The sequence below is a fragment of the Phyllobacterium sophorae genome (genome assembly GCF_003010965.1).
Taxonomy (GTDB): Bacteria; Pseudomonadota; Alphaproteobacteria; order Rhizobiales; family Rhizobiaceae; genus Phyllobacterium; species Phyllobacterium sophorae.
Genome location: NZ_PGGM01000008.1, coordinates 112,655 through 227,997, shown reverse-complemented (window position 1 = coordinate 227,997; position 115,343 = coordinate 112,655). Strand labels below are relative to the sequence as shown.

Below are 115,343 nucleotides of genomic sequence, written 5' to 3'. Positions count from 1 at the left end.
GAGGAAGACGAAGGGCAGCGAATAGAGGATTTCGACGAGGCGCATCATGACATTGTCGATGCGACCGCCAATATAGCCGGAGATCGCACCATAGGTCACGCCGACCGCCAACGAAACGAGACTGGCGAGAAAGCCGACGGCGAGCGAAATCTGCCCGCCCAGCATGATGCGGGCGAGCATATCACGGCCGTTGGCATCGGTGCCGAAGGGGAAATATTCGCGGTGAACTTCACCGGTGAGTTTCAGCGTCCTGCCATCCTCTTCAGTGGCGGTAACCTGTGTGTTATCAAACTCGTTGGCGCGGTCGAAATAACGGGTCGAGCGCGGGTCGATTGGCTGGTCCGAGTGGATGGTTGCGGTGAAGCTGTCGTCCTCAACCGCAAAGTCACGCAGCTCGACGCGGGCGCGATCTGCAACTCCCTTCATCACGTCACCCAAGGTTTCCGCCTTGGGAAGCGGTTCGAGGCTTGGCGGGACTGTCACATAGGATGGGAACACCTGATCATAGCTATGACTGATGACGTACGGACCGAAGAACGAAAAAATAGTGATGAGCGTGAGCATCACGATGCCGCTCATCGCGGCACGATTGCGGCGGAAGCGGATCACGGCGAGCTGGAACAGGCTGCGCCCTTTGGATTCTTCCGGTGGAATGAGGGTCGTGGGGATATCGGTCAGGTCAGTCATGACGAACCCTCGGATCAAGAAGGCCGTAGAGAATATCGACCACAAGATTGAAAACGATGACGAAGATCGCCACGAGAACCACCGTTCCCATGACGAGCGTATAGTCACGGTTGATTGCGCCGAGCACGAAATATCTGCCGACGCCGGGGATGGTGAAGATGGATTCGACCACGGCCGAACCGGTCAGCAGGGCCGCAGCGCAAGGTGCAAGATAGGATACAACCGGCAGCAGCGCCCCGCGCATGGCGTGGGTAATGACCACGGCGCGTTGTGGCAGGCCATAGGCTTTCGCGGTTCGGATATGGTCGGCATGCAGGGCTTCGATCATCGAACCGCGCGTCAGGCGGGCGAACACCGCCAGCTGCGGCAGTGCCAGCGTGATGACCGGCAGGATCAGGAATTTCAACGATCCGTCGCCCCACCCGCCCGCGGGTACCCACGACAGCAACAGGGCGAAGATCAACGTCAAAATCGGCCCGACCACGAAATTCGGCACGGTCACGCCGGTCGTGGCCACGGACATGACAAGAAAATCGAGAAAGGAGTTTTGCCGCAGGGCCGCGAGTGTGCCGACAAGGACGCCGCCAATCAGAGCGAGCAGTAACGCATAGGTGCCGAGCTGGACCGAGTAGGGCAGACCCTTGCCGATCAGCTCAGCAATCGTGTTGTCCTTGTAAATATAGCTTGGACCGAAATCGCCGGTCACGGCATTCTTCAGGTACTGGATGTACTGGTTCCACAGGGGCTGATCGAGATGGTAGGCCTTCATCAGGTTTTCCATCGTCGCCGGGGGCAGCGGTCTTTCCAGATTGAAGGGCCCGCCCGGTGCAAACCGCATCAGGAAGAAGGAGATGGTGACGACGATAAACAAGGTCGGCACTGCACTCGCCAGTCTGCGAAGAACAAATTGAAACATGGCATCACTCTCTCAAATCTAGCGCGCAACCGGCAATCGGCTTGCGCGCTGCGTACTTATTCGGCCACGCTCAGATACTTGCTGAGATGGTCGTTGGATCCATTGTCCTGCCAGCCCTTGACCTTGCTCGACACAAGCCAGAGCTGCCCGAAGTTCATCATGGGCGCGATCGGCTGGTCGCGCAGAACGATGGCTTCTGCTTCGTGCATGATCTTCGCGCGGGCGGCCGGATCCTTCTCGTTGTAGGATTTCTCCACAAGCGCGTCGTATTCCGGATTGTCATAGCGGCCGTAGTTGAAGACAGGGTTCTTCTTCAGATTGATGGCGAGGAAATTTTCCGCATCGGCGTAGTCGGCCGTCCAGCCGGCACGGGCAGCATTGAATTTGCCGCCCTCCTTCAGGTAGGCGTAGTGAGCGCTGATATCGTTCTGCAGCAGCGTGACATTGGCGCCGAATGTCTTCTTCCACATGTCCGCGACGGCGATGGCGACGCGCTCATGATTGGGATTGGTGTTATAGCGGATTTCAATGTTCAGCGGTTTGCCACCTTCGCCGTAGCCCGCTTCCTTCATGAGCTCGATGGCCTTGTCCTCGCGGTCGAGCTGGGACCAGTCGGCGAAATCGGGCTTGGCAGGTTCGCCATAGGTGGCGATACCAAGCGGTATCAGCGAATAGGCGGGCAACTGCGCGCCGCTATAGATTTCCTTCGACAGGAAATCACGGTCGATAGCCATGGAAAGCGCCCGCCGCACGCGGACGTCGCTGAATGGCTCAACGCGCGTATCGAACGAATAGAAGTAGGTGGAAAGCGCTGCATTCACACGAACTTCATCGCCATGCGACGCGCGCAGCCGCTCGATCTGATCGGCGGAGAAATTATAGACAAGTTGCAGTTCGCCCGCCTCGAAGCGCCGCACGGCCGCGGCCTGGTCTTCGGACGGGTAGAAAATCACCTTGTCGAGCTTGACGTTGGCGGCGTCCCAGTAGTCAGGATTCTTGACCGCAGTCAGGTGATCGTTCTGGACATGCTCGGAAAGTTCGAACGCCCCGTTGGAGACGAGTTTGCCGGGCTTGATAAAGTCCGCACCGTTTTTTTCAAAGCTGGCCTCGTTGACCGGGAGAGCCGTCTGGTGGGCCAACAATTCGACAAAGAAAGGGGTCGGGCGTTCAAGCGCAATTTCGAGGGTCTTGGCATCGATTGCCTTGACCGCGAGCTGATCGACTGGCAGTTCGCCCTTGTTGACCTTCTCCGCATTCTTGATCGGGTAGAGAATATTGGCGTAGCCGGCCGCTGTCTTCGGATCTTCGACGCGCCGCATCGAAAATACAAAATCTTCGGCCGTTACCGGTGATCCGTCCGACCAGTTTGCCTTGTCGTGAAGCTTGAATGTGTAGACCGTGCCGTCGTCCGACACTGTCCAGCTCTCAGCCGCACCTGGCACGATCTTGCCGGCGGCGTCATAGGCAGTGAGACCCTCGTACAGATCCTTCAGGATGAACGCTTCGATTTCGAGCGATGTCTGGGATGGATCGAGGGTCTGTGGTTCGCCGCTATTGCCACGATGCAAGACAGCTTCCGCAAGTGCGGGACACGCACCGATGAGCAGTGATCCCAATAGAATTGCGGCGCTCAAATTATGCTGCATGAAGGTCATTCCCTTCAATCCTCTCATCCGTATGAACCATCCGGCATAACCCGGATTATCGCTTAATTACATCGGCAGGCTGCACGGCATCTTACACCAGTTAACGACGTGCAGCTGATTGAAACTGCTAACGGCAAAGCATTGCGCTGCCCTCTTGAAGCAGGGCGGCGGGCTAGCCGTTGCAAATTGTGCTGTCGGGAAAGTGTCGCATTGCGAGCCGGGCAACAAGGCGCGCAACCCGTCATCACGGGTTGCGCGCTTAAGCGTTATTCGACGCTCAGGTACTTGCTCAGATGCTCGTTGTTGGCGTTGTCGCCCCAACCCTTGACCTTATCGTTCACGAGCCAGAGATTGGCGTCGTTCATCAAGGGAGCGATCGGCTGATCACGCATGATCAAGGCTTCCGCCTCATGCAGGATCTTGGAGCGGGCTGCCGGATCGCGCTCCTCATAGGACTTCTTCATCAGCGCGTCGAATTCCGGGTTTTCATAGTGCCCGTAATTGAACGTCTTGTTGCTGCTGACGCTGAGGTTGAGGAAGTTTTCCGCATCGGCATAGTCGGCAGTCCAGCCGGCGCGGGCGACGTTGAACTTGCCGCCTTCCTGCAGATAGGCATAGTGCGACGAGATATCGAGATTCATCAGCGTCACATTGGCGCCGAAGGTCTTCTTCCACATGTCGGCGACGGCTGTGGCGACGCGTTCGTGGTTCGGGTTGGTGTTGTAGCGGATTTCGATGTTCAGCGGCTTGCCGCCTTCACCGTAACCAGCCTCTTTCATGAGTTCCACGGCCTTGTCTTCGCGATCGAGCTGCGACATGCCGGCAAAGTCAGGCTTGGCTGGCTCGCCATAGGTTTCAAGCCCTGGGGGCACCATGGAATAGACCGGCAGTTTCGTCCCGTTGTAGATATCCTTGGCAAGGAAGTCACGATCGACGGCCATCGAAAGCGCCCGGCGCACGCGAACGTCGTTGAATGGTTCCGTGCGCGTATCGAACGGGTAGTAATAGGTTGCCGCTGCGGGTGTGACGTGCACCTGTTTGGGATTGGCGGCGCGCAGGCGGTCGATCTGGTCGGACGAGAAGTTGTAGACGAGGTCGAGTTCACCAGCCTCGTAGCGGCGAACATTCGCAGCCTGGTCATCGATCGGATAGAAGATCACCTTATCCAACTTGACGTTGGCAGCGTCCCAGTAATTTTCGTTCTTGACGACGGTCAGATGGTCGTTCGGCACGTGCTCGGCGAGCTTGAACGCGCCATTGCCGACCAGCTTGCCGGGCTTGACGAATTCAGCGCCATTCTTCTCGAAGCTTGCCTTGTTGATCGGCAGTGCGGTCTGGTGCGACAGCAGTTCGATGAAGAAGGGGGTCGGCCGTTCCAGCGTAATCTCAAGCGTCTTGTCGTCGATGGCCTTCATGCCAAGCTGATCGACAGCCATTCCGCCCTTGTTGATCTTTTCGGCGTTCTTGATCGGATAGAGAATGTTGGCATATCCAGCCGCGGTCTTCGGATCTTCGACCCGGCGCATGGAGAAGATGAAGTCTTCAGCGGTTACTGGCGAGCCGTCGGACCATTTCGCGTCAGCCCGGATCTTGAAGGTATAGACTGTGCCATCATCCGACACGGTCCAGCTTTCGGCGGCGCCTGGCACGATCTTGCCGTTGGCGTCATAGATGGTCAGGCCCTCATAAAGGTCCTTGACGATGAAGGCTTCGATGTCGATCGAGGTCTGCGACTGATCGAGGGTTTGCGGTTCGCCGCTGTTGCCGCGATGAAGTACCATCTCAGCCAGTGCCGGGCTTGCGCCGAGCATGAGTGATCCAAGCAGCAGGGCCGCGCGGATGTTGAGTTTCATAAGGGTCATTTTCTTATCCTTCCCCTCCAAGAGAATTGCGAAGGCATGAACAAATGCCAAAATTTTCCCAAAGGCAAGGAGGGTGTAATGCTTTCGTTGTAATATTTTTTGAACACGGGGCTTACGAGCACGTCAAAAAAATGTTGCACCATATGGACCAAAGCGCCATTTGACGGCACTTTTCGATGGAAATGCGGCAACTTGCGACAGAGGACAAATTTTGTCGGATTGTGTGGAAAACCGCGGTTATCGGGTTTTGTTAAAGGCTTCCAGCGCCCTTTCACGGGCACATTGAAGGTCGACAATGGGCAAAGGATAGGTCTTGCCGAGATCAATCTGCGCCATTTTTAGGGTGACGTGGGGCGCAGACCATGGCCGGTGCAGATATTTGTCGGGCAGCGCCGCCAGCTCGGGCAGGAATTTGCGCACGTAGTCTCCCTTCGGATCGTGTTTTTCGCCCTGCAGGACAGGATTGAAGATGCGGAAATAGGGTGCCGAATCCGCGCCTGAGCCAGCCACCCACTGCCAGCTCGCGGCGTTGTTTGCCGGGTCCGCATCGACCAGCGTCTCCCAGAACCATCCCTCGCCGATGCGCCAATCGACAAGCAGATGCTTGATCAGGAAAGAAGCAACGATCATGCGCACGCGGTTATGCATCCAGCCGGTCCGCCATAGCTGGCGCATACCGGCATCGACGATTGGATAGCCGGTTCGGCCATGCTTCCAGGCACTGAGAAGGTCGGGTCGATTTTCCCATGGGAAAGCATCAAAAGCAGTGTCGTAATTTTCCGAGGGCAACTTCGGATTGTTGTACAGCAGATGGTAGGAAAACTCGCGCCAGCCAAGTTCCTGACGGAATTTCTCCGCTCCTGCCCGCTGTCCATCGAGCATCGGATTCCTCGTGGCGTGCCAGATCTGAAAGGGCGTGATTTCGCCATGGGCAAGGTGCGGCGACAGGCGCGATGTCGCCTCAATATCCGGCCGGTCGCGATATTCGGCGTAACTGCCGATCCTATCGTGGAGGAAAACCTGGAGTCGATCGCGAGCGCCCTTCTCGCCCGGGCTCCACGCTTCGGAAAATCCCTTGGCCCAGTTCGCCTGGTGCGGCAGCAGTCCCCAATCATCAAGTGTGTCCGAAGCAAGTTCATGTTGCCAGCCCTTCAGTTCAAGCGGTGCCGGCAACGGATCGCGAAGCCCGGGCATAGCGTTGAGCACGCGCCAAAACGGCCTATAGACGCGGTAATGCCCGCCGGCCCCCGTCTTGAGTAGAGAAGGTTCGTGCAATATTTGCCCTTCGAAAGTCTGCGTTGCGATAGCCCGATGCGACAGTTGCACCCGCAGCGCCTCGTCAATCTCGGCTCCGGGAGGATCATAGCGGCGGTTCCACACGACCATATCCGCGCCGGTATCGTTGATCAGGGTGTCGATGACGTTGTCGGTCCTGCCGCGCTTTAGGACCAGGCGAGCCCCGAGCTCCCGCAGTGAAGCAGCAAGCGCGATCAGGGAATGATGCAGCCACCATCGCCGGGCGCCGCCCATGGGACGGTTGTCGCCGCTCACTCTTTCGTCGCGTAGATATATTGGAATGACCGGCTTTCCGGTCTGCGATGCGCGATGGAGCGCGCCATTGTCACCGAGCCGCAGATCATGACGGAACAGAACAATGACGGGCTTTTCGTTACCGGTATCGCTCATCTGGATAGCTGCACACCCTGCGCAATGACGATCACGCCTCAACCCTTATCGTGTCCTTGCCGGGTTGACCATGAGGAACGTGCGATCACGGAAACATAGCAGTGTACGGTTATCCTGTGCAGCAAATTTTCTGCGGCCGCCAGCAGAGGGCGGGTAACGTGTTTTGTGCCAGGCCGGGACATCAATCTTCGGTTTCGCAATCGCGCAACAGGGCTTCCAGTGTTTCCAGCCGGTCCGCTTCCATGGGTGGCTTGTCCCAGCGCAGGCGCGAGATGCGCGGGAAGCGCATGGCAACGCCCGACTTGTGCCGCTTGGAGCGGTTGAGCCCTTCGAATGCCACTTCGAGTACAAGGCCATGTTCGGGCTCGGCCCGCACCGAGCGCACCGGGCCAAAACGCTCGGTCGTATTGTTGCGCACGAAAGCGTCGAGCTGTTTCAGCTCATCGTCGGTGAAGCCGAAATAGGCTTTGCCGACGGGAACGAGGTACGGCTCGGTTTCCGGCCCGGTCCATAGGGCGAATGTGTAGTCCGAATAATAGCTCGACCGCTTGCCATGGCCGCGCTGGGCATAGACAAGCACGGCATCGATGATGAACGGATCGCGCTTCCACTTGAACCAGGGGCCCTTGGGGCGGCCCGGCACATAGGCGGAGGAGCGTTGCTTCAGCATCAGTCCTTCGATGATCGGATGCGGCGGGGCCTTGCGCAGTTCGACCAGGTCCTCGAAGGACGCGTAGGGCACCAATGGCGAAAGGTCGAAGCGGGTGGGTTCCAGCTTTATGACGAAGGTTTCGAGCCGGGTGCGGCGCTCGGCAAAGGGCAAGGCACGGATATCCACCTCGCCGTCGAAGAGCAGGTCATAGAGCCGCACGAAGGCCGGATGGCTTTCGAGCTGCTTGGCTGAAACATTCTTGCGGTTGAGACGCTGCTGCAGATCGCCGAAGGCACCGATCTCGATACCGGACTCTGCGCCGCGTGCGACCAGCAATTCGCCGTCGAGTGTGCCCTCGAAGGTCATGAAATCGGCGATATCGGGAAAAGCATGGGAGATATCATCGCCGGTGCGCGAATAGATGCGCCGCTGTCCGCCTTCCGCGGTCAATTGCACACGGATGCCGTCCCACTTCCACTCGGCGGCATATTCGGTTGCGTTGATCCTGGCATAATCCGGCTCTTCGAGCGGAGTCGACAGCATAACCGGGTGGAAGGGAGCGGCGGCGAGGCTCTGCGGCTTGTCCGCCTTGTTTTCCAGCCAGGCGAAGAGCGGCTCATAGGGCGGTTTCAACCCATGCCACAATTCCTCGATCTCGGTGACGTCTACCTTACCGAATTGCGCCAGCGCCTGCTTGGCGAGCCGCGCCGAGACGCCGATGCGCAGGCCGCCGGTGACAAGCTTGAGCAGAGCGTAACGGGCCGAGGCATCGAGCTGATCGAGCCATCGCTCAACCAGCCGTAAAGCATCGCTGCGTGACGCACGGGCAAGCGAACTGATCACCTCGCCAAGGGTGGGCACCGCATTGGCGCGGACAGGTTCGTCCGTCGACCAGACGAGCGAAATGGTCTCGGCAAGGTCGCCGACATAATCATAGGAATAGGCGAACAGCTGCTCGTCCATGCGCTCGGCGACAAGCGTGCGGATCATCGCCGGTTTGACATTGGCAACGTCGAGATCACGGGTAATGGCGGCCAGGGCAAGTCCGCGATCCGGGTCGGGGGTGTGGCGGAAATAATCGACAAGCAAAGTGAGCTTGCCGTTGCGCGCGGGCGTCAGGACCAGCCGGTCGAGGAGCTGTGCGAATTCTTCCATTGTGACCTAGTCTCCCTCGTCCTCGTAGCCGACGAGATGCAACGGACGCGCGGCAAAGCCGTTCAGCGCGCACCAGCGCACCAGCGCTTCCTCGCGCCCGTGCGTCACCCAGACCTGCGAAGGACCAAGCTCAGTGATCGTATCGGTGAGCTCGTCCCAATCGCAATGGTCCGACAGGATAATGGGGAGTTCGACGCCGCCCTGACGCGCGCGCTGGCGGATTCGCATCCAGCCGGACGCGAAGCAGGAGACAGGATCAGGGAACCGCCGCGCCCAGCGGTCGACAAAAGCGGAGGGTGGGCCGACGACAATGGCGCCGGCAAAATCCTGTACGCTGCCCGTTTCGACGGTAGCGGCTGCCAGAGGTCCAAGATCGACGCCTTGCGACTGGTAGTAGTCACAAAGTTTGGCCAAAGCGCCGTGAATATAAATGGTCCGGTCATACCCTGCATCGCGGAGCATTCGAATGACGCGCTGCGCTTTGCCAAGCGCATAGGCGCCGACGAGGTGGGAGCGTTCGGGAAACTGTTCGACCGATTTCAACAGCTTGGCAATCTCCTCGCGGCCATCGGGATGGCGGAATACCGGCAGCGCGAAGGTCGCTTCGGTGATGAAGACATCGCAGGCAACGGGCTCAAAACCAAGACAGGTCGGATCGGGGCGGCGCTTGTAGTCGCCGGAGGCGACAATGCGCATGCCATCCTTCTCGACGGCGATCTGTGCCGAACCCAGCACGTGGCCGGCCGGATGAAAGCTGACGATGACGCCATTGACTTCGACAGAATTGCCAAGTGTGGCAGCTTGCGTTTCGCCGGCGAAATGCGCGCCATAGCGCAAGCCCATAATGTCGAGCGTCTGCTGCGTCGCCATCACCTTTTGATGGCCGGAGCGTGCATGGTCCGAATGACCGTGAGTGATGAGTGCGCGATCTACGGGGCGCACCGGATCGATATAGAAATCGCCGGCGGGCGAATAGAGGCCGGCAGGTGTCGAGCACAAAAGAGCTTCAGGACGTTTCAGCAAGATGATCCTCTGGTTTACCCCCTAACGAAGATAGGCCGCATTTCGCTCCATGCAATCCTGACAAACAAGGCCTTGGCGCATTCAATCAACACCACTACATTCGCCGCAGTGAGCACCAGCAAAGTACCCCTCGCCGATATCGGCACCCCTCTTCTGCCGCCGCCTTTCCTGAACTGGTTTCAGGCCAAGGGCTGGTCGCCGCGCGTGCATCAGCTCGATTTACTGGAGGAGGCACAACAGGGGAACTCAACCCTCCTGATCGCGCCCACCGGCGCCGGCAAGACGCTGGCTGGATTTCTTCCGGCCCTGGTCGACCTTGCAGGCCGCGGCAAAAGCAACACAACGAGCCGCGGCGTCCATACGCTTTATATTTCACCGCTGAAGGCGCTGGCTGTCGACATTCGCCGCAACCTCGAAAGGCCTATCGAGGAGATGGGACTGGATATTTCGCTGGAGACGCGTACCGGCGATACGCCCGCCTACAAGCGCCAGCGGCAGAAACTGGCGCCGCCGGACATATTACTGACGACGCCGGAACAACTGGCGCTGCTGATCTCGGCCAAGGATGCCGGGCGTTTCTTCGAAGACCTGCGCTATGTAATCTTCGACGAGCTGCATTCGCTTGTCACTTCCAAGCGTGGTCACCTTCTGTCTCTCGGGCTGGCGCGGCTGCGCCGTCTGCAGCCGGGCGTGCAGACGATCGGTCTGTCCGCCACGGTCGCGGAACCAGAGGCGCTGCGGCGCTGGCTGCTACCCCAGAGCGGAAATTTGGCGATGGCCAGCCTCGTTACGGTGGAGGGCGGCGCGAAGCCGCACATCACCATCCTCGAAACCGATGACCATGTGCCATGGGCCGGGCATTCGGCGGTCTATGCGCTGCCGGGTATTTACGATGCGATCAAGCGGCATGGGACCACGCTGATCTTCGTCAATACGCGCAGCCAGGCCGAGCGCCTGTTTCATGATCTGTGGATGGCGAATGACGATAACCTTCCAATTGCGTTGCATCACGGCTCGCTCGATGTCAGCAAGCGTCGCAAGGTCGAGCAGGCAATGGCGGCGAATGCCCTGCGCGCCGTGGTCGCCACCTCGACGCTGGATCTTGGTATTGACTGGGGCGACGTCGATCTCGTCATCCATGTCGGTGCACCCAAGGGTGCAAGCCGCCTCGCGCAACGCATTGGCCGTTCCAATCACCGCATGGACGAACCATCGCGCGCCATCCTCGTTCCCGCCAACCGCTTCGAGGTGATGGAGTGCCAGGCGGCGCTCGATGCCAATTATGTCGGCGCGCAGGATACGCCGCCGCTCGGCGATGGTTCGCTCGACGTGCTGGCCCAGCATGTGCTCGGCATGGCCTGCGCCGAGCCGTTCCATGCAGACGATCTCTATGCAGAAGTCTCCACCGCCCTGCCTTACGCTGCACTGCCGCGCGACACCTTCGACCGCATCGTCGATTTCGTCGCGACCGGCGGCTATGCGCTGAAAAGCTATGAGCGTTTCGCCAAGATCCGCCAGACCGCCGATGGATCGTGGCGTGTGACGCATCCACGCTTTGCCCAGCAATACCGGCTGAATGTCGGCACCATCATCGAGGCGCCGAGCCTGAATGTTCGCTTGACGCGCCAGCGTGGCAAGGGCGCCAATGCACGTGCCATCATCAAGGGGGGAGGACCGGTGCTAGGCAAGGTGGAGGAATATTTCGTCGAAGGGCTCAGTCCCGGCGACACGTTTTTCTTCTCCGGACGTGTGTTGCGCTTCGAGGGCATCCGCGAGAACGAGTGCATCGTATCGAACGCCGAGGGCTTCGACGCCAAGATTCCGGCCTATGCCGGCGGCAAGTTCCCGCTGACCACCTATCTCGCCGATCAGGTGCGCTCCATGCTCGGAGATCCAAAACGCTGGGGTGCCCTGCCCGATCAGGTCAGCGACTGGCTGCGCATCCAGCGTGACAGGTCCGTCCTGCCGCAGCCGGGCAGCCTGCTTGTCGAGACATTCCCGCGCGGCGAGCGTTCCTACATGGTGACCTATCCATTCGAAGGCAGGCTGGCGCACCAGACGCTCGGCATGCTGCTGACGCGGCGGCTGGAGCGGGCCAAGGCGAGACCGCTCGGCTTCATTGCCACGGATTATGCGCTCACTATCTGGGGACTGAGCGACATGGGCCGCATGTTCAAAAAAAATGAGCTGCCGCTGGCAGAGCTCTTCAACGAGGACATGCTGGGCGACGACCTTGAGGCCTGGCTGGCGGAAAGCTGGATGCTGAAACGCACCTTTCGCAACTGCGCGCTCATCTCCGGCCTCGTGGAAAAACGCCACCCTGGTCAAGAGAAGTCCGGCCGGCAGGTGACAGTCTCGACGGACTTGATTTATGACGTGTTGCGGGAGCATGAGCCGGACCACATCCTGATCCAGGCGACGCGTGCCGATGCCGCAACGGGCCTTCTCGACATTCGCCGTCTGGCCGATATGCTAAGCCGAATCAAGGGGCATATCGTGCACAAGGATCTCGACCGGATTTCGCCGCTCGCCGTTCCCGTGATGATGGAAATCGGCAAGGAACGCGTTCCCGGCGAGGCGCATGAGAGGCTGCTGGAAGAGATCGCCGACGAGTTGACCCGCGAAATGATGGACCACAGATGAATTTGGCATTTCAGGCGACGAAGACAGCCTTGCACGGCACGGCCGAGATGGCCGTTGCCGGGCAGCGGGCCGTGTGCGATCCGTCGGGGGCGCTTTACCTCGACTGTGACCGGATTCTCGTTGTCTCGGATCTGCATTTCGAAAAAGGTTCGTCCTTTGCCCGGCGTGGGATGCTGCTGCCGCCCTATGATACGGCAACGACGCTGGCTGCGCTTGCCAAGGTCATTGCGCGCTACAATCCGGTCTGCGTGATCAGCCTCGGCGACAGTTTCCACGATGGCGATGCAGCGGCCCGCCTGCCCGCACTTTATGCGGCGCAACTTGCCGTGCTGATGGCAGGACGGGAGTGGATCTGGATCACCGGCAATCATGATCCGGAGCACCCCGCGGATCTGCCGGGCGAGACGTTTGCCGAACTTGCATTTGGCAATCTCGTCTTCCGGCACGAGCCGTCGAAGACGCCCTGCCCCGGCGAGATCGCAGGACACCTGCATCCGGCCGCCAAGGTGGTGCGGCGCGGACAGGCGGTGCAACGGCGCTGTTTTGTCAGCGACCAGTCGCGCGTGATCATGCCAGCCTTCGGCGCCTATACGGGCGGGCTCAACATTCTTGGCCGGGCATTTCACGGGCTGTTCGATGCCCACGCGATTACCGCCTATATGCTCGGCCATGCCCGGGTCTATCCGATGGTAAGGAAGGCGCTTTATCTTTGAATCCTATGCGACGCGTGCTTGCAATTGGTAAGGAAATTCCTAACTTTCCTTGCAAGGAGATGCACATGATTACCAGCAAAATGACCAGCAAAGCGCAGACGACGATACCGCAAGCGGTCCGTATGGCTCTTAATCTGAAGCCTGGTGACGAAATCGCCTATCAAATTGAGGACGGTCGCGTGATTCTCATGCGGACGGAAGGTCGCGCGCAAGCCGACGACCCGTTTGCAACGTTCTCGGAGTGGGACAGCGAAGCGGACAGAAATGCCTATGCCAACCTTTAAGGCCGGCGACGTTGTGCGTGTTCCATTTCCATACACCGATCGGAACACCCGCCAGCACCGGCCTGGTGGGTGCTGATGATCACCAGTGCAGCAAACCGGCCCCGGACAGGTGATGTTCCTATACGTGCCCATCATGATGCAGGCCTTCCTGCGCCTTCAGTCATTCGGCCCGCCAAGATCGCAACAATGGAAGCTTCACATGCCGACAAACTCGGAAATCTCACGAAAGCAACGTTCAAGCAGGTCATGCAAGCGGTTAATGCAATCCTGAGCGGATAGGTCAGAGGTCATATCGGCAAGCGCCCGTCTTCCTTCAGGGTGTCGAGCACGATGGCGGTTTTGACATGCTGTACGGATTCATGCGGTAGCAGGATTTCATTGACGAACGTGGAAAGCCCGCGCAGGTCCGGCGTCACGACCTTGATGAAATAATCCATCTCTCCAGTCAGCGCATGGGCTTCCATCACTTGCGGCAGGTTTGAAATCAGCTCGGAAAACCGCTGAGCATTGTCCCGGTTGTGCGTTGCAAGGGTCACCGAGATGATGTTGACGATGCCGAGGCCGAGCTTTTCCCGGTCAATTTCTGCCCGGTAGCCGCGAATGTACCCTTCCTCTTCCAGCCGGGTACGGCGGCGTGAACATTGCGAGGGTGAGAGGTTGATCCGCTCGGAAAGCTCGTTGTTCGTCAGCCGTCCGTCTTCCTGCAGGCAGATGAGTATTTTGCGGTCAGACGGGTCAAGCTGTTCCATTCATGCATCCTTTGCTTCAAATACGCACGAAACATGCAAAACCTACGCCATAAGAGCTTTGAAATGCAAGCACATTGCGGGCGTTTTGCGCGATAATGGCGCGCCAACCAAAGGGAGGATGATATGGGCCCGTTTCCGCATGACGCACCGAAGGCTGTCATCAGCAAAGACAACCCGGCCGGAACGGACGGATTTGAATTTGTCGAATTCTCCCATCCCGAGCCGGAAAAGCTGGAAGAGCTGTTTACCCGCATGGGCTACATGCCGGTTGCCCGCCACAAGACCAAGAAAATAACTGTCTGGCGGCAGGGCGATATCAATTACATCCTCAATGCAGAGCCTGGGTCCCATGCCACGCGATTCGTAGAAAAACATGGTCCATGTGCCCCTTCCATGGCCTGGCGCGTGGTGGATGCAAATCACGCTTTCAATCATGCGGTGGCCAAGGGTGCGACAGCCTATGAAGGCGACGACAAGACGCTCGATGTTCCGGCGATTGTCGGTATTGGCGGCTCGATGCTGTATTTCATCGAAACCTATGGGGACAAGGGTTCAGCCTATGACGCTGAGTTTGAATGGCTCGGCGAGCGTAATCCGGCGCCGGAAGGTGTCGGTTTCTATTATCTCGATCACCTGACGCACAATGTCTATCGCGGCAACATGGATAAGTGGTGGGCGTTCTATCGTGAACTGTTCGGCTTCAAGCAGATCCATTTCTTCGATATTGCCGGCAAGCTGACGGGCCTCGTTTCGCGTGCCATCACCTCACCGTGCGGCAAGATTCGCATTCCGTTGAACGAATCGACCGACGACAAGAGCCAGATCGAGGAATACCTGCGCAAGTACAAGGGCGAAGGCATCCAGCACATCGCCGTTGGCACAGAAGCGATCTATGACGCGACCGACAGGCTTGCTGACAACGGACTGAAATTCATGCCCGGTCCGCCGGAGACCTATTATGAAAAATCACATGAGCGCGTCCACGGGCACGACGAGCCGATCGAGCGGATGAAGAAGCATGGCATTCTCATCGATGGCGACGGCGTGGTCGATGGCGGTATGACCAAAATCCTGTTGCAGATCTTCTCCAAGACAGTCATCGGACCGATCTTCTTCGAATTCATCCAGCGCAAGGGTGACGAGGGTTTTGGCGAGGGCAACTTCCGCGCGCTGTTCGAGTCGATCGAGGAAGATCAGATCCGCCGCGGCGTGATCAAGATCGAGGCTGCGGAGTAGGCGACAACAGCAAGCATTGCACCGGGTAAAAATATGACCTAAATTATGGTCATAAGGAGTGATGCTGTGAACATTTCAATTGCGCAAGCGAAAGCCAAATTCTCAGAACTTGTCGCTCGTGCACAGGCAGGCGAGGAGATCGTCCTCACGCGTCACGGCAAGGCGGTCGCAACCATATCCCCCCTGCCCAATCAGAACATCGAGCCCGGTCGGTTGATCGGCGCCCTGAAGGGACGCGTGAAGATTTCGGACGACTTCAATGATCTTGGCCCCGAATGGGATGACTACGTCAAGTGAGCCGTCCGCTCTACCTCATCGACACGCATGTGCTGCTCTGGGCTGTCAGTGATGATCGGAGTCTTTCACGGTCGCAAAGGGCCATCCTTGAGCAGGGTGATGGCCTCATCGTCAGCGTCGCCTCGATTTGGGAGATCGCAATAAAACGCGCCTTGGGCAAGCTTGTCCTCGATGGCAATATTGTCGAGACAGTCAGGGCGCACAACATCCCCTTCCTTGCGGTGAACGCGTTGCATGCGGCGCGGACGGAGCAATTGGGCGATCACCACCGGGACCCCTTTGACCGCATGCTCATAGCCCAGGCGCAGATGGAAAATCTGACAATCCTGACATGCGATAAGATATTCAGCCAGTACGATGTGACCGTTATCTGACATCTGTTGTTCCCCGGATGAGCAGCGGGCTGGGCCAACGGTGTCTATCCGGAAGGCTTCACCCGATCCGGATGCGCGGCACCAAAGGCTTCTATTGCCTCGCAATGTCCCGCAATTGCGTTGATGCGGGCAAGGTGGCCGATCCCTGCGCCCCAGCGCTTGGCGTTGTAGACCTGCGGAACCAGGCAAAAATCCGCCATTCCGGGTGTGTCGCCGTGGCAGAATTTACCCGTATCGGGATGATCCAGCATGTTCTCAAACGCCACGAGCCCCTCAGAAATGAATTTGCGCATCCAGGCGCTTCGGGTCTCTTCGGTTCCCCCCGTCAATTGCATGACATGCGATATCGTGCCCAGGTTGCAGACAGGATGGATCTCCATGGCGATGGCGTGGGACAGCGATCGCACGCGCTGGCGCCCCACCGGGTCGGCCGGCAGAAAGCCGGCACCGGGATGGGTCTCGTCAAGATATTCGATGATCGCCAGGGATTGCGTCATCATGTGACCGTCTATGGCGAGCGCCGGTACCAGACCCTGGGGATTGCGGCACAGATGGTCGAGACCCTTATGCTCGTTCGCCAGCAGATTGACGGAGACGGATTCATACTCAAGTCCAAGAAGGTTGAGCGCAATGCGCACCCGGTAACTGGCGGATGATCGCCAATAGTCGTAAAGGATCGCCCTAGCGCCCATAATGCGTTACCTGCTGCTCGATGGCGCCAAAGATCGAACGGCCATGTTCGTCCTTCATCTCGATACGAACAATGTCGCCGAAGCGCATAAACGGCGTCTGTGGTGCGCCAAGATCGATTGTCTCGATCATGCGGATTTCGGCAATGCACGAATACCCGGCGCCGCCGTCCTCCACTGACTTGCCCGGTCCACCGTCGAGCTTGTTGGACACCGTGCCGGAGCCGATGATGGTTCCGGCGGCAAGCGGCCTCGTCTTGGCGGCATGGGCAATCAGCGTTGGAAAATCGAAGGTCATGTCGATGCCGGCATTAGCCCGGCCAAAGGATTTGCCATTGAGATCGACATGCAGCGGCAGATGCACCTTGCCGCCATCCCAGGCATCGCCCAGCTCGTCAGGTGTTACTGCCACCGGTGAAAATGCCGATGAAGGTTTGGACTGAAAGAAACCGAACCCCTTGGCGAGTTCTGCCGGAATGAGCGCACGCAGGCTGACATCGTTGACCAGCATGATAAGGCGGATAGCGTCGCGCGCTTCATCCGTGCTCGCACCCATGGGCACCTCGTCGACGATCACCGCGACCTCGCCTTCCATGTCGATGCCATAGGCCTCTTCCGCCACCCAGATCGGCTCGCGGGGTCTAAGGAAACTGTCCGAGCCACCCTGATAGAGCAAGGGATCGGTCCAGAAGCTTTCAGGCATCTGCGCGCCGCGCGCCTTGCGCACCAGCTCGACGTGATTGACATAGGCCGATCCATCCGCCCACTGATAGGCACGCGGCAGCGGCGACAGGGCGTCATGCTCGTGAAAGCGCTCGAAAGGGACCGCGCCGAGTTCAAGGCCGGAGCTTAACGCTTCAAGATGCGGCGCGATGCGCCCCCAATTATCGAGGGCAGACTGGAGGGTCGGTATCAGGAACGAAGCATCGGTGTAGCGCGTCAGGTCCTTCGATACGAGGACGAGCCTGCCGTCGCGCGTTCCATTGGTCAACGAGGCGAGCTTCATGTGTTTTTGGCCTCCTCTGGCCAGTCTCCCGCAACGGTTCCGTTAAACCGCTTTTTCAGGTCCTTCCAGCAATCGGCATAATTGTCCTGAAGCGAGTCCAGCTCCGCTGCAAAACGGGTCAGATGCTGCGGGAAACGCGTTTCGAACATGAATGCCAAGGTGTTCTCCAAACGCTGCGGCTTCAGGTCCACCGTCGAAGCCTTGTTGAAACCCATCGCGTCGGGACCATGCGGCAGCATCATGTTGTGCAGGCTCATACCACCGGGCACGAATCCCTCCTCCTTGGCATCGTACTGACCATATACCAGTCCCATGAATTCCGACATGATATTGCGATGGTACCAGGGCGGGCGAAAACTGTGCTCCGCCACCAGCCAGCGTGGCGGAAAAATCACGAAATCAACATTGGCCGTTCCCTCTTCACCCGAGGGCGCGGTGAGCACGGTGAAAATGGATGGGTCGGGGTGATCGAACAGGATCGCGCCGACGGGCGAGAAGGTGCGCAGGTCATATTTGTACGGCGCATAATTGCCGTGCCAGGCCACGACGTCGAGCGGCGAATGGTCGAGCGTGGTTTCATAGAACTTGCCGCACCATTTCACATGCAGGCGGCATGGTACTTCCTTGTCCTCGTAGGCTGCGACCGGCGTCTTGAAATCGCGCGGATTGGCCAGGCAGTTTGCACCGATCGGGCCGCGGTCGGGCAGCGAGAATTTTGCGCCGTAGTTCTCGCAAATGTAACCGCGAGCCTCGCCATCGAGTGCTGCGACCTTGACCATCATGCCGCGCGGGATGACGCAGATTTCCGAAGGTTCGACCTCGATGATGCCCATCTCGGTGAAAATGCGGAGCCTGCCTCGCTCGGGCACCAGCAGCAACTCGCCATCGGCATTGAAGAAATAGTCGTCGACCATGTCACTGTTGAAGGCATAGACATGCGCCGCCATGCCCGCCTGCCCATGCACATCGCCGGCAGTGGTCATGGTGCGGATACCGTCGATAAAATTGACGGGCTCTTTCGGCATGGGCGTCGGGTTCCAGCGCAGTTGCCCGATCGGCAGTTCATGATCATCGAGATTGGGTGCAGTCTTCCAATGGTCGCGCCTTGCAGGTGCGAACCGCCCGCCATGCTTGACGGAGGGGCGGATACGATAGAGCCAGGAGCGCTCGTTGATGCCGCGCGGGGCGGTGAAGGGGGAACCGGAAAGCTGTTCGGCATAGAGCCCGTAGGCGCAACGCTGTGGCGAGTTCTGTCCCTGCGGCAGCGCGCCGGGCAGGGATTCCGTTTCGAAGTCATTGCCGAAGCCCGGCATATAATGAAGAGCGGCCATGGTTCTTCCTCCTGGACCAATTTAGTTGCAATTGTGACGATCTATTTTGTAACTATCAACGCTAAACAGGGATTTTGAAGCAATGACAGACGAGACAAGGCCGCCGCTGATACTGGAGGACTTCATCCCCTACCGGCTGAACAAGGCGGCGGAGGCCGTCAGCCAGCGCTTCGCCCGTCTCTACCGGGATCAGTATGGTCTGACACGGCCGGAATGGCGAACTCTGGCAACGCTCGGCCAGTTCGGTACGCTGACAGCAACGGCCATTGGCGTGCATTCATCCATGCACAAGACCAAGGTTTCGCGAGCAGTCTTCGCGCTTGAGCAGCGGCGCTGGCTGCAACGCAAACGTGATGAAACTGACCGGCGCATCGAGAATCTGGAGCTCACGGCTGCAGGGCGCAAAGCATATAACGAGCTTGCCAAGGTTGCGCATCAATTCGAGGCGGAGCTTTTGTCAAACCTCGGTTCAAAAGGCGAGAAGGAGCTTAAGGCCGGACTGGCTGCGTTGGAAGCCTATTTTGGAAAGAGATATCCTTGATATTGTCTTTGGAACACTCCATATTGATGTGTGATGTTTGATGCTCGATGTTTGGAGATGGAAATGCGAACGACTTTGGCTATTGATGACGACGTGCTTGCGGCAGCAAAGGGCTTAGCCGAACATCAAAACAAGACAATCGGCGAGGTCATATCAATGCTTGCCCGGAAATCTCTACAGGCGCCAATTGTCAGCATAACCGAACGTAACGGTGTACCGCTGCTTACTGTAAAGGATGGAACTCCCGTTACGATGGAGTTCGTCAATCAGTTGCGCGATGAATTGCCCTGATGACATTTTTGCTCGACGTCAATGTGCTCATTGCGCTGTTTGATCCAGCACATATTCATCACGTTTCCGCGCACAATTGGTTCGCAGAGATTGGTCAGTCCGCTTGGGCCACTTGCCCCCTTACGGAGAATGGTGTCATTCGCATTATCGGCGACGCGCGCTACCGGAATTCCCCCGGTTCTCCAGCTGCGATTGCGTCGTTGTTGGCAGTTTTTACGTCCAGGCCCGGCCATGAGTTCTGGACGGACAGTATCAGCCTTATGAGGTCAAAGCTGATAGACCAGTCGAGACTGCTAATTTCGAGTCAGATTACAGACACCTACCTTCTTGCACTTGCAAGATCCAATGAAGGCCAGTTGGCAACTTTTGACCGGCGCTTGGTGACTGACGCTGTGCCCGGTGGAAAAGATAACCTTCACCTGATCGAATTGTGACTCTGCACCTTAACTCTTCAATCTATAGCCCGTCCTGAAGATCCAGCGCAGCACCAGCATGCAGGCGATGAGGAACACTGCCGTCATGGCGAGGCTCGTTCCGATATGCACGTCCGACAGGCCATAGAAGCTCCAGCGGAAACCGCTGATGAGATAGACGACCGGGTTGAACAGCGTCACCGTCTGCCAGAATGGCGGCAGCATGTCGACCGCATAGAAACTGCCGCCGAGGAAGGTGAGCGGCGTGATGATCATCAACGGCACAAGCTGGAGTTTTTCAAAACCATCGGCCCAAATGCCGATGATGAAACCGAAAAGGCTGAAGGTGACGGCAGTAAGGACCAGGAAAAGCAGCATCATGAAAGGATGCTCGATCCGCAATGGCACGAACAGCGCAGCCGTCGCCAGGATAATCAGGCCGAGGATGATCGACTTTGACGCAGCTGCCCCGACATAGGCGATGACGATCTCGACATAGGAAACGGGTGCCGACAGGAGCTCGTAGATCGTACCGACGAATTTCGGAAAATAGATGCCAAAGGAAGCGTTCGAGATGCTTTGCGTCAGCAGCGACAGCATGATGAGGCCCGGTACGATGAAAGCGCCGTAGCTGACCCCGTTGATCTCCGGAATACGGCCGCCGATGGCCGAGCCGAAGACGACGAAATAAAGGCTGGTGGAAATCACCGGCGAGATCACGCTTTGCATGATCGTGCGCCACGTGCGGTGCATTTCGAACAGGTAGATTGCCTTGATGGCGTAGAGGTTCATTTGCGTTCCCTCACGAGGCTGACGAAGATTTCCTCCAGCGAGCTTTCCTTCGTCTGGATATCGTTGAAGCGGACTTCGGCCTTGTCGAGATCTTTCAACAGTGCGGTGATGCCGGTGCGCTCTTTTTGGGTGTCGTACGTATAGATCAGCTCGGCGCCGTCCGGCGACAGTTCGAGGCCATATTTGCTCAGCGCTTCGGGTACAGTTTCGCGCTTTCCCTGCAAATGCAGCCGCAGCTGCTTCTTGCCGAGCGAGCGCATCAGTTCGTCTTTTTCCTCAACCAGAATGATCTCGCCGTGGCTGATGACACCGATCCGGTCAGCCATCTGCTGGGCTTCCTCGATGTAATGCGTCGTCAGGATGATGGTCACGCCCGAGGCGCGCAGCGCGCGCACGACATTCCACATGTCACGCCGCAATTCGACGTCGACCCCGGCGGTGGGCTCGTCCAGGAACAGGATCTCCGGCTCATGCGACAGCGCCTTGGCGATCATCACGCGGCGCTTCATGCCGCCAGAGAGGGTCATGAGCTTGGAGTCTTTCTTATCCCAAAGTGACAACTCTTTCAGGATCTTCTCGATGTGCGCAGGTTTTGCGGGTTTGCCGAACAGACCCCGGCTGAAGCTGACCGTATTCCACACCGTCTCGAAGGCATCGGTCGTCAGTTCCTGGGGAACGAGGCCGATCTTGGTGCGCGCTGCACGATATTCCTTGATGATATCGTGGCCGTCGGCGAGGATTGTTCCCGACGTCGGGTTGACGATGCCGCAAATCGTGGAAATCAGGGTGGTCTTGCCCGCGCCGTTGGGGCCGAGCAAAGCGAAAATCTCGCCGTGGCGGATCTCGAGATTGATGTTCTTCAGCGCTTCAAAACCGGTCGAATAGGTCTTGTAAAGACTGGAGACAGAGATGGCTGAGGACATGAAGGTACCCGGAAAGGAATTTCGGTCTGGACGTGTTTAGCAGAACGCATCGCTAGATGCGAAGCATCATTGGGAATGATGTTGCTTATATGGAGGTGCTTGGCGGGTTTTCAAACCACCCCTGCTGACAATTGACGTCAGCAGACTGCCTGAACAAGAAAAGCCCGGAAGAAGGTCCCGGGCTTTTCTGGTGATTATGCTGCGACGCTTTCTCCGCGAACTTCCCGCATGCTTGGGAGGAAAATTGTCAGCAGACCCAGGAATGGCAGGTACGAACAGATCAAATAGACATAGTCGATGCCCTTGATATCGGCAACGAAGCCGAGCACAGCCGCCGCAATGCCGGCCATGCCGAAGGCGAAGCCGAAGAAGATCCCGGCGATCATGCCGACGCGGCCCGGCACCAGTTCCTGCGCGAAGACGACAATGGCAGGAAAGGCCGAGGAGAGGATAAGGCCGATGAAGACGGTCAGGACGCCGGTCCAGAACAGGCTGGCGTAGGGCATCATCAGCGTGAACGGCAGGACACCGAGGATCGAGAACCAGATCACCGCCTTGGTACCGATCTTGTCGCCGATCGGTCCGCCGAGAATGGTCCCTACACCGGCCGCGCCGAGGAACAGGAAGAGCATCATCTGCGACTGTGGCACCGATATGCCAAACTTGTGGATGACGTAGAAGGTGTAATAGCTGGAGATGCTGGCGAGATAGATGTTTTTGGTGAAGACCAGCAGCGTCAGGATGATCAAGGACATCACGACCTTGCCGCGCGGCAGTTTCAGCTGCCTGCTTGCGGCCGGCCTGTTGGCATTGGCGGCGCGGTAGCGCTGGTACCAGCTGCCGACCTGGTAGAGAATGATCATGCCGATCAAAGCTGCCAGCGAAAACCAGGCGATACTCTGCTGGCCACGTGGCAGAACGATGAAAGCCGCAAGCAGCGGGCCGCTGGCGCTGCCGAAATTACCGCCGACCTGAAAGAACGACTGGGCGAGACCATGGCGGCCACCGGAGGCCAGCCGGGCCACGCGCGAAGATTCCGGATGGAATATCGAAGAGCCAATGCCGATGAAAGCGGCGCCTGCAAGCAGCATCACATAATGGGTAGCGATGGACAGGAGAACAAGCCCGACAAGTGAGAACGCCATGCCGACAGTCAATGAATAGGGCATCGGGCGCTTGTCAGTATAGGTGCCGACAATGGGCTGCAACAGCGATGCGGTGACCTGGAAGGTCAGCGTGAGAAAGCCGATCTGCTTGAAATCGAGGCCATAATTCTGCTTGAGCATCGGATAGATGGCCGAAAGCAGCGATTGCATCATGTCATTGAGAAAATGGCAGAAACTCACGGCAAATATGATGGCAAATACGGTGGTTTCAGCGGAACTGCGCTGCGCAGGCATGGCGGTATCAGTCATTTAGCGTTTCCATCGAAGAATGAGGGCATTATCGCAAACGACTGCGCCGCCCTTCTGAGCCACTGATATACCTGTTGCGCCCAACCTGCTTTCGTGGTTTGGTCCAGTTCTTTCGTGACTGGGCCAAAACATGCGCTATAAAACATTTGCCGCGCGCAATGCCGCCGGCGTCGAACTGGAAGAGCTGCACAAGCTGCGTCTCGACTGGCTCGAGCAGGCGGAGGGAGACGTCTTTGCCCTCGCCGCCTACTATCCATCCGGATTTCATATTCCCGATCATCATCACAGTCAGTCGCAATTGCTGCACGCGATCACCGGCGTTGCCATGGTCACGACGCAGTTCGGCCGCTGGATGGTGCCGCCGCATCATGCGCTGTGGCTGCCGGCCGGGATCGAACATGCTGTCGACATGCTCGGCGATGTTGCCATGCACTCGATCTACGTGCGGCCCGATGCGGTCGACGGCTTGAAGAGCCACCTGCACGTGGTGGGTCTGACACCGCTCATGGACAATTTGATCAGGGAGGCGGTGGCGGCTCCCGCCGATGTACCGGCTGATCCGCGGACGACTTTCATCATGGGACTGCTGCTGCACGAGATTCCAAACCTGCAGGAACGCCCGCTCGGTCTGCCCTTCCCGGAAGACCGGCGTCTGGCGGCACTCTGCCGGGGTTTTCTCAAAGACCCCTCACCCCACACCAATATCAATGACTGGGCCGATGGACTGGGCATGAGCCGGCGCACTTTCACGCGTGTGTTCCGCCGGGAAACAGGTCTCAGCCTTTCCACCTGGCGTCAGCAGGCCTGTCTGCTCTCAGCCTTGCCGCGGCTGACGGAAGGCGAGCCGGTAACCAGCGTCGCACTCGATCTTGGCTACAACAGCGTCCCGGCCTTCACCACCATGTTCAAGCGCATGCTCGGGGCACCGCCACGGCACTATCTTCACTCGGCGGCCTGAACCCTCGGCGCGGGAACGTAATTGAGGATCGGTCCCAGCCAGCGCTCGACTTCGGCGACCGGCATGGATTTGCGCTTCGAATAGTCTTCCACCTGATCGCGTTCGACCTTTGCAACACCAAAATAATAGCTTTCCGGATGGGCGAGATAGACACCCGAAACCGATGAGCCAGGCCACATCGCGTAGCTCTCCGTGAGGCGAACGTTGATCCTGGCCTCGGCGTCGAGCAGGCGGAACAGCGTTTTCTTCTCCGTATGATCGGGTTGTGCCGGATAGCCGGGGGCCGGGCGGATGCCGCGATAGGGTTCGCCAATCAGCTCGTCCGGCGCAAGGGCTTCGTCGGGCGCGTAGCCCCAGAACTCCTTGCGGACACGTTCGTGCATCAGTTCGGCAAAGGCTTCGGCGAAACGGTCAGCCAGAGCTTTGACAAGGATGGAGGAATAATCATCATTGGCCCGCTCGAAGCGTTCGGCAATGGCGATTTCCTCGATCCCGGCAGTGACGACAAACCCGCCGACGTAATCGTTGCTGCCGCTGTCCACCGGCGCGACGAAATCGGCAAGCGCCACATTCGGGCGTCCGTCGCGCTTCGACAGCTGCTGGCGCAGGGTGAAGAAGGTCGCAAGTTCCTCCTTGCGTGCCTCATCGGTGAAGAGGCGAATATCATCGCCGACCGCGCCCGCCGGCCACAGGCCAATGATGGCCTTCGGGTTGAACCACTTCTCGGTGATGATCTTCTTCAGCATGGCCTGTGCATCGTCGAAGAGCTGCCGCGCCGCTGCGCCCTGCTTCTCATCGTCGAGAATGGCGGGATAGCGGCCCTTCAATTCCCAGGTCTGGAAGAATGGCGTCCAGTCGATGTAGCGGGCGATTTCAGCAAGATCGTAATTTTCGAATATCCGCGTGCCGAGGAAGCTCGGTTTGGGCGGCGTATAGGATGACCAGTTGATCTTGTGCGCATTGCCCCGTGCCTTTTCGAGGCTCAGCCGCTGCTTGTCCGCTTCGTTGCGCGCGTGGGCTTCCGCGACTTTCAAATATTCGGCCTGGATTGTTTCGACATATCCGGGCTTGGTCTCCAGCGACAGGAGATTGGAGACAACGCCAACGGCGCGGCTCGCATCCGTGACGTAGATGGTCTGGCCTTTGTTGTAGCGCGGATTGATCTTGACCGCGGTGTGCACGCGGCTGGTCGTTGCGCCCCCGATAAGCAGGGGAATATCAAAGCCCTCGCGCTCCATTTCCGAGGCAACGTGCACCATCTCGTCAAGCGACGGCGTAATCAGACCGGACAGGCCAATGATGTCGACGTTCTGTTCCTTGGCTGTTTGCAGTATCTTGGCCGAGGGCACCATCACGCCGAGATCGATGATCTCGTAATTGTTGCAGGCAAGCACGACGCCGACGATGTTCTTGCCGATATCGTGCACGTCGCCCTTGACGGTCGCCATCAATACCTTGCCAGCGCTTTCGCGCTCGCCGGTGCCGCCATTGGCAAGCTTTTCCGCCTCCATATAGGGCAGCAGCAGAGCCACCGCCTGCTTCATCACGCGGGCAGATTTAACCACCTGCGGCAGGAACATCTTGCCGGCACCGAAGAGATCGCCGACGACATTCATGCCGGCCATCAACGGACCTTCGATCACGTGCAATGGCCGCTCTGCCCCAAGCCGCGCCTCTTCGGTATCGACATCGATGAATTCCGTGATGCCATTGACAAGTGCGTGCTCGATGCGCTTGCCGACGCCCCATTCGCGCCAGGCGAGATCGCGTTCGCGCGCTTCCTTGCCCGCCGAACCCTTGTAGCGTTCGGCAAGGTCAAGCAGCCGCTCGGTCGCATCGTCGCGGCGGTTGAGAACCACATCCTCGCAGGCTTCGCGCAATTCCGGGTCGATCGATTCATACACCGCGAGCTGACCGGCATTGACGATACCCATATCCATACCGACCTGGATCGCATGGTAGAGGAACACCGCATGCATCGCCTCGCGCACGGGCTCATTGCCACGGAACGAGAACGACAGATTGGAGATGCCGCCGGAAATGTGCACATGCGGCAGGGTTTCGGTGATCTGCCTGGTCGCTTCGATAAAAGCGACGCCATAGCCATTATGCTCTTCGATGCCGGTGGCGACAGCAAAGACGTTGGGATCGAAGACGATATCTTCCGGCGGGAATCCCGCCTCCCTGGTCAAGAGGTCATAGGCGCGTGTGCAGATCGCGACCTTGCGTTCCAGCGTGTCGGCCTGACCGTCCGTATCGAAGGCCATGACCACCACGGCCGCACCATAGGCGCGCACCTTTTTGGCGTGATCGATAAAGGCTTGCTCGCCCTCCTTCATGGAGATGGAATTGACCAGCGGTTTGCCCTGCACGCATTTCAACCCGGCCTCGATAACATCCCATTTGGATGAATCGATCATCACCGGCACGCGGGCAATGTCCGGTTCGGCGGCGATGAGGTTGAGGAACTCGACCATGGCCTTTTCGCTGTCGATCAGGCCCTCGTCCATGTTGATGTCGATGATCTGCGCGCCGTTGGCCACCTGGTCGCGTGCGACATCGAGCGCCGTGGCGAAATCGCCGGCGGTGATGAGCTTGCGGAACTTGGCCGAGCCGGTGATATTGGTGCGCTCGCCGACATTGACGAAGGCAATGTCCTTGGTCAGCGTAAAAGGCTCAAGGCCCGAAAGGCGCATATGGGTCGCGGTTTCGGGAATTTCGCGCGGCTTGTATTTGCTGACCGCCGCGGCGATCGTCCGGATGTGTTCGGGTGTCGAGCCGCAGCAACCGCCGACGATGTTGAGCAGGCCCTCCTTGGCGAATTCTTCCAGCTGCGCAGCCATCGCCTCCGGGCTCTCGTCATACTGGCCGAATTCGTTGGGCAGGCCAGCATTGGGATAGGCGCAGACAAACGTATCGGCAACGCTGGCGATTTCCGCCAGATGGTCGCGCATGGCATTGGCGCCAAGCGCGCAGTTGAGGCCGATGGTGAAAGGCCGGGAATGGCGCACCGAATACCAGAACGCTGTCGGGGTCTGGCCGGAAAGGGTGCGGCCGGAGAGGTCGGTGATCGTGCCGGAAATCATCACGGGAAGGGTGACGCCCTTCTCCTCGAACACTTGCTGGGTCGCGAAGATCGCCGCCTTGGCATTGAGCGTATCGAAGATCGTCTCGATCAGGATGATATCCGCACCGCCATCAATGAGGCCGCGTACCTGGTCGGCGTAGGCGACACGCAGGTCATCGAACGTAACAGCGCGGTAGCCGGGGTTGTTGACGTCCGGTGAAATCGAGGCCGTGCGGTTGGTCGGGCCGAGTGCGCCGGCGACAAAGCGGCGACGGCCATCCTTCTGCTCAGCCTTCAATGCGGCTCGGCGGGCAAGCCGTGCGCCATCGCGGTTCAGTTCATAGACGACCTCTTCCATGCTGTAGTCGGCTTGGGCGATGGTCGTGGAGGAAAATGTGTTGGTCTCGAGAATATCGGCACCGGCCATGGCGTAGGCGTAGTGGATATCCTCGATCGCCTGCGGCTGCGTCAGGATCAGAAGGTCGTTGTTGCCCTGGAGATGACAGGAGCAGTCGGCGAAACGCGTCCCGCGGAAGCTTTCCTCGTTGAGGTTGAGACCCTGGATCTGCGTGCCCATGGCGCCGTCGAGAATGAGGATACGTTCCTGCGCCGCCTTGGTGAGCGCTGCAAAAACTTCCCGTCCGTCCCGAGGAGCGCCCATGGGACCGAACAGATTATCGACTGCAATACTCATAACTCGACAGGCCTCATGATCCGTGATTTGGAAGAGGCGGCAGGGTCACATAAAGATATGTTTATGTCAACAAATCAATTCTATTGGCGGCAGGAAATGTCGCAATCTCATATATGAGTGGATCTGATCTTTTCTTGCAAATCGGCAGTCCGGCTCATGCGTGTTCAGACACTGGCGGAGGAAACCTTTGGTGAGAAAGACAAAGCCAATCGCTGGCTGCGGCGAACACTGACCGAACTTGGCGGCGAAACGCCGCTCGTCGTTGCGCAGACGGAGGCCGGAGCGCGTGTCATCGAGACCATCCTTGGTAAGATCGCCTGGGGTGCAGCCGCCTGATGCGGCTTTGGCGCCTGTCTGGCCGGCAGCATGCAGACGCTTTCGACGGTGGTTACGGCCTGCTGTTCGATGGGCGCTGGAACACGACCGGTCGCGCTGTTACCTATTGCGCCATGTCGCCCGCACTTTGCGTGCTGGAGAAATTGGTGCATGTCGAAGATCCGGCGCTTCTGCCGGCGCTTGTCATGGTGACGTACGACGTTCCGGACGATCTGGAGACCGAAACAGTTACCCTGGAGGATTTGCCGCGAGACTGGCGACGGCAGGAGGGGCTGACGCAGCGCATGGGTGATGGCTGGCACAAGGCAAAGACAAGTCCGTTACTGAAAGTACCATCGGCCATCGTTCCCATTGCTGGCTCGCCCGATGTCAACGTGTTGATTAACCACGTGCATGCGGCAGCCTCAAAAATCACGATAGCGGCAATGGCGCCGTTCGTACTGGGCCCCCGGGCTCTTTTAAACGAGGGCAGGGCTCAATGGGCCCTGCCCTTTCGCCGATTGTCGACCAGCGCTGTAAACAGTGCTTTCAATTGCTGCGGGCCGTCCGCATCGATGGCCCGAGAATCGATGCGCTGGATCTCGCGGCGCGCAGCCTCTATCGGGTCGGCATTCCTCGGCAACCAGAACAACCAGGCGAGGAAGATCTCTTCTGGCTGCGCAGCGGCCGAACCGGGTGACTGAGTGGCGGCCACCCGATGCGGAAGTTTCAGTCCCATGCCAGTGCTCCGCCGTTCTGGTATTCGATGACACGGGTTTCGAAGAAGTTCTTCTCCTTCTTCAGATCCATGGCTTCCGACATCCACGGAAATGGATTGTCCGTCTCGGGAAAGACCGGCGCGAGGCCCAACTGCGCGCAGCGGCGGTTGGCGATGAAATGCATGTAGCTTTCGCAGAGCGCAGCGTTGAGCCCGAGGAACCCGCGCGGCATCGTATCCCGGCCGTAGGAGGCTTCGAGTTCGGCTGCGGCCCTGATCATGTCGCGGATCGCGTCCTGAAATTCCCTGGTCCACAGATGCGGGTTCTCGTTCCGGATCTGGTTGATCACATCGATGCCGAAATTCATGTGGATGCTCTCGTCGCGCAGGATGTACTGATACTGCTCGGCGATACCGACCATCTTGTTGCGCCGCCCGAGCGACAGGATCTGGGCGAAGCCGGTGTAGAACCACATGCCCTCGAAGATCACATAGAAGGCGATGAGATCGCGCAGGAAGGACTGATCGGATTCCGGCGTGCCTGTCCTGAAGTCGGGATTGTCGAGATTTTGCGTGTGCTTGAGCGCCCAGGCCGCCTTGCCGGTAATCGAAGGCACCTCCCGGTACATGTTGAAGAGCTCGCCTTCATCCAGGCCAAGGCTCTCGACGATATACTGGAACGTATGGGTATGGACCGCCTCTTCGAAGGCCTGGCGCAACAGATACTGACGGCATTCGGGATTGGTGAGATGGCGGTAGATCGCCAGAACGATGTTGTTGGCGACGAGGGACTCGGAGGTGGCGAAGAAGCCGAGATTGCGTTTGATCATGCGCCGCTCATCCTCGGTCAGCCCGTCCCTGGATTTCCACAGCGCGATATCGGCCTGCATCGATACTTCAGTCGGCATCCAGTGATTGTTGCAGCCGGCAAGATATTTGTCCCATGCCCAGTGATATTTGAGCGGCAGAAGCTGGTTCACGTCAGCGCGCGCATTGATCATCGCCTTGTCATCGACACGCACGCGGCCGCCGTCGCGATCGATATTGCCAAGTCCGGTGGCACCGGTGGTTGCGGTAGGCGCCGGATGAATGGCGCGTTTTGGGCTGTTGGTGGTTTCGGTCCAGTCAAGCATTGTCGGTTCCCAGGTTTGCATCAGGTTGAGACAGGCGGGCGCTTGAGGCGCTACTGGCAGGCTTCACAATCAGGATCATTGATTGAGCAGACATTGCCCCCCGGTTCGCAAAGCAGGATCGGTTGTGGGGCGGGCATTGCCGTTACGGCGTTGAGCTTACCATCAGTGCCCTTCAGCGTGGATTTCTCCACGTGGGATGCTGAACGCGAACGCAGGTAATAGGTGGTTTTCAGACCGCTGTTCCAGGCAAGCCGGTAAAGCGCGTCCAGTTTCTTGCCGCTCGGGTTGGCAATATAGAGATTGAGCGATTGGGCCTGGTCGATCCATTTCTGCCGGCGCGAGGCTGCGGCGATCAGCCATGAACTGTCGATTTCGAAAGCGGTGGCATAAAGCGCCTTCACGTCGGCAGGAATACGGTCGATTTCGCCAATCGAGCCATCGAAATATTTGAGATCCGAGACCATCACTTCGTCCCACAATCCGCGTTGTTTCAGGTCGTGCACCAGCGCTGCATTCACCACGGTGAAATCGCCTGACATGTTCGATTTGACAAAGAGGTTCTGGTAGGCAGGCTCGATGGACTGGGCAACGCCGCAAATATTGGAGATGGTGGCTGTGGGGGCGATGGCCATGCAGTTGGAATTGCGCATGCCCGTAATTTTTACGCGCTGGCGCAGAGCTTCCCAATCGAGTGTCGAGGAACGATCCATGTCGAGCCGGCCGCCGCTTGCCTTGCGGGCGTCGTCCAGCAATTCGATCGAGTCGATCGGCAGGATGCCCATTGACCAGAGCGAGCCGTTAAAGCTTGGATAGCGGCCACGCTCGGCAGCAAGGTCAACGGACGCGGAAATTGCATGCCAGGAAATTGCCTCCATGCTGTGATCGGCAAAGGCCACCGCCTTGTCGGAGGCATAGGGAATGCGCAATGCCTGCAAGGCATCCTGAAAGCCCATCAGGCCAAGCCCAACCGGACGATGGCGCAGGTTCGAATGGCGCGCCTCGGGAATGGTGTAAAAATTGATGTCGATGACATTGTCCAGCATGCGCATGGCAATCGAAACGGTGCGGGAAAGCTGCTCCAGATCGAGGCCATGCGGTGTCACGTGATTGGCAAGGTTGACCGAACCGAGATTGCACACGGCGACCTCGTCCTTCGAGGTGTTGAGGGTGATTTCCGTGCAAAGATTGGATGAATGCACAACGCCCGCATGGCCCTGGGGCGAACGAATGTTGCAGGCGTCCTTGAATGTCACCCACGGGTGACCGGTCTCGAACAGCATGGTGAGGATGCGCCGCCACAAATCCAGTGCGCGCACGGTGCGGAAGATCCTGATCTCGCCGCGTGCCGCCTTGGCTTCATAGAATTCGTATCTGGTCTTGAACGCTGCACCATAAAGGTCGTGCAGCTCAGGCGTTTCGTCGGGGGAAAACAGGGTCCAGTCTTCGTCCGCTTCGACGCGGGCCATGAACAGGTCCGGGACCCAATTGGCGGTGTTCATGTCATGGGTGCGGCGGCGATCGTCGCCGGTATTCTTGCGCAGGTCGAGAAACTCTTCGATGTCGATGTGCCAGATTTCCAGATAGGCGCAAACCGCGCCCTTGCGCTTGCCGCCCTGGTTGACCGCAATTGCCGTGTCGTTGGCGACTTTCAGGAATGGCACCACGCCCTGGCTTGTCCCGTTCGTCCCTTTGATATGGGCGCCGAGCCCGCGCACCGGCGTCCAGTCATTGCCAAGGCCGCCGGAATATTTTGCAAGCAAGGCATTGTCCTTCACCGCCTTGAATATCCCGTCGAGATCGTCGGAGACGGTGGTCAGGAAGCAGGAGGACAATTGCGCGCGCCGGGTGCCGGCATTAAACAGCGTCGGCGTCGAGGCCATGAAATTGAACGAGGACAAAAGATCGTAGAACTCGATGGCGCGCCCCTCGCGATCGATTTCACGAAGGCTGAGCCCCATGGCGACGCGCATGAGGAAGGCTTGCGGCAATTCGAAACGTATGCCGCCCGTCTGCAGCAGATAGCGGTCATAAAGGGTCTGCAGGCCGAGATACTGGAACTGCAGGTCGCGATCCGGTTTGAGAGCGGCGGAAATGCGGTTCAGGTCGAAGCGTGCGAGTTCGCCATCCAGCAGTTCGGCATCAATACCGGCCCTCACATAGGCTGCGAAGTAGTTGGCATAACGCTTGGTCATCTCATGTTGGGTCGCCTGTTCCGGTCTGCCGAAGACAAAGCCCAGTGCCTCGCGGCGCAGCTTGTCGAGAAGCAGGCGCGCGGCGACGAAGGCATAATTGGGGTCGGTCTCGACCAGGGTGCGCGCCGCAAGGATCGGCGCGAGGGACAGATCGTCCAGCGTTATCCCATCATAGAGATTGCGCCGGGTCTCGGTGAGGACAGGCGCGGCCTGTACGCCCTCCAGCGCCTCGCAGGCTTCGTCGATGACACGCGCGAGACGGTCGTCATCGAGTGGCTCCCTGCTGCCATCGGGCTGTGTGACCGTGAACCTTGGACCAGCATCGCTGGCGTTTTCAGTGGCGGTCCTCGCACGTTCCTGCGCCCGCTCTTCGCGGTAGAGCACATAGGCACGCGCCACCTTGTGATTTTCGCTGCGCATCAAGGCGAGCTCGACCTGATCCTGAATACGCTCGATGTGGAACAGGCGGCCCTCCGCGCTGCGCCGCTTCAGCGTAGCGACGATATCGGCGGTGAGCGCTTCGACCACATCATGCACGCGCCGCGAGCCGGCAGCGACACCGCCTTCGACGGCGAGAAACGCCTTGGTCAGCGCAACGGTGATCTTGAGCGGATCGAAGGGTGTAACCGAGCCATTGCGGCGGATGACGCGGTAAGCCGGTCCGGTTGGTTGCGGTGTTTCGCTGGCACCAATTGGTGCTGTGCCGCTGGAGCGTGTGATTTCGACAGACAAAGACATGTGTTTACCCCAAATGTTGGGGGCAAAGGTCGAGCGCACGCATTGCAATGTAGCGGGTCAGCTTGGCGCGCCAACCATTGCAAGCGACACACCGGGACACCCCGCCCGTGGACGTTCATCATGTTTCGGCAGGTCTCCTGGCTCACAGGTCGGCGCTGCTGTCTGGCCTTCCCGAAGCAACACTCCAGTGACCCTTAGGCGACAACAACTCGCTGTTTACAGTTGCGGGGGCAGCGCCGGCATTGGTGGAAATGACCACCTCACCGGCTTCCCTCTTAGCTCCCAATCTTGCGATCGAAAGAACCGGAACGTCTATATTTAGTACCAAATCATCGCAAAGTGTCAATAGGTAGATAGTCTCTCCTGACAATTCATAGTGCAGCTGATTGCGGCAATATGAATGGCACCTGCGTGGCGGGTAAGGCACCCACCTTGAGCGCGCATTCATAGACGCGCTGGATACGCTCGTCGGTCAGGACTTCGGCAGGCGTTCCGACAGAATCGATCCGGCCACCATGCATGACGACGACACGATCGGCATACATCGCGGTGAGGTTCAGGTCATGCAAAATGGCGATCACCCCGCCGCCTCGCTTGGCAAAGGCGCGGGCGATCTGCATGATGATCAGCTGATGCTTGATGTCGAGGCTGGAGACCGGTTCATCGAGAAAGAGAAAACGCGGCTGGCCGTCGAGCAGCGGGTGCCAGACCTGACAAAGGACGCGAGCAAGTTGTACCCGCTGCTGCTCTCCGCCGGACAGCTCCTGATAGAAACGGCCGCCAAATCCCGCGAGATCGACGAGCGCCAGCGCTTCATCCGGCAGGTCTTCCGCCTCACGCCGCGCGGCACCCGACCGGCCGCTGATCAGTCCGAGCTTGACGATTTCGCGAACGGTGAAAGGAAAGGAGAGTTGTGTCGATTGCGGAAGGATCGCCCGCATCGCTGCCATTTGCCAGAGCTTCAGCCGGTTGATTGCAAATCCGTTGATGGCGATGCGCCCCGTGAAGGGCAGATCGCCTGACAGCGCGCGCATCAGTGTTGTTTTTCCCGAACCATTTGGCCCGACAATCACCGTGAACTGAGCCGCCTCGGCATTGAAGCTGGCATTCTCAACAATCTTTTTCTTGCCGAGGGAAACGGAAATGTCGGAAACTTCAATCATTGTCATAGATCCAGAATGCCGCGGCGGCGCAGCAATATCCAAAGGAAGAACGGCGCGCCGACAGCGGCGGTGACGATGCCGATCGGCAATTCCGATGGAGCGACAATGGTGCGGCTGACCGCATCGGCAAGCAGCAGCAGGCTAGCGCCGAGCAGCGCGGCGGCCGGAAGCAGGTAACGGTGATCGGGTCCGATCATCAGGCGCAGCAGATGCGGGACGACCACGCCGACGAAGCCGATGCCGCCGCTGACCGCAACGGACGCACCGGTTGCTCCGGCGACCACAACAATCGCAATGCGCTTGAAGCGCTGGACGGGAATGCCAAGATGGCTTGCTGCCGCTTCACCCAAAGCAAGGCCGTTGAGACCGCGGGCGAGAAAGGGCGAGATCAGCAATGCCGAGACAATGAACGGACCGGCAGCGGCAATTTTCACCCAGTTGGCACCAGCAAGCGAGCCCAGCCCCCAGAAGGTGAGATCGCGCAATTGCCGGTCATCGGCGATGTAGACGAGGACGCCCATATAGGCACCGGCCATGGCGCCAAGGGCGATGCCGGCAAGCAGCATGGTGGCGATGGATGTCTGCCCGCGCCGCGTGGCAACACGATAAAGGATCAGGGTGAAGGCGAGCGCCCCGAAAAAGGCGGCGAGCGGCAGGGCGTAGAAACCGAACAGGGCGATCAAGGGTGCAAGGAACGTGCCGCCAAGGACGATCATGCTGACTGCACCGAGGCCGGCACCTGCCGACACGCCGACAATGCCGGGGTCGGCCAATGGATTGCGGAACAGGCCTTGCATGACCGCGCCGGAAACGGCGAGCGAAGCGCCGATCAGCGCGCCCAGAATGACGCGCGGCAGGCGGATGTCATAGATGATGATCCGGTCGCGCAATGACAACGCATCGGCGGGGCTGTCAATGCCGGTGAACAATGCACCGACGAGCGAGACAATCGACGCATCAGATGCGCCAGCCGCAAGGCTGAACATGATCGTTGCCACGAGAACGAAACAGAGCATCAGGATCACGCTCTTCGCCAGAAACGAACGGTCGCCTTGCGCGCGTGTTTTGCCGCCACCCAGTGCCGATCGCGGGGCGGCTGACTTGATCAAGACGGGATAGCTCATGGGCTCACTTCGTTGCCGTAAACTGCCCTGGCGAGATCGTGTGCTGCCTTTGCCGCTCGCGGACCAAAACCGAGAAGGAGCTGGCCGTTCATGCGCACGATGTTCTTGGCCTCGCCTGCTGGTGTTGCCGCTATGGCCCTGTTGGCGAGAAGCGCGGCATTGGCAGCGGCGTGATCGCCGCCGCGATCCATGACGAGAATGACGTCCGGTTTTGCCGTTATGATGCCCTCATCAGTCAGCGGCTTATAACCCTCAAACTCGGTGATGGCATTTTCCGCGCCAGCAAGTTCAATAATGCCATTGGCAGCCGTCTTCGTCCCGGAGCCCATGATCTTGCCGTCCTTGGCGCTGAGGATGAAGAGCACGCGCTTGCGGGCCGTGATCTCCTTCGTCTCGGCCTGAGCGACGGCAAGATCGGCTTCGACCTGCTTTGCAAGCTTCTCCGCCTTGGCATCGGCACCAAGCGCCTTGCCGACGGTGCGAATTTTCTCGGCTACGCTGGCGGCGGTATATTTTTCAGGCACAAAGACGAAGGGGACGCTCGCCTTCTTGAGAACCTCGATGGTTTCTTTCGGACCGCTGCCCTCGACGGCGATGATCGCGGTCGGGTTGATCGACAGCACACCCTCCGGTGACAGCGCGCGCATATAGCCCACATCCGGCAGCTTGCTGGCCGCATCGGGATAGGTGCTGGTCGAATCACGCCCGACCAGCCGCCCCTCTTCGCCGAGCGCATAGACAATCTCGGTGATGGAATCGCCGATCGACACCACGCGGCTCGCATCGGCAACACGGCCGGTGATTTCTTCGGCAAAGGTGGCGCCGGACCAGGATAGAAGACCAAGAACGCCGGCGATGATCGGAAGTCTGAATGTCATGGTCATTTCCCTATGCTGCGGCGCGCATCAGACGCGGGAGGCCTTCGATCAGCTGGCGCCAGTCGCTGCGCTCACCGGCTCCCTCATGCCGCTTGCCGAAGAACTGGATGATCATCTCGCCTTCGGAACCATAGGCCTCGAGCGAGGTGACGTGGCCATCCTTGGTCGGCTTGCGCACGGCCCAGACCTCGGCAATGTGATCGGTGCGCAGATGCAGGTGGAAAGTTTCGTCGAGGATATTGATCCACGGGCCCATGGCTTTGACCGACTGGACCGGTCCTGAATGAATCTGGATGCAGCCGCGATTGCCAACGAAGCACATGATCGGAATATGCTCCTGGGCGCAATGGTGCATCATCGCTGCCAGTGCTCCGGAGTCGAGCTGCCAGGCATAATCCTGGCCGATCACCTGCACCGCCTGATGGCGGGTCATCTTGAGCGAACGCAGGATGGCGAAGAATTCGTGCACGTCCTTCATCTGGGTCCAGCGGTCGCGCAGGCCCGAAGCATCGAGTTCCCCGATCTCAAGGGTCTTTTCCTCGGGCTTCGGGAGCAATGCCAGTTCCAACATTTGCGACTGATCGTCGAGCCGGAGCTTGGCCACCAGTGCGTTATAGGCCTGCAGATTGGAAGCTGGCCGAAGGTGGATCTTATGAACCGCCTCGCCGGCGGCGTCGAAGAACTGCAGGCTGCGGCGGACCGTATCGCCATCCTCTTTTTCCACAGCGAAACCATGCGCCCAGGAAGTCGGGAAGAGGCGCATGTCGATCTGCGCGCCAAGCAGCATCGAGGCATGCTTGCCGACGACAGGCTTGTCGTAGACGCCGATTTTCTCGTGGACGGCGCTTTCATTGCGCGTCAACGCCAGAACTTCGCCAAGCGATTCGATCTTCGTCAGGAAAGTTTCGATGCGCGGGCTGATGTGAACGACGTTGATCCCGCAATGGGCGGCTATCAGACCGGCCTCGGAAATCCCGAGTTGCTGCGCAAGGTCGCGCTCGCGCATCTTCGGATTGTCCGCCCTCGCCTGCCGGATCGCTTCGGGTGTCGGTCTTACAGTCTCGGTCATGTTTCAAGCCCACTTACTTCGTTATTTGTTCAGGATCAGTTTGCCCTGACGGGTGATTTTCAGCCGGTAAAGCGATCCGGCATGTTCGATGCCGACTTCATTGGAGCCATCGAACAGAATATCGCTGCCGAATATCCGAATGTCTTGCTGCATCGGTTTGGCAAAATCGGTGCGAATTGGTGTCAAATTCGGAAGACGAACCTGCAGATCGATGACTTGACGCCGGGACATGGCAATTGGCCTTTTCGGTTGGTTTTGTCTGGAACAATGCCGCCCGCATCATTCCGGTGAATTAAACTTGACTCTTATTGTCATATTTATTACTCAATCAAAAGAAGAGTCAATGAGTCAAGTTTACCGCGACCTTCTAAAAAGACAAAAACTGCAAGCAAGCATTGGAGCATCGGCACGAAGCTCTCCCGGCCAGCCAGCGACGAACTGAACTCCTGGAGAGAATGAGAATTATGGGGCTGGTGGCACGAAATATCACTGCTTTGCTTGGCGGAGCGGCAATGGCGATAATGTCCGCAGTGCATGTTGCCGGGGCGCAGCAGGCGCAACAGAGAACGGAAACAAATGAGCCGGTTCAAGGTGAGGCGGCCAAGAAGGGGCGCGTGACGCTGTTGCAGCGCCTCGTGATCGGCGCCGGCGTCGACAAGGTCGCCATCGATACACCGCAGGCGGTGACGGTGATCGACCAGGAACAGATCGACCAGGATCAGCCACAAACGATCGGTGACACGCTGCGCGATGTACCCGGCGTGACAGCCATCGGCAGTGACCGCGTTTTCGGGGAGGCATTCAACATTCGCGGCATCGGCGCGGCCGCAGCGGCGGACGAATCCAAGATCATCATCAACGTCGATGGCACACCGAAATTCTACGAACAGTATCGCATGGGATCTTTCTTCAGCGATCCCGAACTCTACAAGCAGGTCGAGGTGCTGCGCGGACCGGCTTCGTCGACTCTTTACGGTTCCGGCGCGCTCGGCGGCGTCATAAATTTGACGACGAAGGATGCGGCGGACTTTCTGGCCGATGGCCAGAACAATGCGGTTCGTGTGAAGAGCGCCTATGATTCCAATGGCACCGGCCTTCTCGGCTCAACCATCTATGCGACGCGAATCAACGAGAATTTCGAATTCCTCGGCATGGGCAATTACCGCCAGTCCAACGATTTCAAGGACGGCAATGGCGACGATATTCCTGGCTCGGAATTTGAATCCTGGTCCGGCCTGGCCAAGGGCACGTATCGTTTCGGTGACGGCAACGAGCAGACAATCCGCCTCTCCTATCAGCGCTGGCAGGGCGACACGGACGATCAGGAATATTCGCAGACCGATAGCGGCTTTGGTACCGTGGACCGCAAGGTCACAGACCAGACAGTGGTGTTCGCCTATGAGAATCCGGCCAGCGACAACCCGTGGCTCGATCTGAAGGTAAACCTATCGTATTCCGATACGTCGAACGAACAATCGGATGCATCCGGTCTGGCGGGCGTTCCAAGCCAGCTCTTCGACGATTCAGATTATTCGTACAAGACCTTTCAGGCCCGGGTGGAAAACACCTTCGAATACAAAAGCGAAGCCTTCGAGAATTTTTTGACGCTGGGTACGCAGATCAGTCATCAGGATCGTCAGGCGGAATCAATTGCTGGCCTTTCCCCAGGAGCGATCCTTTTCCATCCGGAAGGCACGGAAACGAAATATGGCCTTTACGCCCAGAACGAATTCGTCTGGCGCGAGAAGCTGACATTGATCCCCGGAATTCGCATCGACTATCGGGAGACCTCGCCAGCCGATGGCATCAGTGGGGCGCAGGACGAATCCGATGACGCGGTCTCACCCAAGCTCGCTGCACTCTACAAGTTCAACGATACGTTCTCGGTGTTTGGATCGCTCGCGCATACGGAGCGGTTCCCGACAATCGACGAACTGTATTCCAGCTCCATACCCGGCCGGACCTATCCGGGTGGACGAATTGCCAGCATCGGGCTCGAAAAGGAAACATCGAACAACTACGAAGTCGGCTTCGCCGTATCGGGTTACGACCTTGTCCGCGCCGGCGACACGCTGCAACTGAAGACGACCGGTTTCTATAATCAGCTGCGCAATCTGATCACCACCAATCCGGACAACCGCAACCGGTTGCCGGTTAGCTATTATGTCAACATCAACGAAGCCAAGATTTACGGTGTGGAAGTCGAAGGGTCCTACGATGCCGAGGTGTTCTTCGCCCGCGCCGCCTATAGCTACATCAAGGGTGAAGACGAGGAGACCGGCGAACCACTGACGAGCATTCCAGCGCAGAACATTGCTCTGACGCTCGGCGGACGAATGGTCGACTACGGCGTCGAATATGGCTGGCGCGGCAGGTTTGCCGCGTCTGCGGACACCGGCTTCACCGGCGAGCCGACGCCCGGTTATGGCGTGCACGACATCTTCGCCTCGTGGAAGCCAACCGATGAGAAATATGCCGGCTTGGAGGCCCGTTTCGCGGTCGAGAACGTCTTTGACAAATTCTATCGCAACAACCTGGCCGGTACGGACGCGAAGGGACGCACCTTCAAACTCACGCTGGCGAAACAGTTCGGATGGTAATCATGAAATTTGCAGCAAGCCTTGGCCATGGCATGACCGCTGTTACAGCCATATTCCTGCTTGCCGCAACAGGGTCGGCGTCGGGGCAAGAGTCCTCCCCGGCGCCAGCCCTGACACTTGAACTGAATGCCCTGCAGCCCTCGGACAAGGGCTGCAGACTGACCTTCATCGCCACCAACAATCTCAACGCGCCGCTCGACAAGGCCGCGTTCGAGATTGCCCTGTTCAATCACGCCCAGGTGGTCGACCGCATTACGGTGCTGGACTTCAAGGACCTGCCGCAGGGCAAGACCAAGGTCCGGCGTTTCGATCTTGGGGATACGGATTGCTCGAAGATCGCCCGTGTCCTGGTGAACGATGCGACCGAATGTTCCGGCGCGCGGGTCGATCCAAAAGCCTGCATCCGCCAGCTTGATCCAACGACGAAATCCGGCGTGCGATTCGGGAACTAGAGATGGCCTATGCGCTGGCGTTCCGACCCGAAAGTTCCGCCGTTGCAAAACGGACGGACCCGCCTGCGCTCCATGTCATTGAGAATGATGCTTTTGACGTCGGGGATGAACCGGAGGCTGTCGAGTTCCTCGATACGGCCCGGCCCGAACTTTCCTCCGACGCCGTTGAACATGGAAGCATCGCGGGAAAACCGCAGAGACCCACAACGAAATGGTACCGGCAACTTGTCATCTCCTGTGGATTTCATGCGGCTCTAGCCGTGCTTCTTATCGGCTTCGTCGCCGATGAAGTGCTGATTGCCGGCAGCGAGGATACGATGGCAGCTCTGCTCGGCGATGGAGCGGTGGACGCGATTGCCTCCGGAGCGCCCGATCCGGCCAATCCCGAGGCGATGAACGTTTCATTGGTGACGATGGCGATGCCCAAGCCGGTGCCGGCCAGGGAGGTCGAAACAGCAAAGCCCGTCGAGGCGGCTGAGCCGGTAGAAAGCATCACTCCTGTCGAGGGCACGCCGCCAGCGGCCGCTGATCCGGTTGTGGCGGAAATGTCGGACGTTTCACGAAGCAAGGCGCCTGAAATTCTTGCCGTTACGCCGCTGCAGCCAACGCAAGATGAAAACGTGGTTCAGCAACCTACAAAGGAAGTGATACATCCGGTCGAGGACGAACCCACGGTAACGAGCGTAGAAAAGCCCTTGCTGCAGAAGCCCGCGATGGAAAAACACGTTGCCGAAAAGCGCGTGGCTGAAAAACCGCAAGCGACGGTGAACAAAGCAGCGCCCGCGGCAAGGGCAAGGAAAGGGCCGGCCAAAACAGCATCGGGCCGCGACGGCAGCAATGAGCGGAGCGCACGCAGCGGCATCGCCGATGGAAAGAACGATGGCGAAAACAATGCCGATGGAAATGCCAAGGGTAAATCGTCAGCGCAGGGCAATGCTGCGGTATCCAATTATCCCGGTGCGGTAACGTCGAAACTGCGCCGGGCCTTGCGGCGGCAGGGACGGCTGCGCGGTGAGGTGGTTGTCTCGTTTGTTGTTGCCAGCAATGGCAGCGTCACCGGCCTCGGCGTTGGCCGCAGCTCTGGCAATCCCGCCGTAGACAAGGCAGGGGTGGATACGGTTCGCCGTGCGGCGCCCTTCCCGCCCATCCCCGCCGACGCGGGACGATCGGTCTGGGCCTTCAGCCTGCCGCTGGCATTCGGGGGTTAAATGAAAAGGCCCGTGCGGGCCTTTCCTGTTCTCGGATGGCAACCTACCTCACCTCAAAATGGCGAGTCCGGGAAATAGAACTCCTTGGCATTGTCCTTGGTGACGAGCGTTGCGTCGAGGATGTACTTGCCCCGCACCGGCACCTGATCGTAGAAATTCGCCACGGTGAGTTCCATGGCTGTCGCGACCATTGAAGGCGGGTAGAGGACGTTGATCGGTGTCATTGCATCGCCATCGGCAACGCGCTTGATCATGTCCTTCATGCCCGCGCCGCCGATAACCAGCTTGATATCGGTACGCTTGGCCTGGTCGATGGCTTCGAGCACGCCGACAGCCATATCGTCGTCCTGACACCATACGGCGTCGATCTTCGGGAACTTGGTCAGATAGTCCTGCATGATCTTGAAGGCATCATCACGGGACCAGTTGCCGAACTGCTTGTCGAGGACCTTGATGCCACTGCCGGCAATCGCATCGTCAAAGCCCTTCTGACGCTCTTCATCGATGACGATCGGCAGGCCGCGGATGACGACGACGTCGCCGGTCTTCATCGTGTTCTTGAGGTACTCGCCGGCAACCCGGCCAAGCTCCGGATTATTGCCGGCCACGTAAAGATCCTGGATACTCGGATCGGACAGGGCGCGGTCAACCACGGTGACGAAGATGCCCTTTTCCTTGACGGCGCGGATCGGATCGGTCAATTCATCGGAATTGTGCGGCAGGGTTACCAATGCATCGATACCCTGTGTTGTCAGATCTTCCAGCGCATTGGCCTGCGAAGCTCCGTCCGGAGATGTCTTGATCGTGATCTTCAGACCCGGATGATTGGCCTCGAGAATCTTGGCGGCACGTTCGGCATGATAGACGACGCCGCCGGTCCAGCCATGGTCAGCCGCCGGAATGGACACGGCGATATTGACCTTCTTGTCCTGGGCGTAGGCGAAGGTCATCGACGAAGCGAGAACCGCCCCGACAAGACCGACCAAAAGTTTACGCATTAGTCTTCTCCCAATTTTCAAGTGGGCCTTGATTGCGGTTCGGTGGGTGGCCCTTGTTCCCCCCGTCCCGTGAGAAGGAGCAGCTCCCGCCCCCTGTTTCTCGTGTGATCGCAACGATCACTTTTTCTTCTGCAGCGTACGCTGCACAAGCATGGCGATGATGATGATGGTGCCCTGCACGGCACCGATCAGGTATTCGCTGACGATGTTGGAGAGCACCATGATGTTGCCGACGATCTCCAGCATGAAGGCACCGCAAATCGTACCCCAGATGCGGCCGACGCCACCGCGCAGCGCGGTTCCGCCGATGACCACGGCGGTAATCGCCTGCAACTCCCACAGCATGCCGGTCGTGGTGGTGGCAGCACCAAGACGCGGAACATAGACCACTACGGCAATCGCAACACAGATGCCCTGAAGGATATAGGTCATGGCGCGCACGCGGTTGACGTGGATACCGGAGTAGCGTGCGACATCCTCATTCGAACCGACGGCGATCACATGCCGTCCGAACGACGTCTTGTAGAGGATGAATGCGCCGAGCAGGCCGACGGCGATGATGAGCCAGACCGGAAACGGCAGGCCAAGGAAAACACCCGTATAGACGGGACGGAACATGTTACGCATGGCGATCGATTTCATGGCGATCGAGCCGCCGTCGGCCAGCCAGACGGTAACCGAACGAAAGATAGCCATGGTGCCCAGTGTGACGATGAAAGGTTCGATCTTGCCGATGGTGATGATAGCGCCGTTCAATAGACCTGCCAGAGCGCCGACGCCGATGGCGACGACAATGCCGGCGGCCAGCATGGCTGTGTCGCCGTCAATGGCTGCCGAGTTCAGGAAGAGGATCATGATGCCGGCGACGAGCGCTGCCATCGATCCGACTGACAGGTCAAGTCCGCCTGCAGAGATGACGAAGGTTGCGCCAACGGCGATGATGGCGATGAAGGACGAGCGGGTCAGCACATTGAGCAGATTGTCGATTGACAGGAAGTTCGGATTGACCAGTGCGCCGAGGAGAAAGAGCGCTGCGAGCGCGAGGAATGGCGCAACCGCCGTCTTGTCGAGGTCGGCAAATTTGCGGCCAAGACCGCGTGTGTCGGTGATTGTCTTTGTGTCGCTCATGCGTTCCCCGCACTATAAAGCTCTGCTTCGTTGATTTTGACGCCCGTGGCGTAGACGACGATTTCATCCTCGGTCATCGCATCGCCGGTTACCTCGCCGACGATGCGCGATGAGCGCATGACCAAAATGCGGTGGCAGATGCCGATGAGTTCCTGCATCTCGGACGAGATGACGATAACGGATTTGCCGGCCTTGGCGAGGTCGGCGATGAATTTGTAGATCTGTTCCTTGGTGCCGATATCGATGCCCCGCGTGGGCTCGTCGATGATGACGATGCTCGGCTCGAGCAGCATCATCTTCGCCAGGAGCAATTTTTGCTGGTTACCGCCGGAAAGCTGCCCGGCCAGAAGATCGCGGCGGCGGGCGCGAATGTCAAAATCGGTGATGGCCTTGGTGAGGCTGTTGTCCTCGCGTTTGCGCTGGATGAGCGGACCCTTGGTGAATTTCCCAAGCGTCGCCAGCGTCAGGTTGGTACGCAGATCCTGTGCAAGCAGCAGGCCCTTGCCCTTGCGATCCTCGCTCAGATAGACAATTCCCGCCGCCATGCTGTCGCGCACGGTGTGGAACTTGACCGGATTGCCGTTCAGCATGACCTCGCCATGGCCGGTGCGAAGCCCCACCAACCCTTCGAAGAGCTCGGTACGCCCGGCGCCGATCAACCCGGCAAATCCAAGGATTTCGCCTTTACGCAAGGTGAATGAAGCGTCACGGGCATAGCCCGGCACGTCGAAGTTCTTCACCTCGAGCACGTTCTGGCGGGTCGCCGTGTCCTCGCGCTCGGGATAGAGCTGCGACATGTCCCGCCCGACCATCAGCCTTGCCATGTCGACCGGCTGCAAATCCGAGGCATTGCGTGTTGCGATCAGCTTGCCATCGCGCAAGACGGTGATGCGGTCGGCGATTGCTCCCACTTCGGGCAGGCGATGCGAAATGTAGAGGACGGCAACGCCCTTGTCGCGCAGATCGCGAATGACCTTGAGCAGCGCTTCGGTTTCGAACGGCGTCAGCGAAGCAGTCGGCTCGTCGAAAATCACCACGCGGTGTGGCACCTGCAGGGCGCGCGCGATCTGGACGAGCTGGCGGCGCGCGATGGAGAGCCGGGAAATCTGGGTCGTCGGGTCGATGTCGGCGCCCAGGCTGCGCACGGCTTCGGCGGATTGGCGGTTCATCTCGCGGTCATTGACCATGAGACCGCGTTTCAATTCGCGGCCCATGAAGATGTTCTGCGCAACGGTGAGATCCGGCGCGAGCAGGATCTCCTGATGCACCAGAACCAGGCCGCGATGTTCGGCGTCAACGGGTCCGGCGAAGTGCACCGGTTCACCGTCGATCGCCACGGTACCGCGTGTCGGCTGAAGGTGCCCGCTCATGAGCTTCATAAGCGTCGACTTGCCGGCACCATTTTCGCCGATGATCGCGTGCACTTCGCCGGGCATGACCGAGAGACTGATGTCCGTCAGCACCTCGACCGGCCCGAACGCCTTGGCAATCCCGCGCGCTTCAAGTACGGGCATTGCAACCTTTGTGGCTTGGTTTTCGCCCATCACACTTTCGTCCAGACGCCGCCAGCCTTTGAAGACTTGACGGCAGCTTCGATGAACTCCATTCCGGCCAGCCCGTCCTCGACGGTCGGGTAGATGACATCCTTCGGGGTCTTCTTGCCGGTGCGCGCTGCCACGATCGCCTGAGCAGCCTCCGTGTAGATATTGGCAAAACCCTCCAGATAGCCTTCCGGATGCCCCCCCGGAACGCGAGTGACGCGCGCGGCTTCCGGCGATGCGCCAGCTCCGCCACGGGTCAGCAATTGCTTGGGTTTGCCGAACGGCGTGTACCAGAGATAGTTGGGGTCAGCCTGTGTCCATTCGAGCCCGCCTTTGGTGCCGTAGACCCGCAACTTCAGGCCATTCTCATGACCCGGGGCAACCTGGCTCGCCCAGATCATACCCTTGGCACCACCGTCAAAGCGCATGAGAATCTGCACATCGTCATCAAGGACGCGGCCCTCGCCGAAGCTGGTTAGTTCGGCACACAGTTGCTTGAGCTTGAGGCCGGAGACGAAGCAAGCGAGATTGTAGGCATGCGTGCCGATGTCGCCTATGGCCCCGCCAGCGCCCGAGCGCTTCGGATCCACGCGCCATTCGGCCTGCTTGGAACCCGTAGCCTCGGTCTTTTCGGTCATCCAGTCCTGCGGATATTCCGCCTGGACCAGCCGTAATGTGCCGAGCAGGCCCTTGTCCACCATGGCCTTGGCCTGACGGATCATTGGATAGCCGGTGTAATTGTGGGTGAGAATGAAAAGCTTGCCGGTCTTGGCCACCAGCGAGACAAGTTCCTTGGCTTCCTTGACTGTGATTGTCAGCGGCTTGTCACAGATGACATGAATCCCGGCTTTGAGAAAGGCCTTGGCTGCTGGCCCATGCATGTGATTGGGCGTGACGATGGAAACCGCTTCGATGCCGTCGGGGCGCTTGGCTTCCGCCTTGGCCATTTCTTCGAACGAAGTATAGGCGCGGTCGTCGGCTATGCCGATTTCGCGCGCCGAAGCCTTGGCACGTGCCGGATCGGAGGAGAGCGCGCCGGCTACAAGCTCATACTGATCGTCCAGGCGCAGCGCGATGCGATGCACCGCGCCGATAAAGGCGCCCTGCCCTCCACCGACCATGCCGATGCGAATGCGCCGGGTTGCGGGTTTTTCCTTGGATGCTCCAATAGCCATTCGTCTACCCTCTTAACTCAAACCAAGAATACGGCGATTGGCCGCGTCGTCAGTACCGGCCCCGGCAAAATCATCGAAGGCCCGTTCGGTCACCCGGATCAGGTGGGCATTGATGAACTCAGCGCCTTCGCGCGCACCATCCTCCGGATGTTTCAGGGCACACTCCCATTCCAGCACTGCCCAGCCATCGAAATCATAGGCGGTCAGTTTGGAGAAAACGGCACCGAAGTCCACCTGCCCGTCGCCAAGCGAGCGGAACCGGCCGGCTCGGTTGACCCAGGACTGGAAGCCGCCATACACGCCCTGCCGCCCGGTCGGGTTGAATTCGGCATCCTTGACGTGGAAGGCTTTGATCCGCTCGTGATAGATATCGATATAGTCGAGATAATCGAGCTGCTGCAGGACGAAGTGTGAAGGGTCGTAGAGCAGGTTGGCGCGTGGATGATTTTTCACCCGTTCGAGGAACATCTCGTAAGTAATGCCGTCGTGCAGATCCTCGCCCGGATGGATCTCATAGGCGGCATCGACACCCTGCTCGTCGAGATAGTTGAGGATCGGCGTCCAGCGTTTGGCAAGTTCGTCGAAGGCTGCTTCGACCAACCCTGCCGGACGCTGCGGAAAGGGATAAAGGAACGGCCAGGCAAGCGCGCCGGAGAAGGTCGGCATGACCTTGAGGCCGAGATGCTTCGAAGCGCGCGCAGCACGCTTGAGCTGGTCCACCGCCCATTCCTGCCGGGCTTTTGGATTGCCGTGCACTTCGGGTGCGGCAAAGCCATCCATGAGCTCATCATAGACCGGATGCACCGCAACAAGCTGCCCCTGAAGATGGGTGGACAGTTCGGTGATGGTCAGGCCATGCGAAGCTGCCACACCGGCAAGCTCATCACAATAGTCCTTTGAGTCGGAGGCTTTCTTCAAATCGATCAGACGGCCATCCCACGCAGGGATCTGGATACCCTTATAGCCCAGCGATGCTGCCCACTTGCAGATCGCGTCGAAGGAATTGAACGGTGCCGTGTCACCCGCAAATTGCGCGAGAAAAATGGCTGGTCCCTTGATCGTCTTCATTAGTCTCCTCCTTCAATGTGCCTGCCGTCAGGGCATGTTGTCCCTGAGGAAGATGTCGATGCGGATATGTTCCTGCCCGGGAACGATCGGGCGCCCCTCGCGCAAGGCAGTCAATATTCGCGCCGTGCTGCGCGCCATGTGGCCGGCGTCCTGATTGATGAGAGCGTCGACGGTGCCGCGCACCAGATGGCGCCGGGTCGAGGGGGTCAGTTCATGTGCGACGAAAATGACGTCTGATACCCGGCCTGATGCCTCCAGTGCAGCGATGACGCCCGACTGCCCGCCGCCCGCGTTGTAAATCGCCACGAGGTCGGGGTGATCCTGCAAAAGCGAACGGCTGACCGCTTCAACCCGCGCGTTCTCGTCACGCGCCTCGCGCACGGGCAGCACTTCGAGATTGGGATATTCGCGTGAAATGATCTGCTCGAAGCCGAACTGGCGCTCGATGTGGTCGCGCAAGGCGAGCGAGCCGGCGATCATGCCGACCTTGCCCTTGCGCGGGCCTACGAAGCGGCCGATCAGCGAGGCGGCTGTGCGGCCGGCGGCAAAATTGTCGATGCCGACAAAATGTGCCCGGCGCGAATTTGGCACGTCGGAAACGAGCGTGAGGACGACGACGCCGGCATCGGCCAATGTATTGATGGCCTCGGTAACGGCGGGATGATCGAGCGCGACCACAGCGACACCATCAATCCCCGATGGCAGCTTTTCCAGCGCGGCGGCAAGTGCAATGCCGTCGAACGTATCGACGTGCTGGATCGAAAGGCGCACCCGTTCCTGCAATTGCCGTTCGCGCGTGGCGCGGAACTCGGCGGCAAGCGCCTGCATGAATTCATTTTCGCCGGTCGGCAAAATGATGCGGAAATCATAGTCACGCCCGCGCGCAAGACGGGAGGCATGCGGATCGGGCAGAAAGCCGAGCTGTTTGATGGCCGCGTTGACGCGTTCGATGGTGCGCGCATGCACACCGATCCTCCCATTCACGACACGATCAACCGTTGCAAGACTGACACCGGCTTCTCGGGCGACGTCTTCGAGCGTCATTTTAACCACGAGAAAATTCCTCCGGCCAAAGTATTAAATCACTCAAATGAGGTGTGCAACTCTTTTTGAGTGGATTTGATGGGAAATCGTGTTGCCTTTCATTTCGAACCTTTGATTTGAATGCGCTCAACTATCGTGAGAGAATTCGGTGTTTTGCAGACAGGCCTCACGCAGCGAGGCGATAGCAGAACGGGGAAACACAATGGGCCGGAGTCTCTCGGGCTCGATCTGAGAACCTCCCGCTCACTTCATGGCGTTCCATTGCCCTGACTTTGCTTCGAGCTCTGTCGAGGGTGTTTGCTGTCGGAAAGGAAACGATCATGGCAAAAATAGTCTGTGTTCTCTATGATGATCCGGTCGACGGATATCCAAAGTCTTATGCACGCGACGGTCTTCCAAAAATGGAACATTATCCCGGCGGCCAGACACTCCCCTCGCCCAAGGCGATCGACTTTCAACCCGGAATGTTGCTCGGAAGCGTTTCAGGGGAACTGGGTCTGCGAAAATATCTTGAATCGCTTGGCCACACTCTTGTTGTCACCTCAGACAAGGATGGCCCGGACTCTGCATTCGAGAAGGAATTGCCTGATGCTGAAATAGTGATCTCGCAGCCATTCTGGCCCGCATATCTGACTGCAGAGCGCATCGCCAAGGCATCGAACCTCAAATTGGCGCTCACGGCGGGGATAGGGTCTGACCACGTCGATCTCCAGGCCGCTATCGACCGCGGCATTACCGTTGCGGAAGTCACCTATTGCAATTCCATCAGCGTCTCCGAACATGTTGTGATGATGATCCTCGCTCTGGTGAGAAACTACATTCCTTCCTATCAATGGGTCGTCAACGGAGGCTGGAATATTGCTGACTGTGTTGCCCGCTCTTACGATGTTGAGGGAATGCATGTTGGAACTGTTGCCGCTGGGCGTATCGGTCTTGCCGTGTTGCGCCGGCTCAAGCCCTTTGACATGCACCTTCATTATCATGACCGGCACCGGCTGCCGGATGCTGTCGAAAAAGAACTTGACGTGACTTGGCACGATACGGTCGAGGATATGGTAAAGGTATGCGATGTCGTGACAATCAACTGCCCGCTACACCCGGAAACGGAAAACCTGTTCAACGAGAAAATGCTCTCGAAGATGAAACGCGGCGCCTATTTGGTGAATACAGCCCGTGGCAAAATTTGCGATCGCGATGCCATCGCAAGGGCACTGAAAAGCGGCCAGCTGGCAGGCTATGCGGGTGACGTCTGGTTCCCGCAACCGGCACCGAAGGATCATCCGTGGCGAACCATGCCCTATCATGGAATGACGCCGCACGTCTCCGGGACATCCTTGTCTGCCCAGGCGCGTTACGCCGCTGGAACGCGAGAAATTCTTGAATGCTGGTTCGAAGGGCGCCCCATCCGTGAAGAGTATCTGATCGTCGACGGCGGGAAGCTCGCAGGCGCCGGTGCACATTCCTACAGTGCCGGTGATGCCACAGGCGGGTCCGAAGAGGCAGTGCGTTTCAAGAAATGATCTCATGGGGCTGTCGCATGGAGTTTGATGCGACAGCCGGTTTCCTGTGGTCAAGACAGAACCTCTGCTCCGGTCACTCCGCTGGGGCCGGAGATGCGTGCCCGCCGAAAATCCGGTTGCCGAATTTGCCCAGTGCCCGGGACAGATCTTCCATGTAAAGGAAGATGACTGGCGTAATGAACAATGTCAAAACCTGCGAAACCATAAGTCCGCCGACCACGGCCACACCAAGTGGCTGGCGCAGTTCGGAGCTCGCGCCGGCGCCTATGGCGATGGGAATGGTACCCATCAGGGCGGCGAACGTCGTCATCATGATGGGGCGGAAACGCACGAGGCAGGCCTCCCGTATGGCATCGAACGAGGTCTCGCCCGCCCTTTGACGGGCAAGCGCAAAATCAATCATCATGATGGCATTCTTCTTGACGATACCGATCAGCATGAGGATGCCGATAATCGCAATGACGCTGAGGTCGTAGCCGAACACTTCCAGCGTGGCGAGCGCACCTGCGGCCGCCGCCGGCAGACCGGTGAGGATGGTGAGCGGGTGGACGAAACTTTCATAGAGTATTCCCAGCACGATATAGATCGTCAGGATTGCCGCGCCGACGAGCAGGCCCTGATTGGCAAGTGACTGCTCGAACACTTTGGCAGTGCCGGTGAAACTCGAAGTGATGGTATTGGGGACGTTAAGCTGTGTCTTCAGCGTGTCGAGTTCCTGCAACGCCTGCCCTAGCGCCACGCCCTGCGGCAGATTGAAGGAGATGGTGACGGCGGGCAGCTGGCCCAGCTGATTGACCGCAAGCAAACCCGTCTTGCGCTCCACATGTGCGAATGCCGAAAACGGTATCAGCTTGCTGGTCGTCGTCGAGCGGATCTGTACCTGATCGAGTTTGTCGGCAGTCCATGGAATTGCGGGATCGAGTTCGAGAATGACCTGGTAGCTGTCGCCGGTGGAGAAGATTGTCGACGCCTGATTGGTACCGAACCCGTAATACAGCGTGTTGCGAAGTTGGTCCGAACTGACGCCGAACAGTTGCGCCTTGTCCTGGTCGATAACGAGATTGGCCTGCAGCGCATTGTTCTGCAGGTTGCTGGAGACGTCGACGAAGACGCTCCGTTCCTGCTGCATTGCCAGCATGAATTTTTGCGACCAGGGATAAAGATCAGCGGCGTTGACGCTTTGAAGGACATATTGATATGCGGCGTTGGACGATACGCCGCCAATGCGCAGATTTTGCACCGCAACGGGATAGCTGTTGATCCCCGGTACTTTCGCCAGCGTCCGGCGAAGATCGCTCAGAACGCTCTCAAGCGGCGCACGCTCCGCTTTCGGTTTCAACTCGACAAAGAAACGCCCCTGATTGAGACTGGACGAATTGAAGCCGCCACCAACATTGGAGACGAGGTGTGCGACGTAGGGCCGGCTGGAGATCGCATCGGCCACCTGTTTTTGCAGCGCCACCATCGCATCGAACGAGATGTCCTGCCGCGCTTCGGTCGAGATCGACAATTGGCCGATATCTTCGGTCGGCAGGAAGCCCTTGTTGATGGTATCAAAAAGATAGGCTGTTGCCACCACCGTGAGCAGAAACACGGTCAGAATGACCGGGCGGAAGGCGAGGCAAAGATCAAGGACCCGCATATAGCCGGCCTGAACGACGTCGAAAACGCGTTCCGTAAATGGCCTCCTTGCGCCGACGCTATGCTTTTCATTGCGCAAATGGCTGCACAACATGGGTGTCAAGGTCAGTGATATCAGCGCCGAGGCGATAATGGCGACGGTAACAACGACAGCGAATTCATTGAAGATGCGCCCGACAACGCCGCCCATGAGCAGAATGGGAATAAACACCGCAACGAGCGATGTCGTGATCGAGATGATGGTGAAACCAATCTCCGCGCTGCCCTTTAATGCCGCATCGCGCGGCGACATACCGTCCTCAATGTGCCGCGTTATATTTTCCAGCATGACGATTGCGTCGTCGACGACCAATCCTACGGACAGCGTCAGGCCGAGAAGGGAAATGTTGTCGATTGAAAAGCCCATCACATACATCGCGCCCAGCGTCGCAATCAGCGAAAGCGGCACCGCAATGATCGGGATCATGGTCGCTGACAGGCGGCGCAGAAATACGAAGATGACCATGATCACCAGGCCAATGGTGAGGATGAGTGTAAACTGCACGTCCGAAACTGCCTGCCGGATCGAGGCCGAGCGATCGTTGAGGATGTGGATACTGGCTGACGGGCCAAGGTCCTGCGTAAACTGCGGGAGTATGGCTTTGACACGATCCACGACATCGACCGTATTGGCACCGGGCTGGCGAAATACCGCCAGAACCAGCGATTGCTTGCCATCATATCTGCTTTCGGTCTGGGTGGTGGCGACTGAATCGACGACCCGCGCCACGTCGCCAAGACGAACAAGCTTGCCGTTCGGGGACGCAACGATGATCTGGCGGAACGTATCGGCATTTTGGGCTTGGGTATCGGCCTCGATCGCCATCTGCTGTGTCGGGCTCGATATCGTTCCGACGGGTGCAATCGAATTGTTGGCGGCCACGGCGTTCGTCAATTCGTCCAGACCAATCCCACGCGCCGTTGCCGCATGGGGATCGACCTCGACGCGCACCGCATATTGCTTGGCGCCGAGCACCTGGACTTCGCCCACACCCGTAATTGTCGAAAACGCCGGTGACATCACGTTCTCGGCATAGTCATCCAGTTTTGACAGCTGCATCGTGTCACTTTGCAATGCGACAAGAACCACCGGCGCATCGGCCGGATTGGTCTTCCTGTAGCTGGGCGGTGTGGTCATGTTGGCCGGCAATCGCCGCAGGGTGCTGGCGATGGCTGCCTCGACGTCAGCCGCCGCTTGGTCGATATTGCGGTTGAGATCAAATTCCAGGGTGATCTGGGTTGAGCCGAGCGTGCTGGTCGCACTGATCGTGGAAATGGCCTGGATTGTCGAAAACTGTTTGATAAGCGGCGTCGCCACCGCGTTGGCCATCGTGTCCGGGGCAGCGCCCGGAAGTTTGGCCGAGACCGTTATGATCGGAAAATCGACCTCCGGCAGGGCAGCCACCGGCAGGAACCTGTAGGCAAAAAGGCCGGAGGCGGCAAGCGCAACTGAAAGCAGAATCGTCGCAATGGGCCGCCGGATGAAAATGGATGAAATATTCATCTCGAGGCCTCGACTGAGGCTGAATTGTCTTTGTCGGCAGGCGGCGGGGTTCCAGACGCTTGTGCCAGGGTCGTGTGCACCGTGGCTCCATCCTGCAGATGCAGCTGCCCATCAACGACAACCTGATCTCCCGGCTTGATGCCGGACGCTATGACAGCGATATCGCCAACGGTGGTGGCAAGGGTGACCGGCTGCATCGCGACGGTCTTGTCCGCATGGACGAGGAAGACGAAGGATCCGTCGTTCCCCTGCTGGACAGCGATCAATGGCACCGTCGTGGCATTCTTGTGAACGCTCAGATCGACAATTGCGGTCACATATTGACCGGGCCAAAGCGCCCCGTCGTCATTGGGCAGGCCGGCCTTCAGCACGACGGTGCCTGAGGCGGTATCGACGCTGGAATCGATAAAGTTCAATGTGCCGGCTGCAATCGTATCCTTGCTCCCGGGTAACTTGATTTGAACATTGGCCGGATGATCGGCTACGGCTCCCCTAAACGCCGGCAGGTCGCTTTCGGCCACGGTGAAAGAGACGCGCAGCGGCTTCATCCTGGTGATCGTCAAGAGGCCGTTTCCGGTGTCGGCCGTGCGAACCAGATTGCCTATCGAGGTGTTGACGACACCGACACGTCCGTCGATCGGCGCACTGATCGTCATATAGGACAGCTGGACCTGATCGGCTTCGATCTGCGCCTTGTCCATGGCGATGGAGGCTTCGAGCACCTTTACGGCGGCTTCGGCCTGATAGACCTGCTGGGTCGTATCGACATGGCGTTTTTCAAGATCCTGCGCACCGGACAGATCGAGATTGGCTGCGACCAGGCTGGCCTCGTCCTTGGCAAGCTGAGCCTGATCCTTGTCGATCATGGCGCGGATGGCCCGGTCATCGAGACGAAAGAGCACATCGCCGGCCTTGACCATCTGGCCGTCAGTAACGTTGTCGGCAATGACAACACCGTCGATTTGCGGCCGTATGGCGACCGTATCCACGGGCTCGATTGTCCCCACGACGGTTTTGGTGACAGGGACGTCCTCCGCCTTCGCCTCGGCGACAACGACAAGGGGTATGGCGGAACCTTTGCGCCTTTTCCCAGCGGGTGCCGCATCACTGTTCGACACTGAGAGCGAGGCGGAAGGCAGCGCCCGTGTATCGGGTGCAGACGCACGCAACTCGGGGTAGGCAAGGAAAGAGCCGACGCCGACTATGACCGGGATAGCAATCACAAGGCCGATGCGCTTCATGAGATATTTCTCTTCCTTGGAAGGTGCACCCAATGCCTCAGCACTAATCCCTCTGCCAACCATTACAAATTATAGTTTTGTAATGATTTGTGGCTGCGTGGCCGCTCTTTCTATGCCAGGTATAGGCGCCGATTGGGTTTTTCGCCGGATAGCGTATCGACATCAAATGCTCGTCACACATTTGTTACAGCTTCGGGCCATAGGCGGGGTGATGTTTCAGACAAAATTGAAAAGCAGCGCATGACCGAAATTTCTGTCCAGAACCTGACGAAACGCTTCGGCGGAATCGTCGCGCTTAACGATGTCTCGCTCAGTTTTCCAACCGGCTCGTTTACCTCGCTCCTCGGTCCCTCCGGTTGCGGTAAGACGACGTTGCTGCGCGTGCTGGCCGGCTTTGAAGCGCCGGATGCCGGGCAGATTGCATTTGGGGATGAGGTGATTGCCGATGCCCGGCAGCAAAAATTGCCGGAAGAGCGGGGTGTCGGCGTGGTGTTCCAGTCCTATGCGTTGTGGCCTCATATGGATGTGGCCGAAAACGTCGCCTACCCGCTAAAGACACGCAAAGTTGCCCGCACTGAAATTGCCGGCCGCGTCGATGCCGTGCTTGAGAGTGTGGGTCTTACCGGCTACGCCAAGCGGCGGATTGAGGAACTGTCCGGCGGCCAGCGCCAGCGCGTCGCTCTCGCCCGTTGCCTGGTGGCGGATGCCAGGATCATTCTCTTCGACGAGCCGCTTGCCAATCTCGATATGCACCTGAGGGCCTCCATGGTCGAAGCATTCCGTGATATTCATCGCCGCACGCGCGCGACGATCGTTTATGTCACGCACGATCAGTCGGAGGCATTGGCACTCTCCGACCGCATCGCTGTGATGAATGCGGGAAACATACTGCAGGTCGCCTCCCCTGCCGAAGTCTATCATTCTCCATCGGACCAGGCCGTTGCCGGGTTCATCGGGCGCGGTGCGGTTGTGTCCGCAACGGTCATGCAGCGCAATGGGTCGTCGACCGTTCTCGACATTGACGGCCATTGGGTGAAAGCGCGCGGTCAAGCCCACGGCGCTGACCGGGTGCAGGTTTTGCTGAGACCGGAAGCGATTATCCTTTCCGATGAAGGCCTTGCTGCGATTGTGAAGGAAACGACCTATCGAGGCCCAGTGCACGAAACGCAGTTGGAACTTATCAATGGGGAACGCTTGACTCTCGATTGCTCCACGGCGGTCGCGATTGGCGAAAAAGTGCGCGTTGCCGTCAGCGACGCCTGGATCATTCCATAACTAGCGCCAGGGCAAAACGCCTGCGGGCAGCTTTTTTCCAAGCCGGTCGAGAAGGAACAGCAGCAGGGTCACGACAATAATCGTGGTGACGGCTATTGCCGCCGCCTGGGTGCCGAGACCGGCCTCCTCCAGGCTGAACAGCACGACGCCGAGCGTCTCATTGCCGCTGGACCATAGCAGTGCCGAGACGGTCAGTTCATTGAAGGCACTCATGAAGACAAGCAGCGCGCCTGCAACAGCTGCTGGTGCGGCCAGCGGCGCAGTGATCGTCAGCATACGGCGCAAGGGGCGAGCGCCTGAGACGGCCGCCGCTTCATCAAGGTCACGGGAAATTTGTCCAACGGCGGTGGCGACAGGCTTCATTGCCAGTGCAAAGAAACGCATGAGGTAGGCAGCGAGGATGATCCAAGCCGTGCCGTAAAGGCTACCCAATAGGGGCAACGGCCGCAGGAACAGAAGAATGCAGGCGATGGCGAGAACGATGCCCGGCAATGCGTAAGGCAGTTCGATGACACCGTGCAGCACCCGTTGCGACAGGCGTGAGAACCGCTCGATGCCGATTGCCAGGGGAATAGTACCAAAGGCGAGGATCAGTGCAGCACTTCCTGCGAGCATGGCCGAATTGCGCAAGGCACGGCTGGTCGAGGCCTGACGGAAGAGAACTTCCTCGAAATTGGAGAATGTCACCGTTGACCAGGTGAGCGGCACGCCGAAAGATGGAATGAGCGCCGTGGTTACCAATGCCAAAGCTGGCAGGATCAGCATGAACAGGATGGCCAGCCAGCCAAGCAATGCGAGTGGCAGCCGCCAGCGCCCAAGGGCAAAGCGCGCGGGCATGCCTGCGGTGAAACGATGACCCGTGCGCCGCATCGCCAATGCTTGCAGCGTTATACCAAGCAGAGCAAGCATGGCGATCAAAACCGAAAGTGCCGCTACCTGCGGCAGGACGCTCGGACCGAAACTGGCGATCCGTTGATAGATCAGTGTGGTCAGCGTCAGATAGTTGACCGGCATGCCGAGAAGCGCAGGAATACCGAAATTGCCCACGCCGGAAACAAATGCCAGGGCAGTGGCGGCGACGAGGTAGGGGCGGACCATTGGCAGAACGATCGTCAGCAGCGCGAGGCGCGGTGATGAACCGGATGAGCGCGCCGCCTCCACCAGATCTCGCGGTACCCGGGAAAGCCCTGCGCGCAGCGTGACGAAAACAATGGGCGCATGCTGGATGGCATAAAGAAGGATGATGCCATCGCGCCCGAGCAGTGGATTGGCCGTACCGGGTGTTGGCGCAAGGCCAAAGGCACCCAATAGCGTGCTGGATGGCCCAAACAGATGCAGCCAGGAGAGCGCCATGACCTGAGGCGCGATCATGAGCGGCAGCAGAAGCATAAAGCCCAGCGTCCGGCGTCCGGGCAGATCGGTCATTGCAACGGCGACCGAGAAGGGCGCGCCGATTACCAGCGCCAGCAAGGCGCCGAAAAAGGCAGTGTCCAGTGTATTCAACGTGGCACGGACGGCCGAGGGGCCCGTGAGACGGCTGCCAAGGGCTGCAAGGTCGATTTCTCCGCCGGGTGCAATCGCTGTGAGCAACAGGCGCAGGACCGGGAGCAAGCTCAACAGGAAAATGATGGCGAGAATGACAAGGCTCGAGAGCTGGACGTTGCGCGAGAGTTTTTGCCAGATCTTTGCCAGCAGGCCCGCATCGATGGATGCGGGCCCTTTGTGGTCGCTTATGGATTGGGTGACAGTCAAGGATGCCTACTGCCCCATGACTTCGCTGAATTTTTCCTTGTTGGCCGTATCATTGGCCAATGCGGCGGCGGCGTCGTAGGTCAGGACCTTGATCGATGAACGGTCCGGATAGCCGGCCGGCAGGCCGGCATCGGCGCGCGCCGGAATATAGCCCTGCTTCACGGCGACTTTCTGACCTTCCTCCGATAGGAGGAAATTGACGAATGCTTTTGCCGCTTGCGGGTTCTTTGCGCTCGAGAGAATGGCAACCGGCTCGGTGACGGCAGAAACGCCCTCTTTCGGGAAGACGAACTCGACCGGTGCGCCCTTGGCCTTTTCGCGGATCGGCATGTAGTCGACGATCATGCCATAGAGCTTGTCGCCGCCGCTGACAGCCTTCAATACATCGCCATTGCCTCCGGCTGGCTGAGCACCGTTCTTGGCGAGTTCAGCATAATAATCCCAACCTTGCGAAAGATTGCCGGTCAGCGTCACGGTGTGGATCATCGCCGCGCCGGAACTGAGCGGGCTCGGCATGCTGACAAGGTTCTTGGCTTCCGGCTTCGTCAGATCGCTCCAGCTTGTCGGAACGAATGGAGCCTTGGCGTTATAGACAATACCTGTGGTGATCAGCTTGGTGGAAAAATAGGTTCCGTCCTTGTCAATCAGAGCCGGGTCGATGCCTTTGGTATCGGCGTCCTTGAATGGAAGCAGGCGCCCTTCCTTCTTCAACCCTTCCATTGTGACGACATCCGAGATCAACAGGACGTCTGGCTGGGGATTGCCTGCTTCGATTTCGGCGCGCAGCTTCGCCATGATCTTGGGGGTACCGTCGCGCACCCATTCGACCTTGATGCCCGGGTTCTTGGCCATGAAAGCATCGGCGGTCTGCTGAGCATCGGTATTGGGTTGGCTTGTATATAGGAAAAGCGTGCCTTCGGCCGCAAATGCCGGGTGCAGGCCTGCGGCCAAGAAGATGGTGGCAGCGAGAAGTTGGCGCATGATAACCCCTTGTGGATGATGGAACCCGCTACGGACGAGTGCAGGTTCATAATGATCGGCCACCTCTATACAAGCCGGATAACGGTTCTATGACATTCGTAAAAAACTATGATCCTGTCGAGCCTGGACGGCTGGTGCACGCTCCGATGAAAATTTTTCACTTGTCACGCCGCTGTTATAAACAGACATTACAAAGAAAAAATTGCGCAGCTGTGCAATCGGGGATGAAACATGGATATGCGGGCTTTCCTCAAGGTGGAGAAGATGAGCGTCGGCTATGGCACAACGACGGTCCTCGACAAACTTGACCTTGGTATTGAAAAGGGAGAATTCGTCGCTCTTCTCGGCTCGTCCGGCTGCGGCAAGACGACATTGCTGCGCACGATTGCTGGCTTTGCCAAGCCCTTTGCAGGTTCCATCCAGGTTGCTGATCGCGATGTCACCCAGATGCCACCGGACAAACGCGGCATGGCGCTGGTCTTTCAGTCCTATGCGTTGTGGCCGCATATGACCGTCGCTCAGAATATCGGCTACGGCCTGAAATTGCAGAAACACTCCCGCGGCGATATCGACGCCCGTGTTTCAGAAATGCAGAACCTGCTCGGCCTTTCCGGTCTCGGCAATCGCAAGCCGGGACAGCTTTCCGGTGGCCAACGGCAGCGGGTAGCACTCGGCCGCGCGCTGGCGGTGGATCCGGAGATTCTTCTGCTCGACGAGCCGCTGTCCAATCTTGACGCACGTATAAGGCTGACGGTGCGCCATGAAATCCGTTCGCTGCAAAAGCGTCTTGGCATCACGGCGATCCATGTCACCCATGACCGTGAGGAAGCCATGGTGATGGCGGACCGTATCGTCATCATGAATGCGGGAAGGATCGAGCAGCAAGGATCGCCGGAAGAGGTTTACAACAAGCCCGCCACCCCTTTCGTCGCTGCCTTCATGGGGGCCGAGAACGTTTTGTCCATGCAGGTGAGCGTTAAGGGCGAACAGATCGAATTGCAGGAAGGCGCGTTCAATGCTGCCACGGTGACGGCCCGTGCCGGACGAAGGTTGGCTACGGGCCCAGTTGAACTGCGGTTCCGTGCGGAGGCAGCAAGCCTCACAGGCAATGGTGATGGTGCAGCCCTCGAACCGGGCGCGCTGGAATTGCGCGGACAGGTGGCGAGTGTCAGCTATCCTGGCGGGCATTGGCGCCATGCAGTGCGTCTCGGCAAGGATGAGATCCTTGTCGACGCCGATACCCCCTTTGATCAGGGAGCGACCGTCAAAGTGCGTATTCCCGCGCAATCGCTGTTCATCTTCAATACGCCGGAAGGCCCGGCGGGCCCGCATACGTTTTGAGAAATTTGGCAGTCCATGAACAGGCTGCCATCCACAAGAGTGCCACTTAACCATGTTTGCTCAGGGAGTTCACAATGAAAAAGCTTCTACAGGTTTCCCTTTTCCTCTCTCTGGCGGCAGCACCCGCTGGTGCCGCCGATCTTACGGTTTTGACGGCCGGCGACCAGAACATGGTCGATTACGTCAACGACTACCTCGGGCCGATTTTCGAGAAGGAAAATCCGGGCACGAAAGTGCGCGTGGTTGGAACGGGACCCGGTGACGCCGGGTCACAGAAAATCGTCGAGCGTTTCGACGCGCAGGCAAAGGCCAATGTGGATAAATGGGATGCGGATGTTGCCGTCGTCCACGAAAAATTCGCAGGCCCCTTGGTCAAGCAAGGCTATCTTGAATCCTACCGCGCCAAGATTCCTTCCGGCGAAATGGTCACCAGCGAGAAAGCCAAAATGGCGCTCGGTGCCAATGTCGATGGCTATGTCATGCCGATGTTCGCCAGCCAGACCGCCATCGCCTATAATCCCGCGCTGATCCCCAATCCGCCCAAGAGTTACGAAGAACTCGTTGCCTGGGCCAAGCAGAACCCCAAGCAGTTCGGCTATAACGGCATCAAGGGCGGCGCTTCCGGCGTCAGCTTCGTCATGGGCTGGATCTATGCCTTTGGCGAGGGCGATGCCAAGCTGATGAACGGACCGTTCGAGGAAGCCGAGACAAAGAAGTGGGACAAGGCCTTTGCGGGCCTGAAGGATTTCACTACCAATGCCACCCTCACCCCGGGAAATGCCGGGACACTGGATATGCTGAGCCGCGGCGAGATTGCCATGGGACCGGTCTGGGTTGACATGTTCTATTCCTGGCAGGCCGACGGCAAGCTGCCGCCGGAGATGAAGCTGTTCCTGCCAGCACCAGGCATGCCGGGCCAGCCCATGCACTACGTCATTCCGGCCAAGAGCCCGAACACGGAACTGGCCGAGAAATTCGTGGCTCTCGCCACCAGCCCCAAGATTCAGGCAGAAGGCATCGTCAAGCGCTTCAACTGGTATCCGGGCATCGACGCCAAATATGTTCAGCCGGAACTCGACAAGGCGAGCTGGGACAAGCTGTTCGTGGATATATCGCCAGACGATCTGGCCACCAAGGGCAAGCCATTCCCGATTGCACCCTATAACTCGGCCATTCTCGAAGCTTACGAAAAGAATGTAGCCAACTAAGTTTTATGAATTCGGGGATTGCCGATCGGCGATCCCCTTCCCTTTCCCGGATATCTCGATGCCGAAACGCCTTCTTGCTCTTCTCCTGGTCCTGCCGGCACTGGTCATGATCGTGCTGTTTTTCATCGTGCCGCTTTTCGCTTCCATTGTTGGTGCATTCGAGGTTGGCGAAACCTTCGGCTTAGGCAATTTCAGTAAATCATTTGAGCTTTATTCCAGCGACATGATTTTCACCGTCGTCATTGTCGCGGTTTCAACACTGCTAATCGGGTTTTTTTCAATCGCGATCGGTGGCTATCTGACGCTTGGTGAAAACCCGCGCGCCGTTGCACTGCTGCGCTGGCTCTATCGCTGGCCCATGTTCATTCCCTTCATTGTCGTCGGCCAGGTCCTGCGAACGTTCCTGGCCAAGAATGGCCTGATGAACAATGTCCTCGTCAGTCTTGGCATATTGACCCCGCTGCAGACGGTGGGTTTTCTCGACTGGCGCGGAATCGTCATCGCCTTCGTCTGGAAGCAGACGCCCTTTGTCACCCTTCTCCTTGCCGGGGCCATGGCCTCGCTTGATCGCAGCACCATTGAAGCTGCCCGCAATCTCGGTGCTTCACGATTGCGCATCCTGATTGAAATTGTGCTGCCACAGGTCGCCCCGACTTTGCTGGTGGGGTTGATACTGTCCTTCGTCACAATGATGTCCGTCCTTTCCGTCCCGTTGATGATCAACGCGCAATCGCCGACGATGCTCACGGCCGATATCGCCTTCCGCATCAACGCGCATGGTGACTATGGCGTGGCCAATGCGCTGGGTCTGATTTCGTTGTTGCTCACAGCCGGCGTCGCGCTGATCTATCTGCGGCAATCGATGAAGGAGCGCGCATGATGGCTCGCGTCGATTTTTGGTGGCTCCCACGCGCATTCGTCCTTGGTCTTCTCGCATTCGTCATTTTTGGCCCGCTGACGAATCTCGTTCTATGGACGGTGGCGGAGAAATGGTACTTCCCGCACATGCTGCCGCTGGAATATGGCTTCAGTTTCTGGCAGCGGGTATTTTCGCCGCGCGGCAATGCCATGGAATCGCTCATGACGAGTATTGTGATCGCGGCGCTGACTGTCATTGCCTCGCTGGCACTGGCAATTCCGGCGGGCTATGCGCTGTCGCGATTGAAGTTGCCGTTCAGAGGACTGATCCTGCTGGCATTTCTGATCCCGCAGGCGTTTCCCAACCTTCCGGTCTATGTGAATATTGCCCGGTTTTTCTACCAGATCGGACTTAACGGAACGATTGCCGGCGTGGTGATGGTGCATGTCACGCACGGACTTGTTTATGCTGTGTGGATCGCGACTGCGGCGTTCTCCGCCGTCGACATCGACCTTGAGGAAGCGGCTCGTTCCATTGGTGCGGGTCCGTTCCGTGCCTTTCGCGATGTGACGCTCCCCCTTGCCGCACCCGGCCTGATGGCGAGCGCCATTTTCGTCTTTCTCGAATCGCTCGATGAATTCACTGGCAGTTATTTTGTCGGTGCGCCGGATGTGAACACGCTGCCATTGCTGCTCTACACGGCGGGGTCGGGAGGCAATTATCAGATCGCTTCGATCACCGCTCTGTTGTTGCTCGTTCCCTCGATAGGCTTCATGCTGGTTGTAGAGCGATTCTTGCGCGCGGATGTGCTTTCCAAGGTTGGGCATTAGACAAATGAGTTCCAAGGGTAAGAAATCGTCGAGGGACGACAAACAATATGTCAGCGCGCTGCAGGTGGCAAAACATGCGGGCGTGTCGCGTTCGGCGGTCTCGCGGGCCTTCACGCCCGGCGCGAGTGTCTCGGCCAAGAAGCGCGTGAAAATCCTCGAAGCCGCCGAAGCGCTGGGTTATCAGGTTAACGACCTGGCACGCGGCCTCCTTGCACGCAAGAGCCGGCTTGTCGGGCTTGTGGTTACCAATCCCGAGCTCGGTTACCGGTCCCACCTCGTCGCAGCCCTCACCAAGGCGCTCATCCATCGCGGCAGTGTCCCCATCGTCATCAATACCGGACGCACGGAGGAGGAACTCGTCGCAGCACAGAAAACGTTGTTTGGCTATCGAGCCGAAGCGACGATCATTCTGTCCGGTTCGCCGCCCTCGTCCTTTGTCGATCTCGCCCGCCGCAATGGACAGCCATTGATCGTGCTTGGGCGTTCGGAAACCGGTGCCGATGACGTCAACATTGACAATGAAGGTGCAGGCCGCGAGGCGGCCCGGTTTTTCCTGGCCGGCGGGCACAGGAGACTTGCTTTCGCAGGGGCGCTGTCGCGCACACCGACAACAGTCGAGCGCGAATATGGTTTCCGCCAGGAGGCAGAGCTGCATGGCGCCGCCGTGATGATCGGCAACGGCAGCAATTCAAATTATGCTGGCGGCCAGGAAGCGGCTCAACAGCTGCTTTCAAGCGAGACCAGGCCGGATGCTGTGTTCTGTGTGAATGATCTGGTGGCCTTCGGTTTGATCGATTATGCCCGGCGGCATACCAGGATGTCGATCCCTGACGACCTTTCCGTCATCGGATTTGACGACATCCCTGAAGCTGCCTGGGATGCCTATAATCTGACGACATTCAAGCAGGATGCTTCCGTCATGGCCGCCCATGCCGTGGCTTTGCTTGATCGCCGCGAGGCAGATCCAGATCACCCGCCCGTACACGAACGCTTGAGCACGCGCCTTATTCAGCGTGCCAGCACACGCGTCCCCGCGGCATTGCACCCCTGACCATTCTTGTCGAGACAAACCATGAAAATTATCCAGGTGACTGATCTGCATCTCGTAACGCCGGGTCAGATCTTGTGCGGTCTTGATCCTTTAGCGCGGCTTCAGGCGTGCATCGCCGACATCAATCGGAATCATTCGGACGCTGAGCTGGTGATTTTTACCGGTGATCTGAGTGAGACGGGCGAGAAAGCCACCTATCGCGCCCTGGCTGTCGAACTGCTCAAGCTTGGTCCGCCTGCCAGATTGATGCTTGGCAATCATGACGATCGAAATGCATTCCTTGACGTCTTTGACGGGATCCGATCAGAGGATGGCTTCGTCCACGGCGTGGAAGACACCAGGGAGGGACGATTGATCATGCTCGATACGCTGCTTCCTGGCAGGCCAGAGGGCCGATTGGACGAAGCGCGCTTGCACTGGCTGCAGCAGCGTCTTGAAGAGGCAATGGATCGCCCGGTGTTCCTCTTTGCTCACCATCCGCCTTTTCCCATTCACATGCCACTCCTGGACAGGATGGGCATTATCGAGGCGGATGCGCTCTATGAACTCCTGAAACAGCACGGCAACGTTCGACACATCTTTGCTGGCCATGCACATCGGCCGATTGCCGGCAGTTGGCGAGGCATTCCCGTCAGTGTGCTGCGCGGCACCAATCATCAGTCGGCGCTCGATTTCTCACCAGACAGGATTGCCGTCACGCACGAGCCTCCGGCCTATGCGGTGATATTTATCGACCGCAGCAGCGTCATTGCGCACTTCCACGATTTTCTGGATCAGACGGCCAGCTACCGCTGATCTGGTGGCTGAAGAACCGGCGGGTCGGCAGGGGTGTTACCCGGATCGTGTCGGCACACGGCTCCGCCAAGAGCGGATTTCTTCAGAAGGGGTACAGGAATAGGTCTGGCGGTAGAGCTTGGAGAAACGGCCGGGATTGGAGAAGTGAAATGTGGCGGCAAGGTCCCGGACCGACGGGGCCTTGCGGCTGAGAATAATTTCATGCGCGGCAGCAATACGGAAGTTCAACAGGGCCCGAACGGGTGTGATGCCACGGTGTTTCCGGAAAAGCCGCTGCAAGCTGCGGATATTGACTCCTGAGGCTGTCGCAATATCTGCAATACTCACGGGATTGTAGATATTGCTGCGGATGAACTCTTCAGCCAAAAGCAACTGTTTTTGTGGATCGCGCGCAGATTTACCGGTGCATTCAGCCAATAGTTCTGTCGTCTTTACCACCGGTGTATTCGGCCAAAAGCTGTTAGCCGTGTCATCTGCCATCGAAGAAAGCCCTGATCTCGTGTTATCCTAAACTCGAAATACAATCATACGTAGAAAAGGATTAAATCTAAAACGCACGATTGCATAATTCGTCCTGGATTTAAAGCTACTCGGACATTTCCTGTATGAGCGGTTGACAGCTGTCAACTGGCAGTGCGCTTGCGCTTCCAGCGAGTGCGCACGACGCCGGGTGGGCGCCTCGCGCCCTCCATCATGTGCTGTTGACAGCTGTCAACAGCACCGAGCGAGGCTTATTCGTTAAGGCGCGACTGTTCCGCTTCACGTTTTGTAAACCACATTTCCATACAGTTTGAAGCATTGCCATCAGTTGTAAGCGAGTAAAAAATTGTCCCAGCGTAAACAGGCAGCCACCCCCGGATTGCAGGCTCCCGCGATATCCCGCCGCCACCTTTTGCTTGGCGCGGGTTCATTGGCCGTGTTGGGCGTATCTGGTTGCACCCAAACCACCTTCGATCTGCCGGAGATGAACATCGATGCAATGCCGACGAGCGGTATTCGTCCGCAGATCAGTATTGACAAAGCCGTCACCGTTCCGGACGTGATGTACGCAGCTGTCCAGGAAGGACCTTATTCCTTGCCGGCAATTCCCTATCAAAAAATTCCGGCGCAATTCCGCCGGCAGATTGTGGTCGATCCCACGGGCGAGCAGCCGGGGACCATCGTCGTGCGCCTGCAGGAACGCTATCTGTATCTCGTTCAGCCGGGCGGCGATGCCATTCGCTATGGTGTCGGGATTGGCAAGGCCGGATTCCTGTGGAATGGCCGCGCCAATATCCAATACAAGAAAGAATGGCCACGCTGGACGCCGCCACGAGAAATGATTCAGCGCAAGCCGGAACTGGTGAAGTACGAGAACGGAATGGAGCCCGGCCCTGACAATCCTTTGGGCGCCCGTGCGCTTTATATATTCAAGGATGGTGCCGATACCGGATACCGCATCCACGGATCGCCCGAGTGGTGGTCGATAGGTCAGTCCATGTCATCGGGATGTGTGCGTCTCATCAATCAGGATATTATCGATCTTTACAATCGCGTGCCCGGAAAAGCCACGGTTGTGGTTGGCTAACGGCATCCAATAGGCTCAAAGTCACTCGAAGGCGTCCACTGGATCGGCGCCGGCGAGTGGAAGTTAACTCCACTATGTTTTCCGCTTCACCAATCGTTTACCATGTTTTGAATGGTTTATGATTCTGGCAATATATCCCTCAGTGATCTGCTCCGGCCTCTGGTCGCGGCCGAGGATGCATTGGCGCGGCTCGATGACCGGGTGAGCCGCAAGGGCGATTTCGGCGAAGGCAGCCGCCGCTCGCGTGAGGGATTGCTGCGCGAGAACGACGGCTGGATTGCCCGGTCGCATTTCATGGAAGCGTGCAATGCATTGTGGCTTGCCGGTGAACTGGTCCATGTCGAAGATTTGGTACTCCATGATGCACGCATGGATATCCGCACGCCAACCCACGAATTGACGAGAGCCCATGCGATCCTGCGCATCCGGCGCCAGATCGCTGCTGGTGCGCCAGCCTGGGCGCTCAGTGCGAAAGGGATTGCCAGTCTTCGAGGACGGGCGGCAACGGACGCCTTGATTGTGGCAGTGGAAAGCGCACCGGCGATCGAGCTGGAAACATCCATTGAGCAAGAGAACAAATCCGAAGCCGAAAATGAGTTCGAAGATGAATTGGCACGGCTTGATGCCCTGCTTGACCGGTCGGCGCGGCTTCTGGCGCAGCCTTCGGTCAAGGATGAAACGTTCAAGAAGGGCAGGGGAGAGAAGACCGTAGCTTCGGCCGAGGTTACTCCGGACGGAGACCCGCTTGTCTACGATCCCGAATGGAACGAAGACAAGCGCATGGAGCGATGGTTCATGGTTCATGACCAGGCGCGCGATCTGCCGCCCCTCCTTGGCGCCGCGGTCGTGTGGGATGCATGGGAGGATATCGAGCCGCTGCAACATCAGCATTGGCTGGGCCCCATGCTGGTTTCTGCGATGCTGCGGGAGCGCGGAAAGACCAGATCACACCTCGCCGCTTTCAACGCGGGCCTGCGCACCATACCTAGAGATCGCCGCCGGGCCCGCGATCGCACCACCCGGCTGATTGCATTTCTGGAGGCGGTCCAAGTGTCGAGTGTGGCAAGCCTGAGGGAAATAGAGCGATTGAGCCTTGCGCGGCTGCAAATGGAGCGGAAACTGAAGGATCGGCGTTCCACGTCGAGCTTGCCGGGCATGATCGATCTCATTTTGTCGAGACCCATGGTGTCGACCGCATTGATTGCCAAGGAGCTGAAGGTGACACAGCGTGGTGCACTCAATCTTATTGCCGAGCTTGGGGTGCGCGAAATGACAGGCAGGGGCCGTTATCGCGCTTGGGGCATCGTATGAAGCCGGCTGTCAGACGCAAATTTCGTTTCAAAAAATAGTTGATTGTTTTACTCATAAATACTAAGCCGCTCTCAACTGAACATATCGCCGCGCTGCCGAAACCCGGCCCAGTCACTCCAATTGCAGGTCTTAGCGGTGAACGTATTGAAGGATTGCGGAGCCATGCGAGCAACATCAAACGGGCAAGCGAGAGCCGATCGTTTCATGGCGGGCCTGAGGGCAGGGGCATTGGGTTGTACGTTGGTTCTTCCCTGTTTTGTGGCTCCGGCAGCTTATGCTCAAGAACCCGCAACACCTGCACCGCAGTCGGAAGTCGCGCCGCAGCCAGCAACCACACCTGAAGTAACAACGGCGCCAGCAGTGCCGTCGGCTGTGCCCGCCGAAACTGCGCAACCCGACCAGAAAGCTGTGGGTTCTCTTCCACACAACCTTTCGCCATGGGGCATGTTCATGGCGGCGGATTGGGTGGTTAAGGCGGTCATGATCGGCCTTGCTTTCGCATCGCTCGTCACCTGGACTGTCTGGCTGGCAAAGACGCTTGAGCTTGCCGGAGCGAGGGTTCGCGCCTACCGGGCGCTCAACGCCATTGGCAATGCCCGTACGCTGCGCGATGCCGAGCGGGCACTGGAAGGCCGGGGCGGGCCGGGCGCATTGTTCGTCAGCGCCGCCCGCGAAGAGGTGCGCATGTCGATCGATGTGCAGGAACACGCCAGCGCGGACGGGCTGAAAGAGCGGGTGGCATCGCGATTGGCACGCATCGAAGCACAGGCGGGCCGCCGTATGAGCCGCGGCACAGGCGTCCTTGCGACCATCGGCTCCACAGCACCCTTCGTCGGTCTGTTTGGTACGGTCTGGGGCATCATGAATGCCTTTATCGGCATTTCGGAATCACAGACGACAAATCTTGCAATCGTTGCGCCAGGTATTGCCGAAGCTTTGCTGGCAACGGCGATCGGTCTTGTTGCCGCTATCCCGGCAGTCGTCATCTACAACGTCTTCGCACGCTCAATCACCGGCTACCGGCAGCTGCTTGCGGACGCATCCGCAGGCGTTGAGCGCCTGGTCAGTCGTGACGTGGATTTTGCGCTGGTGCCAAAAGCGCAACATCCCCGTGCCGCAGCGGCAGAGTAGGAACCCGGTCATGGCTGGCGGTACCAGACACAACGCGTCGGACGACGACCTGCAGGAAAACCATGAGATCAATGTGACGCCGTTTATCGACGTCATGCTGGTTCTGCTCATCATTTTCATGGTGGCAGCGCCGCTTGCCACGGTCGATATCAACGTTGATTTGCCCGCCTCGACCGCGCAGTCCGCACCACGGCCGGAAAAACCCGTCTGGCTGACGCTTAAGGGAGATAAATCCATCGCTATTGGCGACGATACGGCTGCGCGTGAAACGCTCGGACGTTTCCTTGATCAACGCACGCAAAGCGAGAAGGAAACGCGGATATTCTTGCGTGCGGACAAATCCGTCGATTACGGTTCCTTGATGGATCTCATGAACGCGCTGAGGGATAGCGGCTATCTCAAGGTCGCTCTTGTCGGGCTTGAAAGCGCGCCGAACCAACAGATTGCCCCAAGCGGAAGCGCGCAATAATGCAAGGAGAGCCAACAACGACCAGGAGAGGGTTCTTTTGCCCCGATTGGCGCGAGATTGGTTTGTGGTCAGCTGCCGGTCTTGTCATAGTGTGTATTCATGCGGGCGCGGCCTGGTCCTTGCAGAATATTCAGCCTGATGAACCCTCCTCCGATATTGCCGCAGCGGTGATGATCGACATGGAACCGCTGCCGGCACCGGTCGCGGCACAGCCCGTAAGGCAAGAACTGCCTGTCGAACCGGAGCCGGTAAACCCCGAACCTGTCCAACAGGAGGCGGCAGCACCTGAGCCTTTGGAGCAAGTCCAAGCGGAGCCGGAGCCGCAAATTCAGCCCCTCGAGGAGATCACGCCAGACCAACCCGAGCCGGACCTGGCCGAAGCGGTATCGCCCGAACCGGAAGAAGCGGAACCTTTGGACGAGCAGGCGGAAAAACTGGTGGAGCTGCCGAAGGTCGAGGTGCCCCTGCCTGTTGTGCGCCCGCAACCCACCAGGCCTGACATTTCCAAGAAGCGGATCGTCGAGAAATCCGCCCGCAAGCCGATGAAGGCGACGGAGGCTGCCGTCAGGGACGAAGCGCCGCGCGAGGCAAAACGCCAGCCAGCAGCCTCTCCCAGTACTTCGCGCGGAGAAAAGGAGGATTGGAATTCCAGGGTGCGAGCCCATATTGCTCGCTACGCGCAGCGAGCAAGAGTGCGAGGCAAGGGAAAATCGGTCGGTTTGGTTGTTGTCGTGAGTGAAAGCGGCGACATCGTGTCTGTCGGCCTCGCCGCGGCTTCAGGGGATCAGGAGGTAGATCAAAGCGTGAGGCAAGCAGTGAGCCGTGCGCCCGCAACTCCGATGCCCCCTTCGGGTCTGTCCAGTGCCGAGAGACGCTTTAATGTGACAATCCGGGTCCGGTAAGAGTTATTGAATGGCTGCTCAAAATCATCCCCTGGCGATCGTCTCAGCGGCTTTCTCTGCAATCATGATTGTCGGCGAATTGGTATTGCCAGAGGTGATTGATGGCATGATCGAAGCATCAGCCACGCGCAACCCTTGAATGCCGCGCACGCGCAACTGCGGATCGACCACGGCCTCTGCATCAGCCCCCATGCGGCAGGTTCCGACGGGATGGAAGATCGTCGTGCCGATCGCGCCGGCAGCTTCAATGAGTTCTTCTTCGCTGCGATATTCTGCGCCCGGTTTGAATTCTTCGGGCTTGAACCGCTGCAGCGGCTTTTGCGCGACAATATTGCGGGTGATGCGAATGGAATCGGCTGCCACGTGACGATCGCTTGCCGTCGTGAGGTAGTTGGGCTGGATCGCCGGTTGGGCGCGGTGATCGGGCGTTTTGAGATGCACCGTTCCGCGGCTGTCGGGACGCAGATTGCAAACGCTCGCAGTAAAGGCCGGGAAGGCATGAACGTTCTCACCGAACTTTTCCAGCGACAAGGGCTGCACGTGATACTGCAGGTTGGCCGTGTCGAAAGATGGGTCGGAGCGGGTGAACACCCCAAGCTGGCTCGGTGCCATCGACATCGGGCCCGACTGGTTGAGCAGATACTCGAACGCAATTGACGCCTTGCCAAGGAGCCGGTTGGCCTTCTCGTTGAGCGTCGGAATGCCGGTGACTTTGTAGGCACAGCGCAGTTGCAGATGGTCCTGCAAGTTCTCGCCGACGCAGCGTCGTTCCAGAACCGGGTCGATGCCTGCAGCCTGCAGGACATCACCGCGACCGATGCCAGAAAGTTCGAGAATATGCGGCGAGCCGATTGCGCCAGCCGCGAGTATGACTTCGCGCCGGCATTGAACCTGGCGAATTTCGCCGGCCTGCTCGATCTCAACGCCGTTGACCTTCAATCCATCGAGGACCAGCTTGCGGACGTGGGCGCCCGTTTCCACCGTCAAGTTCACTCGCTTGCGGGCAGGGCGCAAAAAGGCTTTTGCCGTATTCCAGCGAATACCCCGTTTCTGGTTTACCTTGAAATAGGATGAGCCTTCATTGTCGCCACGGTTGAAATCATCGGTGCGCGGTATGCCTGCGGCTTCGGCCGCATCACGAAAGGCATCGAGGATGTCCCAATGCAAACGTGCTTCCTCGACGCGCCATTCGCCGCCGGAACCGTGGAAATCATCGCCGCCGAGGTAATAGTCTTCCGATTTCTTGAAATAGGGCAGGACATCGTCCCAGCCCCAGCCGCTACACCCGGCCTGACGCCAAAGGTCATAATCGCGGGCCTGTCCACGCATATAGATCATGCCATTGATCGAGGAGCACCCACCCAGCACCTTGCCGCGCGGATAGTTGAGCACGCGGCCGTTCAGGCCGGGTTCTGACTCGGTTGAAAAACACCAGTCCGTCCGGGGATTCGAGATGCAATAGAGATAGCCGACCGGAATATGGATCCAGGGGTAATTGTCCCTGCCGCCAGCCTCAAGCAGAAGAACTGAGACGTCCCTGTTTTCCGAAAGACGGTTGGCGAGCGTGCAGCCCGCCGTTCCAGCTCCGACGATGATATAGTCGTATGCGGTTGTCATTGGGGTCAATTCTCAGGCGTGCTTTCGAGCTTCTTGCCAAATCGCGAGGCGTAGAGCTCGCCAACGATGCCACGGCGAAAGACGAGGACACAGACCATGAAGATAATGCCCGTAATGACGGTAACCGGGAACTCGGAGGTTGCAAGATAGTTTTCCAGCGCAGCAACAAGGGCGGCGCCAAAGATCGGTCCGACGAGAGTTCCGATACCACCGAGCAATGTCATGAGAACCACTTCGCCTGACATCTGCCAGCTGACGTCGGTAAGGGTGGCGAACTGGAAGACGATCGCTTTCAACCCGCCGGCAAGACCGGTCAGCGCAGCGGACATGACGAACGCGGCGAGCTTATAGCGGGCGACCGAGTAGCCAAGCGATATTGCGCGGTTCTCGTTCTCGCGAACGGATTTGAGGATCATGCCGAAGGGCGAATTGATGATCCGCCAGATGATGAAAATGCCGATCAGGAAGACCGCGAGGACGAAGAAATACATGTTCAGCGGCTGGTTGAGATCGATGAAGCCAAACAGGTGGCCGCGCGGAACACCCTGAATGCCGTCCTCGCCATGTGTGAAAGAAGCCTGCAGGCAGAAGAAAGAAAACATCTGTGCCAGTGCCAGGGTGATCATCGTCGAGTAGATACCCTGGCGCCGGATCGCAAAAAAACCGATGATGAGTCCAAGGACAGTCGCCCCCGCCACGCCAACAAGAATACCCAGCTCGGGCGAGAGGCCCCATTCCTTGACGGCATGAGCGGTGAAATAGGCTGCCCCACCGAAAAAGGCGGCATGACCGAAGGACAAAATGCCGGTATAGCCGAGCAGAAGGTTAAAGGCGCAGGCGAAAAGCGCAAAGCATAGCACCTTCATCAGGAACACTGGGTAGAAATGGAAGGGCGCGAGGATCAGCAAGGCAATGCCGATGAGGATCAGCGCCATTTCCAGCGTGAGAAACCGGCCCTTTGCAGCAGCAGAAATGGTCGCATCGGTCATGTCAGACCTCCTTTCCGAACAGGCCTGCGGGGCGAACGAGAAGCACGATCGCCATGATGACGAAGATGACGATGTTCGACGCTTCCGGATAAAACACCTTGGTCAGCCCTTCGAAAATCCCGAGCATATAGCCGGTGACGATGGCGCCAAGAATGGATCCCATGCCACCGACGACGACGACGGCAAAGACCACGATGATCATGTTGGAGCCCATGAGCGGACTGACCTGATAGATGGGTGCCGCCATGATGCCTGCGAGCCCTGCGAGCCCTGCACCCAGACCATAGGTGAAGGTCAGCAGCAGCGGGACATTGATGCCAAACGCCCGCACCAGCGTCGGGTTCTCCGTCGCCGCACGCAAGTAAGAGCCAAGGCGGGTTTTCTCGATCAGCAGCCACGTGCCAAGGCAAATGACGAGCGAAGCGACGACGACCCAGGCGCGATATTTCGGCAGAAACATGAAGCCGAGATTGTAACCGCCGGCCAGGGCACTTGGCACTGCATAGGGTTGTCCCGCCGCACCGTAATAATAACGGAATGTGCCTTCGATCACGAGGGCAAGCCCGAAGGTGAAGAGCAGACCATACAGGTGATCCAGATTGTAAAGGCGCGACAAGGCAACCCGTTCGACGAAGGCACCCGCAATACCCACCACCAATGGTGCAAGGATGAGTGCGGGCCAGTAGCCGATGCCAAGTTCGGCCAGCAATAGATAGCCGACGAATGCACCGAGCATATACTGCGCACCGTGGGCGAAATTGATGACGCGCAACAGGCCGAAGATGATCGCCAGCCCGAGGCTGAGCATGGCATAGAACGAGCCGTTGATCAGGCCGATCAGCAATTGCCCAAGGAACGCTTGGAGTGGAACGCCGAAGATCATGGTCATATCGTCAGACCCCCAAGGCTTCGTTGAGCATCGTCATGCGGTCGGGCAGCTCCCTGACATGGAAATTGTCGATGATCTTGCCGTGATCGACGACGTAGAAGCGGTCTGCAACTTTGCTGGCAAACCGGAAATTCTGTTCCACCAGCAGAATGGTCATGCCGCGCTGTTTCAGGGTTACCAGAACTTCGCCGATGCGCTGGACAATCACTGGAGCCAGACCTTCCGTCGGTTCGTCGAGAAGCAGCAGCTTGACGCCCGTGCGCAGGATACGGGCGATCGCCAGCATCTGCTGCTCGCCGCCCGAAAGTTTCGTGCCGGGGCTGTTGCGCCGTTCCTTCAGGTTGGGAAACAGATCGTAAATCTCGGCGATTGACATGCCACCCTTGGCAACGACGGGAGGAAGGTTGAGGTTTTCATCAACCGAGAGCGTGGCGAAGATGCCGCGTTCTTCCGGCACGAAACCGATACCGGCATGCGCCGTCCGGTGCAGCGGCACGCGTGTCATGTCCTTGCCATCAAAATTTATGGCACCGGTGCGCTTGCGGATGATCCCCATGATGGAGCGCAGCGTCGTCGTCTTGCCGACGCCATTGCGGCCAAGCAGGGTGACCGTCTCGCCCTGATGAATATCCAGATTGACACCATGCAACGCATGACCTTCACCGTACCAGGCATGAAGATCGCGCACGCAAAGGAGTGGCTGAGACTCACTCATGTTCGGTTCCCATATAGGCGACGCGCACGCGTTCATCCTGGCTGACAGTCCGATAGTCACCCGAGGTGAGGATTTCACCGCGCTGAAGCACCGTCACCTTGTCGCAAAGGTCGGCGACGACTTTGAGATTGTGCTCAACCATCAGTATGGCGCGGTCCTTGGCCACTTCGCGGATGATATCGGAGACGATGTGGACGTCCTCATGACCCATGCCCGCCATCGGCTCGTCGAGCAGCAGCACCTTCGGATCGAGCGCCAGTGTCGTGGCGATTTCAAGAACCCGCTTGCGGCCATAGGAGAGGTCTGCGGCAAGATTGTTGCGCGCATCCTGCAACCCGACCGCCTCGATCAATTCCATTGCCCGTTCATTGAGCCGGTCCAGCGCGCGCATGGGCAGCCAGAACTGGGTGGAAAGACCACCGGGGCGCTGAAGGGCAACGCGAACATTGTCAAGAACGGTAAGATGGGGAAACACCGCCGAGATCTGGAACGAACGGACAAGACCCATGCGGGCCACCTTGGCAGGGTCGGTTTTCGTTATGTCATGATCAAGCAGGGTGATTGTTCCGCTCGATGGCTGAAGGAATTTGGTGAGCAGGTTGAAGACCGTGGTCTTACCCGCGCCGTTCGGACCGATCAATGCGTGAACCTTTGCATGATGCACATCGAGATCCACATTGTTGACGGCGATGAAGCCGCCGAAATCACGGCGCAAGCCACGGGCAGACAGGACGACGCGCGATCCCTGATCATCGCCGGCGCCGGGAGAGGATTGTCCTCCCCCGAACGCGGTATTGGTCAATGAAGCCGTCATGCGTTAGTTGACCAGCGGGCAGCCGCTTTCGGCTGGTTTGATATAGGCCTCATCACCCGGGACCGTCGCAAGAACCTTGTAGTAATCCCACGGGGCTTTGCTCTCATCGGGCTTTTTGACTTCCATCAGGAAGACGTCGCTGATCAGCCGGCCGTTGGCGCCGACTTTGGCACCACGGCCAAAGACGTCGTCGACAGGCATTTCATGCATTGCCGCCGCGACCTTTTCAGTGTCGTCCGTGCCGACTTTCTGAATGGCCTTCAAATATTGCGTTACGCCCGAATAAGTGGCGGCCTGGATCATGTTCGGCATGCGTCCGGTACGCTTGAAGTACTTCTGGCCAAACTCCCGCGATTGATCGTCGCGATCCCAGTAGAAGCTCTCCGTTAGCGTCAGCCCTTGCGCTGCCTCAAGGCCGAGGCCGTTCACTTCGGCCAGGGTAAAGAGGAGCGCGGCCAGGCGCTGGCCGCCGGAGACGATGCCAAATTCCGCAGCCTGTTTGATCGCGTTGGCGGTGTCCAGGCCAGCATTGGCGAGGCCGATGACCTTGGCGCCGGACGATTGGGCCTGCAGCAGGAATGAGGAGTAGTCTGTCGTTGCCAGCGGATGGCGCACGGTGCCGACCACCTTACCGCCCTTGGAGGTTACGAACTTGGATGTCTGTTCTTCAAGGGAATAACCGAAGGCATAATCGGCGGTGAGAAAAAACCAGCTGTCACCACCCTGGGCGACCAATGCGCCGCCGGTACCCACAGCGAGGGCATGCGTGTCATAGGCCCAATGAAAGCCAAAGGGCGAACATTGCTTGCCGGTCAGCTCTGTGGTGGCTGCGCCAGTGACAAGGTCGATCTTCTTCTTTTCCCTGGAAATGCCCTGCACGGCGAGTGCCACGGAAGACGTGGTCAATTCCATGATGGAGTCGACCTGTTCCGTATCATACCATTGACGGGCGATATTGGAGGCAATGTCCGCCTTGTTCTGGTGGTCGGCGGTAATAATCTCAATGGGTGCGTCCAGCACCTTGCCGCCGAAATCCTCGGCAGCCATTTTTGCTGCTTCATAGGACCATTTGCCACCAAAATCCGCATAAACGCCGGACTGGTCATTGAGGATGCCGATCTTGACCTTGCCGTCGGAAAGTTCCGCACTTGCTGCGGGAATAACCGTCGCCGCCATCAGCGCCGCCGTTGCAATCGTTAGTAATTTCATCCGTACTTCCTCCCAAAAATTGACCGCTCACAGGTCCATCCCATGATGGCTGTCGCGGACGAACTGGCTCAATTGAAAAATGCGATAGAGACCGTGCGGATATTGCCGCGTCTCGCTGCTATTCTCCTCCTCGGTCCGGCAGCTTGTTTTCGCGCCGGACAAATACTCACCCCATGATTGCCCTGTTTCTCCCGACCGGCAACCATGCTGTTGGAAAAAACTGTAACATTGACAAATAGGTACACAAACATCTATTTTCGCACATAATAAGTACAAAAATGCACACAGAGCGAAAGCAGGCGATGCGTCAATTCACCTGGGATGATTTGCAGTACTTCCTTGCTGTCGCCCGTACTGGACAATTGACCACCGCTGCACGGCGGCTGCGCACCAACCATGTCACGGTTTCACGGCGGATCGACCGGTTGGAGGAGGCCCTGTCGGCGCGCCTGTTCGAACGGAACCCGCGCGGCTATATCCTGACGGCGCTCGGCGAAAAACTGATTGAATCCGCCGAAATCATGGAACGTGAGGCTGATCGCTTCCAGAACGAAGCGTCGGGGGGAACAATTTCACTCAGCGGCGTCGTTCGCTTGAGCATCCTGGAAGGGTTTGCCAATTTCTTTCTGGCTGACCGCCTGCCAATCATGGCGCAGTCCTATCCCGGTCTGTCCGTTGAAATGGTGACGATCCAGCAGATCGTGTCGCTGTCACGGCGTGAAGCGGATTTGTCCATTACCCTGCATGCCACGAGAACAGGTCCGTACTATCAGGAAAAGCTGATGCCCTACCGCCTGTTTATCTACGGTTCGCAGGATTATCTCTCCCGCCATCCAGCGATCCGGCAGCAATCCGATCTCTCCAGCCACCGGTTCATCGGCTATATCGAAGACATGATCTTTACGCCGGGTCTCGATTATATGCGGGAGATCCTGCCTGGGTTGCGCGCGTCCTATCAAAGTTCCAGTATTTTCGCCCAGCTCAGTGCGACGCGAACAGGCTTTGGGCTTTGCATTCTGCCCTATTATATTGCCTGCAACTATCCGGAGCTCGTGCCAGTCATGCCTCAGCAGTTGCACCTCAATCGCGATTACTGGTTGATCTGCCATGACGATATCGTCAGCACGCCGCGCATACGCGCCTTGAGCAACTTCATCAAGTCGGAGCTGGAAAGCCAGGCGGCAATCTTTGCCGGTCAACCGCTTCTGGACTGATCAGGCAAAGCGGGCAGGAGACAGCAGTGGGAGAAGCGTTTCAACTGCTGTCTCTGGCGCGTGACCGCGGATAAGCGCTGCGGCAAGAGCAGAAAGGGCTGGGGCCGTCTGGATCCCGTAACCGCCTTGCCCGGCGAGCCAGAAGAATCCGCCGACCTTGCGGTCAAAACCTGCCACCGGCGTGCGGTCCGGTGCGAAGGTGCGCAAACCCGCCCAGCTGCTCTCGACGCGGGTAACCGGTGTGGTGACGGCCTGCTCGTAACGATAGAGCCCTTCGGCAAGGATCATGTCGTCAACAAAGGCGTCATGCGGTTCCACCGGGGTTTCGTCGCAAGGCGAGACGAACAGCCGTCCGCCATCCGGCTTCATGTACCAGGCCTCATTGACGTCATCGACCAGCGGCCAGCCCCTTGTGTCGTAATTATCCGGAGCCGGCAGCACGGCGATGGTCCGGCGCATGGGCGTGAAGCCAAGCGGCTGAACCCCGAAGCGCTGCGCGGTCATGTCGGCCCAGGCGCCCGATGCATTGACCACCGTTTGGGCGCGGAATGTCCGGTTGGCCGTTTCGACCCGCCATTGCCCGGCAATGTGCCGGGCGCTCGCGATGTCCGACTTCGTAAAAACTTGAACGCCGAGTGCCGCGGCTTTGCGCAACCAACCCTGATGCAGGGCATTGACATCGATGTCCCAGGCATCGGCCTGATAACAGGCGGCTTTGATATAGTCGCGGTTGAGGATCGGCACCATGGCGATTGCGGCATCGACGTCAATGGCCACTACCCCAACACCATTGCGCACGAACTCTTCGCAATCCTCGACGCCGCTCTCGTCCGCAACCGTCAGCGAGCCGCGCTTGCTCAGCAGCGGCTCAGGAAACAGGCTGATGTCGCGATGTTCAAACATCGGAGCGCTGGCATGGTTGAGTGCGCGAATGACGTCGTTGCCGTAATTGGGAAGGAAGATTGCCGCAGACCGCCCGGTAGAATGATAGCCTGGCTGGCTTTCGCGCTCGAGGATCACGATCTTGTGGGTGTCGGCCAAAGCCGCGGCCACGCCAGCCCCTGCGATACCTGCACCAATGATGAGAACGTCCGTTTCGATTGTTTCGGTCATGCTGTACCCAGATCTTTCAAATAGGGATTGCCGTTGATCGAGGCGGCAAAGGCGGCAGGATCGATATCAGCGAAGATCAGTTGCTCTGTGTCATCGTCGCAAGCCGCTATCAGCCGGCCATCGGGAGCGGCGATGCGCGAGAGACCGGCAAACGTAAAGCGGCCGTCCGCGCCGGCGTGATTAACATAGGCAACGAAAATCTGGTTCTCGAAGGCGCGCACCTGAATCATGTGAGTGGCGATGAAAGTGCCGGACGGACCGGCGGGCAGGGCAGTGGGAACGAGAACGATGTCAGCGCCACCTAGAGCAAGACGACGGACATTTTCGGGGAATTCCACATCGTAACAGATGAGCATGCCAAGCTTCAGCCCCCCCAACTCGACCAGGCAATTGGCGGGCCTTGCCGGCTTGAACAGGGATCGCTCATAATCACCATAAAGGTGCGACTTGCGATAGATCGAAGGCTGAGCACTGCCATTGACGAATGCCGCGCTGTTATAAACGTCTGCACCATCGCGCTCGGCGAACCCGGCGATGATGGCGATGCCTGTTGCCATCGATATTGCCTGTAGCGTCTTGACCTGCACGCCGTTCGCCGGCTCTGCCAACGCCGTGATGGCGTCACCCGCACCATAGCCAGGGAGGCAAAGTTCAGGCGTAATCAGCAGCTCAGCGCCACCCTTTGCCGCCTCGGTGGCAGTGCGCTCGATGCGTGCAAGATTGGCTTGCACGTCGCTGGTGACCGATTGCATTTGCAGTGCCGCGATACGCATCATGAATCATCCGAAGCCATGGCCCCAAGCAGCTTGGGCAGATCACCGAACTTGGCAACGAGCGAAAAGATCACGGCGGCTGTGGCGACGAACAGGATCGTGACAGAGGCCATCGTCGGGGTGTAACCATAGCGCAGTGCGTTGAAAATCTTGATCGGCAATGTTTCCAGAGTGAACCCTACCGTCATATAGGCAACGATATACTCGTTAAGCGATAGCACGAAGGCGAAGGCATAGCCGGAGACCAGATAGGGCAGGATCAACGGCAAAACGACCGTGCGGAATACCGTACGGTCATCGGCCCCCATCGTTGCTGCTGCCTCCACGAAGGAACGGTCGATGGCGGAAAAGCCAAGCGAAAGCGTTACCAGTGGCAGCGTCACGAAAAAGATTGCGTGGCCGATCACCGCCGTCCAGGGCTGACCATAGAAACCCGTTGTTGCCCAGAAAGTCAAAAGGCCGAGAGCCGTGATAACCGGTGGCAGCGTGAAGGGCGCGATGCCCAGCACCTGGAAGATATTCGCCCAGGGCGCTATGCGCCGCCACAAAAACCACGACAGCGGCAATGCAATCAGCACTGCCAGCGCGGCAGACGTCGTGGCCAGAACGACAGACGCAACGAGGGCAGCGCGCCATTCAGGGTTGCTAAAGATCTCACCGTACCAGCTGAGCGAAAAACCTTGCGGCGGGAAGGCCAGCGTCTGCTTGGCATTGACGGATACGCCGGCCACCACGATCAGGGGCAAGCTGAGAAAAAGGCCGATGACCAGGAAATAAAAGCGTCTGAGCCAGAGCATCATGCCTTTTCTCCCTTGCGTCCGATAAGCAATGTCAGCGCCACGAGCCCGAGCGTGACGAGCACAAGAAACACTGCCATCGCCGCGGCGAACGGCATGTTGGATTGATAGATCGCCTGATCGGTGATGAGCACCGAAAGGGTCCAATGCTGCGGGCGGCCGAGGATTTGCGGCAGGAGGTAGGAGCCAAGCGCGAAGATGAACACCATGATCAGCGTCGCCATGATGGTGTTGCGCAGCGCTGGCACCAGTACATTGAAAAAGGCGCGGATCGGCGAAGATCCCAGCGTTCGTGCTGCTTCCATCAGGGTTGGATCAAGCCGCACGATGGCGGGATAAAGCACAAGGATCGTGTAGGGCAGGGCCTGATAGACCATGCCGGTGAGGACAGCGCCAAAACTCGGGAACAATGCAACAGGCTGATCGAGGAGGCCAATCTTTACCAACAGGTTGCTGAGACCAGCTGTGCGGGAGAGCAGCGTCGACCAGGCGAAGCCGATGATGACTTCCGACAGCGATAGCACTGACAGCAGCGCCACGAGCCAGAACACCTGAAGGCGCCGTGTCAGCCTGCTGAGAAGATAGGTGAAGGGCAGTGCCAGCACCACACAGCAGATGGCGACCGTAATGGCAAGCATCAGCGAAAAGCCAAGTACGCCGCCAAAAAAGGCACTGAGAAAGCGCTCATAATTGGACAACACGAATGCCGGTGTGTAGAAACCACCTTCCTGGCGCTGAAAAAAGCTGACGGCAATCATCGTGCCAAACGGGACGACAAAAAAGAGCAGCAACATGCCGGCAGGGAAGAACAGCGGCCCATAATCGGCGACGGTTTGGGGAGGCTCGCGCTTCATTGCTTCAGTACCACGCAAACGTCGGGCGACAGGGAGATGCCGACGGCTTGTCCGGCAACGACCTCGGGCCGCTCGCGCGGCGTCGACACCGCAATAATCTGCTGGCCGCCGGCTTCGACAAAGGTTTCGATGGTGCCGCCAAGGTCGCGGACGAAGGTGACTGTTCCATCGATCGAGCCATTACCCGGCGCGGTCAGATGCACGTCTTCCGGCCGCACGGATATGGTGGCCTTTTGTGCCCCTGCCGGAAGGACCAGGCCCTGGACGCGGTGGCCGAATATGGTGGCCGCACCGGAGCTGTCGGCTCGGGTCTCTATGAGGTTGGTCGACCCGATAAAGTCGGCCACAAATGTATCAGCGGGCTTGCGGTAGATTTCGATCGGCGAAGCGGCCTGCCGGATATGCCCGCCATTCATGACCACGACCGTATCGGCCATGGTCATAGCCTCGCGCTGATCATGGGTGACAACAATGGTGGTGATGCCGAGCTTCTGCTGAAGCTGGCGCAGTTCGACCTGCATGGCCTCGCGCAGTTTTGCGTCGAGGGCGGACAGCGGTTCGTCGAGCAGGAAAAGCCTTGGTGAAAGCGCCAGTGCCCGGGCGATGGCTACGCGCTGGCGCTGGCCCCCGGACAATTTCGACACGGGCCGGCCGCCATAGCCGGACAGGTGGATCAGCGTGAGCAATTCGTCGACGCGCTTTTGCTGGTCCGCGCGAGGAGCACCGCGAATGCGTAGCGGGTAGGCAATGTTTTCGCCCACGCTCAGATGCGGGAAGAGTGCCAGAGATTGAAACACCATGCCAAGATTGCGCTTGTGTGTCGGTACGCGGGTAATGTCGGCGCCATCAAGCAGGATGGCACCGTTGGTCGGATCCTCAAGCCCGGCGATCATGCGCAACAGCGTGGTCTTGCCGCAACCCGACGGCCCAAGCAGGCACACGAATGTCCCGTGCGGCACGGCCAGCTGAACATTCTCCACTGCGGTGAATGTCCCGAATTGCTTGGTGACATTGTTCAATACCAGTCCGGACATCGGTCCCTCATCCTTTGATTGTCGTCAGCGCCACCCTTCGTCCGTGGGACAAAGGGTGGCGTGAGGCAAAGCGTTATCCAACGATCAGCTCAGTCCATTTCTGGTTCAGCCAGTCGGCCTTGGTGGTATAGAGGTCGTAGCGTGGAATGATGGGCTCGATATCTGACGAGACTGCGGCAAATTCCTTGTCGTTCAGATCAAGCAACTCGCGCTTGACCGTCGGCGACGTGCCGACCTTGCGCGATAGCGTCGCCTGGATGGCAGGCTGGCTCATATAGTCGATGAAGATATGGGCCTCCTCGACCTTCTTCGATGCGCGAGACAGCGCCCAGCAACCCGAATCCTGCACACCGCCTTCTTTCGGGAAAGTCGAGCGAACCGGGTGACCTTCCGAAGCGGCGAGACCTGTGACGTCGTGATAGTACTGGCCCATCGGGATTTCACCGGACTTCAGCGACTGCTCGAACTGGGCTTCATCGCGATACCAAAGACGCACATTCGGCTTGACTTCGGCCAGCTTGTCGAAGGCTTTCAACAGGCCCTCTTCCGTGTCGAGAGCGTTGGTGCCGCCGAAGAAGGTCTTTGCGGTGATTTCCAGGAGAAAGGAATTGGAAACCAGGGCCAGCAGGCCGAGCTTGTCGGCATTGGCCTTGTCCCAGAAGGCCGCCCATGAGGTCGGTGCTTCCTTGTAGACATCAGTATTGGTCACCAGCGTGATGTACCACGAGACCGCCCCGATACCGGCCACGGCTCCATCCGGATACTTGTTGACGAAGCGATCGAGCAGGTTCTTCGCGTTGGGGATTTTCGCCATATCGAGCGGGGTCCACAGCTTGGTCGTCTGGCCCTTGAGCATGGCCACCTGTGACATCATCGAGATATCTGCGGGAGCGGCGCCCGCCTTGGAGGCCTGTTCAAGCTGCACCAGCCAGGCTTCGCCGGTCGGCTCGGCCACGGATTCAACCGCAATGCCTGTCGCCTTGGTGAATTCCGGGAAGATGTTCTTGTCGAAGGAATCCTTGAAGTAGCCGCCATAGACGCCCACCTTCAGGGACTTGTCCTGCGCCCGCAGGATACTGGGCATGGCCAGAACGGCAGCGGCCATGACACCGGTACCGAGCACCGCGCGGCGGCTGACGCTTTTTTTCAGAATATTGTCCATTCTCTTAATCTCCTTTTCAGGCCAGTTCTCTGGCCGATTCCCTCTTCTGTTTTTGTCTAATCTCATCCCGCAATTCAATGCTGGCGCGCGGTCCGAAGCTCCAATATCTTTGTATAGCGCGTCAGCGGGTAGCACAGAACAAAATAGATCAGAGCTACCAGCCCGTAGACTGTAAAAGGTGCAAAAGTTGCATTGTTGATGGCATTTGAAGTGCGGACCAATTCTTCGAATCCGATGATGGAGGTCAGCGCAGTGCTTTTGATCAGCTGCACCAGAAAGCCCACAGTGGGTGCGCGCGTGATGGCAAACGCCTGCGGCAGGATGATGAGCCGCAGCTGTGCGACATAGTGCAAACCGAGACTGCTCCCCGCGTCCCATTGTCCGTTTGGCAGGGATTGCACACCGCCGCGCCAGATTTCAGCAAGATAGGCGCTGGCGCAAAGTGTCAATCCAAGAACGGCAGCCGTCCACGCCTCGATGCGGAAACCCAACAGCGGCAGACCGAAAAACAGCAGGAACAGCTGCATCAGCAGCGGTGTCCCCTGAAAGAGGCCGATGTAATATTCGCCGGCGCGCCGCAGCCAGCGCCGCTTGGATATGCGCAGCAGCAGGATTGCCACGCCGGCAATCGCTCCGCCGGCAAAAGCGACAATGGAGAGCAGGATCGTCCAGCGGGCTGCCAGCAGGAGATTGCGCAGTATGTCCCAGAAGGTGAACTCGATCATGCCATGCCTCCGGCGATCGCGCGGCGCCCGGCCGCAAACAGCAACCGGCGCAGGCCAATGCTCATCGCGAGATAGACCAGCGTGACGATGAAATAGGTTTCGAAGGCACGGAAGGTCCGGGCCTGCAGCATGTCGGCCTCATATGTCAGTTCGCGCACCGCGATCTGCGAGACGACGGCTGACTCCAGCATCATGATGACGATCTGGCTGGTGAGAGCCGGAAAGATGACTTTCAGCGCCTGCGGCAGCACGATCTTGACGAACACCAGCCAGGGCTGCAGGCCCAATGCGGCGGCTGCTTCCTTCTGGCCTTTGGGCACGGCGTCAAGACCGGCGCCGACGATCTCCGTCGTGTAGGCGGCCATGTTCAGCGTCATGGCCAGCATGGCGGCTACGACAGGGTCGAGCCGTATTCCGAGCCGGGGCAGGCCGAAGAAAATGAAGAACAGCTGCACCAGAAAGGGTGTATTGCGAATGAGCTCGACATAAGCGCCGACGGCTTTTTGCAGGATCGGGTAGCGGCTGCGCCGGGCAGTCGCTCCAAAAATGCTCAGGATCGTGCCAATGACGGAGGTCACGACGATCAGGAAGATCGTCATGGCCGCGCCACTGGCGATCATCCCGAGTGCGCCATTCAACCAGCCAAAGTCGAGCGCGTAGCCCACCGCCTAATCCTTGAGGTTCTCGGGATTGAGCGGTGTCTTCAGCCAGGCTTGCGAGCTCTTGTTCAGGCTTCCGTCAGTCAGCATCTTGGCAACGGTATCGTTGATGGCCTGCTTGAGACGATCCTCTTTCTTGTTGAGCGCAATGTGGGATGGCGATGTCAAGAGCTGGAACTTCTGTTCGGGAGCAAGCGCCTCCTGTCGGGCAAGAACCTGTGCTCCGACATCATTGCCGACAACCATCAGCTGTGTTTGCCCGGAAATGAAGGCCTGGATCACCGAGTTGTAGTTGTCGAAGCGCTTGACGTCGGCAGAGGCGGGAACCACCGCGGTTAGCGACGTATCCTCCAGCGTGCCGCGATTGACGGCGATGCTCTTGCCGGCAAGGTCGTCCTTGCCCTTCACCTCAAGCGCCTTTGGGCCAATGACCGCAATATAGTAAGGTGCGTAGGCCGCCGCAAAATCGATGACCTGTTCGCGTTCCTTGCTGTAGCCGACGCTCATCAGCAGGTCGACGCGGTGTTCCGTCAGGTAGGGAATGCGGTTCTGGCCGGTCACCGCGACAGGATTGAGCTTGACCTTCAGCGCATCAGCGAGAGCTTGTGCTACATCCATGTCGTAGCCCTTCAGCGTCATGTCCGCACTGGCTGAAGAGAAAGGCGGGAAATCAGAAAAAACGCCGACATTAAGCACGCCCGCCTTGGTGATGTCGTCGATCGCATCGGCCTGGGCCGCATTCGTGGCAATGCCGATGCTCGCGCCGCTGAGCAGCAGCAAGGCTGCAAAAGATGATCGCAGTGTCTTGTAGATTGTCATTTTATTCCCCTTCATTGTTATTTGATCGATGAGGACAATCCGGCTGTTACGCCATTAAAAGCCTCATCATTCGCTGGCTTTGCAGTTGCATGGACATCATCCCTTACCCTGAACAAACGGGCTGAACACCATCAGGCTGAGAATCTCGAACAGAACCTGCGCGCCGGCATGGGCAGTGTTCGTCGTCGCGTCATATTGCGGTGCGACTTCGACCACGTCGCCGCCGACGAGATTGATACCCTTGAGGCCGCGGATGAGCTCCAGCACTTCACGTGTCGTCAGGCCGCCGACTTCCGGCGTGCCGGTACCTGGCGCAAAACTTGGATCGAGGCTGTCAACGTCAAAAGAAAGATAGGTTGGGCCGTCGCCGACGATGGCTCGCGCCTTTTCGATAATGGCGGGAATGCCAAGACCAGTCACTTCTTCCGCGTGGATCACGGTCATTCCCGATTCGTAGGAGAATTCCCACAAATATTCCGCAGAGCCGCGAATGCCGATCTGGATCGTGCGGCTCGGGTCGAGCACGCCGTCGAGAACCGCGTTGCGGAAAGGACCGCCATGATGGAATTTCGTCTGGTCGAATGCGCCGCCCGTGTCGCAATGCGCATCGATGTGAATCATGCCGACAGGACGCTGCTTGCCGACGGCCTTCATGATCGGATGCGTGATCGAATGGTCGCCGCCGACCGAAAGGGGGACCACGCCGGCATCGACGATCTGATTGATGCGGCGCTCGATATCGTCATGGCTCTGCTCCAGCCGGTAGCGGCTGGCGAAGGGCACATCACCAATATCGGCAACGCGCAGGTCGAATACCGGGGCGCATTGGAGAACATGATTGTAGGGGCCAATGCGCTCAATGGTGCGCAGTGCCCGCGGACCGAAACGCGAGCCGGTGCGGTTGGTAACGCCAAGGTCCATCGGCACACCGATCATGGCGACCTGAAGATTACCGAAATCCGGATTGGTGGCATCGACGGGCATGTGGGGCGCAGTCAGGAAGGTCGGAACGCCGGCATAGGGGGCAAGGCGTGTACCGCTCTTGGAAAAGATCTTGTCTGCAACCTTGCGGAATGTCGGGTCGAACAATTCACCGCCATGGCTCTCGCCATACTTGGCGCGCAACTCGCTCAGCTTCTTTTCGTCCCATGATGCCATGACGGTATCCCATTGTCTTCATGCGCGGGGGTAGGAGCGGATTGAAATGCGAAGAATGCCAGATAATCCGTCGCCGTCTGTTCCCCGGGCATTTTGCCTCGTTGGCAGCATTATCATTGCAAATCAGATAGAAAAGCAATTGACATTGTTATAGCCTCCATTGTGAGAAAATCTCACATGACTTTATCGCGTTTGACCGCTAATGGAGTCCTATGACGCCAGGCCGCTTGCCCCCGCTGAACCCCTTGCGCGCCTTCGAGGCGACGGCACGCCATGGCTCCGTGACGGCCGCTGCGCGTGAACTCAATGTCACGCATGGCGCGATCAGCCATCAGATCAAGGCATTGGAGGCAATCCTTGATGTCCAGCTGTTCGAACGTGGCGCGCAGCGCCTGAAGCTCACCCCGCAGGGGGCATTGCTTCTTCCGACCGTTTCGAGGGCATTCGAGGACATTGCAAGCACGACGGCGCTGATCAAACGCCCGACGACGAGTGGCGAGCTGACCGTCACCTGCGTACCGGCACTTCTGTCGCTCTGGCTCATCCCGCGCATGAACCAGTTTACCGAGCAATATCCGGATATCCGCCTGACGCTGATCGCCGCAAACGAGCCCGACCATCTGCGCTCGGCGGATGTCGATGTCTGTGTGCTGTACGGGCATGGCAATTGGACCGATTGCTGGATACGGCTTTGGACCACGCTGAAACTTTTTCCTGTCGCCAGTCCGACTCTGCTCAACATGCGGCCGTTACGGTCCGTGCGCGACTTGCGCAACCATGTTCTCCTGCATGGTGATGATGGACGCGAGTGGAACACCTGGCTGGCCGCGGCCGACGCGACCGAGCATGCCCGCGGGGCCCAGCATTTCATGAGCGATGCTCGCCTCTCCACCGAGGCTGCCCTTTACGGCCAGGGCGTTGCGCTCGGCGATACGATCACGGCAAGCAACCTTATTGCCAAAGGCGAACTGATCGTGCCGTTCGATCTCACGGTACCCGCGAACAATGCCTTCTATGTCGCCTGCCGCAACGAGGTGCGCAACGCGCCCATCGTCAAGGTTTTCATCGACTGGCTCTTTGCCTCGCTGGAAGCCGATACGATCACCGAGCCGCAAACGTCGGCACGCCGGATCATCCGCCGCCGCAACGGCAAGGTGAGCGCACCGGAGCGCCTCGCGGCACCACCCTCCATTCCGACGACACGCCCAAGACGCCCCGATCGTTCGCACAAGCGCCGGGCCAAGATTGATATCCGATAGGACTTTTGCCCATGACCGCTGCACTGCTCAATTCACTTGTCACCCGTCTGTCGCCGCCGCCGATACCGGCGGTGCAGGCCTGGGGGAAAACCTATGGCGGCGACCATGGCCCGCTCATTGACCTGTCACAGGCGGTACCCGGCTATCCACCGCATGCCGATATGCTGCAATGGCTGGGCGAGGCGGCTTCATCGCTGGCCTATACCAATTACGGGCCGATCGAGGGCGAGACGCCGCTACGCGATGCCTACGCGGCGCATGTCTCGGACCTGTACGGGACGAAGATTGGCGCTGGCAATATCCACATCACTTCCGGCTGCAACCAGGCCTTTATCTGCGCGGCCATGGCGGTGGCGGCAGCGGGTGATACCGTGCTGATGAGCGATCCGTTCTATTTCAATCACGAAACCACACTGGCGATGCTCGGAATCAAGACCGGCTTTGTCGCCTGCGATGCCGACAATGGCTTTGTGCCAACAGCCGATGCGGTTGAACGCGCGATGACACCCGGGGTGCGGGCGCTTGCACTGGTAACCCCGAACAACCCGACGGGAGCCATCTATCCGCCGGAGCAGTTGAAGGCGATCTTCGACGTGTGCAAGGCGCATGGCCTATGGCTCATCCTCGACGAAACGTACCGCGATTTCCTGCCGGAGGGTTCTGGCGCCCCGCATGGCCTGTTGCATGAAGAGCATTGGCACGACAATCTCATCCAGCTCTACAGTTTCTCCAAATCCTTTTGCATACCGGGACACCGGCTTGGCGCCGTGACGGCCGGCGAAAAGGTCGTCGAAGAAATCGCCAAGATCATGGATAATCTGCAGATCTGCGCACCCCGGGCGGCGCAGGGCGCAGTCGCCCGGGCTTTGCCGGCGCTCGTTGAATGGCGGGCCGCCAACCGGCACGAGATTGACATGCGTGCCGATGCACTGCGCGAAGTGATGACGGATCTTGCCGGCTGGAAGCTTGAGGCGATCGGCGCCTATTTCGCCTTTATCCGCCATCCATTTGCAGACCGGTCGTCAACGGAAGTGGCCGAACAACTGGCCAAGCGGGCAGGAATTCTTGCCATACCCGGCGAGTACTTTGGCGTGCGCCATACTCAGTTCCTGCGTTTTGCCTTTGCCAACGCTGATGCGACAACGATCCGGCAACTGCGCGAGCGTATGGTCGAATTCCGCTTGTAGGATCAGCTGCCGCAATCCATCGTGCCGGGGTGGGCCCGCCGCACCACGCACGATGATTTTGCCGCACGATGTAGATCAGTAACCGAGCGCCTCCCCTGAGCCGGAACGGCTGTCGATAGCGCCGTTATAGCGTGCGCCGTCGCCTTTCTCGATTTCAGTCAAGCTTTTTCCGCCAACCAGGATACCCGCTGCCTGGCCCCAGATCGTCCAGCTCTTGTCGATCTCGACGTCGTGGCCCATTTCGGTGAGGATTTTGCGCGTATCAGCGGAAAGGGCATAGGGCTCCATATAGACCTTGTCCGGGAGCCACTGATGGTGGATGCGCGGGGCGTCGATGGCTTCCTGGATATTCATGCCGTGATCGATGACATTGATGATCGCTTCAAGCGTAATTGTGATGATGCGGGCACCGCCGGGGCTGCCGATGACCATGAACGGCTTGCCATCCTTGGAGATGATTGTCGGGCTCATGGATGACAGCGGCGTCTTTTTCGGCTCGATGGCGTTGGCTTCACCCTGGACAAGCCCGTAGAGGTTGGGAACACCCGGCTTGGCGGTGAAATCATCCATCTCGTTGTTGAGCAGGATGCCGGTTCCCGGCGCGACGACACCCGCACCGAATGAACCGTTCAGCGTATAGGTGACGGCCACCGCATTGCCTTCATCGTCGACGATGGAGTAATGCGTGGTTTCTTTGCTCTCGCCAAAACCCTTCGGCATCAATTGCTGCGACTCGCCTGCCTTGAACGGGCTGATCTTCTCACGAATATCCTTCGCATATTGTTTGTCGAGCAGTTTCGTCACCGGGTTGTCGACAAAATCAGGATCGCCGAGCGAAGCATTGCGATCGACATAGGCATAACGCATTGCTTCGACCATGGCGTGGACCGTTTCGGCCGAACCATAGCCGAGATAACCGAGCGGGTAACCTTCGAGAATGTTCAGAATCTCGCAGATAATCACGCCGCCGGAGCTTGGAGGCGGTGAGGATACAATGTCATAGCCGCGATAATTGCACTTCACGGGCTCAAGTTCGCGTACGGAATATTGTTCGAAATCGCCCTTGGCAAGAATGCCGCCGCCTGCCTGGCTGGCCTTGACGATGGCATCGGCGGTCGCGCCTTTATAAAATGCTTCCGGACCTTGCTCGGAAATAGCCGATAGGGTTGCTGCCAGATCGGATTGGACCAGCGTCTCGCCAATCGCATAGGTCTTGCCGTCCGGCTTCAGGAAGATCTCGGCGGCAGCCCTGTCCTTGGCGAGTTTCTTTGCACCGCCCTGAAGCGAGGTGACATCGCCCTGGTTGAGCACGAAGCCATCCCGGGCAAAGCGAATTGCCGGCCCCATCAGCTCTTCGCGCGGCCTGGTGCCGTATTTCGTCCTGGCGGTTTCAAAGCCGAGAACGGAACCGGGCACGCCGACTGCCAGATAGCCATCGGTGCTGAGGCCTTTGACCATGTTGCCTTTATCGTCGAGATACATTGTCTTGGTCGAGCCGAGCGGCGCGCGCTCGCGGAAATCGAGGAAGGTCGTCTTGCCGTCTTTCAAGCGAATGGTCATGAAGCCACCACCGCCAATATTGCCAGCCGTCGGGTAGACGACGGCCAGCGCATAGCCAACGGCCACGGCGGCATCGACCGCGTTGCCACCGTTTTTTAGAACATCGACACCGACTTGCGACGCAAGATGCTGGGCAGTGACGACCATGCCGTGGTCGGCCTCGACCGGTTCCGGTGAGGCTGCAAACACGGAGGCAGCCGGTGCAAGGCCGACACTCAGTGCAACGGCGAAAGCACAAGCTTTCATAGAGCGATAATCCATGGTCGTTCCTCCAAAAAAGGATTGAATGGGCTACTGGAACCTGTCCGGCACGCCATGTCCAGCAAAAGTGACGGCGCAGTCCGGATACGGCGGTATCTGGCCTTACTCAGGCGTCCTGGTCAAGCTCGGGATAGTGACGGAAGATGCCTGATTCATTGAAATCGAGCCGGCGTTCGGAGGTGAGATATTTTTCTATGTTGGGGCGCTGCTCAATGGCATCATGCAAGGCGACAAGTGCCGGATAGCGTTTGCCAATATCTTTGGTGGCCCGCGGAAAAGCGTAGCGCAACCCTTCGACAATCTGAAACAGCGAGAGATCTACGTAGGTCAGCCCGCGGCCGACCGTATGCTTGTTGCCTTGCGGATTTTGCGCCAGTACCCGCTCGAAATGGCCCATGAACTTTGGAATGCGATGCGTAATGAAATCTGCCGCGCGCTGCTTTGCCGCTTCCTTCTGATCTTCGTAATAAAGGTTTGTTGAAAGAGGATGATGCGTGTCGTGAACCTCGGCAACAAAGTCGGTGATGGTCAGTTGCAGGCCATTGGCAATAAAGCGCAAAGGCTCGTTCTTAGGTGCAAGTCCAAGTTTCGGACCAAGATAGAACAAAATGTTGGCGACGTGCGATACGATGAGATCGCCATCCTTCAGGAAAGGCGGCGCAAAAGGTATGTGAGGCTCGGTCCTGCTTTTGAGCAGCTTCATCATCGCTGCCATGCCGTCCGGCCGGCGTGCGACATCGATATAGTCTGCTGCGGCTTCTTCAAGCGCAAGCCGGACAAATTCGCCGCGGCCTTGAATTCCATCCCAATAATAAAGTTCGAAGGACATGGGTATCTCCCGGTTTCAGTGTTCCCGCAGCCAAGCACGGAATTGTGGCAGCACTCGCCTTATGAAGGAGAAGGCCGCGTCATTTCAAGTGCTCCCCTGCGAGGCAGAAAGGGATGATTGTAGCCGGCTTATTAAGCACTTCTACGCAGCTGTGCATTGTCACAATACTTTCGCATTAGATCGATCAAAGTTTCACATAGCCACCCTAGACATAGTCCCGATCGAGGCGGCCAGGGTTCTGCTGGAACTGCCCGCAAATTGCTGCCACTCATTGGAACGGGGACTTGAGATGAAAACACATGCTGTCAAATTCAGTTTGACCGTCGCTGCCTTGGCCGTTGGCCTTGGTGCCACGCCTGCGCTTGCAGATAAGACCAAATTCGAATTCTGGTACGGGCTGAGCGGTGATCTTGGCGAGCGCGTCGAGGATGCATGCAAGAAGTTCAACGACTCGCAGGCGGACTATGAAATCGTTTGCACCAGTCAGAACGGCTATCCCGAGACGGTGCAGAATTCAATCGCTGCCTACCGTGCAAAGAAGCATCCGGCCATCGCACAGATATTCGACGGCGGCACGCTCGACCTGATGTTATCGGGCGCTTTTGTTCCGGCCAAGAAGCTGATGGAGGACAATGGCTACAAGATCGACTGGACCAACTATTTCGGCGGCATCGCCAACTATTATGCAACGTCGAAGGGCGAACTCTATTCGTTTCCGTTCAATTCATCGACTGCCATGTTCTATTACAATGTCGATGCCTTCACCAAGGCGGGTATCGAAGGCGCCCCGCAGACATGGGAAGATGTTGAAGCTGCTGCCCGCAAGTTGAAGGCTGCAGGATATTCCTGTCCACTCGGCTTCAGCTTCGACACTTGGGCAACGGTTGAGCAATTTTCTGCAATCCATAACCAGCCAATTGCGACGAAGAGCAATGGTTATGACGGGCTCGACGCCGAACTCGTCATCAACAAGACCAAGCTCGTCGATCACCTGACCTTCTTCAAGAAGATGACCGATGAAGGGTTGTTTGTCGTCAAGACCAAGCAGCTCGGCATGGATGTCGTTCCGGCATTCACCTCCGAGACATGCCAGATGATCCAGTCGTCGATCGCCGATCACGGCACAATCGGCAAGACCATCAAGCCGGGCACCAGGTGGGATGTCACCATGCTTCCGGTCTGGAAGGGCACCGAGCGCCAGAATTCGCTGGTCGGCGGCGCGTCGCTCTGGGTTCTGAACAATCGTCCGCAAGCCGAGTACAAGGGCGCTGCTGCCTTCCTCAACTTCATTGCCCAGCCGGATATGGTTCAATGGTGGTCGACGGTGACCGGCTATATCCCGGTTACAAAGACGGGTTTCGAAGCCATGAAGGCCAACGGCTTTTATGACAAGCCAGAATACAAGGGTCGCGACAAGGCCATTGCCAGCCTGACATTCACGCCGACTTCGGCCAACACACGCGGTATTCGCCTTGGCGGTTTCCCGCAAATCCGCAAGGAAATCTCCGATGCCATGGAAGGGATCTTCTTTGGCAAGATGACCGTACAGGCCGGCCTCGACCAGGCCGTCGAACGCGGCAACGCCATTCTTCGCCGCTTCGAAAAGACCTATGCCGGGCGCGCGTTGAACTGATCAACGTTCTCGTCAATGGTCCTGAGCCTAGCGCATCCGGGCCATTGCCATTCTTGCATCCGATCAAGACGCCAGGCGGACGATCTCATGAACAAGCGCGCTGTCTTCAAAAGCTGGTGGTTGCCGATCCTTTTTGCGTTTCCGCAACTCCTGCTGATTTTGTTTTTCTTCTATTGGCCGGCAACGTCGGTGCTCACCTGGGCCTTTTCGCTGGAGCCGGCATTTGGCGGGGTAGGCGAGCGGTTGTTCGTTGGCTGGGACAATTTCCGCGACGTCTTTGCCGACACCGAATATTGGCAGTCGGTTTCTCTCAGCCTGTTTTTTGCCTTCAGCGCCACGGCCCTTTCGATGTTTGTCGCTTTTGTGCTTGCCATTTGCGTTGACCGCCAGCTGAAAGGGTCGGGTCTGTTCCGCTTCTTTTATATCTGGCCCTATGCGATTGCCGCCCCGGCCGTTGGACTTGCTTTCCGGTTCATCTTCGCTCCCGAGAGCGGTCTGATCGCTGTGGTCAACACCTGGTCACCTGATCTGTGGAATCCGGCCAAATTCGGCAGCCACGCAATGGTCCTGGTAATCATCTGTTTTGCGTGGAAATGGATCGGTTACAATTTCATCTTCATGACGGCGGGTCTTCAGTCGATTCCCCGCAGCCTGATCGAAGCCTCGTCGATGGACGGATCGGGCCCGGTCCGCAGGGCGCTCGATTTGCAGATCCCGCTGCTTGCGCCGACTTTGTTCTTCCTGCTGGTTCTCAACCTGACCGAAAGCTTCGTTGGGCCCGATACCTACGGCATTGTCGACCTGACGACCGAAGGCGGACCGAACAAAGCCACCAATGTCATGGTCTATCGCATCGTCAGCGAAGCATTTCGCGGCCTGAACTATTCGGGTGCGGCGGCGCAGAGCCTTATTCTCATCGCCCTGATCATGGTCTTCACCTTCATCCAGTTCCGCTACGTCGAGCGGCGTGTGCATTACAAGTAGGAATCAGCGATGATTGAACGCACTCCCGTCCTCAACGCCGTGACGTACTTCATCATGTGTCTCGGCCTGCTTGTCATTCTCGGCCCGTTCTGGATGATTTTCGCGGCATCGACGCAATCATTGGCACAGGTCAACGCCGTTCCGTTCAATTTCACGCCGGGTGCGGATTTCCTGCACAATCTTCAAGAGGCCTGGCACAGGGCCAATCTTGGCCCTGCTTTGCTCAACAGCCTCATCACGTCGCTGCTGGTCATGACGGGCAAAATCGTGCTTGCAGCGCTGAGCGCCTTTGCAATCGTCTATTTCCGCAGTCCGCTGCGCCATGTGTTCTTCTGGATGGTGTTCCTGACCTTGATGCTGCCGCTCGAAGTGCGGGTGATCCCCACTTATAATATTGCAGCCGATGTTTTCGAACCGGTGCGCTGGCTGATCCAGACGCTCACCGGTATTGAATTGTCGTTGCAGTGGAACTTGCTGAACTCCTATTCCGGTCTGGTTCTGCCTCTTATCGCGACAGCGACAGGCACGTTCCTCTACCGGCAGTTCTACATGACCCTGCCCGATGAACTGGCGGAGGCGGCAAAGATGGATGGAGCGCGGCCCCTGCGCTTCTTCATCGATATCCTCCTGCCGCTATCGCGCACCAATATGCTGGCGCTGGCAACGATCATGTTTGTCTATGCGTGGAACCAGTATCTCTGGCCAAAGCTGATGACGACGGAAGTCGATTACCAGACCGCGATGGTGGCGATGCGAACCCTCGTCCCTTCGGTGAACAGCCTGCCGGAATGGAATATCTCCATGGCCGGTGCCCTCATCATCATGGCACCACCGCTCATCGTCGTCGCTGTTCTGCAGCGCTGGTTTATACGCGGTCTTGTCTCGGCAGAGAAATAAAGGAAAAAACCATGGCTGAAATCAGTATCAAGGACGTTTGCAAATCATACGGCCGAACGCAAATCCTGCATGGTGTCGATCTCAATTTCAGAGCCGGAGAATTCGTCGTCATTCTTGGCCCATCGGGTTGCGGCAAGTCGACCCTGCTGCGCATGATCGCCGGGCTTGAGGAAATCACTGGCGGGGAAATCTCGATTGATGGCGTGGTTGTCAACGAGCTTGAGCCACGCGATCGCGGCTGCTCGATGGTTTTCCAGAACTACGCGCTTTACCCGCATATGAACGTGGCGGCGAATATCGGCTATGCGCTGAAGGTAGCGGGTGTTCCGCGCGCCGAGCGCACCCGTCGCATCGTCGAAACCGCCCGTATCGTCGGGCTCGAGGAACTGCTGGACCGCAAGCCGGCCGAGCTTTCCGGTGGCCAACGCCAGCGCGTCGCCATGGGCCGCGCCATCATTCGCGAACCCAAGGTCTTCCTATTCGACGAGCCGCTCTCCAACCTCGATGCCAAGCTGCGCGTGCAGATGCGCGTGGAAATCCGCCGTCTCCACAAGCGGCTGTCGGCCACCTCGGTCTTCGTGACCCACGACCAGGTCGAGGCGATGACACTGGCCGACAAGCTGATCGTGATGAACAAGGGCAATGTCGAGCAGGTCGGCACGCCTCTGGAAATCTACCAACGGCCGCGGACCCGTTTTGTCGGCTCGTTCATCGGCTCCCCGGCCATGAACTTTTTCGACAGCACCGTCGCGCCGGGCGGCGATTTCGTGCTGCTTGACGGCATTCGGTTGGCGATCGACCCGGCGCTCGGCGGCGACAATGCAGGCAGTGCCGTTTCTGCCGGTATCCGGCCCGAGCATTGCCGGCTGGTTGCGGCGGGAACTGCAAGCAGCGTGCCGGCGACTGTCGATTTTGTCGAAGAGCTGGGTTCGGGCCGCATCGTTCACGTCGAGATCGACGGGCGGGACTTTGCTGTCGCCATGGATGAGGGGCAACTCGTCGAAGCGGGAACAACGGTCGGCCTGCAGCTGCCTGCCGCGCATATTCACCTTTTCTCGCTGCAAACCGGCCTGCGCCTTGATGACGTGCCCGCAGTAAAGCGTACAATCAAAACAACCGTGGCGGCCTGACCCGCTTGAAAGGATCGATCATGAACTCAGCCTCTACTATTACTTCCGTCGGTTTCTGTACCCATACGGGCGGCGGCAATTTCGATACGCTCCAAGCCTCGCTGCGCACGATCAGCGATCTCGGCGCGACCGCTGCCGAACTGTCACTTTATGGCGAAGAACTGATTGCCGGCGGCCGCATTGTTCCCGGTCGTGCGGAGCGCCTGGTCGAGATTACCCGCCAGTTCGACCTGCGCTACAGCGTGCACGGACAGATCGTTTCCAACTTCATGGACCGCGAACATCTCGACCTGCAGAAGACCGTCGTTCGCGCCATGCTCGAACTTTGCAATCGTGCCGAGGCTGGCATTCTCGTTCATCATGGCGGCCAGGCGAAGATGCCGGCGCTGACACGCATTGGCGAGCTTGACCAGATGGAGCGCGATGCGCTGGCCGAAATGGCCGAGATCGCCAAGGGATATGGCGTGCGTATCGCGCTTGAAAACATCTTTGCGCTGAGCGATGCGGAATACCGTCAGACGCCGGAAAAGGTCGGCGAGACGGTCAAGGCTGTCAACAGCCCCAATCTCTGCGGCCTGATCGACTTCAGCCATGCTTATATCGAATGTACGCGCCTCGGCCTCAACTGGCGCGAGCAGATCCGGGCGATGGCGCCGGTTTCCGGACATCTGCATGTGCATGACAGCTTCGGTCGTCCCTACAGCATGACGAAGTTCTATCACCCGGCCGAAGCGACGGCGCTCGGTATCGGCGATCTGCATCTGCCAATTGGATGGGGCGACATTCCCTGGCAAGAGATCTTTTCCGAACTCACCTTCCTGCCGGATACCATGCTGATTATGGAGATCACGGGAGAGCGATTTGCCAGCGAACAGGCCGACAGTCTTGCTCGCGCGCTGAAGCTTGTGGACCTGGTCAATAGCCGCCGGCTTGCAGCATGATGTTGTTGGGCGTGGCCGTTTGCGCGGGCCACGCCTGACCGCTCACCGGATTGTAAAGGGCTCAAACGCGGCATAGGCCGCCTCCGGTACATTCACGTTCAGCAGTTCCATGTTTCGGGTCAGGCTGGACGGCTTGGCTGTGCCGATCAGGACATTGGCGACAACCGGTTCACGCAACGGAAACTGCATGGCCGCAGCGGCAAGCGGCATCGAATTGGCTTGCGCGATCTGCTGCATGGCCCGTACGCGCTCGAGAATATCGTCCGAGGCCGGGCCGTAATCGAAATTGGCACCAGGAACCGGTCCGGTTGCGAGGATACCGGAATTGAACACGCCGCCGATCACCAGTGAAATCTGTTGCTCGCGGCACGCCTCGAGCAGCCCGCGCTCAGCCGAGCGATCCAGCAATGAATAGCGCCCGGCGAGGAGGATGCAGTCGATCGGACTTCTCGCAATTACATCGAGGCAGACTTCGACCTCGTTGACACCAAGACCGTAGGCAGAGATCGCGCCAGTGGATTTCAATTCGTCGAGCGCCTTCATGCCACTGTCGAGCAACTGACGCAAATAGAGCGCATTCTTCTCGTTCCCGTGCGTGTGGGTGCCAATATCGTGGACGTAGAGAATGTCGATCTGGTTCAAACCGAGCCGGGCGTAGCTGAACTCGAACGATCGCATGATGCCGTCATAGCTGTAATCGTAGTCGACGGTGAAGGGCAGCGGATTGACATAGGAATGGTCGGGTACCTGATCGTCAGGGACGGCCCGCAACAGGCGGCCAACTTTGGTCGACAGAACATAGGTCTCACGCGGCTTGCTGCGCAGAAAATCGCCGGTGCGCCGTTCGGACAGGCCGAAGCCGTAAAACGGCGCGGTGTCGAAATAGCGTAAGCCGGCATCCCAGGCTGTTTGCAGCGTATCCATGGCTGCTTCGCGGGTGCACTCGCGATAGAGCCCGCCGATGGCTGCTCCGCCAAACCCGAATTGCGTCACGGCGAGCGGCGTCTTGCCTATTTTGCGGATATCCAATGTGCTTCTCCCAGCAGTTCATTATGGTGCGGCGACCGCCGATCGAGGTTCGGCTTGGTACACGGCAATATCACTTCTTGCGCATCGCGTCCGCAAGAGCCGCCCCGAAGGCGCCTTGCGCAACCGGTTGTGGCTTCGGCGCCGGCGTGTGCGTACGAGGCCGCTGAATGCTGTCGTCAGCTCTCGGGGCCCTTGGCTGCTGCGGGCCGCCGCCATCCTTGCGCATGGTCAAACCGATGCGATTGCGCTTCACATCGACATCGACGACCCGCACCTTCACCACATCGCCGGCCTTGACCACTTCGTGCGCATCCTTGACGAACCGATCGGCCAGTTGCGAAAGGTGCACGAGGCCGTCCTGATGCACGCCGATATCGACAAAGGCACCAAAGGCCGCGACGTTTGTCACTGTTCCCTCCAGAAGCATTCCTGGCTTCAAATCCTTGATGTTGTCGATGCCATCGGCAAAGGATGCCGTCCTGAATTCAGGCCGCGGATCGCGGCCGGGCTTTTCCAGCTCGGCAATGATATCGCGCACCGTCGGTAACCCGAAACGTTCATCCACGAAGACGCGGGGATCGAGTGCCTTCAAAGCGCTATTGTCATTCATCAGCGAGCGCACATCGCGGCCGCAGGCGCTGACGATCTTCTTGGCAACACCATAAGCTTCCGGGTGAACGGCCGAAGCATCCAGTGGCTCGGTGCCGTCCGCAATGCGCAGGAACCCGGCGCATTGTTCAAAGGCCCGTGGTCCGAGCCGGGCAACCTTCAGCAGATCGCGCCGGGTCCTGAATGGCCCGACATCGTCGCGATAGGCGATGATCGCTTCGGCGAGCGAGCTGCCCAGACCCGAAATGCGGGCGAGCAGCGATGCCGATGCGGTGTTGAGATCGACACCGACGGCGTTCACTGCGTCTTCGACCACACCCTCCAGCGAGCGGGCGAGGCGGTACTGATCGACATCATGCTGGTACTGGCCAACGCCGATGGATTTTGGCTCGATCTTGACCAGTTCCGCCAATGGGTCCTGCAGGCGGCGGGCGATGGAAACTGCCCCGCGCAGCGAGACATCGAGCCCGGGAAATTCGGCTGCAGCAGTCGCCGATGCGGAATAGACCGAGGCTCCCGCTTCGCTCACGATGACTTTCAACGGTTTGGGCGATGGCAAGTCGGACAGCATGTCGGCGACGAGGCGTTCCGTCTCGCGGCTACCGGTGCCATTGCCGATGGCGATCAGCTCGATCTTGTGGTTGACGATGAGCTTTGCCAATTCCGCTTGTGCCCCGCGCACATCATTGCGCGGCGGGAAAGGATAGACCGTTGCCGTATCAAGCAGCTTGCCGGTGCCATCGATGACCGCAACTTTCACACCGGTGCGGATACCCGGATCGAGACCCATGGTCGCGCGCGAGCCGGCAGGCGCCGCCAGCAGCAGATCCTTCAGGTTGCGGGCAAAGACATGGATCGCCTCTTCCTCGGCGCGTTCGCGCAGGGCGGTCATGAGATCGATGGAGAGATTGAGCGACAGGCGGATACGCCATGTCCAGCGCACGACCTCCATCAGCCAGCTGTCGGCCGCACCACCCTTGGCCGGGATCGAATAGGCGTCAGCGATCATGCGCTCGACCGGTTTGATGGCGGCGGTGTCTTCCGCATCGACCTCGAGGTCGAGCGACAATACCTCCTCGTTGCGGCCGCGGAGCATGGCCAGCGCACGGTGGCTTGGTACGATTGCCCAGCGTTCGAAGTGATTGAAGTAATCTGAGAACTTTGCGCCGGCTTCCTCTTTTCCCGTCACAACCTTGGCGCGCAGGACGGCGCGATCCTTCATGTAGTTGCGCAGGCGGCCGACTAGATCGGCATTTTCCGAGAAGGCCTCGACGAGAATGTCCCGGGCGCCGTCAAGCGCAGCCTTCACATCGGGGACTTCGTCCGTGAGGAAGTTCGTTGCCAATTCGGAAGGAATGGTGCGCCGGTCGGAGAGAATTGTTTCTGCCAGCGGACCAAGACCGCGTTCGCGGGCAATTTCCGCTTTGGTCCGCCGCTTGGGCTTGAAGGGCAGGTAAATGTCCTCGAGCTCTGCCTTGGTGACGGCCCCGGCGATCTTGCCTTCCAGCTCGTCGGTGAGCTTACCCTGGCTGCGGATCGACTCGATGATCGTGTCGCGGCGCGCATCAAGTTCGCGCAGATAGATGAGGCGCTCGTCAAGCGTGCGGAGCTGCGTGTCATCCAGCCCGCCGGTCACTTCCTTGCGGTAGCGCGCAATGAAAGGCACGGTTGCGCCGCCATCGAGCAGTTCGATCGCCGCATTGGCCTGTTCTGGTCGCGCATTGATTTCGCCAGCGATGAGGCGTGCGATGCGGGCAGTTTTTGTAACGGTCACTGGCATTTCCATAAATCACAATCGGGCGGCCAACATAGTGGCGCCCGACCATGATCGCAATCGCCCGGGAGCGATGACTCAGTTCTTTTTCAACAGCGATTTGGCTTCCTTGATGCCGAGCGCTTGCGGCCGTGTGCAAGTTGTCTTGATGTCGATAAACTTCTTTTCCTCGCCGGAGCGCAGGATGGAGACCATGACATCGACGCCGTGCAATGCCCGCTCGAGCGAGCAGCGGATGTCGCGTCCCTGCAGGATGGCGGCCGCCATGTCGGCAAGACCGGCCGTGCGGTAGTTGGCCATCATGCCGGCCGAGTGTTTCTGGTTGGGCGTGCCAAACGGATGTGCCCAGGCTTTCACCGGCCTGGCCTTCTTGCCCGGCTTTGCCAGTTTGACCTCGCCGCCGAAGAAATTCGGATCGGGAAGAAACAGTGAACCGTCCGTGCCGTACAGCTCCATATTGGGATGATGATGGGCCCAGACGTCCCAGCTTGCCGACAGGGTGACCGAAGCACCGCTTTCGAATTCAAGCAGCGCCTGAATGGTTGTCGGTGTTGTCACCTTGATGATTTCGCCCTTGCGCGGTTCGCTGGAGATAGTGCGGGTCGGTTTGGCCATGGATGTCAGCGCTGCCACCCGCCTGATGGGGCCGATGAGGTTGATCAGATTGGCAATGTAGTACGGACCAAGATCGAGGATGGGCCCGCCGCCCGGGCGGAAAAAGAAATCCGGGTTGGGATGCCAGTGCTCCATGCCATGGCTCATCACATGCGCCGTGCCGGAGGTGATCGTGCCAACCTGACCGTCATCGACCAGCTTGCGCGCCAGCTGGTGGGCGCCGCCGAGATAGGTGTCGGGTGCGCACCCCGCTTTCAAGGCTTTCTTCGCTGCGAGTTTCTGCAATTCCAGACCGTCCTTCAGCGACAGTGTCAGCGGCTTTTCCGAATAAAGATGCTTGCCGGCGGACAGGATTTGCTTCGACACATCGAAATGCGCGTCCGGCACGGTCAGGTTGACGACCAGATCGATGTCTTCGCTCGACAAAAGGCCATCGATGCTGCGCGCTTCAATGCCATATTCGGATGCACGCCCAGTTGCCGCTGCCTTGTTGATGTCGGCAACGGCACGGATTTCAATTCCCCTGAACAGCGGGGCAAGTCTTAGATACGTCGTGGAGATATTGCCGGCACCGACGATGCCGACCCCAAGTGTTTTAGCCATGTCAGTGTCTTTCTTCACAATGTCTTGACGGTGGCGATGGAACGGCGGGCGAACCGTTCATCATCCGACGGATTGTCGTGTTCCATGATGAAATAGCGGGCCGGTGTATCTTTCAGGACCGTCATCAGGGCTTTCCAGTCGACGCTTCCATAGCCGACATCGGCCCAGCCGTCCTCATTGGTGTTTTGACCGGGAGAAGCGATGTCCTTGACGTGCACCGCGCTGATGCGTGACCCGTAATTCTCGATCCATTCGAATGGATCGCCGCCGCCGCGAATGATCCAGGCGATGTCCGCTTCCCAGGATATGCTCGGGGCGGCATCGAAGATCAGCTTTTGCGGGATCGAACCATCAGCAAGTGCCTTGAACTCAAAGTCGTGATTGTGCCAGCCGAAAATATATCCGGCCTTGCTGTAAGTGGCGTGTGCCGCTTCCAGCCGCTCACCGAACGCCGACCAGCCGGCGGCATCAGAGGGACGAAGATCGACCGCCAGGTGTGGGCAGTATATCGCCTTCATGCCGAGTGTCTGTGCGAGATCGAGAACTTTCTGTTGGTCATTTTCCAGAAGGTCGATGCTGAAATGACCTGTCGGCATGGTCAGACCATTGGCATCGAGCGCACTTCTTGTTGCTTTCGCGTCGGCATAAACACCGCCATAACCCTCAACCTGCCTGTAACCGTTGCGCTGCAACATTTCGAGCGTCTGGTGAAGCGGCGGGAAGTTGCGGGAGCTGTAGAGCTGGTAGGAAAGGTCGGTCACTTTATTTCTCCGTGATGCTTGGGAAATTTAGATGCGGTTTTCGGTCGCGACGTCGAAAAGCGAGGCCATCGCGGGATTGAAGATCAGGAACACTTTTTCGCCTGGCTGGTAGCGCCTGCCGGAATCGACCCGAACCGAGATGGCCTTTCCGGCGACTTTCAGCCAGACCAGACTGTCCGCACCCATGGGTTCATCCAGATCGACCACGGCCTCGCACGAGCGGCCGGCGGGGCCAGGCACATCACTGATGGTGATGTGTTCTGGACGGAAGCCCAAGATGACGCAATGGCCAGGCGCCAGGGATTGCTGGGTCTCGTAGCCAGCCAGCGATATGGTCAGATCGCCGGCCCTGAAGACCGGTGAGCCGTTCGTCCCGGTGATCTCGCCTTTGATGAAGTTCATCGCCGGGGAGCCGATGAAGCTGGCGACGAAAAGATTGCGCGGCCTGTTATAGATCGTCAGCGGCTCGTCGAGCTGCTGGATCAGCCCGCCCTTCATCACCGCGATTCGATCGGCAAGCGTGAGGGCCTCGATCTGGTCGTGCGTTACATAGATCATGGTATTGGCCAGCTGCTGGTGCAACCGCTTGATCTCCACCCGCAGTTCCGAGCGCAGCTTGGCGTCGAGATTGGACAACGGTTCGTCGAACAGGAAGACGTCGACGTCGCGGACCAGTGCGCGGCCGATGGCGACGCGCTGTCGCTGGCCGCCGGAAAGCTGGCCCGGCCTGCGGTCCAGCAGCGGCTCGATCTGCAAGATGTTGGCCGCGCGCTCGATGCGCCGCGCGATCTCGTCTCGCGGCACGCCGGCATTCTTAAGCCCGAAGGTCAGGTTGCCGCGCACGCTCATTTGCGGATAGAGCGCATAGGACTGAAACACCATGCCGATGCCGCGGTCCTTTGGCTCCTCCCAGGTGACGTTCTTGCCCTTGATGAAGATCTGCCCATCCGTAATATCGAGCAGGCCCGCAATGCAGTTCAGCAAGGTCGACTTGCCGCAACCCGACGGCCCGAGCAACACCAGGAACTCACCATCGCCGACGTCGAGATTGAGGTCCTTCAGCACCGACACGGCACCGAATTCGAGGCTGAGATCCTTGATCGATACACTTGTCATCGTCAGCCTTTCACCGCGCCGGCGGCGATGCCGCGCACGAACAGCCGCCCGGAGACGAAGTAGACGATTAGCGGCACCAGGCCGGTGAGGATGGTTGCGGCCATGTTGACGTTGTACTCCTTCACGCCCTGCACTGAATTGACGATGTTGTTAAGCTGTACGGTCATTGGATAGGTGTCGGGCCGCGTGTAGACGACGCCGAACAGGAAGTCGTTCCAGATGCCTGTCGTCTGGAGGATGATCGCCACGACGAAGATCGGCAGAGACATGGGCAGCATGATCTTGAGGTAGATTGCCCAGAACCCGGCGCCATCCACGCGTGCGGCCTTGAACAATTCCTCAGGCACCGCGGCGAAATAATTGCGAAAGAGCAGCGTCATGATCGGCATGCCGAAGATCGCATGCACCAGCACCAGCCCTGACAAAGAGCCATAAATGCCGATTTCGCGCAACAGGATGACGATCGGATAGATCATTACCTGATAGGGAATGAAGGCGCCCACGATGAGGACCGTGAAGAAGATATCGGCCCCCTTGAAACGCCAATTGGCGAGCGCATAGCCATTCACCGAAGCGATCGCGATCGACAGGATTACCGAGGGAACAGTGATACGCACCGAGTTCCAGAAACCGCGCGACAGCCCATCGCAATTCAGGCCCGTGCAGGCGCTCGACCACGCCTTCACCCATGGTTCGAACGTAATCTCCATCGGGGGCGAGAAAATGTTGCCAAGCCTGACCTCGGGCATGCCCTTCAGCGAGGTCACGACCATCACATAGAGCGGTATGAGATAGTACACGGCAACCAGAATCAGCGTGCCGTAGATGAAGATGTTGCGCCGGCTGAATGCATGGCGCGGGCGCGCGCCACGCGGCTCAATCGCGGTCTGCGGGCCGGATATTTCGGCAACGTCAGCCATGCCGGCGCCTCCCGAATTCGAGATAGGCCCAGGGCACCACGACGACGGCGACCGACAGCAGCATCATCGTCGAGGCGGCGAACCCCTGGCCGAGGTTCTGCGCGTGGAACATATAGTCGTAGACATATTTCGCCGGAACTTCCGACGCGATGCCCGGGCCGCCGCCGGTCTGCGCCACCACGAGGTCATAGACCCGCACGATGCCCGAGGCGATGATGACCAGCGTGGTGATGAATACGGGCCGCATCATCGGGATAACGATGAAGAGATAGGTCTTCCATGTAGGAATCCCGTCGACGCGCGATGCTTTCCAGATGTCTTCGTCGATCCCGCGCAGGCCGGCAAGCATCAGGCACATGATCAGCCCCGTGCCTTGCCACAGTGCCGCGATGAGGATGCCAAAGATGACGATATCGGCATCGTAGAGCGGGTTGAATTCGAAGTTCGTCCAGCCCAGGCTGCGAACCACCGATTGAACGCCGAAATCGGGGTTGAGAATCCACTGCCAGACCAATCCAGTGACCACGAAGGACAGCGCGAAAGGGTAGAGGAAGATCGTGCGGAACGTGTCCTCGAAGCGGATTTTCTGATCGAGAAGCGCGGCCAGCAGGAACCCTATGACGAACTGGAAAATCAGCGACAGTGCGCCATAGATGAAGAGGTTTTCGACCGCGACGTTCCAGCGGGGTGCCGCCCACAGCCGCTCGTACTGCTCGGCGCCGACGAAGCTGAAGCGCGGCAGCAGCTTGGAACTGGTGAAGGAATAAAGCACCGTCCAGAGGCTGCCCCCGGCAAATACGAAGGTCGCCGTGAGCATCATCGGCACAGCGGCAATCTTCGCGTTGAGGTTGCGCAAGAGACGGATGGGACGCTTTTGCTGGGGCATTTGGAACCGGTCGCTGGTGCTGCAAGGTGAGGGAAGGCGAACCGGCCCCGCAGGGCCGGCCAAAAATCGCCTTCGTTCAGTCGGCCGTGGCGACGATCTTGGCGAAGCGCTCTTGCGCGTCCTCGGTCGTCATTGCGGTGGCGAAGAATTCGGAGAACAGGTCCTCGAACTGTTTCTGCGTGTCCTGCGACACCAGCTGATCGGTCCAGGAGACGATGTCGCCTTTGCCGAGGATATCGATCCCCTTCTTCATGCAGTCGTTGGCCGCATTGAGATCGACGTCGCCACGCACCGGCACCGAGCCCTTCTTCAGGTTGAACGCCACTTGCGTCTTGGGATCGAGCAAGGTCGAGGCCAGCACTTCCTGTGCTTTCGCCTTCGCCTCGTCCTTCTGCAGCGGGAAGTAAAAGGCGTCGCCGCCTGTCGCAAGCGTCGGGTTTATGCCGAGGCCGGGCAGGCAGGTATAGTCAGTGCCGGCAACCTTGCCAGCAAGCTGGAACTCACCCTGCGCCCAATCGCCCATGATCTGGCCGCCGGCCTTGCCATTGATGACCATGGCGGTCGCCTGGTTCCACTCCTGCACATTGGCGCTCTTTGACAGGCGACGCGCGTCGTCGGCGGCCTTGAACACCTTGGCGACCTCCGGTCCTGCCGCGACCGTATCATCCTTGTCGCCATAGACTTTCTGAAAGAGGTCCTTGCCTCCGATCGCGAGCATCAGCACGGCAAATGTGTTATTGACCTGCCAGGCTTGCCCGCCCTGGGCGAAGGGCACAATGCCGGCCTTCTCAAGCGCCGGCGCGGCTGCAACGAATTCATCCCAGTTCTTGGGGATCGGTACGCCAGCCGTCTCGAACGCCTTGTTGGAAAGCCACAGCCACTGCCAGGAATGAATGTTGACCGGTACGCAATAGATCTTTCCGTCGAGCGTGCAGCTGTCGAGCAGGCTTTTCGGCCGTATGACCTCCGTCCACTTCTCCTTGGTGGCAAGGTCGGTCAGGTCGCGCATCAGTCCTGCCTGGACCAGTTCCTCGGCCTGACGGCCGTGATTGAATTGCGTGGCGCCCATGGGATCGCCGCCGGTGATGCGGCTGATCATGATGGGTCGCGCCGTGCTGCCTGAACCGGCAATGGCGCCATCGACCCAATGATTGCCGGTCGCGTCGAAGGCCTTGGCGAACTCGGCGACCGCTGCCGCCTCACCGCCCGAGGTCCACCAATGCGTAACTTCAAGTTCGGTTGCCGGGGCGGGGCCGGCAGTGGCGAGAAAAGTGGACGTGGCCAACACGGCAAGAGCTGAACAGTAACGCATCGTATCCTCCCAAATCTGAAACGTTACAGGTAGGCTAGTGCAAACGTCACGCGGATGCAATTGCCCGACGTGAAATTTTTACGCATTACGGGCCCCGATGCGTTCGTAACCAGTGATAGTCTTGGTTTTTCAGTAGATTAGCCCGCATTCTAGTTTGATTTTTATTGATGGAAGGATCAGTTTCAAGGCCCTGCCCGTTCCCCATGGTTGCATGTGGCGCGGTTTTGCAGGGAAAAGTTCTGTACATTTCGTTCAAATTTTGAAACGATACAAAGTGGCATTTTGCTTCGAGTGACTTTGGACGACCGGTTGATTATGAAGAACAAGACAGGCAATCAGATACTGCGGGACGCTGCCATTGCGCCTGCCGAGGCCGAGCGGCCGACATTGAAGACGATTGCCTTTATGGCCGGTCTTGGTGTCACCACCGTTTCCCGCGCGCTAAAAGATGCGCCGGAGATCGGGCAGGCGACCAAGAATCGCGTTCAGCTCATCGCCAAACAGATTGGCTACCGGCCCAATCGCGCGGGCGTGCGCCTGCGCACCGGCAAGACCAATGTCATCAGCCTGGTCCTGAATGCACAATCCTCGATCATGGGCCTGACGTCCAACATGGTTTATGGCATTTCCGAAGTGCTGTCGCAGACACCCTACCATCTGACGGTCACGCCCTATTCGCTGGAAAACGATCCGATGCAGCCGATCCGCTACATCGTCGAAACCGGCTCGGCGGACGGAATCATCATGTCACGCACCGAACCCGATGATCCGCGCGTTCGTTATCTCACCGAACATGGAATTCCATTTGCAACGCACGGCCGCACCGAAATGGGCATCGAGCATCCGTACCATGACTTCGATAACGAGGCCTTTGCCTATCTCTCCGTAAAGAGCCTGCTGGCAAAAGGACGGCGCAAGATCGCCATGCTTGCCGGACCTTCGCCTGCCGTCACCTACTACCGCCATCTTGATCGCGGTTTTTCGCGCGCCATTGAGGAGGGGAGCGCCGCGGCCGTCGCGTTTTCCGGCGTCGATGTCGATACGTCGCTTGGCCGCATTCGCGACCGGATGGAGGAGATCATGTCCGGATCGAACCGTCCTGATGGCATTGTGTGTTGCAGCGGCGGTGCGGCTATCGCTCTTGTCGCCGGAATCGAGGCGGCTGGATTGAAGATCGGCGAGGATGTCGATCTTGTCTCCAAGCAATCGACCGACGTTTTGCAGTGGTTTCGTCCGCAAATCATCGTGTTCAACGAAGATGTCCGCCATGCCGGGCGTGAATTGGCGCGCGCCGTGCTGCGGCGCATTGCCGGTGTCGATGCGCGGGAATTGCAAAGCTTAAGCTATCCAGACGAGCATGAACTGCGCTGAGGCAGGCCTCAGGCTTCTTCCAGACAAAGCTCGAATGTGATGCAGACGGGGTTTTCACCGCGCAGGAGGGAGCCGTGGGTGATGTTGCCCTTGGTATCGACCATGGCAATTTCCAGGTGCGTCCCGGCCGCGTGAGCAGCTACGAATCCTTGGGTTACAAAAACCTCGGTGGCGATATCGTCCACGGTCGAACCATCGGCATACCGTGCGCCGATGAGACTGCCGACACCGCCGCGCAACGTCGCTCCGGCAAAGCCATGCTTGCGGCAGATCGCTTCCACGGTCTCGATGATATCCTCATTCGGGCCGACCCGGGCGATCACAGTGCGCGTTCCCGTCGTTGCGGCAAGCGGCGCCGCCGGCAGCGGATGGAACAGTGTAAACGCCGTTTCTTCATCTGGTTCCGATACCATCCGCACTTCCTCGACGCCCCAGGCAGTGGCGCGAATGGGCCGGCTGATAATTGTCTCATGCGCAAGAATATGGCCGGCGCAGCGCTTGCCGTCCTGTTGGACCCATAATGCATGACAATGGATAAAGGGCGCCCGGTCGCGCTCGCCAAAAGTAGCATTGCCATTCAGAAGCCTCGTTTCGCCAGCTGGCGAAAATGTCTCGCTGTACCAGGCAGCATGATAACCGTCGCTCGACAACGCAGGCATGAGGTAGTGGAACGGGGCGAACGCGCCACCTTCAAGGACGAGGGCAGCTGCCTTGAGATTCGTTTTGCTCAACTGACGAGCAATGGCCGCGTTAAGGCTCAGGCCAGGTCCCAGGATAAATTCGAACGTGCGTCCGACACCTTCAAGGCTCTCAAAACGCTCGGCAGCGATCGTTCCAGGTTGTTGCAAGCGCCGTTCAGGCACGGGCGACCGCCCTGGCATGCTGATCGCGTCGGTTCACAGACACGGCAGTGTTGATGTCGGCAATATGGTCCATACGATAGAATGCGATCCTCGATCCGGTTCAAAGAAACCTAAACGAATGGCGCCTGCTTGCAATCAATTTCGCCGCATAGTTCTATAGGATGGTAGAACGATCCATAATGTGGATCGACAACGAGCGCGGAACATGGAGCAAAAAGTTTCAACAACAGGTATGAGCGGGTCCCAGAGCGTCGACAGGGCGCTTGGCCTGTTGAGTCTTGTCAGTTATTTCGGCGATCAGGGTGGTGCACTCGGCGATATCGTGGAACAGAGTGGTCTCAATAAGCCGACGACGCGGCGTTTGCTGCTCGCGCTCATTCGGTCCGGATTGCTGGAACAGGATCCTTTGACCCGGCGCTATTATCTCGGGCAGGAAGCCTATGTGCTCGGCACGCTTGCGACACGCCGATATGGCCTTTTGCAGATATCGCGCGACAGTCTCAGTGTGCTTTCGGCCAAGACACAGGACACCAGTTTTCTGTCGATTCAGCGCGATAATTATGCAGTGTGCCTTCACCGGGAGGAGGGCACTTACCCGATTCGCACCCACGCGCTCCAGGCGGGCTATCGTCATCCATTGGGGGTTGGCGCCGGGTCACTTGCCATTTTGGCGGCCATGGACGACGATGAAATTGAAGCCATCCTTGCCATGAATGAATCAGAACTCCTGGCCGAATTTCCGCACCTTTCACCACCGCAGATAAGAGCCGATATCGCGGCCGCGCGCGCGCAAGGTTTTGCTCTCAACCCGGGGCGTATCCTTGCCAATTCCTGGGGCATTGGCCTTGCCATTCGTTTTCCCGATGCGCGGCCCGCTGGGGCTCTGAGTATTGCTGCCATTGATAGCCGGATGCAGCCCGCACGCCAGGTCGAACTAGCCGCTTTGATGAAAATTGAGGCAAAGAAAATCGAGGCGCGGCTTGCACATCTCCAGCCACTGCATGATCGGCCAAAACGACCGGTCAATCGCGGTGGTAGACCCGAACAGAGCCCGTTGGCATAGGTGAAGATATGACGAACAGGAAAGGATTGGTCATCGAACCGATGTCGAAAAGGGTCATGAATCTCTCCGGTTTTCTCGATCAATCGGCGCGCCGCTTTCCCAACGAGATCGCCCTGGTGTGGGGCGAAAAATCATGGTCGTGGTCACACCTGCAGCGCCGGGTCAGTGCGATGGCTGCAGCGTTGCAAAAGCAATTTGGCATCGTCATGGGTGACCGGATTGTCGTGCAGTCGCAAAATTGCAACCAGATGTTTGAATCGATGTTCGCCTGCTTCAAGCTGGGTGCTGTCTGGGTTCCGGCCAACTTCCGTCAAACTCCCGGTGAAGTTGCCTACCTTGTAAAGACGAGTGGTGCGAAAGGCATGATCTGCGGTCATTTGTTTCCTGACCATGCGGCAGCGTCCCGAGAGGCTTGTCCGGAACTGGAATTCATTATTGCAATCGGCAAAGCTGAATTTGGTGAAGACTACGACGACATCATCGATCGCTTCGTTGGCGAAACAGTCCCGGTTGCCGCTGTTGAACATGACGATCCCTGCTGGTTCTTTTTCACCTCCGGCACAACCGGACGGCCAAAGGCGGCTGTCCTCACTCATGGCCAGATGGGTTTCGTGGTCACCAACCATCTGTGCGATCTGATGCCCGACACAACGCACAAGGATGCCTCGCTTGTCGTGGCTCCGTTGTCGCATGGTGCGGGCATTCACCAGCTGACGCAGGTAGCAAGGGGCGCGAAAACCATCCTGCTGCCGACGGAAAAGCTCGATGTCGGGGAGGCCTGGCGTCTCATTGAACAATGGCGGGTGAGCAACATGTTCACCGTCCCGACAATCTTGAAAATGCTCACAGAGCATCCGGCCGTTCATTTGCGGGATCACTCATCGCTGCGCTATGTCGTCTATGCTGGCGCGCCCATGTACAGGGCCGATCAGATTCACGCCCTCAAAACGCTGGGATCCGTCATTGTGCAATATTTCGGCCTGGGCGAGGTAACCGGCAATATCACCGTGCTGCCGCCCGCAGAACATCACCTCGAGGATAAGGACGATGCACATCCGGGCACCTGCGGGTACGTGCGCACTGGCATGCAAATCTCTATTCAGGATGATGCTGGCAATGAAGTACCGGCAGGCACGACGGGCGAGATTTGCGTCATCGGCCCGGCGGTCTTTGCCGGGTACTACAACAATCCCGAGGCGAACGCCAAAGCTTTCCGTTATGGCTGGTTCCGCACGGGCGATCTTGGTCATATGGATGAGGCGGGGTTTGTCTTCATCACCGGACGGGCGTCAGACATGTATATTTCCGGGGGCTCCAACGTCTATCCGCGCGAAATCGAGGAAAAATTGCTAACGCATCCGGATATCAATGAGGTTGCAGTGCTTGGAATCCCCGACCCGGTATGGGGAGAAGTCGGGCTTGCGGTCTGCGTCGCCCGTGCCGATAGATCCCCGGATGGAAAGGAGATCATCGCCTGGCTCGATGGCAAGCTGGCCCGTTACAAACTGCCCAAGCGTGTTGTCTTTTGGCCCGAAATGCCGAAATCCGCCTATGGCAAGATTGCCAAGAAACTAATTCGCGAAGAGTTGATCAAGCGCAATGAGCTGGACGAACCCGATAGCAATTCAGGTGCTCATTGATTTGCTGCGAGCATCGAGCGGACGGCGATGACGATAACCAGTCCCTTGACGGTCAATCGGTCGAAATAGGGAATGGCAAGCATATTCATACCGTTGTTGATGCCAAAATTCGAAAACACTGTTGATCTACTTCACCACTTGAACTGCGCTTTTTTGTCCCGTCACAACGTTCATGACGATCCTGCTCGTAACAGTGCTGTCTGTCGACGCCGCCTTCATTCGAGCTTCAAACTCCAATCGAATCCGTTCGAGTGTTTTCGCAGGAAGCTGAGCCAGTTTGTGCCATGCGGGATGGGCAACGGATTTGTCCCAAACAGCCAATGCGTCATCCAGGTTCATAACATGCTCCTGCATGAGTTCCTGACTGACTTCGAGCATTTCGAATCCGGATGCTTCGAGAAGTTTGCGGCATTTGTCGGTGGTGTTGGCCAGCGTCGCATAGGGCAGCTCGATGCCGTGGCCGGCGGCAGTTTCCGCGATGACGGTGTTTATGCCGAACGGCTCACCAGGCGCGTCGAAACTGACGATGCCACCAGGTTTCAGCCAACGGTTCCAGGTTTTCAAAGCTTTCTGCGGCTTCGACATGAGTATGAAGGCAGACGAGCATAGAATTCTGTCAAATGCCCCGTCTTCGAGTTCAATTGACTCGGCATCACCCTGTATGAACTGGATATTTGTCAGGCTCTCCATGCCGGCCTTGAAATGCGCCTGTGTCAGCATTTCCGAGGAAAGGTCGATCGCCACGACGGACCCTTCGTTGCCGATCAATTTGGCTGCATGCAGCGCAAGCCGCCCCGTTCCGGTTCCGACATCCAGCACCGAGAGCCCGGGCTCGAGCCTCGCATGTTTGATGATAACAAATGCGAGTTTGGGATGAATGGCATCCTGGTCGTAAGTCTCGCTGCGGCGATCAAAATAATCGGCCGTCAGACCCTTCAGATTGGGGTTGTACTCCGTGTCCTCATGCATGGGGCAAACCCCATATTCGCCCAGACAGGAGCACAAAAATCACATTGCCCATTGTTTCGCCGCAGCGCATGGGAACAATCGATTTCAGCCGAGCGTACGACGCATCTGACAAGAGTCGGGTTGCCTTTCTCCGCCCCATCATAGCGGACTTTGGTAAACGGACTGTACACTTAACTCCGGGGAAGGGTCTGCGTTCCAAGGTTTGCCTAGAGAGCCGATCAGTCGGGAAGTAAGGTTCGTCCGGCCGCACCTTGCGCGTCTGCAATATCGTTTTGGACGCATGTCGCATCTCGCACCGGTTCGCCGGGTCGGCTCAAGCTCGAATTTCCGGCTGGTTCGCGCTTGCATCCCATCCAGTTTCAAGGCTAGGAACAGCGAACTAGAAATAAAGCCTTTTCGGGTGCCAAACTTGTCAATCGCCACCAGGCTCATTGTTGCGTCCTATGTAATATCGTTCATCGCGCTGGTCGCTGTTCTTGAACTCGGCTTGCTTTCGGCACTGCTCGCTGGCCTCCTCGTCTATAATGTCGTGCATCTAGCCGCCCCGGTTCTCGGCAGACTTGGTGTCGACGGCAATCTCGCCAAGACGGTTGCGCTGGCATTGCTGGCGCTGGTTTTCATCCTTTTGATCGTAACAGCAGTGGTAAGTGGATTGGCCCTGCTGACCGACGGATCGGAAGGTATCGCGTCACTTTTCAAAAAGATGGCGGAGATCATCGATACGGCTCAGGTTCATTTGCCCGGCTGGGCGCGTGATTATTTTCCCTCCAATCTAGAGGAACTGGAGTCGTTCGCAGCGAAGTGGCTCCGGGAACATGCCGGCCAACTCCAGTTGGTTGGTCGAGACATCGGTGTTCTGCTGGTTCGTATTATCGTTGGCATGGTGATCGGCGGAATGATCGCACTGAGTTCCGTTTCGCCTTCCCGTAAACCTGGCCCTCTGGCGGTGGCGCTTACAGAGCGTATAGACCGCTTCAGCGATGCATTTCGCAACATCGTTTTCTCGCAGCTTCGCATTTCGGCGCTAAACACGCTCTTCACAGCGATCTATCTTGTTGTCATACTGCCATTCTTCGGCGTTGAACTTCCACTTGTCAAAACCCTGATAGCCGTGACGTTCGTTGCTGGTCTTCTTCCCGTTATCGGCAACCTGATTTCCAATACAATCATCGTTGTGGTTGCCCTCAATGTTTCCCTGACCGCCGCCTTGAGTTCACTGGCCTTCCTTATTGTCATTCATAAGCTTGAGTATTTCATGAATGCAAAAATTATCGGCTCGCGGATCAAGTCGGGAGCATGGGAACTGTTGTTGGCCATGATCGTATTGGAGGCGTGGTATGGTCTCTCCGGCCTCGTCGCTGCACCAATCTACTATGCCTATCTGAAGGATGAGTTGAAGCTACAAAAGCTGATCTAGTGACACGAATGGCAATGGCTGACGAAGCAGGGGGTTGCGTCAAACGCCAAACGGGCATGCCGACCTCAAAAGCGCCACTTGAGTCCAAGTTTGTCTATGCGTTGCATAGAAATATCTTTCATTTTCACGATCATCGCATTCATTTCATCGCTAGAAATGGGGGCCGGCAACAGCTGCAAGTCTAAAGATGTGCGCAGCTGTCTTAGCATCTGCGCGACCTCGCTTTCGACCGCGGCGGTTGTCATCGCCGCCTTCGTGAAATCTGCCAGTTTCAGCCTGTTGTCTTCACCGTTCAGCTTCAGTGCCATCCGGTCGTGCTCGAGGTTAGGAAATCGCTAAAGTCGGACTAACGTCCCTGGTCGCGATCGCACGAGAAGGCTTTATGAAGACATAGATCCCATACGGAGGGGCATGGAGTTCAAGAGGGATGTCTTTTTGCTTGCATCCAACGAAGCGGGAGCTGTCAGTGCCCTGGAAAAACCACTCGCAGGGCAAGACCATCGGTGTCCAGACGGCCTCGACAGGCGCGACCTTCGTTGAAAAATATCTGAAGGATGTCGTTCAGGTCCGTGCGTGCAAGTCCACGGAGCAGCATGATCTTGATTTGGCCGCTGGCCGCGTCGATCTCGTCATGGCGTCAATGGCTTACCTCACGCCATCGGCCGCCAAGCCAAGCAATGAGGAGATGACAGTAACCGGTCCGCGCTCGGAACTGAAAGCGATGTTCGACAAAGGCAATCGATGCTGCCACGGCCGACGGGCGATAAAAACATTATCGCAGAAGTGGTTCGGCTTCGACGTTACACCGCTCTGATTGATTGAAGCCGGGCAACAAAGCAAATGTGTTTGAGCCGGCTGTCCATGATCGTTATTAAAGAAGCGCGCCTTGCTGGAACTGCCTCAGATCGGTCACGTTGCCGGACGCCTGAATTCGGGTTTTCGATGAATGGACAAGCGCAATATGGCCAACCGTGCGCCAGCGCCGAAACAACGCTCATTCAAGCCCACCTGGAATGGCCGCCACACGACTAGATTGCGTGGACTATAAAGGTCTTGACGCGACTCGGTTCTTTCCCCACGTTGGTTACGGTTTCGAGGGGTATCGACGTGAAATAAGCGTTACACGGGTTTCGCGGTGTTAGTACCGTGATGCGGCGTTAAATTGTTGT

Annotated in this window: 105 protein-coding genes and 1 riboswitch (1 of these 106 cut by a window edge); of the genes, 42 read left to right on the top strand and 63 right to left on the bottom strand. The window is 58.4% G+C overall.

Annotated features, from left to right (window positions below):
- The 7 genes from CU103_RS18220 to CU103_RS18190 form a co-directional block, all read right to left on the bottom strand.
- A protein-coding gene (locus CU103_RS18220; protein ID WP_106665454.1) for an ABC transporter permease crosses the window boundary here: on the bottom strand, positions 1–687 show its 5' portion. 453 nt of this gene lie to the left of the window's left edge; only the first 687 of its 1,140 coding nucleotides appear in the window; it begins with the start codon at positions 685–687; its stop codon lies beyond the left edge, outside the window.
- Entirely contained in the window at positions 680–1,603 is a 924-nt protein-coding gene (oppB, locus tag CU103_RS18215; RefSeq protein WP_106665453.1) for an oligopeptide ABC transporter permease OppB, read from the bottom strand. Before oppB ends, CU103_RS18220 begins: the two co-directional genes overlap by 8 nt.
- A gap of 56 nt (positions 1,604–1,659) precedes the next feature.
- Positions 1,660–3,258 (bottom strand): peptide ABC transporter substrate-binding protein, encoded by a 1,599-nt coding sequence (locus CU103_RS18210; RefSeq protein WP_106665452.1) that lies wholly within the window; start codon positions 3,256–3,258, stop codon positions 1,660–1,662.
- Between the two features lie 257 nt (positions 3,259–3,515).
- Complete coding sequence (locus CU103_RS18205; RefSeq protein WP_106665510.1) at positions 3,516–5,111, bottom strand: peptide ABC transporter substrate-binding protein; 1,596 nt, start codon at positions 5,109–5,111, stop codon at positions 3,516–3,518.
- Positions 5,112–5,348: 237 nt separating this feature from the next.
- A complete protein-coding gene (locus CU103_RS18200) occupies positions 5,349–6,797 on the bottom strand; it encodes a cryptochrome/photolyase family protein (RefSeq protein ID WP_106665451.1) in 1,449 nt (482 codons plus the stop codon).
- Positions 6,798–6,978: 181 nt separating this feature from the next.
- On the bottom strand, positions 6,979–8,604 hold the full coding sequence (locus CU103_RS18195; protein WP_106665450.1) for a cisplatin damage response ATP-dependent DNA ligase: 1,626 nt from the start codon (positions 8,602–8,604) through the stop codon (positions 6,979–6,981).
- 6 nt (positions 8,605–8,610) lie between these two features.
- The gene (locus tag CU103_RS18190; RefSeq protein WP_210203784.1) at positions 8,611–9,627 is read right to left on the bottom strand and encodes a ligase-associated DNA damage response exonuclease; all 1,017 of its coding nucleotides are present in this window, start codon (positions 9,625–9,627) and stop codon (positions 8,611–8,613) included.
- Between the two features lie 108 nt (positions 9,628–9,735).
- Here CU103_RS18190 and CU103_RS18185 point away from each other — a divergent pair, with 108 nt between their 5' ends.
- The 4 genes from CU103_RS18185 to CU103_RS18170 all read left to right on the top strand — a co-directional run bounded on the left by CU103_RS18185 (position 9,736) and on the right by CU103_RS18170 (position 13,546).
- Complete coding sequence (locus CU103_RS18185) at positions 9,736–12,270, top strand: ligase-associated DNA damage response DEXH box helicase (RefSeq protein WP_106665509.1); 2,535 nt, start codon at positions 9,736–9,738, stop codon at positions 12,268–12,270.
- On the top strand, positions 12,267–12,983 hold the full coding sequence (gene pdeM, locus CU103_RS18180) for a ligase-associated DNA damage response endonuclease PdeM (protein WP_106665448.1): 717 nt from the start codon (positions 12,267–12,269) through the stop codon (positions 12,981–12,983). The genes CU103_RS18185 and pdeM overlap by 4 nt, the downstream gene beginning before the upstream one ends.
- 65 nt (positions 12,984–13,048) lie before the next feature.
- Positions 13,049–13,267, top strand: coding sequence for an AbrB/MazE/SpoVT family DNA-binding domain-containing protein (locus tag CU103_RS32520; RefSeq protein WP_106665447.1), 219 nt, complete (start codon positions 13,049–13,051; stop codon positions 13,265–13,267).
- 75 nt (positions 13,268–13,342) lie between these two features.
- A complete protein-coding gene (locus tag CU103_RS18170) occupies positions 13,343–13,546 on the top strand; it encodes a type II toxin-antitoxin system PemK/MazF family toxin (RefSeq protein WP_245448866.1) in 204 nt (67 codons plus the stop codon).
- An 8-nt stretch (positions 13,547–13,554) separates the two neighbouring features.
- Here CU103_RS18170 and CU103_RS18165 read toward each other — a convergent pair whose 3' ends face one another.
- Complete coding sequence (locus CU103_RS18165; RefSeq protein ID WP_106665446.1) at positions 13,555–14,016, bottom strand: Lrp/AsnC family transcriptional regulator; 462 nt, start codon at positions 14,014–14,016, stop codon at positions 13,555–13,557.
- Positions 14,017–14,139: 123 nt separating this feature from the next.
- Between CU103_RS18165 and hppD the strand changes: the two genes are divergently transcribed.
- The 3 genes from hppD (at position 14,140) to CU103_RS18150 (ending at position 15,923) form a co-directional block, all read left to right on the top strand.
- On the top strand, positions 14,140–15,252 hold the full coding sequence (gene hppD / locus CU103_RS18160; RefSeq protein ID WP_106665445.1) for a 4-hydroxyphenylpyruvate dioxygenase: 1,113 nt from the start codon (positions 14,140–14,142) through the stop codon (positions 15,250–15,252).
- 66 nt (positions 15,253–15,318) lie between these two features.
- Positions 15,319–15,549: a type II toxin-antitoxin system Phd/YefM family antitoxin gene (locus CU103_RS18155; protein ID WP_106665444.1), complete on the top strand. Its 231-nt coding sequence runs from the start codon at positions 15,319–15,321 to the stop codon at positions 15,547–15,549.
- The gene (locus tag CU103_RS18150) at positions 15,546–15,923 is read left to right on the top strand and encodes a type II toxin-antitoxin system VapC family toxin (protein ID WP_106665443.1); all 378 of its coding nucleotides are present in this window, start codon (positions 15,546–15,548) and stop codon (positions 15,921–15,923) included. Before CU103_RS18155 ends, CU103_RS18150 begins: the two co-directional genes overlap by 4 nt.
- A gap of 44 nt (positions 15,924–15,967) precedes the next feature.
- Here CU103_RS18150 and maiA read toward each other — a convergent pair whose 3' ends face one another.
- The 3 genes from maiA to hmgA are packed head-to-tail and all read right to left on the bottom strand — an operon-like array spanning position 15,968 to position 18,949.
- Positions 15,968–16,615: a maleylacetoacetate isomerase gene (gene maiA, locus CU103_RS18145; RefSeq protein WP_106665442.1), complete on the bottom strand. Its 648-nt coding sequence runs from the start codon at positions 16,613–16,615 to the stop codon at positions 15,968–15,970.
- Positions 16,605–17,618, bottom strand: coding sequence for a fumarylacetoacetate hydrolase family protein (locus tag CU103_RS18140; protein ID WP_106665441.1), 1,014 nt, complete (start codon positions 17,616–17,618; stop codon positions 16,605–16,607). Before CU103_RS18140 ends, maiA begins: the two co-directional genes overlap by 11 nt.
- Positions 17,615–18,949, bottom strand: coding sequence for a homogentisate 1,2-dioxygenase (gene hmgA / locus CU103_RS18135; protein ID WP_106665440.1), 1,335 nt, complete (start codon positions 18,947–18,949; stop codon positions 17,615–17,617). The genes CU103_RS18140 and hmgA overlap by 4 nt, the downstream gene beginning before the upstream one ends.
- Before the next feature lie 82 nt (positions 18,950–19,031).
- Here hmgA and CU103_RS18130 point away from each other — a divergent pair, with 82 nt between their 5' ends.
- The 3 genes from CU103_RS18130 (at position 19,032) to CU103_RS18120 (ending at position 20,215) form a co-directional block, all read left to right on the top strand.
- The gene (locus CU103_RS18130) at positions 19,032–19,490 is read left to right on the top strand and encodes a MarR family winged helix-turn-helix transcriptional regulator (protein WP_106665439.1); all 459 of its coding nucleotides are present in this window, start codon (positions 19,032–19,034) and stop codon (positions 19,488–19,490) included.
- Between the two features lie 63 nt (positions 19,491–19,553).
- Complete coding sequence (locus tag CU103_RS18125) at positions 19,554–19,781, top strand: CopG family transcriptional regulator (protein ID WP_106665438.1); 228 nt, start codon at positions 19,554–19,556, stop codon at positions 19,779–19,781.
- Positions 19,781–20,215, top strand: coding sequence for a TA system VapC family ribonuclease toxin (locus CU103_RS18120; protein ID WP_106665437.1), 435 nt, complete (start codon positions 19,781–19,783; stop codon positions 20,213–20,215). Before CU103_RS18125 ends, CU103_RS18120 begins: the two co-directional genes overlap by 1 nt.
- A 9-nt stretch (positions 20,216–20,224) precedes the next feature.
- Here the strand turns inward: CU103_RS18120 and CU103_RS18115 are convergent, their stop codons facing one another.
- The 3 genes from CU103_RS18115 to CU103_RS18105 form a co-directional block, all read right to left on the bottom strand.
- Positions 20,225–20,986 (bottom strand): ABC transporter permease, encoded by a 762-nt coding sequence (locus tag CU103_RS18115; protein WP_106665436.1) that lies wholly within the window; start codon positions 20,984–20,986, stop codon positions 20,225–20,227.
- Entirely contained in the window at positions 20,983–21,909 is a 927-nt protein-coding gene (locus tag CU103_RS18110; protein WP_106665435.1) for an ABC transporter ATP-binding protein, read from the bottom strand. The genes CU103_RS18115 and CU103_RS18110 overlap by 4 nt, the downstream gene beginning before the upstream one ends.
- Before the next feature lie 194 nt (positions 21,910–22,103).
- The gene (locus CU103_RS18105; RefSeq protein WP_106665434.1) at positions 22,104–23,324 is read right to left on the bottom strand and encodes an MFS transporter; all 1,221 of its coding nucleotides are present in this window, start codon (positions 23,322–23,324) and stop codon (positions 22,104–22,106) included.
- Positions 23,325–23,454: 130 nt separating this feature from the next.
- Between CU103_RS18105 and CU103_RS18100 the strand changes: the two genes are divergently transcribed.
- Entirely contained in the window at positions 23,455–24,282 is an 828-nt protein-coding gene (locus tag CU103_RS18100; protein WP_106665433.1) for an AraC family transcriptional regulator, read from the top strand.
- Here CU103_RS18100 and metH read toward each other — a convergent pair.
- Positions 24,267–28,043, bottom strand: coding sequence for a methionine synthase (gene metH / locus CU103_RS18095; protein WP_106665432.1), 3,777 nt, complete (start codon positions 28,041–28,043; stop codon positions 24,267–24,269). The two genes, CU103_RS18100 and metH, sit on opposite strands and share 16 nt — an antisense overlap.
- 156 nt (positions 28,044–28,199) lie before the next feature.
- Here metH and CU103_RS18090 point away from each other — a divergent pair, with 156 nt between their 5' ends.
- Both CU103_RS18090 and CU103_RS18085 read left to right on the top strand, forming a co-directional pair.
- A complete protein-coding gene (locus CU103_RS18090) occupies positions 28,200–28,379 on the top strand; it encodes an MbcA/ParS/Xre antitoxin family protein (protein ID WP_245448864.1) in 180 nt (59 codons plus the stop codon).
- Positions 28,379–29,062, top strand: coding sequence for an RES family NAD+ phosphorylase (locus CU103_RS18085; protein WP_106665431.1), 684 nt, complete (start codon positions 28,379–28,381; stop codon positions 29,060–29,062). The genes CU103_RS18090 and CU103_RS18085 overlap by 1 nt, the downstream gene beginning before the upstream one ends.
- 25 nt (positions 29,063–29,087) lie before the next feature.
- Here the strand turns inward: CU103_RS18085 and CU103_RS18080 are convergent, their stop codons facing one another.
- From CU103_RS18080 to hemP, 7 genes are all read right to left on the bottom strand, one after another.
- Positions 29,088–30,209, bottom strand: a complete 1,122-nt coding sequence (locus tag CU103_RS18080; RefSeq protein ID WP_106665430.1) for a ribonucleotide-diphosphate reductase subunit beta — start codon at positions 30,207–30,209, stop codon at positions 29,088–29,090.
- 50 nt (positions 30,210–30,259) lie between these two features.
- Positions 30,260–33,139, bottom strand: coding sequence for a ribonucleoside-diphosphate reductase subunit alpha (locus CU103_RS18075; protein ID WP_106665429.1), 2,880 nt, complete (start codon positions 33,137–33,139; stop codon positions 30,260–30,262).
- 110 nt (positions 33,140–33,249) lie between these two features.
- Positions 33,250–33,462: riboswitch (cobalamin riboswitch) on the bottom strand.
- A gap of 48 nt (positions 33,463–33,510) precedes the next feature.
- Positions 33,511–34,302 carry a heme ABC transporter ATP-binding protein gene (locus CU103_RS18070; protein WP_106665428.1) on the bottom strand — a complete coding sequence of 264 codons (792 nt, stop codon included), beginning with the start codon at positions 34,300–34,302 and terminating at the stop codon, positions 33,511–33,513.
- 2 nt (positions 34,303–34,304) lie between these two features.
- The gene (locus CU103_RS18065) at positions 34,305–35,426 is read right to left on the bottom strand and encodes a FecCD family ABC transporter permease (RefSeq protein ID WP_106665427.1); all 1,122 of its coding nucleotides are present in this window, start codon (positions 35,424–35,426) and stop codon (positions 34,305–34,307) included.
- Complete coding sequence (locus CU103_RS18060; protein WP_342588900.1) at positions 35,423–36,304, bottom strand: heme/hemin ABC transporter substrate-binding protein; 882 nt, start codon at positions 36,302–36,304, stop codon at positions 35,423–35,425. Before CU103_RS18060 ends, CU103_RS18065 begins: the two co-directional genes overlap by 4 nt.
- 10 nt (positions 36,305–36,314) lie before the next feature.
- Complete coding sequence (locus CU103_RS18055) at positions 36,315–37,373, bottom strand: hemin-degrading factor (protein ID WP_106665425.1); 1,059 nt, start codon at positions 37,371–37,373, stop codon at positions 36,315–36,317.
- A gap of 21 nt (positions 37,374–37,394) precedes the next feature.
- Positions 37,395–37,604 carry a hemin uptake protein HemP gene (hemP, locus tag CU103_RS18050; RefSeq protein WP_106665424.1) on the bottom strand — a complete coding sequence of 70 codons (210 nt, stop codon included), beginning with the start codon at positions 37,602–37,604 and terminating at the stop codon, positions 37,395–37,397.
- A 224-nt stretch (positions 37,605–37,828) separates the two neighbouring features.
- On the opposite strand from hemP, the gene CU103_RS18045 reads away from it, so the two are divergent.
- From CU103_RS18045 to CU103_RS18035, 3 genes are read left to right on the top strand one after another with little or no spacing between them, the layout of a single operon-like run.
- Entirely contained in the window at positions 37,829–39,973 is a 2,145-nt protein-coding gene (locus CU103_RS18045) for a TonB-dependent hemoglobin/transferrin/lactoferrin family receptor (RefSeq protein WP_210203783.1), read from the top strand.
- A 2-nt stretch (positions 39,974–39,975) separates the two neighbouring features.
- Positions 39,976–40,425, top strand: coding sequence for a hypothetical protein (locus CU103_RS18040; protein ID WP_106665423.1), 450 nt, complete (start codon positions 39,976–39,978; stop codon positions 40,423–40,425).
- A gap of 2 nt (positions 40,426–40,427) precedes the next feature.
- Positions 40,428–41,633 carry an energy transducer TonB family protein gene (locus CU103_RS18035; RefSeq protein WP_106665422.1) on the top strand — a complete coding sequence of 402 codons (1,206 nt, stop codon included), beginning with the start codon at positions 40,428–40,430 and terminating at the stop codon, positions 41,631–41,633.
- Between the two features lie 53 nt (positions 41,634–41,686).
- Here the strand turns inward: CU103_RS18035 and CU103_RS18030 are convergent, their stop codons facing one another.
- The 6 genes from CU103_RS18030 to CU103_RS18005 form a co-directional block, all read right to left on the bottom strand.
- A complete protein-coding gene (locus CU103_RS18030; RefSeq protein WP_106665421.1) occupies positions 41,687–42,631 on the bottom strand; it encodes a substrate-binding domain-containing protein in 945 nt (314 codons plus the stop codon).
- A 117-nt stretch (positions 42,632–42,748) separates the two neighbouring features.
- On the bottom strand, positions 42,749–43,759 hold the full coding sequence (locus tag CU103_RS18025; RefSeq protein WP_106665420.1) for an ABC transporter permease: 1,011 nt from the start codon (positions 43,757–43,759) through the stop codon (positions 42,749–42,751).
- A complete protein-coding gene (locus CU103_RS18020) occupies positions 43,756–45,303 on the bottom strand; it encodes a sugar ABC transporter ATP-binding protein (RefSeq protein ID WP_106665419.1) in 1,548 nt (515 codons plus the stop codon). The genes CU103_RS18025 and CU103_RS18020 overlap by 4 nt, the downstream gene beginning before the upstream one ends.
- On the bottom strand, positions 45,303–46,475 hold the full coding sequence (locus tag CU103_RS18015; RefSeq protein ID WP_106665418.1) for a Gfo/Idh/MocA family protein: 1,173 nt from the start codon (positions 46,473–46,475) through the stop codon (positions 45,303–45,305). Before CU103_RS18015 ends, CU103_RS18020 begins: the two co-directional genes overlap by 1 nt.
- A 12-nt stretch (positions 46,476–46,487) precedes the next feature.
- On the bottom strand, positions 46,488–47,543 hold the full coding sequence (locus tag CU103_RS18010) for a sugar phosphate isomerase/epimerase family protein (RefSeq protein WP_106665417.1): 1,056 nt from the start codon (positions 47,541–47,543) through the stop codon (positions 46,488–46,490).
- 27 nt (positions 47,544–47,570) lie between these two features.
- Positions 47,571–48,587, bottom strand: coding sequence for a LacI family DNA-binding transcriptional regulator (locus CU103_RS18005; protein WP_106665416.1), 1,017 nt, complete (start codon positions 48,585–48,587; stop codon positions 47,571–47,573).
- A gap of 320 nt (positions 48,588–48,907) precedes the next feature.
- Between CU103_RS18005 and CU103_RS18000 the strand changes: the two genes are divergently transcribed.
- Positions 48,908–50,107 (top strand): NAD-dependent formate dehydrogenase, encoded by a 1,200-nt coding sequence (locus CU103_RS18000; protein WP_106665415.1) that lies wholly within the window; start codon positions 48,908–48,910, stop codon positions 50,105–50,107.
- A 73-nt stretch (positions 50,108–50,180) separates the two neighbouring features.
- Here the strand turns inward: CU103_RS18000 and CU103_RS17995 are convergent, their stop codons facing one another.
- Together CU103_RS17995 and CU103_RS17990 are read right to left on the bottom strand one after the other, a co-directional pair.
- A complete protein-coding gene (locus tag CU103_RS17995) occupies positions 50,181–53,291 on the bottom strand; it encodes an efflux RND transporter permease subunit (RefSeq protein ID WP_106665414.1) in 3,111 nt (1,036 codons plus the stop codon).
- The gene (locus tag CU103_RS17990) at positions 53,288–54,532 is read right to left on the bottom strand and encodes an efflux RND transporter periplasmic adaptor subunit (RefSeq protein ID WP_170117054.1); all 1,245 of its coding nucleotides are present in this window, start codon (positions 54,530–54,532) and stop codon (positions 53,288–53,290) included. The genes CU103_RS17995 and CU103_RS17990 overlap by 4 nt, the downstream gene beginning before the upstream one ends.
- Positions 54,533–54,772: 240 nt before the next feature.
- Between CU103_RS17990 and CU103_RS17985 the strand changes: the two genes are divergently transcribed.
- Positions 54,773–55,807, top strand: coding sequence for an ABC transporter ATP-binding protein (locus CU103_RS17985; protein WP_106665412.1), 1,035 nt, complete (start codon positions 54,773–54,775; stop codon positions 55,805–55,807).
- On the opposite strand, the gene CU103_RS17980 is transcribed toward CU103_RS17985, so the two are convergent.
- Positions 55,808–57,559: an ABC transporter permease gene (locus tag CU103_RS17980; protein WP_342588899.1), complete on the bottom strand. Its 1,752-nt coding sequence runs from the start codon at positions 57,557–57,559 to the stop codon at positions 55,808–55,810. It abuts the gene before it with no gap.
- Positions 57,560–57,565: 6 nt separating this feature from the next.
- Positions 57,566–58,540, bottom strand: a complete 975-nt coding sequence (locus CU103_RS17975) for an ABC transporter substrate-binding protein (RefSeq protein WP_106665411.1) — start codon at positions 58,538–58,540, stop codon at positions 57,566–57,568.
- Between the two features lie 237 nt (positions 58,541–58,777).
- Here CU103_RS17975 and CU103_RS17970 point away from each other — a divergent pair, with 237 nt between their 5' ends.
- From CU103_RS17970 to CU103_RS17945, 6 genes are all read left to right on the top strand, one after another.
- Positions 58,778–59,881: an ABC transporter ATP-binding protein gene (locus CU103_RS17970; protein ID WP_106665506.1), complete on the top strand. Its 1,104-nt coding sequence runs from the start codon at positions 58,778–58,780 to the stop codon at positions 59,879–59,881.
- A 74-nt stretch (positions 59,882–59,955) separates the two neighbouring features.
- Positions 59,956–61,089 (top strand): ABC transporter substrate-binding protein, encoded by a 1,134-nt coding sequence (locus CU103_RS17965; RefSeq protein WP_106665410.1) that lies wholly within the window; start codon positions 59,956–59,958, stop codon positions 61,087–61,089.
- Between the two features lie 58 nt (positions 61,090–61,147).
- Positions 61,148–61,969 carry an ABC transporter permease gene (locus CU103_RS17960; protein ID WP_106665409.1) on the top strand — a complete coding sequence of 274 codons (822 nt, stop codon included), beginning with the start codon at positions 61,148–61,150 and terminating at the stop codon, positions 61,967–61,969.
- Entirely contained in the window at positions 61,966–62,778 is an 813-nt protein-coding gene (locus CU103_RS17955; RefSeq protein ID WP_106665408.1) for an ABC transporter permease, read from the top strand. The genes CU103_RS17960 and CU103_RS17955 overlap by 4 nt, the downstream gene beginning before the upstream one ends.
- A 4-nt stretch (positions 62,779–62,782) precedes the next feature.
- Positions 62,783–63,829, top strand: coding sequence for a LacI family DNA-binding transcriptional regulator (locus CU103_RS17950; RefSeq protein ID WP_106665407.1), 1,047 nt, complete (start codon positions 62,783–62,785; stop codon positions 63,827–63,829).
- A gap of 21 nt (positions 63,830–63,850) precedes the next feature.
- Positions 63,851–64,624 carry a phosphodiesterase gene (locus CU103_RS17945; protein ID WP_106665406.1) on the top strand — a complete coding sequence of 258 codons (774 nt, stop codon included), beginning with the start codon at positions 63,851–63,853 and terminating at the stop codon, positions 64,622–64,624.
- A gap of 36 nt (positions 64,625–64,660) precedes the next feature.
- Here CU103_RS17945 and CU103_RS17940 read toward each other — a convergent pair whose 3' ends face one another.
- Positions 64,661–65,104 carry a helix-turn-helix domain-containing protein gene (locus tag CU103_RS17940; protein WP_106665405.1) on the bottom strand — a complete coding sequence of 148 codons (444 nt, stop codon included), beginning with the start codon at positions 65,102–65,104 and terminating at the stop codon, positions 64,661–64,663.
- 379 nt (positions 65,105–65,483) lie between these two features.
- Between CU103_RS17940 and CU103_RS17935 the strand changes: the two genes are divergently transcribed.
- The 5 genes from CU103_RS17935 to CU103_RS17915 all read left to right on the top strand — a co-directional run bounded on the left by CU103_RS17935 (position 65,484) and on the right by CU103_RS17915 (position 70,004).
- The gene (locus CU103_RS17935; protein ID WP_170117057.1) at positions 65,484–66,191 is read left to right on the top strand and encodes a L,D-transpeptidase; all 708 of its coding nucleotides are present in this window, start codon (positions 65,484–65,486) and stop codon (positions 66,189–66,191) included.
- Positions 66,192–66,302: 111 nt separating this feature from the next.
- Positions 66,303–67,502, top strand: a complete 1,200-nt coding sequence (locus CU103_RS17930; protein WP_106665403.1) for an RHE_PE00001 family protein — start codon at positions 66,303–66,305, stop codon at positions 67,500–67,502.
- Between the two features lie 204 nt (positions 67,503–67,706).
- On the top strand, positions 67,707–68,633 hold the full coding sequence (exbB, locus tag CU103_RS17925; RefSeq protein WP_425350613.1) for a tonB-system energizer ExbB: 927 nt from the start codon (positions 67,707–67,709) through the stop codon (positions 68,631–68,633).
- A 10-nt stretch (positions 68,634–68,643) separates the two neighbouring features.
- Positions 68,644–69,102 (top strand): TonB system transport protein ExbD, encoded by a 459-nt coding sequence (gene exbD / locus CU103_RS17920; RefSeq protein ID WP_106665401.1) that lies wholly within the window; start codon positions 68,644–68,646, stop codon positions 69,100–69,102.
- A 62-nt stretch (positions 69,103–69,164) separates the two neighbouring features.
- Positions 69,165–70,004, top strand: a complete 840-nt coding sequence (locus CU103_RS17915; protein ID WP_106665400.1) for a TonB family protein — start codon at positions 69,165–69,167, stop codon at positions 70,002–70,004.
- Between the two features lie 24 nt (positions 70,005–70,028).
- Here the strand turns inward: CU103_RS17915 and CU103_RS17910 are convergent, their stop codons facing one another.
- From CU103_RS17910 to CU103_RS17885, 6 genes are read right to left on the bottom strand one after another with little or no spacing between them, the layout of a single operon-like run.
- Positions 70,029–71,621, bottom strand: coding sequence for a GMC family oxidoreductase (locus CU103_RS17910; RefSeq protein WP_106665399.1), 1,593 nt, complete (start codon positions 71,619–71,621; stop codon positions 70,029–70,031).
- Between the two features lie 5 nt (positions 71,622–71,626).
- Positions 71,627–72,556 carry a branched-chain amino acid ABC transporter permease gene (locus tag CU103_RS17905; RefSeq protein ID WP_245448879.1) on the bottom strand — a complete coding sequence of 310 codons (930 nt, stop codon included), beginning with the start codon at positions 72,554–72,556 and terminating at the stop codon, positions 71,627–71,629.
- Positions 72,557–72,611: 55 nt separating this feature from the next.
- Complete coding sequence (locus CU103_RS17900) at positions 72,612–73,499, bottom strand: branched-chain amino acid ABC transporter permease (RefSeq protein ID WP_106665397.1); 888 nt, start codon at positions 73,497–73,499, stop codon at positions 72,612–72,614.
- A gap of 4 nt (positions 73,500–73,503) precedes the next feature.
- Positions 73,504–74,214: an ABC transporter ATP-binding protein gene (locus CU103_RS17895; RefSeq protein ID WP_106665396.1), complete on the bottom strand. Its 711-nt coding sequence runs from the start codon at positions 74,212–74,214 to the stop codon at positions 73,504–73,506.
- On the bottom strand, positions 74,207–75,028 hold the full coding sequence (locus tag CU103_RS17890) for an ABC transporter ATP-binding protein (protein ID WP_245448862.1): 822 nt from the start codon (positions 75,026–75,028) through the stop codon (positions 74,207–74,209). Before CU103_RS17890 ends, CU103_RS17895 begins: the two co-directional genes overlap by 8 nt.
- Before the next feature lie 3 nt (positions 75,029–75,031).
- A complete protein-coding gene (locus CU103_RS17885) occupies positions 75,032–76,237 on the bottom strand; it encodes an ABC transporter substrate-binding protein (RefSeq protein WP_106665395.1) in 1,206 nt (401 codons plus the stop codon).
- Between the two features lie 302 nt (positions 76,238–76,539).
- Between CU103_RS17885 and CU103_RS17880 the strand changes: the two genes are divergently transcribed.
- The gene (locus tag CU103_RS17880; protein ID WP_106665394.1) at positions 76,540–77,451 is read left to right on the top strand and encodes a LysR family transcriptional regulator; all 912 of its coding nucleotides are present in this window, start codon (positions 76,540–76,542) and stop codon (positions 77,449–77,451) included.
- Here CU103_RS17880 and CU103_RS17875 read toward each other — a convergent pair whose 3' ends face one another.
- From CU103_RS17875 to speB, 10 genes are all read right to left on the bottom strand, one after another.
- Positions 77,452–78,564: an NAD(P)/FAD-dependent oxidoreductase gene (locus tag CU103_RS17875; protein WP_106665393.1), complete on the bottom strand. Its 1,113-nt coding sequence runs from the start codon at positions 78,562–78,564 to the stop codon at positions 77,452–77,454.
- A complete protein-coding gene (locus CU103_RS17870; protein WP_106665392.1) occupies positions 78,561–79,340 on the bottom strand; it encodes a carbon-nitrogen hydrolase family protein in 780 nt (259 codons plus the stop codon). Before CU103_RS17870 ends, CU103_RS17875 begins: the two co-directional genes overlap by 4 nt.
- The gene (locus tag CU103_RS17865) at positions 79,337–80,137 is read right to left on the bottom strand and encodes an ABC transporter permease (protein ID WP_106665391.1); all 801 of its coding nucleotides are present in this window, start codon (positions 80,135–80,137) and stop codon (positions 79,337–79,339) included. The genes CU103_RS17870 and CU103_RS17865 overlap by 4 nt, the downstream gene beginning before the upstream one ends.
- Complete coding sequence (locus tag CU103_RS17860; protein ID WP_106665390.1) at positions 80,134–80,988, bottom strand: ABC transporter permease; 855 nt, start codon at positions 80,986–80,988, stop codon at positions 80,134–80,136. Before CU103_RS17860 ends, CU103_RS17865 begins: the two co-directional genes overlap by 4 nt.
- A complete protein-coding gene (locus CU103_RS17855; protein WP_106665389.1) occupies positions 80,985–82,022 on the bottom strand; it encodes an ABC transporter ATP-binding protein in 1,038 nt (345 codons plus the stop codon). The genes CU103_RS17860 and CU103_RS17855 overlap by 4 nt, the downstream gene beginning before the upstream one ends.
- 73 nt (positions 82,023–82,095) lie before the next feature.
- Positions 82,096–83,184, bottom strand: coding sequence for an ABC transporter substrate-binding protein (locus CU103_RS17850; protein WP_162739840.1), 1,089 nt, complete (start codon positions 83,182–83,184; stop codon positions 82,096–82,098).
- A 74-nt stretch (positions 83,185–83,258) separates the two neighbouring features.
- Positions 83,259–83,909, bottom strand: a complete 651-nt coding sequence (locus CU103_RS17845) for an amino acid ABC transporter permease (RefSeq protein ID WP_106665388.1) — start codon at positions 83,907–83,909, stop codon at positions 83,259–83,261.
- Complete coding sequence (locus CU103_RS17840; protein ID WP_162707123.1) at positions 83,906–84,574, bottom strand: amino acid ABC transporter permease; 669 nt, start codon at positions 84,572–84,574, stop codon at positions 83,906–83,908. Before CU103_RS17840 ends, CU103_RS17845 begins: the two co-directional genes overlap by 4 nt.
- A 3-nt stretch (positions 84,575–84,577) precedes the next feature.
- On the bottom strand, positions 84,578–85,387 hold the full coding sequence (locus tag CU103_RS17835; protein WP_106665387.1) for a transporter substrate-binding domain-containing protein: 810 nt from the start codon (positions 85,385–85,387) through the stop codon (positions 84,578–84,580).
- A gap of 96 nt (positions 85,388–85,483) precedes the next feature.
- Positions 85,484–86,545, bottom strand: coding sequence for an agmatinase (speB, locus tag CU103_RS17830; RefSeq protein ID WP_106665386.1), 1,062 nt, complete (start codon positions 86,543–86,545; stop codon positions 85,484–85,486).
- A 212-nt stretch (positions 86,546–86,757) separates the two neighbouring features.
- Between speB and gcvA the strand changes: the two genes are divergently transcribed.
- Positions 86,758–87,804, top strand: coding sequence for a transcriptional regulator GcvA (gcvA, locus tag CU103_RS17825; protein ID WP_106665385.1), 1,047 nt, complete (start codon positions 86,758–86,760; stop codon positions 87,802–87,804).
- An 11-nt stretch (positions 87,805–87,815) separates the two neighbouring features.
- Entirely contained in the window at positions 87,816–88,991 is a 1,176-nt protein-coding gene (locus CU103_RS17820; protein WP_106665384.1) for an aminotransferase, read from the top strand.
- A 75-nt stretch (positions 88,992–89,066) separates the two neighbouring features.
- Here CU103_RS17820 and ggt read toward each other — a convergent pair whose 3' ends face one another.
- Together ggt and CU103_RS17810 are read right to left on the bottom strand one after the other, a co-directional pair.
- On the bottom strand, positions 89,067–90,797 hold the full coding sequence (ggt, locus tag CU103_RS17815) for a gamma-glutamyltransferase (RefSeq protein WP_245448878.1): 1,731 nt from the start codon (positions 90,795–90,797) through the stop codon (positions 89,067–89,069).
- A gap of 121 nt (positions 90,798–90,918) precedes the next feature.
- Positions 90,919–91,641, bottom strand: a complete 723-nt coding sequence (locus CU103_RS17810) for a glutathione S-transferase (RefSeq protein WP_106665382.1) — start codon at positions 91,639–91,641, stop codon at positions 90,919–90,921.
- Positions 91,642–91,930: 289 nt separating this feature from the next.
- Between CU103_RS17810 and CU103_RS17805 the strand changes: the two genes are divergently transcribed.
- The 5 genes from CU103_RS17805 to CU103_RS17785 all read left to right on the top strand — a co-directional run bounded on the left by CU103_RS17805 (position 91,931) and on the right by CU103_RS17785 (position 97,226).
- Positions 91,931–93,274 (top strand): extracellular solute-binding protein, encoded by a 1,344-nt coding sequence (locus tag CU103_RS17805; RefSeq protein WP_106665381.1) that lies wholly within the window; start codon positions 91,931–91,933, stop codon positions 93,272–93,274.
- Positions 93,275–93,361: 87 nt separating this feature from the next.
- The gene (locus tag CU103_RS17800; protein ID WP_106665380.1) at positions 93,362–94,258 is read left to right on the top strand and encodes a carbohydrate ABC transporter permease; all 897 of its coding nucleotides are present in this window, start codon (positions 93,362–93,364) and stop codon (positions 94,256–94,258) included.
- A 9-nt stretch (positions 94,259–94,267) separates the two neighbouring features.
- Positions 94,268–95,155 carry an ABC transporter permease subunit gene (locus CU103_RS17795; protein WP_106665379.1) on the top strand — a complete coding sequence of 296 codons (888 nt, stop codon included), beginning with the start codon at positions 94,268–94,270 and terminating at the stop codon, positions 95,153–95,155.
- Between the two features lie 11 nt (positions 95,156–95,166).
- Positions 95,167–96,285, top strand: coding sequence for a sn-glycerol-3-phosphate ABC transporter ATP-binding protein UgpC (gene ugpC, locus CU103_RS17790; RefSeq protein WP_106665378.1), 1,119 nt, complete (start codon positions 95,167–95,169; stop codon positions 96,283–96,285).
- A gap of 20 nt (positions 96,286–96,305) precedes the next feature.
- Positions 96,306–97,226, top strand: a complete 921-nt coding sequence (locus CU103_RS17785; RefSeq protein ID WP_106665377.1) for a sugar phosphate isomerase/epimerase family protein — start codon at positions 96,306–96,308, stop codon at positions 97,224–97,226.
- A 42-nt stretch (positions 97,227–97,268) separates the two neighbouring features.
- Here the strand turns inward: CU103_RS17785 and CU103_RS17780 are convergent, their stop codons facing one another.
- The 8 genes from CU103_RS17780 to CU103_RS17745 all read right to left on the bottom strand — a co-directional run bounded on the left by CU103_RS17780 (position 97,269) and on the right by CU103_RS17745 (position 106,851).
- Complete coding sequence (locus CU103_RS17780) at positions 97,269–98,255, bottom strand: aldo/keto reductase (RefSeq protein WP_106665376.1); 987 nt, start codon at positions 98,253–98,255, stop codon at positions 97,269–97,271.
- A 70-nt stretch (positions 98,256–98,325) separates the two neighbouring features.
- Entirely contained in the window at positions 98,326–100,644 is a 2,319-nt protein-coding gene (locus CU103_RS17775) for a Tex family protein (protein ID WP_106665502.1), read from the bottom strand.
- A gap of 72 nt (positions 100,645–100,716) precedes the next feature.
- The gene (locus tag CU103_RS17770) at positions 100,717–101,856 is read right to left on the bottom strand and encodes a Gfo/Idh/MocA family protein (RefSeq protein WP_106665375.1); all 1,140 of its coding nucleotides are present in this window, start codon (positions 101,854–101,856) and stop codon (positions 100,717–100,719) included.
- 14 nt (positions 101,857–101,870) lie between these two features.
- Positions 101,871–102,617, bottom strand: a complete 747-nt coding sequence (locus CU103_RS17765; protein WP_106665374.1) for a sugar phosphate isomerase/epimerase family protein — start codon at positions 102,615–102,617, stop codon at positions 101,871–101,873.
- Positions 102,618–102,644: 27 nt separating this feature from the next.
- Positions 102,645–103,733 (bottom strand): ABC transporter ATP-binding protein, encoded by a 1,089-nt coding sequence (locus CU103_RS17760; RefSeq protein WP_106665373.1) that lies wholly within the window; start codon positions 103,731–103,733, stop codon positions 102,645–102,647.
- Between the two features lie 2 nt (positions 103,734–103,735).
- The gene (locus CU103_RS17755; RefSeq protein ID WP_106665372.1) at positions 103,736–104,653 is read right to left on the bottom strand and encodes a carbohydrate ABC transporter permease; all 918 of its coding nucleotides are present in this window, start codon (positions 104,651–104,653) and stop codon (positions 103,736–103,738) included.
- A complete protein-coding gene (locus CU103_RS17750) occupies positions 104,646–105,539 on the bottom strand; it encodes a carbohydrate ABC transporter permease (RefSeq protein WP_106665371.1) in 894 nt (297 codons plus the stop codon). Before CU103_RS17750 ends, CU103_RS17755 begins: the two co-directional genes overlap by 8 nt.
- Before the next feature lie 76 nt (positions 105,540–105,615).
- Entirely contained in the window at positions 105,616–106,851 is a 1,236-nt protein-coding gene (locus tag CU103_RS17745) for an ABC transporter substrate-binding protein (protein ID WP_106665370.1), read from the bottom strand.
- A 315-nt stretch (positions 106,852–107,166) separates the two neighbouring features.
- Here CU103_RS17745 and CU103_RS17740 point away from each other — a divergent pair, with 315 nt between their 5' ends.
- The gene (locus CU103_RS17740; RefSeq protein ID WP_106665501.1) at positions 107,167–108,222 is read left to right on the top strand and encodes a LacI family transcriptional regulator; all 1,056 of its coding nucleotides are present in this window, start codon (positions 107,167–107,169) and stop codon (positions 108,220–108,222) included.
- A gap of 8 nt (positions 108,223–108,230) precedes the next feature.
- Here CU103_RS17740 and CU103_RS17735 read toward each other — a convergent pair whose 3' ends face one another.
- Entirely contained in the window at positions 108,231–109,085 is an 855-nt protein-coding gene (locus CU103_RS17735) for a PCC domain-containing protein (protein WP_170117053.1), read from the bottom strand.
- A 205-nt stretch (positions 109,086–109,290) separates the two neighbouring features.
- Between CU103_RS17735 and CU103_RS17730 the strand changes: the two genes are divergently transcribed.
- Positions 109,291–110,148, top strand: a complete 858-nt coding sequence (locus CU103_RS17730) for an IclR family transcriptional regulator (RefSeq protein ID WP_106665368.1) — start codon at positions 109,291–109,293, stop codon at positions 110,146–110,148.
- An 8-nt stretch (positions 110,149–110,156) separates the two neighbouring features.
- The gene (locus tag CU103_RS17725; protein ID WP_106665367.1) at positions 110,157–111,788 is read left to right on the top strand and encodes an acyl-CoA synthetase; all 1,632 of its coding nucleotides are present in this window, start codon (positions 110,157–110,159) and stop codon (positions 111,786–111,788) included.
- On the opposite strand, the gene CU103_RS32515 is transcribed toward CU103_RS17725, so the two are convergent.
- A complete protein-coding gene (locus CU103_RS32515; protein ID WP_280954606.1) occupies positions 111,782–111,907 on the bottom strand; it encodes a hypothetical protein in 126 nt (41 codons plus the stop codon). The two genes, CU103_RS17725 and CU103_RS32515, sit on opposite strands and share 7 nt — an antisense overlap.
- 7 nt (positions 111,908–111,914) lie before the next feature.
- On the bottom strand, positions 111,915–112,757 hold the full coding sequence (locus CU103_RS17715) for a class I SAM-dependent methyltransferase (RefSeq protein WP_106665366.1): 843 nt from the start codon (positions 112,755–112,757) through the stop codon (positions 111,915–111,917).
- A 400-nt stretch (positions 112,758–113,157) separates the two neighbouring features.
- Between CU103_RS17715 and CU103_RS17710 the strand changes: the two genes are divergently transcribed.
- Entirely contained in the window at positions 113,158–114,174 is a 1,017-nt protein-coding gene (locus CU103_RS17710) for an AI-2E family transporter (protein ID WP_106665365.1), read from the top strand.
- A gap of 65 nt (positions 114,175–114,239) precedes the next feature.
- Here CU103_RS17710 and CU103_RS31455 read toward each other — a convergent pair whose 3' ends face one another.
- Complete coding sequence (locus tag CU103_RS31455; RefSeq protein ID WP_170117052.1) at positions 114,240–114,482, bottom strand: hypothetical protein; 243 nt, start codon at positions 114,480–114,482, stop codon at positions 114,240–114,242.
- A gap of 158 nt (positions 114,483–114,640) precedes the next feature.
- On the opposite strand from CU103_RS31455, the gene CU103_RS17705 reads away from it, so the two are divergent.
- Positions 114,641–114,988: a type 2 periplasmic-binding domain-containing protein gene (locus tag CU103_RS17705; RefSeq protein WP_245448860.1), complete on the top strand. Its 348-nt coding sequence runs from the start codon at positions 114,641–114,643 to the stop codon at positions 114,986–114,988.
- The last annotated feature ends 355 nt before the right edge of the window (positions 114,989–115,343 follow it).

Coding starts and splice junctions, on each gene's coding strand:
- pdeM (WP_106665448.1), top strand. CDS start 12,267: ATGAATTTGGCATTTCAGGCGACGAAGACAGCCTTGCACGGCACGGCC.
- CU103_RS17890 (WP_245448862.1), bottom strand. CDS start 75,028: ATGACGGCTTCATTGACCAATACCGCGTTCGGGGGAGGACAATCCTCT.
- CU103_RS17845 (WP_106665388.1), bottom strand. CDS start 83,909: ATGATCGAGTTCACCTTCTGGGACATACTGCGCAATCTCCTGCTGGCA.
- exbB (WP_425350613.1), top strand. CDS start 67,707: ATGGCGGGCCTGAGGGCAGGGGCATTGGGTTGTACGTTGGTTCTTCCC.
- CU103_RS18205 (WP_106665510.1), bottom strand. CDS start 5,111: ATGACCCTTATGAAACTCAACATCCGCGCGGCCCTGCTGCTTGGATCA.
- CU103_RS17850 (WP_162739840.1), bottom strand. CDS start 83,184: ATGGACAATATTCTGAAAAAAAGCGTCAGCCGCCGCGCGGTGCTCGGT.
- CU103_RS17795 (WP_106665379.1), top strand. CDS start 94,268: ATGATTGAACGCACTCCCGTCCTCAACGCCGTGACGTACTTCATCATG.
- CU103_RS17805 (WP_106665381.1), top strand. CDS start 91,931: ATGAAAACACATGCTGTCAAATTCAGTTTGACCGTCGCTGCCTTGGCC.
- CU103_RS18170 (WP_245448866.1), top strand. CDS start 13,343: ATGATCACCAGTGCAGCAAACCGGCCCCGGACAGGTGATGTTCCTATA.
- CU103_RS18110 (WP_106665435.1), bottom strand. CDS start 21,909: ATGTCCTCAGCCATCTCTGTCTCCAGTCTTTACAAGACCTATTCGACC.
- CU103_RS17860 (WP_106665390.1), bottom strand. CDS start 80,988: ATGAAGCGCGAGCCTCCCCAAACCGTCGCCGATTATGGGCCGCTGTTC.
- CU103_RS17855 (WP_106665389.1), bottom strand. CDS start 82,022: ATGTCCGGACTGGTATTGAACAATGTCACCAAGCAATTCGGGACATTC.
- CU103_RS17905 (WP_245448879.1), bottom strand. CDS start 72,556: ATGGCGCTGATCCTCATCGGCATTGCCTTGCTGATCCTCGCGCCCTTC.
- CU103_RS18020 (WP_106665419.1), bottom strand. CDS start 45,303: ATGGGCGAAAACCAAGCCACAAAGGTTGCAATGCCCGTACTTGAAGCG.
- CU103_RS18200 (WP_106665451.1), bottom strand. CDS start 6,797: ATGAGCGATACCGGTAACGAAAAGCCCGTCATTGTTCTGTTCCGTCAT.
- CU103_RS17810 (WP_106665382.1), bottom strand. CDS start 91,641: ATGTCCTTCGAACTTTATTATTGGGATGGAATTCAAGGCCGCGGCGAA.
- CU103_RS17715 (WP_106665366.1), bottom strand. CDS start 112,757: ATGCATGAGGACACGGAGTACAACCCCAATCTGAAGGGTCTGACGGCC.
- CU103_RS17950 (WP_106665407.1), top strand. CDS start 62,783: ATGAGTTCCAAGGGTAAGAAATCGTCGAGGGACGACAAACAATATGTC.
- CU103_RS17870 (WP_106665392.1), bottom strand. CDS start 79,340: ATGATGCGTATCGCGGCACTGCAAATGCAATCGGTCACCAGCGACGTG.
- CU103_RS18005 (WP_106665416.1), bottom strand. CDS start 48,587: ATGACGCTCGAAGACGTCGCCCGAGAAGCCGGTGTCAGTCTTGCAACG.
- CU103_RS18075 (WP_106665429.1), bottom strand. CDS start 33,139: ATGTCTTTGTCTGTCGAAATCACACGCTCCAGCGGCACAGCACCAATT.
- CU103_RS17945 (WP_106665406.1), top strand. CDS start 63,851: ATGAAAATTATCCAGGTGACTGATCTGCATCTCGTAACGCCGGGTCAG.
- CU103_RS17730 (WP_106665368.1), top strand. CDS start 109,291: ATGGAGCAAAAAGTTTCAACAACAGGTATGAGCGGGTCCCAGAGCGTC.
- CU103_RS18060 (WP_342588900.1), bottom strand. CDS start 36,304: ATGACATTCAGACTTCCGATCATCGCCGGCGTTCTTGGTCTTCTATCC.
- CU103_RS17760 (WP_106665373.1), bottom strand. CDS start 103,733: ATGACAAGTGTATCGATCAAGGATCTCAGCCTCGAATTCGGTGCCGTG.
- CU103_RS17960 (WP_106665409.1), top strand. CDS start 61,148: ATGCCGAAACGCCTTCTTGCTCTTCTCCTGGTCCTGCCGGCACTGGTC.
- CU103_RS17785 (WP_106665377.1), top strand. CDS start 96,306: ATGAACTCAGCCTCTACTATTACTTCCGTCGGTTTCTGTACCCATACG.
- CU103_RS31455 (WP_170117052.1), bottom strand. CDS start 114,482: ATGGCACTGAAGCTGAACGGTGAAGACAACAGGCTGAAACTGGCAGAT.
- hemP (WP_106665424.1), bottom strand. CDS start 37,604: ATGTCCCGGCGTCAAGTCATCGATCTGCAGGTTCGTCTTCCGAATTTG.
- CU103_RS18130 (WP_106665439.1), top strand. CDS start 19,032: ATGACAGACGAGACAAGGCCGCCGCTGATACTGGAGGACTTCATCCCC.
- CU103_RS17965 (WP_106665410.1), top strand. CDS start 59,956: ATGAAAAAGCTTCTACAGGTTTCCCTTTTCCTCTCTCTGGCGGCAGCA.
- CU103_RS18080 (WP_106665430.1), bottom strand. CDS start 30,209: ATGCTTGACTGGACCGAAACCACCAACAGCCCAAAACGCGCCATTCAT.
- CU103_RS18210 (WP_106665452.1), bottom strand. CDS start 3,258: ATGACCTTCATGCAGCATAATTTGAGCGCCGCAATTCTATTGGGATCA.
- CU103_RS18070 (WP_106665428.1), bottom strand. CDS start 34,302: ATGATTGAAGTTTCCGACATTTCCGTTTCCCTCGGCAAGAAAAAGATT.
- CU103_RS18030 (WP_106665421.1), bottom strand. CDS start 42,631: ATGCGTAAACTTTTGGTCGGTCTTGTCGGGGCGGTTCTCGCTTCGTCG.
- CU103_RS17820 (WP_106665384.1), top strand. CDS start 87,816: ATGACCGCTGCACTGCTCAATTCACTTGTCACCCGTCTGTCGCCGCCG.
- hmgA (WP_106665440.1), bottom strand. CDS start 18,949: ATGGCCGCTCTTCATTATATGCCGGGCTTCGGCAATGACTTCGAAACG.
- CU103_RS17835 (WP_106665387.1), bottom strand. CDS start 85,387: ATGACAATCTACAAGACACTGCGATCATCTTTTGCAGCCTTGCTGCTG.
- CU103_RS18125 (WP_106665438.1), top strand. CDS start 19,554: ATGCGAACGACTTTGGCTATTGATGACGACGTGCTTGCGGCAGCAAAG.
- CU103_RS18035 (WP_106665422.1), top strand. CDS start 40,428: ATGGCCTATGCGCTGGCGTTCCGACCCGAAAGTTCCGCCGTTGCAAAA.
- CU103_RS18090 (WP_245448864.1), top strand. CDS start 28,200: ATGCGTGTTCAGACACTGGCGGAGGAAACCTTTGGTGAGAAAGACAAA.
- CU103_RS18015 (WP_106665418.1), bottom strand. CDS start 46,475: ATGGCTATTGGAGCATCCAAGGAAAAACCCGCAACCCGGCGCATTCGC.
- CU103_RS18105 (WP_106665434.1), bottom strand. CDS start 23,324: ATGACTGATACCGCCATGCCTGCGCAGCGCAGTTCCGCTGAAACCACC.
- CU103_RS18065 (WP_106665427.1), bottom strand. CDS start 35,426: ATGAGCTATCCCGTCTTGATCAAGTCAGCCGCCCCGCGATCGGCACTG.
- ggt (WP_245448878.1), bottom strand. CDS start 90,797: ATGAAAGCTTGTGCTTTCGCCGTTGCACTGAGTGTCGGCCTTGCACCG.
- exbD (WP_106665401.1), top strand. CDS start 68,644: ATGGCTGGCGGTACCAGACACAACGCGTCGGACGACGACCTGCAGGAA.
- CU103_RS17800 (WP_106665380.1), top strand. CDS start 93,362: ATGAACAAGCGCGCTGTCTTCAAAAGCTGGTGGTTGCCGATCCTTTTT.
- CU103_RS17895 (WP_106665396.1), bottom strand. CDS start 74,214: ATGAGTGAGTCTCAGCCACTCCTTTGCGTGCGCGATCTTCATGCCTGG.
- CU103_RS17900 (WP_106665397.1), bottom strand. CDS start 73,499: ATGACCATGATCTTCGGCGTTCCACTCCAAGCGTTCCTTGGGCAATTG.
- CU103_RS17985 (WP_106665412.1), top strand. CDS start 54,773: ATGACCGAAATTTCTGTCCAGAACCTGACGAAACGCTTCGGCGGAATC.
- maiA (WP_106665442.1), bottom strand. CDS start 16,615: ATGGGCGCTAGGGCGATCCTTTACGACTATTGGCGATCATCCGCCAGT.
- CU103_RS17975 (WP_106665411.1), bottom strand. CDS start 58,540: ATGCGCCAACTTCTCGCTGCCACCATCTTCTTGGCCGCAGGCCTGCAC.
- CU103_RS18000 (WP_106665415.1), top strand. CDS start 48,908: ATGGCAAAAATAGTCTGTGTTCTCTATGATGATCCGGTCGACGGATAT.
- CU103_RS17755 (WP_106665372.1), bottom strand. CDS start 104,653: ATGGCTGACGTTGCCGAAATATCCGGCCCGCAGACCGCGATTGAGCCG.
- CU103_RS17865 (WP_106665391.1), bottom strand. CDS start 80,137: ATGATGCTCTGGCTCAGACGCTTTTATTTCCTGGTCATCGGCCTTTTT.
- CU103_RS18165 (WP_106665446.1), bottom strand. CDS start 14,016: ATGGAACAGCTTGACCCGTCTGACCGCAAAATACTCATCTGCCTGCAG.
- CU103_RS18045 (WP_210203783.1), top strand. CDS start 37,829: ATGAGAATTATGGGGCTGGTGGCACGAAATATCACTGCTTTGCTTGGC.
- CU103_RS32520 (WP_106665447.1), top strand. CDS start 13,049: ATGATTACCAGCAAAATGACCAGCAAAGCGCAGACGACGATACCGCAA.
- CU103_RS18140 (WP_106665441.1), bottom strand. CDS start 17,618: ATGAAGCTCGCCTCGTTGACCAATGGAACGCGCGACGGCAGGCTCGTC.
- speB (WP_106665386.1), bottom strand. CDS start 86,545: ATGGCATCATGGGACGAAAAGAAGCTGAGCGAGTTGCGCGCCAAGTAT.
- CU103_RS18195 (WP_106665450.1), bottom strand. CDS start 8,604: ATGGAAGAATTCGCACAGCTCCTCGACCGGCTGGTCCTGACGCCCGCG.
- CU103_RS17955 (WP_106665408.1), top strand. CDS start 61,966: ATGATGGCTCGCGTCGATTTTTGGTGGCTCCCACGCGCATTCGTCCTT.
- gcvA (WP_106665385.1), top strand. CDS start 86,758: ATGACGCCAGGCCGCTTGCCCCCGCTGAACCCCTTGCGCGCCTTCGAG.
- CU103_RS17770 (WP_106665375.1), bottom strand. CDS start 101,856: ATGGCTAAAACACTTGGGGTCGGCATCGTCGGTGCCGGCAATATCTCC.
- CU103_RS17740 (WP_106665501.1), top strand. CDS start 107,167: ATGAAGAACAAGACAGGCAATCAGATACTGCGGGACGCTGCCATTGCG.
- CU103_RS17875 (WP_106665393.1), bottom strand. CDS start 78,564: ATGACCGAAACAATCGAAACGGACGTTCTCATCATTGGTGCAGGTATC.
- CU103_RS18100 (WP_106665433.1), top strand. CDS start 23,455: ATGCGCTATAAAACATTTGCCGCGCGCAATGCCGCCGGCGTCGAACTG.
- CU103_RS17885 (WP_106665395.1), bottom strand. CDS start 76,237: ATGAAATTACTAACGATTGCAACGGCGGCGCTGATGGCGGCGACGGTT.
- CU103_RS18010 (WP_106665417.1), bottom strand. CDS start 47,543: ATGAAGACGATCAAGGGACCAGCCATTTTTCTCGCGCAATTTGCGGGT.
- CU103_RS17995 (WP_106665414.1), bottom strand. CDS start 53,291: ATGAATATTTCATCCATTTTCATCCGGCGGCCCATTGCGACGATTCTG.
- CU103_RS17880 (WP_106665394.1), top strand. CDS start 76,540: ATGCGTCAATTCACCTGGGATGATTTGCAGTACTTCCTTGCTGTCGCC.
- metH (WP_106665432.1), bottom strand. CDS start 28,043: ATGAGTATTGCAGTCGATAATCTGTTCGGTCCCATGGGCGCTCCTCGG.
- CU103_RS17725 (WP_106665367.1), top strand. CDS start 110,157: ATGACGAACAGGAAAGGATTGGTCATCGAACCGATGTCGAAAAGGGTC.
- CU103_RS17745 (WP_106665370.1), bottom strand. CDS start 106,851: ATGCGTTACTGTTCAGCTCTTGCCGTGTTGGCCACGTCCACTTTTCTC.
- ugpC (WP_106665378.1), top strand. CDS start 95,167: ATGGCTGAAATCAGTATCAAGGACGTTTGCAAATCATACGGCCGAACG.
- CU103_RS18055 (WP_106665425.1), bottom strand. CDS start 37,373: ATGACCGAGACTGTAAGACCGACACCCGAAGCGATCCGGCAGGCGAGG.
- CU103_RS18040 (WP_106665423.1), top strand. CDS start 39,976: ATGAAATTTGCAGCAAGCCTTGGCCATGGCATGACCGCTGTTACAGCC.
- CU103_RS18120 (WP_106665437.1), top strand. CDS start 19,781: ATGACATTTTTGCTCGACGTCAATGTGCTCATTGCGCTGTTTGATCCA.
- oppB (WP_106665453.1), bottom strand. CDS start 1,603: ATGTTTCAATTTGTTCTTCGCAGACTGGCGAGTGCAGTGCCGACCTTG.
- CU103_RS17990 (WP_170117054.1), bottom strand. CDS start 54,532: ATGAAGCGCATCGGCCTTGTGATTGCTATCCCGGTCATAGTCGGCGTC.
- CU103_RS17910 (WP_106665399.1), bottom strand. CDS start 71,621: ATGACAACCGCATACGACTATATCATCGTCGGAGCTGGAACGGCGGGC.
- CU103_RS18025 (WP_106665420.1), bottom strand. CDS start 43,759: ATGAGCGACACAAAGACAATCACCGACACACGCGGTCTTGGCCGCAAA.
- CU103_RS17970 (WP_106665506.1), top strand. CDS start 58,778: ATGCGGGCTTTCCTCAAGGTGGAGAAGATGAGCGTCGGCTATGGCACA.
- CU103_RS17930 (WP_106665403.1), top strand. CDS start 66,303: ATGGTTTATGATTCTGGCAATATATCCCTCAGTGATCTGCTCCGGCCT.
- CU103_RS18085 (WP_106665431.1), top strand. CDS start 28,379: ATGCGGCTTTGGCGCCTGTCTGGCCGGCAGCATGCAGACGCTTTCGAC.
- hppD (WP_106665445.1), top strand. CDS start 14,140: ATGGGCCCGTTTCCGCATGACGCACCGAAGGCTGTCATCAGCAAAGAC.
- CU103_RS17775 (WP_106665502.1), bottom strand. CDS start 100,644: ATGCCAGTGACCGTTACAAAAACTGCCCGCATCGCACGCCTCATCGCT.
- CU103_RS18115 (WP_106665436.1), bottom strand. CDS start 20,986: ATGAACCTCTACGCCATCAAGGCAATCTACCTGTTCGAAATGCACCGC.
- CU103_RS17750 (WP_106665371.1), bottom strand. CDS start 105,539: ATGCCCCAGCAAAAGCGTCCCATCCGTCTCTTGCGCAACCTCAACGCG.
- CU103_RS17940 (WP_106665405.1), bottom strand. CDS start 65,104: ATGGCAGATGACACGGCTAACAGCTTTTGGCCGAATACACCGGTGGTA.